Below are 115,343 nucleotides of genomic sequence, written 5' to 3' on the forward strand. Positions count from 1 at the left end.
GACGCGGCAACCCAGATCCGCACGCTGATCAATGCCAGCACCGAGCAGGTGCGCGATGGCGTGGGCCTGGTCGGCGCGACCGGTGACGCGCTTGCCGCCATCGTCGACAGCATCGACCAGATCGCGACATCGGTCATCGCGATCGCCGAAACAGCGGCCAGCCAGTCCAACTCATTGGAGCGTGTCAGCGCCACTGCCGGCGAAATGGACCGCATGACCCAGCAAAATGCGGCGATGGTGGAACAGAGCAACGCGGCCGCACGGCAATTGGCCGATCAATCGACCCGGCTGTCGCAGCTTGTTCAGGGATTCCACATTTCCCGGACCGGCGCCGCCCCCATCGCAGCACCCAAACCGGCAGCCATGCTGGCAAGCGATCGCGTCATCGCGCCCGCGCCCATGCCCATGCCCATGCCCGTGCCTGTGCCCGTGCAACGGCCAATGGCCACGAACCTGGCTGTGGCCGAAAACTGGTCGGAGTTCTGATCGTCATTGGCAACGGGATCGCACGGGGTTTCAGGTGCGGTGCGTCCCGCCGCTGGCACGCAGGACCAGTTCGCCTTTGAGGCGTTCAACGCCGGTGACGGTGTTGCCCTCTTCAATCTGGTCGATCAGGACGCTGAGCGTGCGATCGACCATCGCTTCCAAGGGCGCGGCATAAGTAGCCAGTTCGAACGCTTGCCAGCCGGCCGCCGGGGCATCGTCAAACCCGAACACTGCCACTTCGCGGCCTGGAACCAGGCCCAGGTCCCGCACCGCCTGGACCGCGAACAGACCCATGAAGTCGGTCACGCAGAACAGCGCATCGGCAGGATCGGGCCGGTCCAGCAGGTCGCGCACGGCGCGATAGGTCCCCTCGGCGGTGAATTCGCCACAGGCCTGGAGCAAGCGCGCTTCGGCATGTTCAGCCACCGCATCCTTGAAATGCAGCGCGCGTTCGGATCCGGCCGAGCTTTCCGCCAGGCCACTGATCAGGCCCAGCCGGCGCCGTCCCTGCCCAAGCAGATGGGCCGCAATCGCGCGTGCGCCATGGGCGTTGTCGGCGCAGACGCCGGGAATGCGTTCTTCGGGATCGATGTTGTTGAGCATGACCACCGGCAGTCCTGCCGCAAGGCATTCGCGCGCGGCGAGCGTGGCAAGGCTGGACGAGGCAAAGATCACGCCGTCGAGCTGGTAGCGCAGCAGTTCGTCCAGAACCGGGTCGAGGCTCGCCTGGCCATGGGTGATGAACAGCACGATGCGGTAGCCGGCTGCGGCTGCGCGTTCATGGAGCTGTTCCACCAGCGCTGGATAGAACTGGTTGTCGAGGCTGGTGATCGCCAGCCCCAGCAAGCGCGACCGGCTGGTGATCAGCGAGCGGGCATTGGCATTGGGACGGTAGCGCAGCAGCCGCGCCGCCTCGAGGATGCGCTGCCGCGCGTCTTCAGACACCAGGCCGCCGGTGAACGCGCGCGACACGGCGGATTTGGAGACACCCGCCACGCGGGCGACGTCGGCACCCGTAGCGCGCCGCCCATTCATGATGACATGTTTCGTTGCATGACCGCAGCGGTAACAGCACTGGGAAGGATTGCAAAGCCGCGATCCGATTTCTCCGATAGCCATCCATTGCCAAATTGAATTTGTCGAATCCCCGCAAACGCGGTCATTCAGCGCACTACATATCGGGAGAGAAACAGCGACGCGCGAAAGCGTCACGTCCAAAGGTGGGAGCGATTGCAGTGGTACTCGGCCATTGCCGAAGCCGCGGCTTGCGCATGCCCCGCCTTGCGGCGCCCCCAAGCCAAAGGGGCGTCCGACATTGCTTGATGTTGAAGCGGCAGGCTTGGCCAGGGCCGCCCGGTGTGGGCGCGCGGCCGCCCGTCTTTGCGCGATCCCCAAGGAGCACAGATGAGACAGAACAGAAATCCAGGCGCGATGACGGGAATAGCGTTGCTGTTGCCGATCACGCTTTCGACCATGGCGATCGTCTTGCTGGCGCCGGTCCTGCCGGGGATACTGGCCGAATTTTCCGGCGTGCCGGGACATGAATACTGGGTGCCCATGATCTTGACGATCCCGGCACTGTGCATTGCGCTGTTTTCGACTCTGGCAGGCTTGCTCGGCGATGTGTTCGGGCGGCGGCGCCTGCTGGTTGCGTCGTTCGTGATCTATGCGATCGTGGGCGTGGCACCGGTGTTCCTGCGGGATCTGGGGGCGATCCTGGTCAGTCGTGTCGGCGTGGGCATCGCCGAGGCGCTGATCATGGTGCTTTCGACCACGATGATCGGTGATTACTTTCACGGTGCCGCGCGCGACAAATGGTTGGCGGCGCAAACCGCGTTCGCCTCGGTATCGGCGCTGCTGTTCTTCAACATCGGCGGCCAATTGGGCAATTTCGGCTGGCGCACGCCGTTCTGGGTCTATCTTTCGGCCCTGCTCATGCTGGCGCTGGTGCTTTGCTTCACGTGGGAGCCCAAGGCTGCAGCGGCGCAAGACGGCGGCGCTGCAGCCGCCGGACAGGCGCCGGCGCGTGGCTGGGCCGGATTTCCCTGGGCGCGCATGCTGCTGATCCTTGCGATCACCGTCTATGGCGCGATCTTCTTCTACACCGTGCAGATCCAGGCTTCGGCAGGCCTTGCCGTGCTTGGTGTCACCAACCCGGCGCGCGCCGGCTTCCTGACCTCGATCGCCAGCATCGGCGTGCCGTTGGGAACATTCATCTATTCGCGCATCGGGCGCTGGCCGGTGCAGCGTCTGCTGGTGATCGAATTCGGCTTTCTGGCGGTCGGCTTCCTGCTGATGGGCCGCGCGGAAACGACCGGCGCTTTCGTGGTGGGGTGCTTCATCAACCAGCTTGGCGCTGGCCTGCTGCTGCCAACCTTGCTGGTCTGGGCGATGAGCCTGCTGGCCTTTGAAGTGCGCGGTCGCGGCGCGGGCATGTGGCAGAGCGCCTTTGCCCTGGGGCAGTTCCTCAGCCCCGTGGTGGTGACTTTTGCCGCCACCCATGCCGGCGGCCTGCAAAACGCCTTTGCCGTGATGTCCGGCGGTGCGGTGGCGGGGCTGGTGGTCCTGCTGCTGTGCGCCAGCCGGATTGCCCGGGTGGGCGACATCGACGAGGCCGGGCTGAAAGTCGGCGTCCATGGCTGAGCGGCTTGCGGGAAAAGTGGCCGTCGTCACTGGCGCGGCCAACGGCATCGGCGCGGGCGTGGCCGCAGCGTTCGCCGACCAGGGCGCCACTGTCATTGGCGTGGACCAGGCCGGGTGTGACCACGCCTGCGATCTGACCGACGAAGCTGCGGTTACGGCGCTGTTTGGCTGCATCGGGGAAACGCATGGGCGGATCGATATTCTGGTCAACGCGGCGGCCTATGCCGTGTTCGCTTGGATCGAAGAGCTTTCCTACCAGGATTGGAAGCGCACTCTGGCGTGCGAACTGGACATCGTGTTCCTGCCCACCCGCGCTGCCTGGCCTTTGCTCAAGGCCAGCGGCCGGGCCAGCGTGATCAACTTTGCCAGTGCCAATGCCTATCATGCGCTGCCGGGATCGGCCGCGCTGGCGCATTGCGCGGGCAAGGGCGGCGTGCTGGCAATGACGCGGCAACTGGCCATGGAAGGTGCGCCGCACGGGGTGCGGGCCAACACCATTTCGCCTGGTTTCATCCGCACGGCTGCAACCGATCGCCACTTGGCTGCCGACCCGGCGCTCAAGGCGCAGATCCTCGCCAAGAACATGCTGCCGATGCTGGGAGAACCGCAGGACATCGCCTTTGCCGCGATCTGGCTTGGCAGCGACGAGGCCCGGTACGTGACGGGTGCCGATTTCTCCATCGATGGAGGCGCCACCGCCTGGTGAAAGCATTGCATTCAAATCAAAAAATGGGAGGATGTATGAAACAGTCGATTTATGCCCGCGCTTTGCCGGCACTGTGCCTGGCCGTGGTCTGCGCGCCAGCCCATGCGGCCGATGCTGCCCCGCCCCAGGGCGATAGCGACAGCAATGGCGGCGAGGGCAAGGTCTCGCTCGGCGATATCATCGTGACGGCGCAGAAAACCGCTTCCACGCTGCAAAAGACCCCGATGTCGATCTCGGTCGTGGGCGGCGAGGCCGTGGCGCGCATGGCGCAGACTGCTGCCGATGAAGTTCTCAAGGGCGTTGCGGGGGTCGAGGTGCAGGGCGCCGCGCGCGGGCAGGTCATCGCCATTCGCGGCCTTGGCACCGACACGCCATCCGGCGTGGGCGAAAGTTCGGTTTCTACCAATTTCGACGGCGTCTATTCGATCCGCGCCGAATCCAACACGCTGGGTTTTTATGACCTGGAGCGCGTCGAGGTGCTGCGCGGGCCGCAGTCCACGCTGTATGGCCGCAACGCCACGGCCGGCGTGGTCAACATGATCAGCGCCAATCCCAAGCTGGGCGATCGCGCGATGGCCATCACGGTGGGCGCCGGTAATTACAACCTTGTGCGCGGCGAAGCCATGATCAACCTGCCGCTGGCCGATACGGTGGCCTTGCGCGTTTCGGGCACTGGCATTTCCCGCGATGGCTATCTCAACAACGGCCACAGCGACCAGAAAGGCGCCGGCGTGCGCGCCAAGTTGCTCTGGGAACCAAGCGCCGACGTTTCGGTCCTCACCGGCTTCGAAGGCGCCTGGCTCAAGGGCCACGGCAGCGGCGCGGTCGAGGTGGCGAATTTCGACGCCGGCAAACCCTATACCACGGCCGATTCCAGCATCGGTGGCCAGGATTACTTTGGCTACAAGGCGTGGAGCCAGGTCGACTGGAAAGTGGGACCGGGCACCGTCACGTTCATTCCCGCCTACCAGCACGGCCACGGCGTGAACAACGGTGTCTTCGGCGGCCGCGGCACATATGGCCAGGACCCGGCCAAGATCGACCAGGGCAGCGCCGAACTGCGCTATGCCGCCGCACCCGGCGCCCCGGTGCAGTGGATCGTGGGCCTCTATCATTATGACTACAGCCAGTTCACCTTTTCGCTCGACAACGCCACGTACGGCAGCACCGCCGGCTACAGCTACAACCGGGGCATTTCCAATGCGGTATTTGGGCAGGTTACCGTGCCTGTGGCGCCGGGCCTGCGGCTTGTGGGCGGCATGCGCGAAACCTGGGACCGGCGCCGCGCCAGCGGGACGGATTCTGCCGGAAACATCGTGGGTGGCCGACTGAGCAACAGCTTCTTCGATTACCGCGCTGGCGTGGAATACGATGTCGGCGCGCATTCGCTGGCCTATGTTACGGCCTCCAGCGCGTTTCGCCCTGGTGGGGTGAGCCCATTCGATGGCAAGACCTTCCTGCCCGAACGGCTCCACGCCTATGAGGCCGGTCTCAAGAACCGTCTGTTCGACAACCGGCTGCAGTTCAATTTGAGCGGGTTCTACTACGATTATTCGAACTATCAGGTGGTGGACTTCTTCATCGGCGCCACCGGGCCCAACCTGGTGTTCTACAATGTCGATGCGCGCAACTATGGTCTGGAGCTGGATGCCCAGGCCGCGTTGAGCGCGGCCGATACGGTCAACCTGAGCGCCACTTATCTAGCCTCGCGGATCGAGGGCGATCTGATCCTGCACCCGTCCGATCCCTTCACCCCGGTGAACTTCAAGGGCGAGCGGCTGCCGCACGCGCCGCGCTGGACGGTGAAGGGCGGCTATCAGCATGTGTTCGACATGGCAGGCGCGGGCTCGCTCACCGCGCGGGCCGATGCACGCTATGTGACGCGGCAATATCTTGCGCCCAACAATACCGCTGGTGCCACGCAGGAAGCCTATGGTGCGCTCGACGCTTCGCTCGCCTGGCGATCGGCCAACGATCGCTACAGCCTTACCGCGTACATGAAGAACATCACCAACAAGGCGGTGAAGACCGGCTATTTCGTCGGCTACGTCACTGTCGCCGCTCCCAAGACTTATGGCGTGACGGCTTCGGCGCGCTTTTGATCGGGCAGCAGTGGGCGCTGCTTTGGCGGCAGCGCCCACCTTCTTCCTCCCCTCTGTTCCTTGGAAGGCAGGATTTCATGGTCTCCCCCCATTCGCTCGTGCAGCGCGTCGGCGCGCGCGCACTGGCCGTTCCGGCCATTGCCTGGCCACTGCTTGCGCTTGCCCAACCGGCCGGTGCCCCGCCGCCCGGCCCACCGCCGGCCATGCCCAAGATGGCCGATACCCACTACCAGAGCGCCATCGCCGTGCGCGAGGGTGTCTTGGTGCAGGGCCAAGCAGGGCCACGGCTCGACGCCAGCGGTTCCACCGGGCTTTCACTCCATCTGACGCGCGATGGCTACAACGGCGTGATCGTCAGCGGCGGCCGCAGCGCCTTTACGCTGCGCCGTGCGCAGATAGACCTCAAGGGCCAGGGCAAGAACGATTTCCTCGCGATCGGTGCCGGTGTCCTGGTGCGCGAAAACGCGGCTGTGGTGATCGACCATGCCACGATCCGCACGGCGGGCGCAGTGGCATCGGCGCTGGCCGTGGCCGAAGGCGCGACGTTGCGGGTCTATGACTCGGTCCTGGTGGCCGCGGGAGGGCCGCTGCCGCCAGGCTATGTCCGCCACATCGGGCCCGGGATGATGGAGCCGCCGCCACCCCTGGGCCTCGATGGCACGGCGCGCACCGTGCTGGCGATGAGTAACGCGCGCGCATATTTCTACCGCACGACGATCGAGGCGGATGGCTGGGGCGCGCTGTCGACCGACGCCGCGGGCGATCACCTCTATGTCGAAGCAAACGACTGCGTGCTGCGGGTCAAACGCCGAGGCTATGCCGCCTATGCCGATTTCGGCGCCCGTGTGGTGCTGAACCGCACCAGGGTGGAAAGCGGCGCAGAAGCCGGAATCATCGCTGGCGCCGCGCAGATCGACATGAATGGCGTGACCGGTACGGCTGGCCGCAACGGGGTGATGATCCATTCGGTGATGGGCAATCCGCAGGAAGTGGCGCTGCTCAACCTGACAGGCACGACGCTGGCCAGCGCTGGCCCGGCAATTCTGGTCAAGAGCGCCAACGCCACGATCACCGTTGCCGGCGGCAGCTTGCGCAGCGCGAGCGGCCAATTGCTGGACATGCGCAAGAACGATGACGCCAATGCTACCCGGACGGACGGCGCCAGAGTGCCCGGCGTGCGGCTTGTCCTGCGCCAGACCACGCAGGCTGGATCGGTCAGCAACAGCGATCCCGACCGCACGCTGACTCTGTCACTCGAGGGCGCACGGCTGGAAGGTGCGCTCAATCATGTGGTGTTCGCAGCCGATGCCGCCAGCCATTGGCGGGCCAGCGCCGCGTCCACCATCACGCTGGCATCGCCGGCGGCCGTGGGGGCGATCGATGCACCCGGCTCGGTCACCGTCACGGCCATCAGCGCCAATCCCGCGCTCGCGGCCGGCTCTCGCCCGCTGCCTTCGGGCGGCACGCTCATCGTCGTGCGCCCGTAAACCTCTCGCTTCCAGCCCATAGGAAACCATCCATGCACCGTTATGCAAAGATCCCTTCGCTGCTCGGCGCTTCCCTGCTGGCCTTGGCCGGCGGAACCGCTCTTGCCGAAACCGCGCCGGCTATCGTGGCTGCCTCCATCACCACCAGCGATCTTGTAATCGCGCCGCAGTCCGTCCCGGCGGCGCCGGCGGGCAAGCTGCTGACCCTGACAGTCGATGGCGTGGAAATGCCGCTTGCGCCCGGCCATTACACCGGCAACGTGGCGCTGACCGTGACCGATGACATCCCGGTCGATTACCACAAGGTCATGCTGCACCACTTCCGCGCGGCAGCCTATGTCGAGAACGGCGTGCTGGTGCCGGCCAAGTCCGTCACCGCGGCGCTTTCGCCACAGGCGACGGCCAGCGATGGCGTGCTGGCCAATGCCGCGATCACCTCGCACGGGGAACGTTTCAACGGCATCGTCGTGGCCGGCACGGGTGCCTATCGCATCGACCATCCGGTCATCGAATTCACCGGCAACGGCGGCAACGATTTTGCCGGATATGGCGCGGGGATCGTGGCCACCGACAATGCCGATGTGACAATCGACCGCCCGATCATCCGCACCACCGGCGCCATCCGCACGGCAGTGTTCGTGGGCGGCAATGCCACTGTCCATGTCAACGACGCCGAGATCGAGGTGCGCAACGGCACGCTGCCGCCCGACTACAAGTTCACGGTCGACATGGGCAAGATGATGGAAGTGCCATGGATGCTGGGGCTTTCCGGCAATGTCCGCGCCACCAACCTGGTGGGCAACGGCACGGTCTTTTACAACCGTTCGCACATCCGCGCCCAGGGGTGGGGGGGCGTCTCCACCGATGACAGCGTGCGCGTACGGATGTACGTCAACGACAGCCTGATCGAGACGGTGGACAGCGGCTATGGCTGCTATTCGATCGGCGACAGCATCGACACGTTCGCGCATTCGATCGTGCGCGCGGCCGATGTCGGCTGCATCATGGCCGCGCAGGGCAGCGTGACGTTTACCGACGGAACGCTGGTGGAAAGCGGTCGCTTTGGCGTGATGATGCATTCCGGCGAGGGTGGCGGCAGCCTGCGGATCGACAAGGGCAGCCATCTGCGCGCGCGGGAAACCGCGATCGAGGTCAAGGGTATCGGCACCACGGTGCTGGTGGACGGTGCCACGGTTCAGGCCGGCAATGGCGTAATCCTGCAATCGATGGATAACGACGATCCGTTCATGAAGGCGATCATGCGCGGCGAAATTCCCGCCGGCATGGCCGCGCCGCCGCCCGGCGTTGCCGAGGCCGACAAGAAGGGGCCTGCACCCAGCCCCGATGTGGTGGCCACGTTTCGCAACACGAGCCTGGCGGGCAACTTCTTCAACGCGCGGTCCAGGAACAGCGCGATGATCCTGCACTTTGAAAACGCCAGGCTTGCCGGGCAGATCGCGACATCCACCACTGCCCCGGCGCTGGGCAAGGAACCCACGGCCGTGACCTATCGGGAAATCGGCCGGGTGACGAACACGGCGGGCTTCGTTGCGGGCAGCGCGGGCGTGGAGGTCTTCCTCGATGCCACGTCCCGCTGGACAGTGACGGGGCCATCGTACTTGCGCGCGCTGACGCTCGCGCCGGGCGCGCGACTGGAATCCACGCGCGGCAAGGCGGTCATGCAGATCGATGGCAAGACCGTGCCGATCCGGCCAGGCACCTATCGGGGTGCGATCATCGTGAACTGACCCGTTCGCAGGCTGCATTCCTTCCCGGACGGCCTGCATACCTCGATGCCTGGGGTCTGTGAGCAAGCGCAGACACCAGGCATCTTCTTTACGCCGCAGGGGTCAGAAGTTGCGACGCAGGCTGATTTTCCATTCGCGGGGCAGCGCGGGCTGGCCCACCACGATCCCGATCGGGTAACGGATCTTGTTCAAGTAATAGAACTTGTTGAACATGTTGGTGACCGAGATGGCCAATTGCCAGTCGTGCGCGGCATCCTCGAACATGATCCGGGCATTGGCGAGCGCATAGCCATCCACCTTGCCGAGCGGGTTGTTGTCGATGTTCGAGAAAAACGAGGACTGGTAGTTGATGTCGAAGCGCGGGGTGAGGGTACCGGCCTGGCCCAGGGCAAAGGCATATTGCACGCCGCCGCCGAACTTCCATTCGGGAGCATAGGGTGCCCTGTTGTCGAGCGTGATGCCGCGAATGGTCGCGCCCGTGGCGCCGATCCGCGTCAACTGGAAGCCCAGCCAACTGCCCGAGGCATCGATCGAAAGGCCGGCAATCGGGCGCAGGGTCAATTCCGCTTCCACGCCCTTCATCGTCGCGTCGCCCGCGTTGACCGGGGTGGCGTTGGTCACGCTGTTGGCCGTGGGTGACACGTTGGTGAAGACGATGTCCTTGTACTTGTTAAGGAACAGCGACAGGTTGAGGCGCACCGCGCGGTCGAGGAAATCGGTCTTGGCACCCACTTCCCAAGCCGTGAGGGTTTCCGGGTTGAAGGCCACGGCCTGTTCGGCGGCGAACGGCCGGGGGTTGACCCCGCCACCCTTGTAGCCGGTGGAGAACTGGGCATAGGTCATCACGTTGCGCGACCAGCGATAGTCGATATTGGCGCGATAGTCCCAGCGCGTGGCGGCAAACTTGCCGGTGACGCCGTTGATTGCCCCGGCCACGGTGTAGGCCGGCTGGCTCACGTCATAGGGGTTGAGGCGACCATAGGTGTAGGTCTTCTTGTCGTCGGTATAGCGGATGCCGCCGGTCAGCGTCAGCGCGTCGGTCAGCTTGTAGGCGGCATGGGCAAAGCCAGAGACGCTGCGTGCCGGGATGCGGTCACGCGTCACGTAGAAATTCTGCGTGGCGGTGCCGGGGGCGATGAACGTCACGCCGCCAAAGCGGCTGGTGGCCTTGTAATAGAAGCCGCCGACGGTCCATTCCAGCTTGTCGGCCAGCGAGGATCCGCTCAACCGCGCTTCCTGGGTGAATTGCTCGTGATCGTAGATGTAGTTGGCCGAATTGGTCGAATAGGGCGTAAGGTCGAGGTCCGAACCATAGCTACCCTTGTAGCGCTGATAGGCAGAAATCAGCTTGAGCGCGAGGCCCGGGCCGAACTTGTAGTCGATCGTGCCATAGACTTCGCGGCCCGAAACCTTGCTCACCGGCGGTATGTACGTGGCGCCGTGGCTGCCGGTGGCATCGGTGAAAGGCAGGTTCAGGTACGTCGCATAGTTGGTGTACGAATGGGCGCCCGTGATGAACTGCGACGGATCGGTGCCCGCCGGCATTGAAGCGGTGGTGGTGAGCGATAGCAGCTTGCTCGCGCCGATTTCGGAATGGTCCTCGGTGGCCATGCCGACCAGGTTTACTTCCAGCTTGTCGCTTGCCAGCCAGCGCAGGGCCACGCGTCCGGCCTGCATGTTCTGGCCGCCTTCGGTGCCAAGCTTGCAATCAGCGCCTGTGGTGGCCGCCGGCACGCCGCTCGACGGGTTGAGGCAACCGTAGTCGAGGCGGGTGAGGTAGCCGTCACGCGTCTTCGACACGCCCGAAACGCGCACGAACAGGCTGTCGGGCACAAGCGCAAAGTCGGCGCTGCCTTTCAGTTCGATGCGGTTGAATGCACCATAGCCGGCCTCGACATAGCCATGCCCGCTGCCCGTCGGCTTGGCCGAGTACAGCTTGACCGCACCACCGATCGAGTTCTTGCCCGCCAGCGTGCCCTGCGGACCGCGCAGGATTTCCACGCGATCGAGGTCGAGCAGATCGAAGATCGAGCCGAGCAGGGTGCCGTGGAACACGTCGTCCACGTACATGCCCACGCCCGGTTCGAAGGCGAAGCTGCTGTCATATTGGCCGATGCCACGGATATAGACCTGCGCCGCAGGGCCGAACGCCGAGCCGCCGGGGCGAATGTTCACGTTGGGGGCAGCGGCGGCCACATCGACCACGGTGCCAAGGCTGCGGTTCTGGATCGCGGCGGCATCGACGGCGGTGATCGCCAGCGGCGTATCCTGCAAGCGCTGCGATCGAAACTGCGCGGTCACGATGATCTCGCCATTGGGAAGCGTGCCGTTGGCAACTTCGCCAGCGGTCTGCGCCTGGGGCGCGGCTTCCGGGGTTTCCTGCGCCAGGGCAGGCGCGGCCAGCGAAAGGCCGGCGACCACCGCCAGGCTGGCACCGGTCAGCGAGCGCAGGCGGCGGGCACGGGTTTGCGTCATGGGCAACATGGTCTCTGTTCTCCCCCAAATATCTTGTCTGGATCGGCGGCAGGCCGCGCGCCGCGCATCTGGCGCGGACGCAAGCCTCCGTTGGCACCTGGGCAGTGCCGAAAAAACGAATGGGCCGTGTGGGGCGGAATGCATGAAGGCCGGCGCGGTGCGCCCGGGGACATGCAGTGCGGTCAGGCTAGTGGCAGGTCATGCACAAAGATCCCCTCTGCATCGCTCTCGTGGCGAATTCGTTGGGGCTCTTTTGGTTTACATAGCAACCTATGTCAAGCGGTCTGTCACGCCGTTGGCGTCTCGCCACGCTCTACCGCCAGCGGATCGATGGCGTTGGCCAGTTCCATGTTGCTGGCCATGCGGGCCAGGTAGCCGAGTACGATGGTCTTCTCGTTGGGCGAAAAGCCATCGAGCAGAAGGGCTTCGCGAGCGAGCGAAACCGCTACGATCCGGTCGTGCAGGGCATAGCCTTCTTCGGTCAGGGTGATCGGCCGCGAGCGTGGGGAATCGCCCACCGTGACCAGTCCACGCCCTTCCAGAATCTGCATCGAGCGGCTGGTGATCGACTTGTTCATCACCAGAATCTCTGAAATTTCGGCCGCTGTCAGCGGTCCGCTGTGCGCCACCACCGTGATGATTCGCGCCTCGTTGATGCCGATGCCGAAGTGCTTGAGATAGATGCGCGACTGGCCGCGCTCCATCCCGTTGGCCAGGACCACCAGATAGTGCGGCACATAGAGATGGCGGTCGATGACCTTTCGCGAGCTGGGGCGCGAAACCGGGGACGGGGAAGGCTGGCTCTTGGTGTTCATTCGCTTCTTGTGCGAGTTTCGTGGCGCATGCGCAAGGCTGTGACGCGCAACCCGGATTGACAGCAATAGGTTGCTATGTAAACTAACGGGCAAAAGAGGATGCCCAGCCCGGACCCCGACGCCCACCGGTGTTCATCACCAATGGCGGGGCATCTTTGCGCACATCTTCCATCTTGCCCAGGATTCCCATGACCGACGCTTCCCGTGCGGCATTGCGTGTGCCCGCCCTCGATTTCGATCTCTTCTCCGCCGAGGTGATGGCCCGTCCCGACCATTACGACACGCTGGTACGCGAGACCGCCCCGGCGGTTTTCCTCGAACGCCACGGCGTGTGGGCCGTGGGGCGCCATGCCGATGTCCACGCGGTGTTCTCCGACTGGGAAAGCTATTCCTCGGCTTCCGGCACGGGCTTCACCAATATCCGCAAGCAGGGCAACTGGCGCCAGCCCAGCCTGATCCTGGAAAACGATCCGCCCGAGCATGGCAAGTATCGCCGCCTGCTCAATCGCATCCTGTCGCCCGCCGTGCTACGCCGCCTGCGCGAGGATTTCGTGGCCACGGCCGAGCACATCGTCGAGGCCGCGCTGGAAAAGGGCACGGTCGATCTCATGGCAGACCTTGCCGAAGCCTTTCCTTTCGCCGCGCTGCCCGATGCCGTGGGCTTTCGCAAAGAGGATCGCCGCAACCTGCTGATCTATTCCGAACTCAATTTCAACGCCATGGGCGAGAAGAACGCGCTTTACCGCGCGGCTCTCGAACGCGCGACGCCGATACTCGACTGGGTGGTGGCGAACTGCCGGCGCGAAGCGGTTGCGCCCGATAGCCTGGGTGCCGCGATCTTTGCCGCGGCAGACGCGGGCGAAATCACGGAGGATGAAGCCGGCCTGCTGGTGCGCATCTTCATCTCGGCCGGCATGGACACCACGATCAACGGCATCGGCTTTGCGCTGGAAGCATTGGCCCAACGGCCCACCGACTGGGCTCGGGTCCATGCCGATCCTGGCCTGGCCCGCGCGGCCTTCGACGAAGGCCTGCGCTATCGCGCGCCCAGTCCCTATATCGGCCGCACCACGACGCGCGCGGTCGAGATCGGCGGTGTGCCGATCGGCGCGGAGGAAAAGGTCATCCTGTTCATCGCTGGTGCCAATCGCGATCCACGCCAGTGGGCCGATCCGCACCGCTTCGATCTCGATCGCAAGACATCGGGCCACCTCGCGTTCGGCTTTGGCATCCACGCCTGCGTCGGGCAGATGATGGCGCGCATGGAAGCCGATATCCTGATCTCCACCCTCGCCCGCAAGGTCGCGCGGCTGAGCGTGGCGGGCGAGCCTGAATACCAGCGCATCAATTGGCTGCGCGGCCTCGCCAGCCTGCCTGTCACGCTGGAGCGCGCCTGATGCGTCGCTCCGCTGTGCCAGGCCTTGGCGCCGATGGCTATCCCGTGCCCTGGCGGGCCTGGCTGGTCATCGCGGTGCTGCTGCTCGCCTATACGGTGGCGTTCGTCGATCGCCAGATATTGAGCCTGATGGTGCAGCCGATCCGCGCCGACCTGGGCCTTTCCGACACTGCCGTCAGCTTGCTTCACGGTTTTGCCTTCGCCATCTTCTACACCTTCCTGGGCATGGCGCTGGGCCGCTGGGCCGATCGCGGTAGCCGCAAGGCACTGATGGTGGGCGGGATGGTGCTGTGGTGCCTGGCGACCGTTGCCTGCGGTTTCGCCAACAGCTTTGGCACGCTGTTCGCCGCGCGCATTCTGGTGGGCGTGGGCGAGGCGACGCTTTCGCCCGCGGCCTATTCGCTGATTTCCGATACGTTTGCCCCCGCCCGGCGTGGCCGCGCGATGAGCACCTATACCATGGGGATCTTCGTCGGTTCGGGCGTGGCACTGATCCTGGGCGGCATGGCGGTCACGGCCACGGCCAATCAGGCGGCGGTCGTCCTGCCCGTGGTCGGGTCGGTCCGCGCCTGGCAAGCGGCCTTCATGATCGTGGGCCTGCCCGGCCTGCTGGTGGCCGGGCTCATGCTCGCGTTGCGCGAACCGGCCCGCCAGGAACGGGGGGCGGCCAAGGATCTGCCGGGCATGGCGGAGACTTTCGCCTTTTTCCGTGCTCGCGCGGGGACGCTGCTGGCGATCGTCATCGGCTTCGGGGTCAACGCGATCATCAGCTATGGTCTGTCGGCGTGGGTGCCCTCGCTGTTCATCCGCGTCCACCACTGGAGCGCGGGGGAAGTGGCCTTTGCCTATGGCGTGATCCTGCTGACGGCGGGCTGCGCGGGCATTCTCGCCGGCGGCTGGCTGGCCGATCGCTGGACCGCGGCGGGCCATGCCGACGGTGCCTTGCGCGCGTCGCTGGTGGGCATGGCGGCGGTGATCCCTGTCGTTCCTTTCATCGGCCTCGCGCCTACGCCGGCGCTCGCGCTGGCGGCGCTGGCTTGGACCAGCTTCTTCCTCGGCGTGCCGACCGGGATTGCCCCGGCGGCGCTCCACGCGATCACCCCCAATGAATTCCGGGGGCAGGTCACCGCGCTCTATCTCTTTGCCATCAACCTCATCGGGCTAGGCTTTGGCCCCACTCTCGTGGCGCTCGCCACCGACCATCTGTTCGGTTCCGACCTTGCGGTGGGCCATGCCCTGGCGCTTGTCACCGCGCTGGCGGCGTTCGTCGCATTTGCTCTGATCGCCTGGGTTCGGCGCGGCTATGGTGCCGCGGTCACCGCCATTCGCGCGACGCCCGCACTCTGAAAGGATTTGTCATGAAGAAGCTGATCAACGATCCCGCGTGCGTCGTCGAAGAGATGGTGGAAGGGCTGGTTCTGGCTGACAGCCGCCTGGTGCGCCTGCCCGACGAGACCGTGGTGCTGCGCGCCGACCATGCCGCACTGCGCGGGCGTCGCCAGGTGGCGATCATCTCGGGCGGCGGGTCGGGCCACGAGCCGGCCCATGCCGGCTATGTCGGGCCAGGCATGCTCACGGCCGCCGTTGCGGGGCCGGTGTTCACCTCGCCCAGCGTCGACGCCGTGCTCAAGGCGATCCTTGCCGTGGGCGGCCCGGCCGGCGTGCTGCTGATCGTCAAGAACTACACCGGCGACAAGCTCAACTTCGGTCTCGCTGCGGAGATCGCGCGCAGCCACGGGGTGCCGGTGGCCGTGGTGCTGGTGGGTGACGACGTGGCCTTGGGGGACAGCAACGCCGCTGTTGGGCGACGCGGCATCGCTGGCACGATCCTGGTTCACAAGATCGCCGGCGCTGCCGCCGAGGCGGGATTGTCGCTCGACCAGGTGCATGCCGAGGCACAAGCCGCCGCCGACAACCTCGCCTCGATGGGCCTCGGGCTCTCGGCCTGCATCGTGCCGGCCGCCGGGCATCCCGGGTTCGAACTGGGTGACGACGAAGTGGAGTTCGGCCTTGGTATCCACGGCGAAAGTGGCGTGCGCCGTGCCAAGATCGGTACTGCCGACGCCATGCTCGAAGACCTGGTGGAGCGCATTTTGCGTTATGGCGGGTTCGTTGCGGGTGATGAAGTGGCGCTGATGGTCAACGGCCTGGGCGGCACCCCCGCGCTGGAACTGGCGATTGCCACGCGCTTTGCACTCCAACGGCTGACCGGGGCCGGGCTGGTGGTTCGTGCGGTCCAGGCCGGCACGTTCCTCAGTGCGCTGGAAATGGCGGGCTGCTCGCTGTCGGTCATGCGGCTAGACGCGTTGCGCGCGCAGCGCCTGCTGGCACCGACGCAGGCGCCGGCCTGGAATGCGCCCACGATTCCCGCCACGCAGATTGCCCTGGCCGATCCTGTGACCCTTGCCGAAGAAGACGCGGTGACCGGCCCGGCCTGGGCCAATGCGGCGCAGGCAGCGGGCCTCGCCGCTGCGATCCGTGCCGTGATCGCGCTGCTGCGCGAGGCCGAGCCCGAACTGACGCGGCTTGACAGTGCGGTGGGCGACGGCGACCTGGGCATCAGCCTGGCGCGTGGCGCCGATAGTCTCGACGCCGCCTTTGCCACGCTTGATTGCGCCCATCCCGCCCGCGCCTTGGCGCAAGTCTCCGCCCTGCTGCGCCGCTCGCTGGGCGGAACGTCCGGGCCGCTTTATGCCATGGCCGTGCTGCGCGCGGCCCGCGCGCTGGAACAGGAAGCCGATCCCGCCGATCCGGCTGCATGGGCGCGGGCGCTCGACGCGGGTTGTCAGGGAATGATGGCGCTCGGCGGCGCTGCCCTCGGAGATCGTACCATGCTCGACGCTCTGGTTCCCGCCACGGCGGCGCTGGCGCAGTCAGATGGGATCTGGACCCAGCGCGTGGCAGCGATGCATGCCGCTGCCCAGGCCGGGGCGGACGCAACAAGGGCCATGATCCCACGCAAGGGGCGATCCAGCTATATCGGGGACCGCGCCGCCGGCCATCCCGATCCCGGTGCTGTCGGTGTTGCCTTGTGGATGGGCGCGATCAATGATTGGGCGCAAGCCCAAGCGTCAAGGAAGGGCTGATCACGGCGCCATCAAGGCAATCGCAACACGCAGAGTGCCAATCGGGTCCGTTCTCTTCTCGACGCCGAGTAGATGGCGCTAGCCGGCCAGCGCTACACCCCAAAATATGGGTTCGGTTGGCCCTGGCCCGAAGGAGGATCAATCCACCCGCGCCAGGATCGCCCTTGCTTGTTCGAGGTGGGGGCGGTCGATCATGCGGCCATCCAGCTGGACCACGCCCAGCGTGGGATCGGCTTCGAACAGCGCGACGATGCGGCGGGCGTGGTCCACTTCGGCCGGGGTGGGGGTGAAGGCCTGGTTGATCACCGGCACTTGCGCGGGGTGCAGCGCCATCATGCCGGTGAATCCGTCGCGCCGCGCCCGGGCGGCGTAGGCAGCAAGGCCGGCCACGTCCGACAAGGCGGGATAGACCGATTCGATCGCCGCAACGACGGCCTTGTGCGCGGCAAACAGGGTGAGGCTGCGCACCAGTTCATAAGGTGGCGTGTAACGGCCATCATCCTCGCGCGCGGTGGCGGCGCCGATGGCCGCGGGCAGGTCTTCCGCGCCCCAGGTGAGGCCGCAAAGCGCGGCGCGCACATCGCCATAGCTGCCCAGTTCGAACACGGCGGCCGGCGTTTCGGTGGCGATGGGCAGGATCGGCACGGCTTGCGGCCCCATCATGGCCAGCAAAGTGCCCACGGTTTCAGCCCCTTCGGCCTTGGGCAGCACGATGGCATCGGGCCGGCCGGGCAGCACGGCGGCAAGATCGGCGGCGGCGAGATCGCCATCGACCGGGTTGATCCGCACGAACACCGGGCAGGAACGCGGGCCGGACAGATAGCCTGCCACGGCGGCGCGCGCCGTTTCCTTGGCGGCAAGGGCAACCGAATCCTCAAGATCGAGAATGATCGCGTCTGCCCCGCTGGCGGCCGCCTTGGCAAAGCGATCGGGCCGGTCGCCCGGAACGAACAAGAGCGAGCGCAGCTTCATGCCGGGCTGCCCGCGATCAGCGCACTGCGCCTGCATTTGCAAACCACCTGGCCGCGCTGGTTGATCAGCTCGTGCGCGAACGTGACGATGCCGGCGCCGGGGCGCGAGCGCGAGGGGCGCAGTTCCACCACTTCGCTGGTGGCGTGGAGCGTATCGCCGATAAACACCGGGCTGGGCATGGTGACGGCATCATAGCCTAGGTTGGCCACCAGCGTGCCCAGCGTGGTTTCCCCCACCGAAAGGCCGACCATCAGCGCGAACGTATAAGTGCCGTTGACCAGAATCTGGCCAAATTCGCTGGCGCGCGCGGCTTCGGCATCGAGGTGCAGCGGCTGGGGATTGTGCGTCATGCACGAGAACAGCAGGTTGTCGGTCTCGGTCACGGTGCGGCGGATCGGGTGTTCGATCCGGTCGCCCACGTGCCAGGCATCGAAGAAACGTCCGCTCATGCCGTCAGTCTTCCTTTTGCACGATGCGCGCGAGCAGGGCATCCACCTGCACTTGCGCGCCGGCCTGCGTTTCCAGCGCCGCCACCACGCCATCGAACGGGGCCAGCAGCGTGTGTTCCATCTTCATCGCTTCCAGCGTCAAGAGCTTTTGCCCCTTGGCGACCACTTCCCCCTGTGCCACCGATACGGCGATGACGCGGCCGGGCATGGGCGCCAGGATGGCACCGTCGCCCGCGCTGGCGGCATCGCTGGCCTTGTGGTGCCAGGGTTCGAGCAGCCAGGCCTGACCGCCTTCGCACACCAGGGTGGACCGGGCCGGGCCACTGGCCGGACGATCAAGCGCCACGTCTATCGCCGCGCCATCGAGCAGGAAGCGCGCGGTGCGCCGGGGCGGGCTGTTCAGGCGCAGGCCCGGCGCCAGGCTCGGTGCCACCAGCCGCGCGGCGGCGCGGGAGAGCGCGGCGGGCGAGGGGGCAACCGCCTGTGCCAGCATGGCGCCATCGCGGCCGATCACGCCGGTATCGACCGTGCCGGCCACGAATTGCGGATGGGCCAGCGCGCGGGTGAGGAACGCGGCATTGGTGCGCACCGGCCATACGACGGTCTGGTCCAGCATCGCGGAGAGGCGGCGGCGCGCGTCATCGCGGGTGGGGCCGTGGGCGATGACCTTGGCGATCATCGGATCGTAGAACGGGGTGATCGTGTCTCCCTGCGCCACGCCGGTATCGATGCGGCCGCCTTTACCCATGCCGAAATGCAGATGGTCCAGCCGGCCGATGGAAGGGAGAAAACCCTTGGCCGGGTCTTCGGCATAGAGGCGCGCTTCCATTGCCCAGCCCTGGATCGACAGGTCTTGCTGGGTGCGCGGCAGCGGCTCTCCGCTCGCCACGCGGATCTGCCATTCGACCAGATCAACGCCGGTGATCGCCTCGGTCACCGGGTGTTCCACCTGGAGCCGGGTGTTCATTTCCATGAACCAGATGCGATCGGCGCGCAGCCCTTCCGAGCCATCGGCAATGAATTCCACCGTGCCCGCGCCCTGATAGCCCACGGCTTGCGCCGCGCGCACGGCGGCCTGGCACACTGCCTCGCGGGTCGCCTCGTCCATCCCCGGCGCGGGGGCTTCCTCGATCACCTTTTGATGGCGGCGTTGCAGCGAGCAATCGCGTTCGAACAGGTGGACGACGTTGCCGTGCGCGTCGCCGAAGACCTGCACTTCGATGTGGCGGGGCGAGAGGATGTATTTCTCGATCAGCACATGGGCATTGCCGAACGAAGCCGCAGCCTCACGCTGGCACGAGGCGAGCGCATCGGCAAAGTCTTCGGGCTGTTCCACCAGCCGCATACCTTTGCCGCCGCCGCCGGCCACGGCCTTGATCAGCACGGGATAGCCGACTTTGGCCGCTTCCTGCGCCAGCCAATCGGCATCCTGGTTTTCACCCAGATAGCCCGGCGTGGTGGGAACGCCCGCCTGCTGCATCAGCGCCTTGGCCGCGTCTTTCAGGCCCATGGCGGAAATGGCCGAGGGCGGCGGGCCGATCCACACCAGCCCGGCATCGATCACCGCCTGGGCAAAGGCGGCGTTTTCCGACAGGAAGCCATAGCCGGGGTGGATCGCCTGCGCGCCGGTTTCCAGCGCGGCGGCGATGATCCGCTCTCCCACCAGATAGGATTCGCGCGGGGGCGGGGCGCCGATGGCCACGGCCTGGTCGGCTTGTGCCACGTGCATGGCTTGCGCGTCGGCTTCGGAATAGACGGCCACGCTTCGCAGGCCCAGGCGCTTGGCCGTGCGGATGATCCGACAGGCGATTTCGCCGCGATTGGCGATAAGGATGGACTCAAGCATCGGCATCACATCCTGAACACGCCGAACGACGCACGCTCGGCAATCGGGGCCTGGAGGCAGGCTTCGAGTGCAAGGCCGACGACATCGCGGGTCTGCACCGGATCGATCACGCCATCGTCCCACAGGCGGGCGGTGGCGTAATAGGGATTGCCTTCATCCTCGTATTTCTGGCGGATCGGCGCCTTGAAGGCTTCTGCTTCCTCGCTCGTCCAGGTGGCGGCATCGCGGTGCACGGTGGCCAGCACGCTGGCCGCCTGTTCCCCGCCCATCACCGAAATGCGCGCATTGGGCCAGGTGAACAGGAAGCGTGGGGAATAGGCGCGCCCGCACATGCCATAGTTGCCCGCGCCGAAACTGCCGCCGATCAGCACGGTGATCTTGGGCACTTGCGCGGTGGCCACCGCCGTCACCAGCTTGGCCCCGTGCTTGGCAATCCCTTCGGCTTCATACTTGCCGCCGACCATGAAGCCCGAGATGTTCTGCAGGAACAGCAGCGGAATGCGGCGCTGGCAGGCGAGTTCGATGAAATGCGCGCCCTTTTGTGCGCTTTGCGAAAACAGCACGCCGTTGTTGGCCAGGATCGCCACGGGGAACCCATGGATATGGGCAAAGCCGCAGACCAGCGTAGTGCCGAACAGCGCCTTGAATTCGTGAAACTCGCTGCCGTCCACGATCCGCGCAATCACTTCGCGCACATCATAGGGTGCGCGCACGTCCTGCGGGATGACACTGTAAAGATCTTGCGCGTCATAGAGCGGCGGGCGGCTTTCGCGCCGCTCCACCCCGGTATCGCCGGGCGCGCCCAAGTGCGAGACGATGTCGCGCACGATCGACAGGGCGTGTTCGTCGTTTTCGGCCAGGTGATCGACCACGCCCGATTGGCGCGCGTGAAGATCGCCGCCGCCCAGGTCTTCGGCGGAGATTTCCTCACCCGTGGCGGCCTTGACCAGCGGCGGACCGGCGAGGAAGATCGTGCCTTGCTCTTTCACGATCACCGTCTCGTCGCTCATCGCCGGAACATAAGCGCCGCCGGCGGTGCACGAACCCAGGACGGCGGCGATCTGGGCAATGCCTGCACCGCTCATCCGCGCCTGGTTGAAGAAGAAGCGGCCGAAGTGATCGCGATCGGGGAAAACCTCGGCCTGGTTGGGCAGGTTGGCGCCGCCCGAATCCACCAGATAGAGGCAGGGCAGGTGGTTTTCCTGGGCGATTTCCTGCGCGCGCAGATGCTTCTTCACCGTCATCGGGAAATAGGTGCCGCCCTTGACCGTGGCATCGTTGGCAAAGACCATGCATTGCCGCCCCGAAACCCGGCCCACCCCGGCGATGATCCCCGCGCCGGGCACTTCATCGTTATAGAGGCCATTGGCGGCCAGTTGGCCAATTTCCAGGAATGGCGAACCGGGATCGAGCAGGCGCTCTACCCGCTCGCGCGGCAAAAGCTTGCCCCGCGCAGTGTGGCGGGCGCGGGCGCGCTCGTCGCCACCCAACGCGGCCTTGGCCACGCGGGCGTGCAGCTCTTCTGCTAGCGCACGGTTGTGCGCGGCGCGGGCCTGCGCCTCGGCACTGGCCGGATCGAGCGCGGTGGGGAGGACGGGCGCGCTCATCCCTTGATGCCGATCAGTTCGCGGCCGATCAGCATGCGGCGGATTTCGTTGGTACCCGCGCCGATGTCGAGCAGCTTGGCATCGCGCAGATAGCGTTCCACCGGCCAGTCCTTGGTATAGCCGGCGCCGCCCAGCGCCTGGATCGCCTCGCCCGCCACGCGGAACGCGCTTTCACTGGCGAGCAGGATGGCGCCCGCCGCATCGAACCGGGTGGTCTGCCCCGCGTCGCAGGCGCGCGCCACGGTATAGACATAGGCGCGCGCCGATTGCAGCGACACGTACATGTCCGCCACTTTGGCCTGCATCAGCTGGAACGTGCCGATCGGCTTGCCGAATTGCTGGCGCTCGCGGACATAGGGGATCACGGTGTCGAGGCAGGCCTGCATGATCCCGATCTGCATCCCCGCGAGCACCACGCGCTCGTAATCCAGCCCGCTCATCAGCACGCCCACGCCACCGTTGACCGGGCCAAGGACGTTTTCGGCAGGCACGAAGCAATCCTCGAACACCAGTTCGCAGGTCGGGCTGCCGCGCAGGCCCATCTTGTCGATCTTTTGCCCGATGGAAAAGCCCGCCATGCCGCGCTCGATCAGGAACGCCGTGATGCCCTTGGGCCCGGCATCGGGCGCGGTCTTGGCATAGACCACCAGGGTATCGGCATAAGTGCCGTTGGTGATCCAGAACTTGGTGCCGTTGAGGCGCCAGCCGCCCTCTACTGCATCGGCGCGCAGCTTCATCGCCACCACATCGGACCCGGCGCCCACTTCGGACATGGCCAGGCTGCCGAGATGCTCGCCCGAAACCAGCTTGGGCAGGTACTTGGCCTTCTGCTCGGCATTGCCCCAGCGGTGGATCTGGTTGACGCACAAGTTGGAATGGGCGCCATAGGACAGGCCAACCGCGCCCGAGGCCCGGCTCACTTCCTCCACCGCGATGACATGGTGGAGATAGCCCAGGCCAAGTCCGCCGAACTCCTCTGCCACCGTCACCCCGTGCAGGCCCAGCGCGCCCATCGGCTGCCACAATTCGCGCGGGAAGCGATCTTCGGCATCGATCGCAGCGGCGAGCGGGGCAATCTGTTCATCGGCAAAGCGGCCCGCCGCCTCGCGGATCATCAGGGCGTTTTCATCGAGGCCGAAATCGAGATCGGGTGTGGCACGCACGGCAATGTTCTCCTCTTCCCACCCGCATCATACCGCGCCTTGCATCAAGCAGAAAATTGATTTTCATAGCGGCTTTCCATAGAATACACCTATGTTGAAGCGGAACCACCTGCGCCAGTTCCTGGCCATTGTCGAAACCGGCGGGATCACCGCGGCGGCGCGGCGCCTGAACCTTTCCCAGCCGACGCTTTCGGCCGGCCTGGCCGAGCTGGAGCGGCTGGTGGGCGCGCCGCTGCTGATGCGCGATCGCAAGCAGATCAGGCTGACCGCAGCGGGCACGCGGCTCTTGGCCCATGCCCGCACGATCGAGCGCGAGTTCCGCCTGGCGGAAATGCCGGCAGACGGCCTGGCGCCGATGGCGGCGCCGCTGCGGCTGGGGGTGCTGTCCTCCTTGCCGGCGCAAGTGCTGGTCACTCTGGCGCGCGACGTGCAGGCGGTGCGGCCGCTGGTGCTGGTGGAGGGTAGCGATGCCGATCTGCGCCGCCGGCTGGGGGAGGGGCAGCTCGATGCGATCCTCACGCTGTTGCACGGGCCGGGGCCGCAGGGCGGGGCGGGCGAAGGCGCCGTGGTGGAGGAAGGCTATGCGATGCTGCTGCCGCGCGACCATCCCCTGGCCGGGCGGGGTATGTTGAGCGCGCTCGACCTGGCGGCCGAGGTCATGGTGGCACGGCGCAGTTGCGAGATCCTGGCCGAAACCAGCCGGTTCTTCACCGCCCAAGGCGTGCGCCCGCATTTTCTGCTGCGCAGCGCCAACGAAGAACGCTGCCTGGCGCTGGTGAGGGCCGGCCTGGCGGTGACGACCGGGCCGGTCTGCCTGGGGGGCGAAGCGGCGAATGGTGGCATCGTGGCGGTGCCATTGGCCGGCTATGACTTCCGCCGCCGCCTGGGCCTGATCGGCGGAGGGCAGGCACTGGACCTGGCGCTGGTGGCCAGTTGGGCGCGCCTGGCCCAGGGTTGGAACGCTACAGGATCAGGGGCACGGGAATAGCGGCGCAGCCCCGGTCGGGGGCTGGCGATTCACCCGATCGGGGATTGCCGCGCGCGCCGCGGTCTTGCGATGTTTGGCCGGCCCTTGCGCATCGCTGCCTGCCCCCCTCTTTCGATCGGAACGTGCCATGATAGACACTCCCGCTTTGCCCACCATTGTCCTTGTCCACGGCGCCTGGGCCGATGGATCGAGCTGGCAGCGCGTGATCCCCTTGCTGCTGGCGAAAGGGCTCCCGGTGGTTGCCGTGCCAAATCCCACCACCTCCCTTGCCGATGACGTGGCGGCCACCGCCCGCGCGCTGGCCGCGATCGAGGGGCCGGTCGTGCTCGTCGGGCACAGCTGGGGCGGGGCGGTGATCACCCAGGCCGGCAACGATCCCAAGGTCAAGGCGCTCGTCTATGTCGCCGCCTTTGCGCCCAAGGCCGGCGAAACCGTGGGCGAACAGGTGGGACGCTATGAAGCGCCGCCGGCGCTGGGCAAGATCATCAATGACGGCGCCGGTTTCCTGACGCTGAGCGAAGCGGGCTGGATCGAGGACGTGGCACAGGACCTGCCCGAGGCAGAGGCGCGCGTGCTGTGTGTGGTGCAGCCCCCGTTGGCGGCCAGCACCTTTGCCGACAAGGTGGACCAGGCCGCGTGGGAAACGCGCCCCTGCTGGTATATCGTTTCGGCGCAGGATCGCATCGTGAGCGTGGCGCTGGAGCGCGAACTGGCCGCCGCGATGGGCGCGCAAACCACCGAGTTGGATGCCGGGCATCTCAGCCTGCTGTCGCAACCTGGGGCCGTGGCCGGCGTGATCCTGGAGGCTGCGGCGGCCTGCGCGGCCGCTCCGACAGACTGAACCAAAGGACCCTGTTGTCACCATCGGCTTCGTGAGAGGATCGCCGCGATCCGGATCGCGGCCCCGATCGCAATGACTTGTGGCCGAGCAATGGAGAAGACGATGAACGCGGTGACGACGAAGTGCCCGATGGGTGGTGGTGCAGCCAAGACGCGGCCCCTTTTGGGACGCACCAACAAGGACTGGTGGCCCGAAGCGCTGCCACTGGCGATCCTGGCCCAGCATGGTCAGTCCGCCAGCCCCTATCCACAAGGGCTCGACTATCGTGCCGCGTTCCGCACGCTCGATTACGCGGGCGTCAAGGCCGATCTGCACGCCCTGATGACCGACAGCCAACCGTGGTGGCCGGCCGACTATGGCCACTATGGCCCGTTCTTCATCCGCATGGCCTGGCATTCGGCCGGCAGCTATCGCAGTGGCGACGGGCGCGGCGGTTCGTCATCGGGATCGCAGCGGTTCGCCCCGCTCAATTCCTGGCCGGACAACGGCAATCTCGACAAGGCGCGCCGCCTGCTCTGGCCGATCAAGCGCAAGTATGGCGCAGCGCTCAGTTGGGCTGACCTGTTCATCATGGCCGGCAACGTCGCGATCGAATCGATGGGCGGCCCGATCTTCGGCTTTGGCGGCGGGCGCGAGGATATTCACGAGCCGTCGCTCGACGTGTTCTGGGGCAGCGAAACGACCTGGGTGGGCGATCCGGAAAATCCGACGCGCATCGACGAGGCGGCCGGGCGCGCGTTGGAAGGGCCGCTGGCCGCGATCCAGATGGGGCTGATCTATGTGAACCCCGAAGGGCCCGGCAGCGTGCCCGATCCGGTCGGTTCGGCGCGCGATATCCGCGAAACCTTTGCCCGCATGGGCATGGACGATGCCGAAACCGTGGCGCTGACCGCCGGCGGCCACACATTTGGCAAGGCCCACGGCGGCGGCGACGCATCGCTCGTCGGCCTGGCGCCCGAAGGGGCGGACATTGCCCAGATGGGCCTGGGCTGGATTTCCACCCATGGCAGCGGCATGGGCGATGACACGATCACATCGGGCATCGAAGGCGCATGGACGCCCACCCCGACGCAGTGGGACATGACCTACTTCGACATGCTGCTGGATCATGAATACGAACTGGTACGCAGCCCGGCCGGCGCGCACCAGTGGCAGCCGGTGGGCAATCCGGAAGAAACGCTGGCACCCAAGGCGCACACGCCGGGCGTAAAAGTGCCCACGATGATGACCACGGCCGACATGGCGCTCAAAGTCGATCCGGCCTATCGCGCCGTGCTTGAACGCTTCCGCGCCGATCCGGCCCTGTTTGCCGACAGTTTCGCCCGCGCCTGGTTCAAGCTGACCCACCGCGACATGGGGCCCAAGGCCCGCTATCTTGGGCCTGATGTGCCGCACGAAGACCTGATCTGGCAGGATCCGATCCCGGCGCGCGACTACCCCTTGATCGACGCGGCCGACATTGCCGCGCTCAAGGCCGACATTGCCGCCGCGGGCCTGTCGGTGGCCGAGTTGGTCGGCACGGCCTGGGCGTCGGCTTCGACCTATCGCGGGTCGGACCGGCGCGGCGGGGCCAACGGTGCGCGCATCGCGCTGGCGCCCCAGCGCGGCTGGGCAGTGAACGAGCCGGCGCGGCTCGAACGCGTGCTGGCGGCGTACGAAGGCATCAAGGCGCGTTTCGATGCCGGCCGCGGCGATGGCCGCAAAGTCTCGCTGGCCGACCTGATCGTGCTGGGCGGCAGCGTCGGCATCGAACTGGCGGCCAAGGCGGCCGGCCGCACGGTGGACGTGCCGTTCGTGCCTGGCCGCACCGACGCCGCGCAGGACCAGACCGACGTGGATAGCTTTGCCTATCTGGAGCCACGGGCCGATGGCTTCCGCAACTATCTGGAACAGCCCATGGCGGTCAGCGCGGAAGAACTGCTGATCGACCGTGCGCAACTGCTGGGCCTGGGCGCGGCGGAAATGACGGTCCTCGTTGCCGGGCTGCGCGTGCTGGGGGCCAACCACGGCGGATCGCCCCACGGCGTGCTGACCGAGCGGCCGGGCCAGTTGACGAACGATTTCGTGGTCAACCTGCTGGATATGAACACCGCATGGGCCGCGGGGGAAGAGGCCGGCACATTCGTGGGCACCGATCGCGCCAGCGGGGAACGGCGCTGGACGGCCACCCGCGTGGATCTGGTGTTCGGTGCCAATGCCCAGCTGCGCGGGCTGTGCGAGGTCTATGCCGGGCTGGACGCGCAAGACAAGTTCGTGGCCGATTTCATCGCCACCTGGACCAAAGTGATGAACGCCGACCGCTTCGACTTGCTGGTCTAGGCTGCGTGGAATTTGTCCACGCCGCCTAGCGTGGGTGGCGATTTAGGCCATGGTGGGCTGCGAACGGCCGCTTTTCGCGCTTCTTGTGCCCGCGTACTAAAAGTGCGCTGCGCTCCGGGTCGCGAAAATCAACCGCTCTCACGCCCCCTGACCTAAATCTCCGCCCACCCTGGGCGGCTCGGTTCCCTCAGGCGGGATGATCTGGCGGCGGCGCCAGAGAGTCCCGCTCGACCAGGTGAAAATCGAGCATGAGCTGGCGGTCGCCGGTTTCGCCCCGATCAAGCAGCAGGCTGGCTGCGGCATAGCCCATTTCCTCGATCGGCTGGTAGATCGTGGTTAGGTAGGGCCAGACCGACTTGGCCACCCAGCTGTCGTCGAATCCGCATAGCGAGATGTCGTGCGGCACGCGCAAGCCGGCCCGCGCGCAGGCCACCATCACCCCGGCCGCCGAATCGTCGTTGGTGGCAAAGATCGCGCTCGGGCGTGGTTCGTGGGCAAGCAGCGCCGTACCCGCCGCAATGCCGCCTTCGAAGGCAAAGCTGCCATTGGCCTCCGCCACGGGCAGCGTGGCACCCAGTTCCTTGAGCGCATTGAGAAAGCCGGTGCGCCGCCGCTCGCCCGCGCGATGCAGGGGCGGGCCGGTGACCACGCCCAGCCGGCGATGGCCCAGCGCCCACAGGCGGCGTGCGACAAGGGCGCCGGCGGCGCTGTCGTCGATCGCCACGCACGCCGAACGGCCCAGTTCGCTGTTGGGGGCGATGCGGGCATAGCGGATGCCGCGCCGCTCCAGAAAGGCCAGAACCTGGATGTTGTCGGTCAGCGGCGGGGTGAGGATGAAGCCGTCGCAGCGGCTGTTGCGCACGATCGCGTCAAGCTGCGCTTCCACCTGGGCATGGGGGCGATCCGAATCAATGCTGTCGATGCGCAGGTGATATTGCTGCTCCATGCAGGCGCGATAGACGCCTGACTGGATCTTGATCGTGTAGTTCGGGCTGGGGTTGTCGAACAGCAGGCCGACGATGAATGTGCGCGATCCGGCCAGCGAGCGGGCCGCGGCATCGGGCACGAAGGCCAGCGTGGTGATGGCCGCCTCCACTTTCGCGCGCAACGCGTCGGACACGTGGGGTTCGCGATTAACCACGCGGGACACGCTTTTGAGGGATACCCCGGCAAGGCGGGCAACATCCTCCATCGTGGCGCGCGGCGCGGGTGCGGCCGCTGCTGGCGGTTGCACTTGGTCCCGTTCGGGTTGCCGGCTGTCTGCGAACGGTCGCCTCTCCATGTCAACCATTATGACTATTTCTTTCGCGAGGTCACGTTGAAATCTGACAACGCAGTCTTGACAGCGCTGACTGTTTGATTTCAAAGTATGGCCAAGCAAGAGATACTACTTGCCGCCGATGGAGAGGAAATCGATTGCCGCTGCGAAGCCATGCTTCGGGCGGGTGGTGTCTTGTTGCCCGATCACTTCTCTTCATCGTCGGTGCGGCCATTGCCAGGGCAGGGCTTGCGTGCGCAGCAAGCATGTGCATGGCCGCGCAAGCGAATGTCACCCGCGGCAAGAACGCACGCGGGGCATGAAAGGGAGGGAAAAATGAAGCTGATCAAAACAGCATGCCTGGTTTCTGCCGTGGCTCTGGCCGCACCGGCCTATGCCCAGACCGCGCCGGCCCCTGCACCTGCGCAGGAACCGGCCAAGGCCGCCAGCGACGAAGTGGCGATGCCCGACATCATCGTGACCGCCACGCGCGACAAGACGCTGCTGTCGAAAACGCCGATCGCGCTGACCGCCATCACCGGCGATGGGCTGCGTTCCAAGGGCGTGACCAACCCCACCGCGCTGGGTGACCAGGTGCCCGGCCTCTCGATCGACCGTACCAACGGCTTGCAGATCACCATTCGCGGCGTGACCAGCACCGACGGTACCGAAAAGGGCAATCCTTCGGCCGCGTTCCTGGCCGATGGTGTCTATCTGGCGCGGCCCCAGCAGGCCGACGTAAGCTTCATGGACGTGGACCATGTCGAAGTGCTGAAAGGTCCGCAGGGCACGCTCTATGGCCGCAACACCACGGCGGGCGTGATCAACGTGATCACCAAGCGCCCCAGTTTCGACCGCGTGAGCGTGGAAGCCAATGTCGGCGCAGGCAATTACAATGCCTATAACGCCGATGCCGCGTTCAACCTGCCGGTCAACGACTGGGCCGCGTTCCGCCTTTCGCTCAACTATGACACGCGCGACAATTTCGTGAAGGGCGTGGCGGGCGATCCCAATTACAACAACAAGTTCCGCACCAATATCTCGGCGCGCCTGCAGGGCCTGTTCAAGCTGGGCGACCGGGGCGACCTGCTGCTGCGCGGCAGCTATTCGCGCCTGACCGGATCGCGCGACAGCTCGGTCCCGTTCAGCAATTTCTACCAGCTGGGCACCGACAGCAGCTCGGCCGGCAATACCACGGCCGACAAGGCGCGCGTGGCCACCTGGGCGCCGATCGGCAACACGCGCCAGTCGCTCACCACCTCGCTGCTGAGCGCCAGCTTCAACACGCCGTTCAGCTATACCAGCGGCGGCACGACGTATACCAGCCTGACCACGCACCAGTATGGCGGCGGGGACCAATCCTCGTTCAAGCCCAACGTGCACGACATCGCCTATAACCTCGATGGCGAATTCAATTACGATTTCGGCGGCATCAAGGCCACCTACCTGGGGTCGATCCGGCAATACGAAGCCAAGGAAAACAGCAACGTCCTGAGCGGGGTAAACCTGCCCGGCACGTTCAACGGTGATTACACGCAGCAAAGCCACGAGTTGCGCCTGGCGTCGAGCGGGGACGGCCCGCTCAAGATCCAGGGCGGCCTCTATTACTTCCGCGAAGAATCGCGCATCGCGTTCTATATCTACAACCTGCTGCCCCAGGTGTTCGGCAACACGTTCATCTATGGCTTCCCGCAGCACACGATCTCGTCCACCAAGGGCGCATTCACGCAAGGCACCTACAAGATCACCGACGCGGTCCGGCTGACGGCCGGCATTCGCTACACCGCCGACGATCTTTCCCGCTATGGCCACACCGTGCACCTCAACACGCTGGGCGGGCAGCCCCTGGTGGGCGGGCAATATACGCTCGATCCGGCCGCCGGCGGCGGGCGCAGCTATGTCAACGACGCCACGGTCAAGGGCCGCAAGGTGACCTGGCGCGCCGGCTTCGATGCCGATGTGGCGGGCGGCCTGCTCTATGGCTCGATTGCCACCGGCTACAAGGTCGGCGGCTTTGGCGACGGGTGCTCCACCGGCGGGGCGGGCCAGTCGCTCGTCACGTCGCAGGGCGAGCGCTGCGATTATTCCACCGTGGTCACCGGCACCACCACGCTCAAGTATGGCGACCAGCACGCGATCTATTACGAGCCCGAAACCCTGACCGACTATGAACTGGGCTTCCGCGGCCGCGTGGCGCCGTGGATGAAGATCGACACCAACCTGTTCCTGTATGATTACAAGAACCTGCAGTTGAGCGCGATCATCCCGATCAATGGCGCCAACCAGACGGTGACGACCAACGCGGGCAAGGCGCGCGTGCTGGGCTGGGAATTCGAAACCCAGTTCTATCCCACGCGCGACCTGAACCTGACGCTGGGCGTGGACCTGACCGACGGGCACTATACCCAGTTCTGCCCGAGCGGCCTGGTCAACGGCAAGTGCACCGCCAACGATCGCGGCCAGGTGGCCAACTATGCCGGGCAGAAGCTGGATCGCACGCCATCCACCGTGCTCTATGGCAGCATCAACTACACGGTGCCGGTGGGCGAGGGCAATGTCGTCGCCTCGGTCTATTCGCGCTATTCGTCGGCCTATTCGGTGACGGTGTTCGGCGATACCGGGTCCTACTGGCTCAAGCTGTGGACGCCTTCGCAAACCCGCACCCAGGCCAGCCTGACCTATAACGCGCCGAACAGCGCGTGGTACGCCACGGCGTTCGTCAAGAACATCGAGAACAAGGTGGCGCTGGTTACCGGCAGCGCGACCAGCCTGACCATGACCGATCCGCGCACTTTCGGCGTGCGTGCCGGCGTGAAGTTCTGATGCTGAAACGGCGGGCCGCCCGCTTGGGGCGGCCCGCATTTTTCCCTTTTCTCACAAGGATTGTCCGATGAACCGCCACCTGCCTTTCGTGCTTGGCTGCGCTGCCCTGGCGCTGGGTGCCAATGCCCATGCCCAGCAGGCGCCCGCGATCGATCTGGCAGGGGCACAGGCCCGCGCCGATGCCACGGTCAAGCAGATGACCGGCGACGAGAAAGTGATCCTCACCCACGGGATGATGCCGCTGCCGTTCCTGCCGGGTACCAAGGTTCCCGAAGGCGCGGTGCCTGGCGCGGGCTATGTGCCGGGCATTGCGCGGCTGGGCGTGCCGGCGCTTACCGAAACCGACGCCAGCCTGGGCGTGGCCTGGGTGGGCGGGCTGCGCAAGGACGGTGCCACCGCGCTGCCGTCGGGCCTGGCCCAGGCGGCCAGCTGGAATCCCGGGCTGCTCTATCGCGGCGGGGCGATAATCGGGGCAGAGGCCCGGGCCAAGGGTTTCAACGTGCTGCTGGCCGGCGGCGTCAACCTGATGCGCGATCCGCGCAACGGCCGCACGTTCGAATACCTGGCGGAAGATCCGCTGCTCTCGGGTGACCTCGTCGGCGCGGCGATCGCCGGCATCCAGTCCAACCATATCATTTCCACGATCAAGCATTTCGCGCTCAACGGGCAGGAAACCGGGCGCAAGTATGTCGACGTCAAGATCGCCGAAGGCGCCGCCCGCGAAAGCGACCTGCTGGCGTTCCAGATCGGCATCGAAAAGGGCCAGCCCGGCGCGGTGATGTGCGCCTATAACCGCATCGGCGGGGCGCAGGCCTGCGCCAGCGACTGGGCGCTCAACAAAGTGCTCAAGGGCGCGTGGGGCTACAAGGGCTTCGTCATGTCCGACTGGGGCGCGGTGCCCGGCGTGGAGGCCGCCATCAATGGCCTGGACCAGCAATCGGGCGAACAGCTCGACAAAGGCATCTATTTTGCCGACACGCTCAAGGCCAAGGCGGCCGGCGACAAGGCCTGGGCCGCGCGGCTTGATGACATGAACCGCCGCGTGCTGACCGCGATCTATGCTGCCGGGGTGGACAAGAACCCGGCGCGGCCGGGCGGGCAGATCGACTTTGCCGCCCATGCCCAGGTGGCCGAGGAAGTGGCCCGGCAAGGCATCGTGCTGCTCAAGAACAACGGCGCGCTGCCTTTGGCCAAGACGGCCAAGACAATCGCGGTGATCGGCGGCTATGCCGACAGCGGGGTGTTGGCCGGATCGGGTTCCAGCCTGGTGATGGGCGAAGGCGGCCCGGCCGCCACGCGCTCCCTGGGTGGCGATGGGCCGTTTGCCGCGCTGATGCAGCAAAGCTATCACCGCTCCAGCCCGCTCAAGGCCATCCAGGCCAGTGCGCCCCAGGCCACGATCACGTTCCGCGATGGTCGCTACATCGCCGATGCCGTGGAAAAGGCCCGCCAGGCCCAAGTGGCGATCGTGTTTGCCACCGAATGGCGCACCGAAGGGGCCGATCAGCCCGACCTGTCGCTGCCCGATGGGCAGGATGCGCTGATTGCGGCCGTCGCGGCAGCCAATCCCAATACGATCGTGGTGCTGGAAACCGGCGGGCCGGTGCTGATGCCCTGGCTCGACAAGGTGGCGGGCGTGGTGGAGGCCTGGTATCCCGGCGCCCGCGGTGGCGAGGCGATTGCCTCGGTGCTGTTTGGCGATACCAATCCCGGCGGACGCCTGCCCGTGACCTTCCCCGCAAGCCTTGATCAGTTGCCCCGGCCTAAGCTGGACGGCAGCGATTGGGTGGAGCCCAATTTCGGCGGTGATCCCGCGCCGGGCAAGGACCAGTTGCACAGCGACTATGACATCGAAGGGTCGGACGTGGGCTATCGCTGGTTTGCCCGCAAGGGGCTCAAGCCGCTGTTTCCGTTCGGCTATGGCCTGAGCTACACCAGCTTTGCGGCGCGCGATCTCAAGGTTTCGGGGCTTTCCGCCAGCTTCACCCTGGCCAACACCGGCCAGCGTGCAGGTGACGACGTGGGGCAAGTCTACCTCGTTCGCCGCAACGGCGCCCCGCTGCAACGCCTGGTTGGCTTCAAGCGGTTGAGCCTGGCCGCCGGCGCCAGCCAGAGCGCCAGCGTCACGTTCGATCCGCGCCTGCTGGCCGATTGGAAGGATGGTCGCTGGACGATGCCGGCGGGCGAATACGGCTTTGCCTTGGGGCGCAACGCGGCCGAACTGGGCCCGGTGGTGACGATCAAGCTGCCTGCCCGCGCGTGGAAGGATTGAAGGCCATGGACTCTGCGGTCAACCGGCGGGGTGCCATGGCACTGATCGGCATGGGGGCGGCTGCGGCGGGGGTGCCTGGCATCACCGCCGCAACTCGGGGCGCCCCGGCACCGGCAGCCCCGGCACGACCCGCCGCCACCGGCGCGTCGTGGGTGGCGACGGTGGCTGGTCGGCCATGGCACGCGCGCCCGTTGCCCGCGTTAGCGCCCGTTCCCGCCGATCTGTTTGCCGTGGGCGCGCAAGTGCGGCTGGATGCACCACGCCAGACCATCGCCGGCTTTGGCGGGGCGTTTTCGGAAAAAGGGTGGGATGCCTTGCAGGCCCTGCCGCCTGCCCGGCGCGCCCAAGCCCTGGCCGCCCTGTTCGGCGACGATGGCTGCGCGTTCAACCAGTGCCGCACCCCGATCGGCGCCAACGACATTTCGCGGGGGTGGTATAGCTATGACGAAACGCCCGACGATTATGACCTGGCGCACTTTTCGATCGCCAATGATCGGGAAACGCTGATCCCGTTCATCAAGGCGGCACAAGGCTTGCGGCCCGATCTGAAAGTCTGGGCCTCGCCGTGGTCGCCGCCCACCTGGATGAAGAAGGGCGGCCATTACGCACAGGCGCCGGCCTGGCCAGGGCAGCCATCGAATGGCATCACGCCCGCGCAACTGGGCCAGGAAGGCAGCGATTCCTTCCGCCTCGATGATCGCACCCTGGCCACGTATGCCCGCTATTTCCGTCGTTACGTGGAGGAATATGCCAAGGCCGGCATCCACATCGACACGGTGATGCCGCAGAACGAATTCAATTCGGCCCAACCCTTTCCCAGCTGCTGCTGGACACCCGAAGGCCTCGCGCGGTTCATTCCCTTCCTCGCCCAGGAAATGGACAAGGTGGGCACGCGCGTGTTCTTCGGCACGCTCGAGCGCGGCAATGTTGACCTCTTCACCCGCGTCATGGCCCATCCCCAGGCCGCCGCCGCGATCAAGGGCATCGGCGTGCAATGGGCCGGCAAGGATGCGCTTGGCCCCTTGCGCGAACGCTGGCCCGCGCTGGAGCTATGGGGTTCGGAGCAGGAATGCGGCGTCGGCACCAACGACTGGCGCTATGCCCGCTATGGCTGGCAGACGATCCGGCGCTATTTCGAAAATGGCGCCAGCGCCTGGACGTATTGGAACCTCGTCATGCCCGAAGGCGGGATGAGCGGGTGGGGTTGGCCACAGAACAGCCTGCTGGTGGTCGATACCAAGGCCGGTACGTTCCGCATGGGCGAGGATTACTGGCTGGTGCGCCATCTTTCCGCCCACGTGCGCGCCGGCGCGCGGATGGTGCCGGTGGAAAGTTTCCTGGGCTATGTGGACCAGCTCGCCTTCCGCAACCCCGATGGATCGCTGGTGCTGGTCGCGAGCAATCCCATCGCCCAGCCTGCCACCGTGACGTATCGCATCGGCAGCAAGACACTGGCCTTGCCGATGGAGGCGGATTCGCTCAACACGGTGGTCCTGCCCGCCGATGCGCTGGCATGATCGGGGCGTGAACGGGGCATGACAGCGACACGGGGAGCCGGTGCGATGGGCATCGCGCAGGGCAATGCAACCACCACCGGCAAGGCGCACTTTGCCGTGCTCGATGGCTTGCGCGGCACGGCGGCCTTGATGGTCGTGCTGTTTCACATCCAGGGCATCACCGTGCTGTGGCAAGGCGACAAGGTGATCCTGCACCACGCGCCGCTGGCGGTGGATTTCTTCTTTGCACTGTCGGGCTTTGTCATCGGCTATGCCTATGATGATCGGTGGGGGAAGATGGGCGTGGGCGATTTCTTCCGCCTGCGTCTGGTACGGCTGCACCCCTTGGTGATCCTGGGCGTGCTACTGGGCTTTGCCAGCTATCTGCTCGATCCCTGGGGCGCGCCGGAGCAGGCGATTGCCCTTTCGCGCCTGCTGGTCGCGCTGGTCATGGGCCTGGCCCTGATTCCAACCTGGCCGCTGCCCAGCCGCTGGACCGATACCCACCCGCTCAACGGACCGTGCTGGAGCCTGCTGCAGGAATATCTCGGCAACATTGCCTATGCCCTGGTGCTGCGCCACTGGTCCACCCGTGCGCTGGGCGTGTTGGCGCTGGTGAGCGGCGCGGGGCTGGCGGTGAGCGGCGTGGCGCTTGGTTCGCTGGACCAGGGTTCCTATTGGGAAACCCTGTGGATGGCGCCGGTGCGGCTGTGCTTCCCGTTCGTGATGGGGCTGTGGCTCTATCGCGTGCGCGCGCGGTTGCCCCAGGTGCGATTGGGCTGGCCCACGCTTTCGGTGATCATGGTGGTGGCGATGTTGCTGCCGATCTGGCCCGAAGTGGGCGGGATCAAGCTCAACGGCGTCTATGAAGCGGCCTGCGTGATCGTGCTGTTTCCCGCGATCATCGTTGCCGGGTGCCATTCGCAGGCAGGGCCCGTGGTAGGCTGGCTGGTGCGCGCCTGCGGACGGCTGTCCTATCCGATCTACATCACCCACTTCCCGTTCCTCTACGTGTGGATGAACTATGTGGCCAAGGCGCACCCATCGCCCACGCGCATGGCGGTGATCGGGGTGGGCCTGGTGCCGCTGCTGATCGCAGTGGCCTGGCTGGCCGACGTGGCCTGGGATCGGCCGATCCGGGGTTGGCTTGGCCGGCGCCTGGGCGGGCGCCGCTGACCACGCAGCCGGCGTGGAGACCATTAAGCCCCGCATTTTTGCGCATGCCCGCCTTAGCCGATAGCCACCGTTTTTGCCCCATGCCCGCGGCGATCAGGCAGCAGGCAGGACCGGGCATTGCATCTTCAGGTATTTCACGATCCCAGCGGGCGGCGCGGGCGCTGGGTGCGCGGCGTGGTGGCAGTGATAGCGGTGGCGCTGGTGCTTGGGCTTGCGGGGCTCGGGCTGGCGGTGGGCTGGATGGAGCGGCGGCAGGCGCCCGCCTTGGCCGTGGTGCCCGGAACTGCACGCCTGCCACGCGCCGCCGCGCTGGATCCGGGGCGTGAAAGCGGGGCAGGGGCCTGGCTCCCCGTGGCTCCATCGAGCGCCGATGGCGCTGCGTCCGGTCCCTTGCCGGCTGAGCGCATCGGGTTCCTGATGGCCGGCGATGCGCAAGGGCGCCGCGCCCTGGCCGAGCACGGCGGCGCGTTGAGCGATGTGGCGGTCGGCCTGGTTTCGGTGCGCGGGCGCGAACATGCCTGGGTGGAGCAGGACGATCCCGACCTGGCCGCCGCGCTGCGCGCGCAGCCGCGCCTGGGGCTGTTGCTGATGATCCAGAATGACGGGCTCGGCGATGCCGGCTGGGACGGCGCCAACATGGCGCGCCTGCTGGCCGATGCGGCGCAACGCGCGCGGCTGCTCGACCGGATCGAGCGTGCCATGGCGCGCTGGCACGCGCGCGGGCTGGTGCTCGATCTGGAAAACCTGCCGCCCGATGCCCACGGCGATTATCGTGCCTTCCTGGGCGAAGCGCGGGCGCGCCTGGCGCCACGGGGCCAGCGACTGATGATCGCGGCACCGGTGCTCGATCCGGCGTGGGATCTGCGCGCCTATGCCCGCGCGGTCGATCGCGTGATCCTGATGGCCTATGACCAGCACTGGCTGACCGGCCGCGCCGGGCCGATCGCCGGCCAGCCGTGGTTCGCGCGCGCGGTGGCCGATGGCGTGGCGGCGGTGGGGCCAGGCAAGGCGGTGGTGGCGCTGGGCAGCTATGCCTATGACTGGCCCGATCGCGGGGTGGCCGAACCGATCGGCCTGGCCCAGGCCTGGCAGCGCGCGCAGGCCGCCGGCACCACGCCCCGTTTCGATTCCCGCAGTGGCAACAGCGGCTTTGCCTATCGCCAGGATGGCACGCGCCACCAGGTGTGGATGATCGACGCGCTGGCGAGCTGGAACCAGTTGCAGGTGCTGCGCGCGCTGGCGCGGACGGATGCCGCGCCGGTTGGCCTGGCCCTATGGCGCCTGGGTGGGGAAGATCCCGGCTTCTGGGCGGCGCTGGCCGGGCAGGCGCGCGATCTGGCCCTGTTGCCGGCGCCCGACAGTGTGAGCCTGGTCGGGCAGGGCGAAGTGCTGCGGATCGGTGCGGCGGCTGCACCTGGCTGGCGCGAAGCCGGCGTGGGCGCCGATGGCCTGATCCGCCAGGCGGTCTATCGCCAGTTGCCCGCTGCCAACCAGGTGCAACGCGCCGGGCTGATGCGCAAGCAAGTGGCGCTGACCTTTGACGATGGCCCCGATCCACGCTGGACCCCGCAGATCCTGGCCATTCTCAAGGCGCACGGCGTGCCGGCCACGTTTTTCGTCACCGGCAGCAACGCGCTGGGCGAGGCCGGCCTGCTGCGCGCGATCCTGGGGCAGGGATCGGAACTGGGTAACCATTCGACCACGCATCCCGATCTCGATCGCATGGGCAACCGCGCTGTGGCCCTGGAAATCAATGCCACGCAGGCGCTGGTGGAAAGCTATACTGGCCGGTCCATGCGGCTGTTTCGCGCGCCCTACCTGGGCGATGCCGATCCCGGCACGGCGGCCGAATTGCGTGTGCCGCGCATTGCCGCGGGGCTGGGCTATCTGACCGTGGGCCTTAATGTCGATCCGCTGGACTGGACCGGGGCAGACGCCGCCACGCTGGTGGCGCGCACCGTGGCGCAAGTGGAAAGCGGCGATAGCCATGAAGCGCGCCAGATCGTGTTGCTGCACGATTCGGGCGGGGATCGCAGCGCCACGGTGCGCGCGCTGCCGCAGATCATCGCGCAGTTGCAGGCGCGCGGCTATCGCTTCGTCACCGTTTCGGCGCTCGCTGGCCTTTCGCGCGATCAGGCCATGCCGCCGCTGGCCGGGCCGCGGGCGCCGGCAGCAGGAGGGCTGTTTGCAGCGCTCGGCACGGCGCGGCGCGTGCTGGGCTGGCTGTTTGTCGGTGCGATTGTGCTGGGCATGGCGCGCGCACTGGCCATGACCGCGCTGGCCCTGGGGCAGGCCCGCCGCCCGGCGCGCGTGCCTGGCCCGGCGCATCTGGTGCCGGGGTTCGTTTCGGTGCTGATTCCCGCGTTCAACGAAGCGCGAGTGATTGCCGCCTCGCTGCGCCGGGTGCTGGAATCGCGCGGGGTGCGGTTGGAAGTGATCGTGATCGACGATGGCTCGAGCGACGAGACCGCCGCCGTGGTCGCGCGCGAGTTCGGCCATGATCCGCGCGTTGCCCTGCTGCGGCTGGACAATGGCGGCAAGGCGCGGGCGCTCAATCATGGTTTGCAGTTGGCGCGGGCAGACGTGGTGATCGCCCTGGATGCCGATACCCGGTTCGAACCCGATACCATCGCGCGGCTGGCCGCGTGGTTTGCCGATCCTGCCATCGGTGCGGTGGCGGGCAATGCACAGATCGGCAATTGCATCAATCTGCTCACGCGGTGGCAGGCGGTGGAATATGTCACGGCCCAGGCGCTGGAGCGGCGCGCGCTCGATGCGCTGGGTGCGGTTACCGTGGTGCCTGGGGCCGTGGGGGCATGGCGGCGCCGGGCGTTGGACGAAGTGGGTGGCTATCCCACCGATACCCTGGCCGAGGATCAGGACCTGACCATCGCCATCCAGCGTGCCGGTTGGCAGGTGGCGTGCGATCCTGCCGCCGTGGCCTGGACCGAGGCGCCCGAAACCATGCGGGCGCTGTGGCGCCAGCGCTATCGCTGGGCGTTCGGCACGCTGCAATGCCTGTGGAAGCATCGCGCCGTGCTGGCGCAGGGCGCCCCCCGCGGGCTCGCCCGGTTCGGCCTGCCGCAGGCCTGGTTGTTTCAGGTGATCCTGGGGCTGCTATCACCCATGATCGATCTGGCGCTGTTGCTGGCGCTGGTCGATCTGGCCTGGCGCACGGCTAACCACGGCTTTTCCGCCTTGGAGGGCGATGTCGGGCTGATGCTGGGCTTCTGGGCGCTGTTTCTGGCCACCGAGCTGGGCTGCGGCATGGTTGCCTATCGGCTGGACGGGCAGCAAGGACGGCTCCCGGTGCTGCGTCTTCTGGGCATGCGGCTGGGGTATCGCCAGTTGCTTTATGCCGTGGTGGTGCGCGCGGTGTTCACCGCGCTGACCGGGCCGCAGGTGGCGTGGGGCCGGCAACAGCGCAGCGGGCGGTTCACCGTGCCGCCTGCCGTCGCGCCCCTGGCCGAAGAAGCAAGCCCCGCTGCCGCCCCGCTCGACCGGGTGGCCTAGGCCAAGCGCTGGGCGCGCGCCATCAGCAGCGCGGCCAGCAGTGTCGCCAGGCATCCGGTGACGGCCATCGCGGGGCCAAGGCCCGCGCCGGGCCACGCATCTGACACAACGCCCATGATCCATGGCCCGGCCAGCGTGCCGCCCAGGTTGATCGCCACCATCAGCATCGCGGTGATGCGCGTGCGCTGGGCATCGGGCGCGGCTCCCTGCAGTGCAGCCATGCCGCCGCACAGGGCAAACGCCGACGCCATCTGATGGGCCCCAATCAGCGCCACGGCCACACCCGCATCGGGGGCGAGGGGAAAGGCCAGGGCGATCGGTGCCACCACCAGCATGGCGCCTTGCGCCAGGGCAATCGGTCCGCGCAGCCCGCTGCGGCGCGCCATGGCATCGGCGGCCAGGCCCCCGCCAAGCGTGCCCAGGATGCCAAAGCCCAGGCTCAGCGTGCCAAGCACGAAACCCGATTGCTGAACCGACCAACCGAACTGGCGTTGCAGCAATGTGGGTGTCCACACTTGTGCACCATTGCCGCCCAGCACCAGGCAGGCATAGGCCACGATCAACAGCGCCGGCAAAGCGCCGATGCGCCAACCCGCAGCCCCGCGCATGGCGACGGACGGCGCCGTGGCGCGCTCGCTTTCACCGCCACGTGGCGCCGGGCACAGGGCCAGGGCAACCGCGAGCGCCAGGCCCGGCAACACCAGGAGCAGGAACGCCACCTGCCAACCGGCCATGGGCCCCAGCAGCGGCACCATGTGGCGTCCCGCCGGATCGAAGCGCAGCGCGATCCACGCGCCCACCAGCAAGGCCAGCCCGTTGCCAAGGTAGATGCCGGTCTGGAACACGCCGATGGCGGTGGCCGTGCGCTCGCGCGGGAACTGGCGACTGATCCAGGCCATTGCGGCCGGCGTCAGCCCGCCTTCGCCCAGGCCCACCGCCATGCGCGCGGCGATCAGCCCGCCCAGCGACCGGGCCAGCCCGCAAGCGCCGGTGGCCAGGCTCCAGGCCATGACCGCGCCAACGATCACCCGCCTTGGCCCGATACGATCGGCCAGCCAGGCAAGCGGGAATGCGGCAAGCAGGTAGGTCAGCGTAAAGCCCAGGCCATACAGCATGCCAGCGGTGCCATCGCCCAGCCCGAGATCGCGGCGGATCGGTTCGATCAGCAAGGACAGGATCTGGCGATCGACGAACGACAGCGTGTTGGCGGCCATCAGCAGCAGCGGCAAGGCCCACTGGCGCCAGGCCGTCTCGGGGCGGAGCGCGGGGGCGGTCATGCTCCCGTCACGGCCTGGCCGGGCCTGCGCTGGTCGATGCGCGCTCCATCAGCGCGAAATCCAACACCAGGTCATCGTCCACCGATTGGCCCTTCATGCGGCGGATCAGCCGGGCCAGCGCCTGTTCGGCCATGGCCTGCACCGGCTGGTGCACGGTGGTAAGCGTGGGCCAGATGGTTTGCGCGATGGCATCATCGTTGAACCCGGTCACGGCCAGGCGCTCGGGCACGGACAGGCCGATCTGTGCCGCCACGGCGATCACGGCGGCGGCCATGTCATCGTTGCTGGCCATGATGGCCGTGGGCGGCGCGGCGCGTTCCAGCAAGGCGCGCGCGGCCCCCATGGCCGACTGGAAGCGGAAATCGCCGGGCATCACCAGGCTCTCGTCAGCTTGCACGCCAAAAGCCGCCAGCGCATCGCGATAACCGGCCAGCCGGGCCGCGCTCGAGGTGTGGCCCGCCGGCCCGGTGATGAAGCCGATGCGGCGATGGCCCTGTTCCAGCAGGCGCGTGGTCAATTGCCGCATCGCCAGCCGATCGTCCACGCGCACGGTCACCATGCCGGGGATTGCGGCGCCCGCCGCCACGACCGCCACCGGCACGGCGGCATCCAGGCCGATGCCGCCCGGATCGAGCATTTCGGCATAGGGCGGCGATAGGATCAGGCCCCGCGCGCCGTTGTCGCGCAGGCGGGCGATGGTGTCGGCCAGGCCCGCGCTATCGCCGTTGGTTACCCCGCGCACCAGCAGCTGCGCGCCATTGAGGGCGGCCGCCTGCAGCGCCCCGATCAGCATTGCGCCCAGAAAGCCGTTGGTGACCGTGGAGTGGACGAAGCCGATACGCAGCGTATCCGCTCCGGCCAGGCTGCGCGCCGCCATGTTGGGAGCAAACCCCAGTTCGGCAACGGCATCGAGCACGGCCTGGCGCGTCGCCTCGGCCATCTTGCCGGTGCCGTTGATGGCGTTGGATACCGTCATCGAAGACACGCCCGCGCGCAGCGCCACGTCGCGGATCGTCACGCACTGGCTGCCGCGCCGCCGTGCCCGCCGTTCCTGGCCCGCGCTCTTTTCGTTGTCTCCCGTCGTGCTGTCCATCCTGGCCTGTCTTGGGGTGAGAGCGGTCCTGCCTGCCGTGGCATTTTGGCGCGGCTTTGCCGTCGGCGCCATCCATGGCCGCCGGGTTTTGCACATGAGCGCGCAAAATCAAGTTGACAGCGATGACATCTTCCGAGATTTAGCGCTAAATTAGATGGTCACCACAGTGGCCTTGTCAACGATGAACACAATGGGAGGATGTTTTGAAAGTTCGCACCCGAGTTCTGCTTGCCGCCGGTTCGCTCGTCGCGCTGTCGCATGCGGCGGCCCACGCCCAGGCCGCCCCGCAGGATGGCGCGGTCGTTGCCGATGCCGCCACGGCCCAGGCCAGTGCCGCCGCGCCCGACGCCGGTGAAATCATCGTGACCGCCACGCGCGAAAACACACTGCTGTCCAAGACCCCGGTGGCAATCACCGCGATCGGCGGCGACAGCCTGACCAAGACCGGCGTGACCAATGCCACGCAGCTCACCGAAGTGGCGCCCAACCTATCGATCGACCGCGGCGGTTCGGCCGGCCTGCAGATCACCATTCGCGGCGTGAGCAGCACCGACAATTCGGAAAAGGGCGATCCTTCCGCCGGCTTCGTGGTCGACGGCGTGTTCCTCGCCCGCCCGCAGGCGCAGGAAGTCAGCTTCTTCGATCTCGATCGCGTGGAAGTGCTGCGCGGGCCGCAGGGCACGCTTTATGGCCGCAACACCACGGCCGGCCTGGTCAGCCTGATTTCGGCCGCGCCGCGCCTGGGCAAGTTCAGCGCCAGCTTCGATGGCACCTATGGCAATTTCAACACGATCCAGGCCACCGGCGTCGTCAACGTGCCGGTGGGCGAAAGCGTGGCCGTGCGCGCGGCGGTGAATTACGACCGGCGCAACAGCTATGTCTACCAGGGCGTTTCCCCCTATACGCTTGACCCTGCTAAGGAAAACCTGTCGGGCCGCCTCTCCGTGCTGATCGAGCCGAGCGACCGCGTGCGCCTGGTGGTGCGTGGCGACTACAGCTCGATCAAGGGCCACCCCGGTGCCGGCGTGCTGCTTTCCAACCTGTACCAGGCGCCGTTCAGCGTGCCTGCCGATGGCCAGCTGGGCACCGATCCGCTGGTGCGCTCGGGCCGCAGCGCGCGCGATGTCAGCACGCTGACTTATCCCGAACGCTGGCAATCGCTGCGCGATAACAACACCTGGGGCGTGCAGGGCGATCTCAAGCTGGATCTGGCCGATTGGCTGACGCTGAACTACATCGGTTCCTATCGCGAACTGACGCGTGACGAACAGTTCACCGGTTTGACCGGGGTGAACCGCACGACCGGCGCGATCGTCACGTCGCCGCAGACTTTTGACGGCAGCTACAACCAGAATTCGCAGGAACTGCGCTTTGCGATCAACACCGGCGGGCTCAAGCTCCAGACCGGCGCCTATTACTTCAAGGAAAAGTCCGACATTTCCTTCCTGCTCTATGGCACCCAGGGGTTCCAGCAGGGGCAGCGCGGCTATATCTTCGGCTTTCCACAAAAGACCAATTCGGAATCCTTCGCCCTGTTCGGCCAGGGCACCTACAGCCTGGCCGATACCTTCCGCCTGACCGGCGGCGTGCGCTGGACCAAGGACAAGAAGCGCCGCGTGGGCGCCACGATCTACCACGCCAACGTCGACGATCCGCTCGATTTCACCACGGGCACCCAGGCCGGCACCACCAACCCGCGCGGCGTGCAGGATTCGCTCAACAACGCGGAAGTGAGCTACAGCAAGATCACCTGGCGCGGTGGCTTCGAATTCGATGCGGCGCCCACCACGCTGGTCTACGGCACGGTTGCCACGGGCTACAAGGCCGGCGGGTTCAACGATGGCTGCCTGGCCGGGACCGCCAATTGCAACGGCAGCGCGGTGACGACGCCCGATCTGCTCTATTACCAGCCCGAAACGCTCACCTCCTACGAAGCCGGCTTCAAGGCGCGCATCGGCGGCAATGCCCTGCGCCTCAACGGCAGCGTGTTCCATTACGACTACACCAACCTGCAGCTCTCGCAGTTGACCCTGGTTGCCGGATCGCCGGTGCAGCGCACGCTCAACGCCGGGCGCGCCAAGGTTGATGGGGTCGAACTGGAAAGCGTGATCAAGCCCGCGCGCAACCACCAGATCGATCTTTCGGTGAACTGGCTCAACGCCCGCTATACCGACTACCTGATCGATTCGGCCGGGCCGCTGACCGCGCAGTTCGCCGGCAAGAAGCTCGACCGTTCGCCCGAATGGACTGTGTTTGCCGGTTATACCTGGACGATTCCCCTGGGCGATGGCGATGTGCAGCTGGGTGCGCGCACGCGCATGTCGGCCAGCTATGTCATCACCGCGCCAGCCTTGCGCGCGCAGTTCCGCCAGCCGGCCTTTACCAAGACCGATCTGAGCGCAACCTACAATGCGCCGGGCGGGGCCTGGTATCTCCAGGGCTTTGTGCGCAACATCGAAAGCCGGCTCACGCTGTCGAGCGCACAGATCGTTGCCAATTTCGGCGGCACGTTCGACGATGGCACGGCGCAGCTTTCCGATCCGCGCCTTTACGGCGTGCGCGCGGGCCTGCGTTTCTGATCCACCCTGTGGGGCCGTGCCAATCCACGCACGGCCCCGCTTTTTGCCTTTGGGAAAGTCCTTGCCGATGAAGCGTGCCGCTGCCTTGCTGATCGCCCCGTTGCTGGCCCAGGTTCCTTCCGGCATGCTGGCGGCCCGGCCCGCCTTGCCCCCGCAGCCGGCGATCGCGGCCGATACGGGACCGGTGCTGACCGTTGCCGGCGCACGCTTCCGCGATCTCAATCGCAATGGCCGGCTCGATCCCTATGAGGATTGGCGCCTGCCGGTGGCGCGCCGGGTGGCCGATCTCGTCGCGCGGATGACGCTGGCGGAAAAGGCCGGGGCGATGATGCACGGCTCGCTTGCCGCGCGGGACAACGTGGTGGGCGCTTCCACCCTGGGTTACGATGTCGCGGCAGCGCAGGCCGCGATCGATGGGCAGCACATTACCAGCTTCATCACGCGCCTGGCCGTAACGCCCGAACGGATGGCAGAGGAAAACAATGCCTTGCAGCGTCTGGCCGCCAAGACGCGGCTGGGCATTCCCCTGACCATCAGCACCGATCCACGCCACCATTTCCAGGTGACGGTGGGCGCCAGCGCGGCCGCCAGCGGCTATTCGCAATGGCCTGAAACGCTGGGCTTTGCCGCATTGGCCGATGCCGGCCTGATGCATCGCTTTGCCGATCAGGCGCGCCGCGAATACCGGGCCAGCGGCATCCACATGGCGCTTTCGCCCCAGGCGGACTTGTTCACCGATCCGCGCTGGCCGCGCGGCACCGGCACGTTTGGCGCCAATGCCGATCTCGCCGCCAAGATGGTGCAGGCCTATGTCAGCGGGTTCCAGGGCAGCGCCACGACCCTGGCCCACGATGGCGTGGCCACCGTGGTCAAGCACTGGGTGGGCTATGGCGCCAATCCGCAAGGGTTTGATGGGCACAATTACTATGGCCGCATGGCGGTGCACGACGATGCCACGCTCAAGACGCATATCCGCCCGTTCCTGGGCGCGTTCGCGGCCGGCGTGGCAGGGGTAATGCCCACGTACGACATCGTCAGCGGGCCGAGCGTGGCGGGCAAGCCGCTGGAGCCGGTGGCCGCCGGCTACAGCGCGCAGTTGCTGGGCCTGCTGCGCAAGGATTATGGCTACAAGGGGCTGATCCTGTCGGACTGGGGCATCACCCGCGATTGCACCCCGGCCTGCCGCGCGCCAACCGCGCCGCAGACGCCGAACGAGATCGCCATGCCGTGGGGGGTGGAAGACCTGACGCCGGCGCAACGCTATGCCAAGGCCACCAACGCCGGGATCGACCAGTTCGGCGGCGTGACCGAACCCGAGTGGATCATCAAGGATGTCCAGGCCGGGACGATTCCGCTCGCCCGCGTGAACGCGGCGGTGGCGCAGGTCATGGCGCTCAAGTTCAAGCTGGGACTGTTCGACAATCCACTGGTCGATCCGGCCGCCGCGCGCAATATCGCGCCGCCTGCGGTGATGGCGCAAGGGCGCCAGGCCCAGGCGCAGGCGCAAGTCCTGCTGCGCAACGAGGGCGGGCTGCTGCCGCTTGCCGCCGGCACGCGCGTGTTCCTCAAGGGCATCGATCCGGCCCAGGCGAAGGCGCATGGGCTGGTCGTGGTCGATCGCGCGGCCGATGCGCAAGTGGCGCTGATGCGTGCCGATACCCCGTCGGAACGGCTGCATCCCAACTATTTCTTCGGTTCGCGCCAGAAGGAGGGGCGCCTGGATTTCCGCCCCGGCAACGCGGATTACGATGCCGTGGCGGCCATTCCCGCCAGCGTGCCGGTGGTGCTCGCGGTGTTTCTCGATCGCCCGGCGATCCTCACCGATATCCTGCCCAAGACCCGCGCCGTGCTGGGCAATTTCGGAGTGAGCGACGAAGGCCTGCTCGACGTCGTCACGGGGCGCGAGACCGCGCGCGGGCGCCTGCCGTTCGAACTGCCGCGCTCGATGGCGGCGGTGGAAGCGCAGAACCCGGCGGTGGGCGATGACACCGTCGATCCGCTGTTCCCGTTCGGCTTTGGCCTGGGGGCGGGGCCGCAATAGGCCACGCCGCCCAGGCCATTGCTCAAGCCTGTGCGGGCGCCAGCGCAGCCGCCAGGAACCCACGCCACGACGCGGTGGGGCGGCCGATCAGGCGCGACAGGGTGTGGCTTTCGTCGAACAGGCTGCCTTGCCCGGCGCAGGCGTCGGAATCGGCCAGGATCGCGGCCAGCGGTTCGGGCAGTCCAGCCTGGACCAGGCCGGCCTGCAGCGCTTCCTTGGGCAGATCGACATAGCCGACCGGCTTTCCGGAAATGTCGGCCAGCGCGGCGGCCAGGTCTGCCATGGTGAAGCTTTCGTCCCCAGCCAGTTCCAGCACCTGGCCATCGTGGCCACCGGCCAGGACGAGGGCGGCCGCCAGGGCATAGTCTTCACGCGCTGCGGGCGACACCCGGCCGGTTCCCGACGCGCCATAAAGCTGCCCGCTGGCCAGCGCGGGCCCGGCGCCCATCAGGTAGTTTTCCAGATACCAGCCGTTGCGCAGAACAGTGTGGACGATGCCGCTTTCCGCCAGCAGCCGTTCGGTGATCGCGTGTTCGCGTGCGATCAGCATCGGGCTGTTGGCGGCATCGAGCACCGACGTATAGGCGATGAAGCCAACCCCGGCTGCCTTGGCCGCGTCGATCACGGCGGTGTGTTGCGGCACGCGCGCGCCGATTTCCGAGCCGGAAATGAACAGCACGCGATCCACCCCGGCAAAGGCGTCCGCAAGCGATGTGGGGTCGTTGTAATCGCCCCGCCGCACCTGGATGCCGCGCCCGGCAAAGCGCTGCGCCGCTTCATCCGAACGCACCAGCGCGATGATCGCGGCGGGGTCCACCAGCGTGGCGAGGGTATCGATGGCGAGCTGGCCAAGTTGGCCCGAAGCGCCGGTAACGAGGTGGGTGGTCATGGCACGATGATCCTTCTAAAGCGGAGTGCAAGTCTCAGATAGAGACTTGATCGCGGCCGTGAAGGAGGCAGTTTTTCGTGACGAGGTTACCTCCAGAGAACCTTGCCCGGGCCGTGGCGCCCGACAATCCGATGGCGGTGTGGCGCCAGGCCGGCTTCGATCCGCACGATTGCCCGGTGCGCAATATTCTCGATCATATCGCCGCCAAGTGGACCGTGCTGATCCTGCTGGAACTGCACCTGGGCCCGCAGCGATTCAATGGGCTGCTGCGGGCGTTGCCCGATATCTCGCGCCGCATGCTGACCCAGGGTTTGCGCGATCTGGAACGCGACGGCCTGATCGACCGCACCGTGTTCGACACGCGCCCACCGGCGGTGGAATACCGCCTGACACCGCTGGGCCAGTCGCTGATGGGGCCGCTCCTGGCACTGGTCGGCTGGTCGACCGACCACGGACAAGTCATTGCCAGCGCCCGCGCGCGTTTCGATAGCGCCGCTGACGCTGCCTGAGCTTATTCCTGGGGCAGGATCAGGTATTTCGCCCCCGTTGCGCGGCGGGTGAAATCGCGCACCACGTCTTCGTCCAGCACGCGCGACAGCGGCACTTGCGTCTTGTAGTTCGACGCGAAGATCGTGGTCAGGTCCTGGCCCACGCGGGCCTGCATGCGCGCGCGGACTTCGGGGCCCAGCTCTTCCATGCGCGGAAACAGCAGCCAGCCCGAAACGTCCCAGACAAAGCCGATGTCGCGCGGCAGCGTGATCGGCCCGGTATCGAGCATGCCATAGACATAGGCGCGCTTCCTGGCGGTGGAGCCATAGCGGGAATAGGCCCCCGCCGCGGCACGGCCCACTTGCTCCATGGTCGAAAGGATCGTGCCCAGCACCGGGCCGCCGCCGATGGCGTCGAACACGGTATCGGCGCCGGTCGTTTCCAGCGCCTGGCGCAGGTCTTCGCGGAACGTGGGGCTGGCACTGTCCACCACATGGGCGGCGCCGATGCCTTTGAGCAGGTCGGCCTGCTCGGCTTTGCGTACCACGTTGACCAGGGGAATGCCTTCGGCCGCGCACAGGCGCACCAGCATCTGGCCCAGGTTCGATGCTGCGGCAGTGTGGATGATGCCCTTGCCGCCCACGCTGCGCAGCGTTTCGACAAAGCCCACCGCCGTCAGCGGGTTGACGAAAGCGGCCGCGCCATCGCGCGCGCTGGTGCCTTCGGGCAGGACCATGCAGCTTGCTGCCGGCACCACGCGGTGACGGGCATACATGCCACCCGCCACGGTCGCCACGCGCTTGCCCACCAGCGCCTGTGCCGCCGCGCCCGATCCGGCCGCGATCACCGTGCCGGCGCCTTCGCTGCCCACGGGCATTACCTCGCCTATGCGTCCGGCCAGCGCGGCCATGCCGGCGGGCGAAACCGGCGCTTCCACCTGGCCGGGGGCGAACACGGCGTCGTCGATCCGGGCGGAGCTGAACAGCAGGCCCAAGTCTGACGGATTGATCGGCGCGGCTTCCACCGCGATGACCACGTCGTTCTCCCCAGGCGCGGGCAGCGGCATGTCCGTGAGCGCCGCCACGATCTTGCCGCCTTCATGGACCTGGCTGGTGAGGACGAGGGTGGTTTGCGGCAGCATGGGCACTCCTTGGTATTGGGCGTGGAATTTCGTTCGAACGCACGTCACCCCGGACTTGATCCGGGATCTGGCTTCTTCCGACATGGAGCGAAGACAAAGCGGGACCCCGGGTCAAGCCCGGGGTGACGAAAGACGGTCCGGATTTCCTTCCTACCCCAGCTTGCGCAGGGGATCGCTGCCGTCCCAGTCGCGCGCGGCCTCGCGCATCATGGCAAACAGGCCCGCGCCACCTTCCATCAGCTTGACATATTCGATCACGCCGCCCGGCCCGGCGCCGGCATCGGCATAGATCACCCCCCCGGTTTCGCCCACTTTGCCTTCGATCAGGATCGTGGCGCCGGCTTCGGCCAGTGCGGCGCGCACCGGCTCCAGGTCGTCAACCTCGACGCACACGTGGTGCAGCCGGTCGGTGACGGCATAGGGCCCGGTATAGATCGACGGCGCATCGTTTTCCGGGCGGATCAGTTCGATCTGCATATCGCCCCAATAGCCCCAGGCCGCGGCAAAGCGCGCGTCGCTTGGCTGTCCCAGATAGGTCATGTCGGTCAGCGTGATGCCTTCCATCACGAAGAACGGCCCGGCGCCGACCACCCGCGTCCAGTAATCGATCGCCGCATCGAAATCGGCGGGCAGGTAGGCCATCTGGAAGATCGGGCCGAACTGCGTGAGGGGGCCGCGCTGGGACATGGGGATCTCCGTGTGAAAGTCAGGCAAACAGGCGCTCGGGGGTTTCGAGCAGGTCTTTGAGCGTGGCGAGGAACGCCGCGCCCGCTGCGCCGTCGATGGCGCGGTGATCAACCGAGAGCGTGAGCGCCAGCCGCGTTTCAAAGCCAATGCCGCCGCCGGGCAATTCGCAAGGGGTGCGCGCCGCCGTGCCCACCGCCAGGATCGCGGCCTGGGGCGGATTGATGATCGCGGCAAATTCCTCCACCCCGAACATGCCGAGGTTGGAGATGGAAAACGTGCCGCCATCCATGTCCTCGAACGCCAGCTTGCCGGCCTGCGCCTTGTCGATCAATGCGCGGGTGGCCGTGGCGATGGCGGCGATGGGCTGGCGATCGGCCTGGCGCACGATCGGCGTGACCAGGCCCTTGGGGCTCGCGACGGCGATGGCGATATCGGCATGGGCAAAGCGGTGCACGCTTTCACCGTGCACCTGCACGTTGACATCGGGATGCTGCGCCAGGGCCAGCGCGGTGGCGCGCACCAGATAGTCGTTGATCGTGGCCTTGCTGCCAAGAACGAGATTGGCTGTCTTGCGCAGGGCCAGCAGTTCATCCAGCCGCGCGCTGGAGCGCAAGTAGAAGTGGGGAATCTGCTGCTTGGCTTGCGTCAGGCGCTGGGCCACCACCTTGCGCACACGATCGAACGGCACCACCACTGGCGGATTGGGCACCAGGGCAAAGGGCGCGGGCCCTGCGGGCGCAGCGGGCGCCGGGATCAGCGCGAGGACATCGGCCTTGGCAATGCGGCCGCGCGGGCCAGAGCCTTTTACGCCCACAAGACTGATGCCGTGATGGGCGGCCAGCCGCCGGGCGAGGGGGGAGGCGAAGACCTTGGTGTCTTCCTCCACCACGGTGAGCGTGCCGTGCAGCGCGGGGATGGCCGGCGCACGCAATGCCTGCTGCACGTCCTGCAAGGTGATGCGCCCATCGCGGCCCGATCCGGTGATCGGCTCGATGTCGAGCCCGGTTGCCTCGGCCAGCTTGCGCGCTTCCGGGCTGATGGCGCGGTTGGTGAGCAAGGGCTTGGTGACCGGGGGCTGGGGCGCCGGAGCTTGTGCTGCCGGGGCCGGCGCGGCGCCACCACGCGCGGCGGCGCTGGCTTCGGCCGGGCGGAAAGCTGCGATGAACGCATCGATCTCGGCCGCGCTCGTGCCCGGTTCGGCCAATACGGCGAGCAGCGCGCCAACCGGCTGCGCGTCCCCCCCGGCGGGCACCAGCACGCGGGCCAGCACGCCATCCCATTCGGCTTCGACTTCGTTGGTGATCTTGGCGGTTTCGATCAGGCACAGAAGCTGGCCACGGGAAAAGGCCGAGCCTTCCTCCAGCTTCCATTCGGCGAGGGTTCCCTCGGTCATCTCGATGCCCCACTTGGGCATGCAGAAGGGGCGGATGTCAGGCATGCGGCCCTCCTCAGCGCCAGGCCAGAACGCGGCGCACGGCATCCTCGATCTTGTCGATCGAGGGCAAGTACGCGCTCTCCAGCTCGCGCGCGAACGGGATGGGGGTGTGCGGCGGGGTAACCTGCAGCGGCGGCGCCTTGAGGCTGGAAAACGCCTTTTCCGCCACCAACGCGCGCAAGTCGGCGGCCAGGCCGCAGCGCGGCGGCGCTTCGTCCACCACGATCAGGCGGCCGGTCACTTCCACGCTGTCGAGAATGGCTTCCTCGTCCAGCGGGCTGGTGGTGCGCAAGTCGATCACGTCGCAGCCGATGCCCTCGGCAGCCAGGCGATCGGCCGCCGCCTCGCACATGCCGAGCAGCAGGCCGGTCGAGACGATCGTCACGTCGCCACCCGCGCGGGTGAGGCGCGCGTGGCCGAACGGGATCATGAAGTCCGGGTCGTCGGGCACTTCGCCGCTGGTCGCGTAAAGCGCCTTGTGTTCCAGAAAGATCACCGGATCATCGTCGCGGATGGCGGTGCGCAGCAGGCCTTTCACATCGGCCGGGGTGGCTGGCATCACCACTTTGAGGCCGGGCATGCCGGTCAGGATCTGGTGGACCGACTGGCTGTGCTGGGCAGCGGCGTTGAAGCCCGCGCCATAGGCCATGCGGATCACCGCCGGGCAGCGCGTCTTGCCGCCGAACATATAGCGGAACTTGGCAATCTGGTTCCACAGCTGGTCGAGGCACACGCCGATGAAGTCGGCAAACATCAGTTCGGCCACCGGCCGCTTGCCCGATAGTGCCAGGCCTGCCGCCGCGCCGATGATCGCGCTTTCCGAAATCGGCGTGTCGATCACGCGGGTGGGGCCAAACCGGTCATAAAGGCCGGTAGAGGTTGACCAGATTCCGCCGATCGCTTCGGGTCCGCCGGCCGTCCCCATGCCGCCCACCACGTCTTCGCCCAGCACCACCACATCGGGGTCGCGCGCCATTTCCTCCATAATGGTGGAAAGCACGGCATCGCGGTACATCATCTTGGTCATCGTATCCGCTCCCCGCGATCAATAGCTGATGTAGACGTCGGCCAGCACGTCTTCGGCCGTGGGGCGCGCGGCGGCGCGCGCGGCGGCCACCGCTGCCTCGATCGCGTCCAGCACCTCGGTGTCGAGCGTGTCGATCTCGGCGTGGTCAAGCAGGCCTGCTGCGGTAACCGCCGCGCGAAACCGCTTGAGGCAATCGCGCTCGGCACGAATGCGATCGAGTTCGCCCGGCCCGCGATAGCGCTGCGGATCGCCTTCGAAATGGCCGAAGAAGCGCTCGGTATCGAATTCCACCGCCACCGGCCCGCCGCCGGCGCGCACGTGGGCCAGCACCTCGCGCATGGTGTCGTGCACGGCAAAGAAATCGGTGCCGTCGGCGCGCCAGGCTTTCATGCCAAAGGCTTGCGCCCGGCTGGCGATGTCCTGTGCCGTGCCCACGGCATAGGAAAAGCCGGTGTGTTCGGAATAGTGGTTGTTCTCGAACACAAAGATGCACGGCGCCTGGGTCACGACGGCGAGGTTCATCGCCTCGAACGTGGTGCCCTGGTTGCAGGCGCCATCGCCGGAAAAGGCGATGGCCACGTTGAGGCCATCGGGGCCAGGGCCATCGGCGCGGCTGGCAAGCGCCGCGCCCACCGCGATGGGCGCGCCGGCGCCGACGATGCCATTGGCGCCCAGCATGCCCTTGTCGGCGTCGGCAATGTGCATCGAGCCGCCCTTGCCCTTGCACAGGCCCTCGCGGCTCCCCCAGATTTCCTTCATCATTCCTTCCACGTCGCAGCCCTTGGCCAGGCAATGGCCATGGCCGCGGTGGGTGGAAACGATGCGATCCTGCGTGCCCAGATGCGCGCAGACGCCCACCGCCACGGCTTCCTGCCCGCAATAGAGGTGGGTGAAGCCGGCGATCTCGCCGGTCTGGATTTCCACGTGCAGCCTTTCCTCGAACTCGCGGATGGTCTTCATCGCGCGATAGGCGTTCAGCAGGGCTTCCCGGCTCAGTTGCATTCCCGACTCCCGACGGTTCTGTTTTGCCTGTTCATGGCTTAAAGATGCAGCACGGTCTTGGCGATGATCCCGGCCTGCACCTCGTTGGTGCCGCCAAAGATCGTCCAGGCACGACTGTTGAGATAGCGCGCGGCAGCAACCTGGCTTTGCCCGCCATGCACCGGCACAGGGGCGCCGGGCCCATAGAGCGGGCGCTGGCGTTCCAGTTCCAGCCCGGCAAGGCCGAGCAAGTCCATCGCCAAGAGGTCGATATCCTGCCGCAGGTTCGAGGCCAGGAGCTTGACCAGCGAGGTTTGCGGCCCCGGCTTTTGCCCATGGGCGATTTCCGAAAGGATCTTCAGTTCGATCATTTCGAGCGATTCCACCCCCAGGCGGATGCGCGCCACGCGCCGGCGCCATTCGGCGTTGCCGGCCATCTTGCCGCCGTGGCCATCGCTCTGGCTGACAGCGTCGGCCTCGATCCGGCGCAAGTCATAGGCCAGCTTGGGCGCGTGGCACGAACCGCCGCGTTCGTTTTCCAGCAGGAACTTGGCCAGTTTCCAGCCATCGCCCTCGGCGCCCACGCGGTCGCTTACCGGCACTTCCACGTCTTCCAGGAACACCTGGTTGACTTCGTGATCGCCCGCCAGCGTCAGGATCGGGCGCACCGAGATGCCCGGCTGGTTCATGTCGATCAGCAGGAACGAAATGCCCGCGTTCTTGTGCGCGCTGGCATCGGTGCGCGCCAGGCAGAACATGCGGTTGGCCCAATGGGCATGGGTGGTCCAGATCTTCGATCCGTTGACGACATAGCGCTCGCCGCGTTCGTCGCTGATCCGCACGGCGCGGCATTGCAGGCTGGCCAGGTCCGATCCGCTCGCCGGCTCGGAAAAGCCCTGGCACCAGTAATCTTCGCCCGAGAGGATGCGCGGCAGATAATGCGCCTTCTGTTCGGGCGTGCCAAACGTGTAGATCACCGGGGCCACGAGCTTGAGGCCCAGCACCGTCAGGTTGGGCGCGCCGGCTTCGGCGCATTCCTTTTCGAAGATGTAGCGCTGCACCGGGCTCCACCCCGTGCCGCCGTATTCCTTGGGCCATTGATAGGCGAGCCAGCCCTGCTTGTGCAGCACGGCGTTCCACGCCTGGCCGATGTCGGGCTCCACGAAGACCGATGGCGTGGCGGCGGCGCCATCGCGGATCTGCGCTGTCAGGTTTTCGGCCAGGAACGCGCGCACTTCGTCTCGGAACGCCAGGTCTTGGGGAGAGAGATCAAGGTCCATCGGGGCTATTTCTGAAGAATGGTGACGGCAGAGACGCCGGGGGCGCCATAGACGTGGCTGTAGGCCGTGCGTGGGCTGCCCGGCACTTGCCGCCCACCGCCCGCGCCACGCAATTGCACAACGTTTTCATAAACCTGGCGCAGGCCAGAAGCGCCGATCGGCTCCCCGCAGGCAAGGCATCCGCCATCGGTGTTGACCGGCAGGGTGCCATCGATGCGCGTCCGTCCTTGCGCCAGCCATTCCTCCTGCGCGCCATCGGGGCAAAAGCCGTTCTCGGCCATGTGCATGATCTCTGCCCCCGCTTCAGTGTCTTGCAACTGCGCCACGGCGATCTCGGCGGGGCCGATGCCGGCCGCCTCGAACGCAGCAGCCGATGCCAGGCGCGTGGCCGTTGCGGTGCCGCCGCCGATATCGATGCAGGGAGCAAAGACTTCGAAACTGCCGGGCGGGCGGGTGCGCATGGTGGCGGCGGCCAGGCGGATGGGTGCGGCGCCCAATTGGCGTGCCTTGCGCTCGCTCGCCAGCACCAGCGCCACGGCGCCTTCGCCCGGCGAGCAGAACATGAACTTGGTGAAGGGGTCTGACACCATCGGCGCATCGAGAATGGTGTCGAGCGCCACCGGCTCTCGCCGCCAGGCGTGGGGCGCGTGGACGCCGTTGGCAAAGGCCTTTTCCGCCACCAGCCCCAGCGTGCGGCGCGAAATGCCGTGCAGGTGCATGTAGCGCATGATCTTGGCGGCAAAGAACTGCGTGGTGACCATGTAGCCGGCTTCGCCGTACCATTCGGGCAGGTTGTATTCCGCCGGCAGGGCATTGAACGCGCCGCGCGGATGCTTGTCGAAGCCGAGCGCCAGGCCCAGCTCGAACTCGCCCGAACGGATCGCCATCTGCGCCGAAAACAGCGCGGAGCCGCCGGTGGCACAGCCGTTGCGTACATTGATGAACTGCACGCCGGTCAGCCCCAGGTGCGAGACCATGGAGTCGGGATTGCCGGCCGCATCCGATCCGCCATAGGCAAACTGGATATCGCGCCACTCTACCCCGGCATCGGCCAACGCCGCGCGCACGGCGAGCACGCCCTGTTCGAGGCCGGATCGCCCTTCGGTGCGGCCAAACGGATGGATCCCGATCCCCACGATCTCGACGGCCGCGCTCATGCCGCTGCCTCCGCCGGGCGGAACGCGGGCAGCCACAACGGCGTTGCGGCCTGCGCATCAAGCGCCACGCGGGTCAGCACCAGATCCATGCCGATGCGGATGGCGTCGAACGCCACATCCACCAGGCGCGCCTGCACGATTACTTCGCCGGGTAGCTCGACATAGCCGAGCGCCCAGGGGGTGAAGTCCTCCGGCCCGGCATAAGGCGGGCTTTTCGGACGAAAGTGCTGGATGGTATAGGACCACAGCGTGCCGCGCGGCGAAAGCGCGATCGGTTCGAACGCCGGTGCTGCGGGATGGGGAAACACGATGCGCCCGCTATCCCGCTCGCGCCCACCCATCAGCCGCAAGGGCGCTTCGGGCATGAACAGGGCGGCGGGCTGGGGCAAAGTTTTCCTCTCCTGACAATGCGGGCGCTGTTGTGATTCCGCTTTCCCGATAAAGCCCGCCGGTGCCCCTGCTGGCGACTCTTCAAAACGCTAGGGCCAATCAAAAGGGCAGGGGAAACGGCGCAATTGCGCCGGGCACGGCGCCACGCCGCGCCGAAACGACGCGCGCTATGCTGCGGAAATGCTGCACGCCTACTTGTTGAGCGAAATGTAGCCGAGCTGGGCCGCCTTGAAGACGGTCTGGCTGCGGTTGACCGCGTCCAGCTTGATCGAGGCGTTGTGGATGTGGAAGCGCACCGTGGCGCGGCTGCGGCCGATGATCATGCTGATTTCCAGGTCGGTCTTGCCGATTGCCGCCCAGCGCAGGCACTCCACCTCGCGCTTCGACAGGCGCGAGCCTGGCGGCAAGGCCTGAAGCGAACCCATCGTGTTGACATAGCTGGTGATGAACGTGCGCCCGACCAGGCCGAAGATATCGCCATAGCGGCGGAACAGCGGGCCAAGATCGGTAAGCGACTGGTCCAGCGGATTGAACGAGACGGCGCCGATCTGGCCAAAGGGCAGGTGGACCGGCACGACGATTGCCGCGCGGGTCATCGCCCGGGTTTCGAAGTTGGTGAGGTCGATCGCGGCGAGATAGCGGTTGGGTGCACGGGTGTGGCAGCCCTTCTCGTTCATCCAGAACGGCTCGCTTTCAAAGCGGCAGGCCGTGGTGATCGGCGAATCCAGCGCGATGCGTGGGTTCTGCCACCAGGCCTTCTCGTTGGTCCAGCCGAACACGTCGCGCGCCAGCACGCTGCCATCGGCGTCCATCGGCGTGCGCTTGTCGGCAATGTTGTGCGCGGGCGCGGCTTGCAATCCGCAACTGCGGGCGAGCGCATCGAGCGCTTGCGCCGCGCGGCGGATCTGATCTGGCGCCGTGATACGCACGGCATCAACCATTCCAGGCTTGGGGCATCCATCTCCAGGACCATCTCTTTTGCCTTCTTTTGATCGGGCGTTGTGAGCCTTCCTAGCCTTTTTCGCAGCGTGGTTGGCCTGTCGGTAGTGCTAGATCGCTTGGCGAGGGAGCAAAACCCATGAATTTCGAGCGCAGCGAAGAAGAAACCATGCTGGCCGACCTGGCCGATCGCTTTGTGGCCGACCGCTATCATATCGAGCGGCGCTGTGCCTATCAGACGCATCCGCAGGGTTTTTCCCAGGAAAACTGGGACTTGCTCGCTGAATTCGGGCTGATGGCGGCGCCGCTGGACGAGCGCGACGGGGGCATGAACCTGGACGCGGGAGCGATCGTGGCGCTGTTTGGCGCGCTGGGGCGAGGGTTGGTGACCGAGCCGCTGACCGAAAGCGTGCTCGTGGGCGCACGGCTTTTGCTGGCCGGTGCGGGCGAAGACCTGGCTGCGGCCTGGCGCGAGGGGCTTTCGACCGGCACCCGTCGCGTGGCGCTGGCCCATGCCGAGCCATCGAGTCGCGGCAATGCAGCATGGGTGGAAACGCGCAGCGAAGCCGGGCCGGGAACCGTGCGCCTTTCCGGCATCAAGCATTGCGTGCCAGCGGGCGTGGGCGCCGACGCCTTTGTCGTCAGCGCACGAACTGCCACAAGCGGTGGCAACGATGGCGTGGGTTTCTACCTGGTACCCGCCGATGTCCCCGGCCTGACGCTCACGCCGTGGCGGATGATCGATGGCAGCGTGGCCGCGCATCTTGCGCTTGATGGCGTCACCGTCCCCGCCGATCACGCGCTCAGTGGCGGGCTTGCCCTGCTCGACCAGGTCATGCCGCTGGCTGATCTGGCCCGCGCCGCAGAGGCGGTGGGCGTCATGCAGCGCATTTTTGACGAGACGCTGGAATATCTGCGCACGCGCAGCCAGTTCAACACGCCCCTGGGCCGTTTCCAGGCGATCCAGCATCGCATGGTGGCGCACTATTGCGCGCTGGAACAATCCAAGGCTTTGCTCAACCTGGCCCTGGTGGGAAGCGGCGATGGCGGTGACCCAGCGTCGCACGCGCACGATTTTGCCCATGCCGTGGCCGGGGCTCGCGCCTTCATCAGCGAAGTCTCGCTGGCGCTGGGCCACGACATGATCCAGTTCCACGGCGGCATGGGCGTGACCGATGAACTCGCGATCGGCCATGGCCACAAGCGCCTGGTGCTGCTGTCGCGCTGGCCCGAAGAACCGCTGGCCAAGCTCGATCGTTATGCAGGCCTGGCGGCCTGAGGCACCGCGGCATCCCCGCAAGGCTTGGCGACATATCGAAAAATCGGCAAGGGGGGATACCCGGCGCGATCGAGGCGCGATAAGAGCATGCGCGCGGGAACAGGGGATTCCCCCATCGCGCGGTTGTTCTTGGTCGGGATCCCATCATGTTGAAGTCCTCGGTGCGTGTTTTCCTGGCGGGCACGGCCTGCGTTGCGGCCCTCGCGCTGCAAGGCTGCGGGCCGGCGCTGTTCCACCACGAAGCCGCCGCGCGCCGCGCGATGCCGGCCAGGGCCCGGGCAGAACCTGCCGCGCCGGCCCCGCAGGCTGAACCGGAACAGGACCAAACCCAGACAGAAACCCAAACCCAAACCGCACCACTGCCACCGCCGGCCGCCGATACCGAACCCACGCCTCCCGCGTCGGCCCCGGTCAGCCCGCCGCTGGCCGCTCCGGCACCCGAACCGGCGCCTTCTCCCGCACCCGCTCCAGTACCGGCGCCTGCGCCCGCTCCCGCTCCCGCTCCCGCCTATACACCGCCTGCGGCACCCGCACCGGTTGCGCCGCCGCCTCCTGCGCCCGAGCCCGTCCCGGAAGCCGCGCCCATCGTCGTGAACCGCTCGCCCGATCCCCCGCCACCGCCGCCACCCCCACCGCCGCCGCCGCCGCCGGTTGCTGTCTCCACGGTCGTGGTGACGGTGTCGCCGCCGTCGGGCTGCAAGGATTGCGAGACGGTCAGGCTTTCGGTCTCGCCCACGGGCGAAGTACTGATCGAGCGCGGCAACTGGGACATGATTCACCAGAAGTGGGTCTATCGCCGCACGCCGACCAAGACCCGGCCACGGAACGCCAATGCCTTCATCGCCGCGTTGGATGGCGATCGGCCGCTGGGGGTCAAGGCGGTTTCTGGCAACGCGGGCTGCACCGCCCCAGAAAGCGATGCGGGCGGCAGCGTGGCGCTACGCTGGGTCGATGGTCTGCGCGATGACCGGCTGAACGTGAGCTTTGCCTGCGCGCCTTATGCCGGCAGCACCTGGGAACGCCACGTGCGCGAAGCGGCGGCGCTGCTGTCGTTGAGCCGGCCCATTTTCTAAAGCGCGACCACAAAAACCTAAAGCGTCACGCCGCGTTTCCAGATGCCGATGGCGCGTTCGTCGTTGGCTTCGTTGCGCGCCGGTTCGCCGCTGGCCACGGCGATAATGCGAGCGAGCAGGGCCTGCGCCGCGGCGTCCATGCCGATGTCGAGCGCCTGGCCCGCGTCGAAATCGATCCAGCCGGGTTTGTGCCGGGCCAACGCGGTGTTCGAGGCGATCTTCATCGTCGGCACCGGGCTGCCCAGCGGGGTGCCACGTCCGGTGGAAAACAGCGTGAGCGTGGCGCCGGCCGCGGCGAGCGCGGTGGTGGAAACCGCATCGTTGCCCGGCGCTTCCAGCACGGTGAGGCCGCGGTGGCTGAGCGTCTGGCCATAGTCGATCACGTCGGTCACCGGGGCCTGGCCGCCCTTTTGCACCGCGCCAAGTGACTTTTCCTCCAGCGTGGTGATGCCCCCGGCAATATTGCCGGGGCTGGGGTTTTCCGAAACAGGCTCTCCATGATCGAGGAAATAGCGCTTGAAGCGGTTGACCAGGGTGGAGAGCCGATCGAACACCTCGGCGCTGGTCGCGCGTTCCAGCAGCAGGGTTTCCGCGCCGAACACCTCGGGAATTTCGGTCAGGATCGCCGCGCCCCCGGCCTGGGTGACGGCATCGGTCATCCGTCCGATCAAGGGATTGGCGGTCAACCCGCTCATCGCGTCAGATCCGCCGCATTTCACGCCCAGGCGCAGCGCGGAAAGCGGCACCGGCGAGCGCCGATCCTGCGCCATCACCGCCAGCAGATCCTCGATATGGCCAAGCCCGGCGGCAAATTCGTCGGCCTCGCTCTGCGCGCGCAGCACGCGCAGGCGCGTCCGCCGTTCGGGCGGAATGCGCGTGAGCAGCGCATCGAGCTGGTTGGATTCGCAGCCGAGACCGAGCAGCAGCACGCCGCCGGCATTGGGATTCATCGCCAGGGCGGCCAGGATCGCGGCCGTGCCATCCAGGTCAGCGCCCAGTTGCGAACAGCCAAATGGGTGGTTGAACGCATGGACGCCATCGATAGCGGCGCCGGGCAGGGCCGCCGCCATGCCCTGGCCGCGCTGCGCCAGGCGCTCGCCCAGCCGGCCTACGCAGCCCACGGTGGGCAGGATCCACAGCTCGTTGCGCGTGCCCACGCTGCCATCGGCGCGGGCAAAGCCCAGGAACGTGGGCGCATCCCCCGGCGCAACGGGCGCGGTATCCGCATGCGGGGCAAAGGCATAGGCCAGTTCCCCGCCCAGTGCCGTCTTCAGGTTGTGGCTGTGCACATGCTCGCCCGCCGCGATCGCCTGGGTCGCCAGGCCTATGCGCGCGCCATAACGGTGCACCGGGGCGCCTGCCGAGAGGGAGTGCAGCGCGAACTTGTGTCCCGCCGGCACGGCATCGCGCAACACCACGCGGCTGGTCCCCACGGCAATTGTCTCGCCCGCGTCGAGCGGACGCAGCGCCACGGCAACATCATCGCGCGGGGCGATCTGCAGGGCATCGGGAAGGGTGGTGAGGGCCTCGGTCATGCGGCTGGGATACACTGTTGCCAGCGCTGGCACAACCGGCTAGAGCCCTTTTCGCCGCATGCAAGAGGCTTTTTCGATGCCCAGACTCGACCTTCATCCCGATCGCCTGTTTCCCGCCGATCCCGCCACGCGGGCGATTGCGCGCGAACTCTATGGCCTGGTGGCCAAGGCGCCGATCATCAGCCCGCACGGCCATACCGACCCGGAATGGTTTGCCAGCGATGCGCCCTGGGCCAATGCGACCGAACTGCTGCTTGCGCCCGACCATTACCTGTTCCGCATGCTTTATTCGCAAGGCGTGTCGCTCGATGCGCTGGGCGTGCCGCGCCAGGGTGGCGTGCTGCCCGAAACCGATCCGCGCGTGGCCTGGCGCACCTTTGCCAGCCACTGGCACCTGTTTCGCGGCACGCCTTCGGCGATGTGGCTGGGCCATGTCTTTGCCGAGGTCTTCGGGATTACCGAACGCTCAATGAAACGAGTGCGGACCATTATTACGACGCGATCGGTGCGGCGCTGGCCAGCCCGGCGTTTCGCCGCGCGCGCTGTTCGAGCGGTTCAATATCGAACTGCTCGCCACCACCGAAGGCGCGGCCGACGATCTGGCGCACCACAAGGCCATCCGGGCATCTGGCTGGCAGGGCAATGTGGTCACCCACCTATCGCCCGGATTCGGTGATCGATCCCGAACACGATGCCTTTGCCCGCGATATGGCGCGTTTTGCCGAATTGAGCGGAGAGGACGTGACGAGTTGGACCGGCTACCTTGCCGCGCACCGCCGGCGCCGCGCCGATTTCCGCGCGATGGGTGCAACCGCCACCGACCACGGCTTTCTCACCCCGCGCACGGCCAATCTTTCGCGCGCGCAATGCGAGGCGCTGTTTGCCAAAGTCATGGCTGGCCGGGCCGATGCGGCAGAGGCGGAACTGTTTCGCGCCCAGATGCTGACCGAAATGGCGCGGATGAGCCTGGAGGATGGCATGACCATGCAGATCCACCCCGGCGCCACGCGCAACCACAATGCGCAGCTTTTTGCCAGCCACGGGCGCGACAAGGGCGCCGACATTCCCCGCGCCACCGAATATGTCGAGGCGCTGCGCCCGATGCTCGATCTGTTCGGCAATGAACCGGCGCTCAAGGTCATCCTTTTTACGCTGGATGAAACGACCTATGCCCGCGAACTGGCGCCGTTGGCCGGGCACTATCCGTGCCTCAAGCTGGGGCCGGCCTGGTGGTTCCACGATAGCCCCGAAGGCATGCGCCGATTCCGCGAAATGACCACGGAAACCGCTGGCTCTACAACACCGTGGGCTTCAATGACGATACTCGCGCGTTCCTTTCCATCCCGGCGCGGCATGACGTGGCGCGGCGGATCGATTGCGGCTTCCTCGCGCGGCTGGTGGCCGAACACCGCCTGGCCGATTGGGAAGCGGCCGAACTCATCGTGGAATTGACCACGGGGCTGGTGCGGCGCGCTTATGGCCTGCCTACGCCGGAAGGGCAGGGCTGATGCGGCTCTCCCCCGAAACGCTGCAGCTTGTGCCTGCCGAGGTGGCGCGCCCGGCCTATGACCGCACCATGGTGCGCCAGGGCGTGGTTCATTTCGGCCCCGGCGCTTTTCACCGCGCGCACCAGGCCGCCGCGTTCGACACCTTGCTGGCCCGCGATCCGCGCTGGGGCATCACCGGGGTCAGCCTGCATTCGCAAGGTGTGGCCCAGGCGCTGAACCCACAGGGCGGGCTCTACACGCTGGCCTTGCTCGATGCACAGACCGATTACCGCGTGATCGGCAGCGTGGGCCAGGTGCTTACTGGCGCGGCGCCCGCCGCGATCCTGGCCGCGCTGGCCCATGCCGATACCCGCGTGATCAGCGCGACGGTGACGGAAAAGGGCTATTGCCTGGGCGGCGATGGCGCGCTGGACTTTGCCCATCCTGCCATTGCCGCTGACCTGGCAGCGGCTGGCGGGCCGGGCTGGGTACCGGCCAGCTTCATCGGCTGGCTGGTGCAGGGCCTGGCCGCGCGGCGCGCCGCCGGCCTGCCCGGCGTGACCGTGCTGTCGTGTGACAACGTGACCGACAATGGGCGCAAGCTGGAAGCCGCCACCTTGGCGCTGGCGCAGGCGGTGGATGGCGAAACGGCGCGCTGGATCGGCGATCACGTGCGCTTTCCCAATGCCATGGTGGATTCGATCACGCCGGCCACCGATGATGCGCTGCGCGCGCAGGTGGCCGCGGCAACCGGTCTGGAAGACGCCTGGCCGATCCAGCGTGAACGCTTCACGCAATGGGTAATCGAGGATCGCTTTGCCGGGGAGCGCCCCGCGCTCGACCTGGCGGGCGCGACCTTTGCGGCAGACGTGCGCCCGTTCGAGGCGGCCAAGCTGCGCCTGCTCAACGGCGCGCATTCCACGCTGGCCTATCTCGGGCTGGGCCTGGGCCATGAAACGGTGGCCCAGGCGATGCAGGATGCGGCGCTCGCCACGTTCGTGGAACGGCTGATGCGCGAGGATATCGCCCCGTCGGTCAAGGCGCCGCCGGGCCTGAACCTGGCGGGGTACATCGGCGATGTGCTGGCGCGCTTTGCCAATTCGGCGATCCGGCACCTGTTGGCGCAGATTGCCTGGGATGGCTCGCAGAAGCTGCCCTATCGCTTGCTCGGCACAGTGCAGGACGCGCTCGACGCGGGCCGGCCGATCGACCGGCTGGCCGTGCCGATCGCGGCCTGGCTGCGCTTTCTGGCGGCCGCGGCGCGCGATGGCCGCCCGATCACCGATCCCCTAGCGGGCGAACTCCTGGCCCGTGCGCCCGATTGGCGCGCGGTGCTGGCTATGCCGGCCGTGTTCGGCGCGCTGGGCCACGACGAAGACTTCGTCGATGCCGTGGCGCACGCGCATGCGGCGCTGGAGGAGGGGCGGCTGCCCTGATCAGCTTTTCGGCGCCGGACCAGTCGTTTCGGCCGGCACGATCGCCAGCGTGGGGTGGAACGGCGCTGGCAGGGCCGTGCCTTCGATCCGCGCGATAAGGTGGCGGGTCGCGGCGGCCGCGATCGCATCGAACGGGCGCAGCACCGAGGTGAGCGCCGGAGTGAGCATCTGTGCCAGCATGCTGCCGTCAAAGCCGACGACGGAGAGTTGGCCCGGCACGCCCAGGCCCATCCGCGCCGCCACTTTGAGCACGCCGGCGGCCATGATGTCGTTGGCGGCAAAAATCGCGGTGGGGCGATCCGGCCCCGCCAGCAAGGCTTGCGCGGCCGCCATGCCAGAGGCAAAGCCATAGTCGCCCGCCGTTTCGGCCACGCTGGCATCGGCCGTGCCGGCGACTTCGCCAATGAAGCCGGCGCGCCGCTCGCGGGCGGAAGCCATGGTGGTGGGGCCGTTGACCAGGCCCAGGCGGCGATGGCCCAGGTCCAGCAAGTGGCGCGCCACTTGCGCGCCGGCCCCGCGCTCGTCGCTCAGGATCACGCCGGCAAACCCATCGAGTGGCACCGATGAGACCGCCACCGCCGGCACTTGCGCCCCATCGAGTGCGCCCGCCAGCCCTGCCACGCCCGAAATCGGCGGCAGCACGATCAGCCCATCCACCCGCGATCGGCTGGCAAAGTCGATGACATCGGCCATTGCCGCATCGCCGGCCAGTGGGGTTGAGTGTACGATCAGTTCATAGCCTTGCTCGGCGGTGACCGAAACGATGCCGCGCTGGATGGAATCGAGCACCAGTGCGTTGCGATCGTTGTGGATCAGCCCGATCAGGAACGAGCGCCGCATGGCCAGGGCGCGGGCGCGCAGGCTGGGGCGGAAGTGCAGTGCGGCAATTGCCGCCTCGATCCGTTCGCGTGTCTGCGCGTTGACCTTGGGAGACTTGTTGAGCACGCGCGAGACCGTGCGGATCGACACCCCGGCTGCCGCCGCGACATCCTCGATCGTGGGTTCGGCGTGGCGCGCGTGGTCCGCGCCGGGCTGGGGGTTGGGATCGGTCATCCCTGTTCTATGCGCACAAAGGCGGTGTCAGGCCAGCCCCACCGTTGCCGCCCAGGCGCGCCACAGGTCGGGCCAGGCTTCCACCGGCTTGCCGATCGCGCGGCGCAGGCCAAAGCCGTGGCCGCCGTTGGCAAAGAGATGCATTTCCAGCGGAATGCCACGCGCCTTGAGCGCGGCGCGCAGGCGCACGGTGTTTTCCACCGGCACCACGTCGTCATCCTCGGCATGGCAGAGGAAATGCGGGGGCGCATCGGCAGGCACGCAAGCGTCGGGCGAATGCGCGGCCTGGAGCGCCGGCGTGGACTTGGCGCCCAGTAGCAGGGTGCGGGAGCCGGCATGGGCAATGGCCGGGTCCATGCTGACCACCGGATAGATCGGCGCGGCGCTGTGCGGCCGGGCCGACAGTGCATCGGCCGCATCCTGCTGCGGATAGACGCGTTGGGCAAAGCGCGCGGCCAGATCGGCGCAGACATGGCCGCCGGCCGAAAACCCCATCGCGGCCACGCGTTCGGGATCGATCGCATAATCGCGCGCGCGGTGGCGGATCAAGCGCATGGCGCGCTGCGCATCTGCCAGGGCGGTATCGGGCCCCGAAGACCAGCCTTCGCCCGGCAGGCGATAGAACAGCACGAAGGCCGTGAAGCCGCGCGCGGCCAGCCAGCGGCCGATCTCATAGCCTTCCTTGTCCACCACAACCCAGCGATAGCCGCCACCCGGCGTGATCATGACACCCGCGCCATTGGGCCGATCCGGCCGGAACACGGCCAGGCGCGGGCGCGTGATGCCCAGCACCGCGCGGTCGTTGACCAGGGTATCGCTCGATCGCTCGTTGACGGTTTCGATCAAGGGAGCGGCCAGATGGCCGGGGGCGCCATCTGGCCACAGGTCGATCGTTTCCACCGGCTGGGGGAGGCCCGGCGGAACGCCACGTGGCCCGGCCGGCGGTGGGGTTTGCCCCACCGCCGGCCGGGCTGTTGCCCATGCTGCCCCCGCAAGCGTCCGGGCCACCAGAGCGCGACGGGAAAGCGTCATGGGCAGTGTCTCCCTGGCGTTACCTCACAGCTTGGCACGGGCGCCGAACAGGATGGTGCGGCCATAGTGGTTGTTTTCATAGTTCCGCTGGGCGGTCTGGTCGGTGAAGCGATAGCGATAGGCATCGGTCAGGTTGTTGCCGTCGATCGACAGTTCCAGCCACGGACGGATCTTGTAACGCACGGCCGCATCGACGCTGGTGTACGAACCATAGCCTTCGAACACGTTGCCCGTGGCGCTGGTGCCATCGACGAACGGGCCGCGATAGCTGACCGAACCGCGCAGGCTGAACTTGCCATCGTCATAATAGAGCGTGGCGTTCCACGCCTTCTTCGACACGTTGAGCAGGGTCTGGTTGTAGATTGCCGAAACCCCCGCCAGCGTGCAGGCGCCCGCCGCGTTGCGGGTGCAGGCACTCACCGCCGGGCCGGTGATGGTGTAATCGGCATCGCTCTTGATCAGCGTGGCATTGCCCTGGAACCCGGTGTGGCTGAGGAAGCCGGGCAGGAACGGGAAGGGCAGTTGCAGCGCGATTTCCAGGCCCTTGAGCGTCGCCCCGGTGCCGTTGACTTGCGAGGAAACGATGTATTCCTGGGCCGGGTCATAGTTGATGTAGGCCGGCGAACTGGGCGTGAGGACCGAACGATCGAGGCCCAGTTGCGGCAGCGTGGCAACATACGTGCCCGCCACCGGGAAGCTTTCGATCTGCTTGATGAACCCGGCCACCGAGATCAGCGCCTGCGGCGCGAAATACCATTCGGCCGAAACGTCGAAATTGGTGGCGCGATAGGGGTTGAGGAACGGATTGCCGAAGGTGACGCGATAGTTGAACCCGTCGACCGAACCACCGGGGTTCAGGTTGCCCAGCGAAGGCCGGGTGATGACCTTGGCAATGGCGCCGCGCAGGATCACATCGCGATGCGGATAAAGCGCGATGTTGAACGAAGGCAGCCAGTCGTCATAGGTCCGGCCCACCGTGGCCGCGACCCCTGCGGTATAGCCGGTGGAGCGCTGGTCGGTGTGGGCATAGCGGATCCCCGCGTTGCCGGCATATTCCAGCCCGAGCAGATCGCCCTTCACGTCGAACTGCAGGTATCCGCCCGAGGTGATTTCCTGCACCTGGCGGTTAGAGCCGAGGTCTTCCACCGCGGTGCGGCCATAGAGCTTGGTATAGGCCGAGGCCGCATCGATATTGGCCGCGAGGAATTGCGAGGTGGTGCCACCCGGTTGCCCGGAATCGCCCAGGCTGACGAGGTCGGAAATGCTCGACGTGACGGGCAGGCCATAGACGCTGGACGAGCAGGTGGTGGTGCCCAGGATCAGGTCGGGCTTGCCATTGCCCGAACAGGCGACGGTGTCGCGCGTCCACAACTGGGTCTGGAAGTTATAGCGGCGCCACATCCCGCCAAGCTTGACGGTAAAGCCCTTGGTCACATCCCATTCGGTGCGCAGTTGCACGGTCTTGAACTTGTTGGTGACGTAAGACGGGCGATCGCGGATTTCGGCCAGCTGGAAATTCGCCGGGTTGGTCACGTCGATGCCATAGCTCAGCACGGGCGATTTCATGTTGCTGTAATCGAACGTGAAACCGTTGGCACCCTTGCTGTCGTAGGCAATTGTGCTTTCCACCGGAATATCGGCATCGGATTGCGAGAACCCGCCCAGCAAAGTGAAGCGCAAGCTGTCCGAAACGTCCTGGTCCCACGTGGCGCCCACCTGGTAGAACTTGGTCTGCGACTGGCGCAGATAGCTTTCGGTGCGGACATAGGCATTGTTGAACGTGCCGCTGACCATGTTGCCATTGCTGTCATACGTGGGGTTGACCACGTTGAAGCTGCGCTCGTTGGAACGGGCCAGCACTTCCAGCCACTTTTCCTTGCGGTCTTCCTTGAACGAGGAATAGAGCGCGTCGATCGAGATCTTGGTGTGGGTGCTGGGCTCGAACTGGATCGAGCCGGTCAGGCCCAGGCGGCGGCGATCGTGCTCCACCACGCCATAGCGCGGAATGCGCGGGTGGAACGACAGGGCGGCGGCATCGCACGCCGTCGACGGGCGATAGAAACCGCCGCTGTTGACCGCCGTGCCGCCGGTGTCGCCCGCCACCGAATAGAAGCACGGCGTGCCATTGACCGAATTGAAATAGGCCTGCGACCAGCGCACCGTGTTGTTGCCGCTTTCCAACGTATCGGTGTGCGAATAGGCGGCCGAGACATTCACGCCCAGCGTGCCGGCGTCGTTCTTCCACGACAGCAGCCCGGCCACGCGCGGGCCGACGTTCTTCGACAGGCTGTTGTACGAACCCTGCACGTTGAGCACCGCGGTCAGGCCGGTCTTGCCCGCCAGCGGATTGCCGGTGTTGAGATCGACCACCGCGCCCAGCGAGCCTTCGTCAAGGCTCGCCTCGGCCGTCTTGTGCACCACGAGGCTGCTGAACAGTTCCGAAGCGAAGACGTTGAAATCGAACGAGCGATCGCGGTTGGCCGAGGCGCCGTCGGACGAAGTGGTGATCGTTTCCAACCCGTTGACGCGCACGCGGGTGAACTGGGCGCCCAACCCGCGCACGGTGATCGCGCGGCCTTCGCCGCCATCCTTCTGGATCGAGATGCCGGGAATGCGCTGGAGGGATTCGGCGATGTTCTGGTCGGGGAACTTGGCGATGTCTTCGGCCACGACGGCATCCACCGCCGAGACCGAATTGCGCTTTACATTCAGCGCGGCCTGAAGCGATTGGCGAAAGCCGGTGACGATGATCGCCGGGGTCTGGTCTTCGCCGGTGCCGGGCGCGGCTGCCTCTGCAGCGGGTGGCGCGGCATCCTGCGGCGCCGCTCGGGCCTGGGCGCCATGCGGCAGGGCGAGCGCGCTGCCGGCGAACAGCGCGATCTTCAGCGTCGAAACTCGGGAAACATTCTTGCGCATCGTAACATCCCCTCTCAGCCCGTGAGGCTGGATGATACCGGTGTCAACAATGCACGCAATGGCTTGCATCGATCCGGCAACACTACTCCCATCCGCGCACGGCGGATCGCCCGGAAGTTGGACCGGGCTCATTGTTTTCGGCGACGTTTCCCCACCAGCAAGCGAGGAAAGGTAACCGGTGTCATTGCAATATGTTTTGCAGCACGATCATGCCCCTGTCAAGAACCCCGTTGCAAACCCTTGGATGAAGAAAATAGTCTATAAAACAATAATTTAATCTGAATTCATGCCGCCGGGAAAGCGGTTTTTGCGCGCCGTCTCGGCGCTTTGGCCGGGCTGCGTGCGAGTGATTCGCACATCAGCTGCCCGGCTGCACATAAGGCGCCGTGGCCCAGATCCGGCGCTGCCAGCCGCGCGGGTCGTCGGCCATGTGCGGGGCGTCGTCGAACACCATCGTGGCGCGCTGCGGCAGGCGATAGGGCGCCCAATCGGGCAAGCCCCGCCCGACCCCGCAGGGCCGCCCGCTGCGCGCCAGCCCGGCAAAGGCCGCCATCATCGTCGCGCTCAGCTTGCGGGCTGCCGCATCGGTGCCGGAATAGCTGCCCCGCGCATCGAGCGTGCCGAATACATAGGGAATATCGTCGGTATGCGCCGCGCCGCGCAAGGGATCGCGTGGGGAAGGGCGGTCAAGCTGATAGACCCAGGTGTGTTCTGCCCCGGCAGCGGCGCGGGCATCGGCCTCGATCACCTGGCCCGGCCAGGAACGCCCCGCCGTGGTGGCGGCATAATAGACCTGCTCTGCGCTCCACGCCGGCGCTTGGGCGCGGTATTGCGCCACCACCCATTGCGGATCGAGGTCGATCTTCACTTCGGCCGCGATGCGCGCAGGCAAATTGTCCCAGGAAAGTCCGGCCAGCTTGGGGCCGCGCGGATCGAGGAACGCGCGCGTTTCATCACGCACATTGCCCAGGATCATCGGCACGCCCAGCGATTGCGGCGCCGCATCGGGCCAGAACGGGTGGCGCGGCAGGTTCGTCATGTCCAGCACCGGGCCGAAATAGACACTGCCACCCATGATCGGATCGGTGGCATCGAGCGCTTCGACCAGCCGTGCGATCGGCAGCGTGCGCAAGGACTCCACGTCGCTGACGTCCAGCCGCTGCATCAGCGCGCGGGTACGCGCCAGGGCATGGATCGGGCCGCTGGCCTGGACTTGCTGCCCGCTCATCGTGGCGGCGGCGTGGAACAGGCCCTTGGCCGCCGGCATGGCCATCAGCGTGGCGATCTTGGCCCCGCCGCCCGATTGGCCAAAGACCATGACCCGCGCGGGATCACCGCCGAAAGCGGCGATATGATCGCGCACCCATTGCAGTGCCAGGATCAGATCGAGTTGTCCCAGATTGCCGCTATCGGCAAATCGCGGATCGAGCGGCTTGAGCCAGGCATAACCCAGTGGCCCCAGCCGGTGGTTGACGCTCACCACCACCACATCGCCATTGGCCGCGAGCCGCCCGCCGTGGGTCAACGGATCGGTGACGGAGCCATTGGCATAAGCACCGCCATGAAAATAGACCATGACCGCGCGGCTAGCGCGCGGGTGCGCCTCGGGCGTCCACACGTTGAGGAACAGGCAATCCTCGCTTTGCGGCGCGTCGGCCATGCCGCGCTGCGGGCAGACCGGTCCGAACCGCGTGGCATCCACGGCTTCTCCGATGAAGGGCTCTGCCACGGCGCGGGCAAAGCGGCTGGCGCGGCCATAGCGGATGCCCTTGAACGCCATGACGCCTTCCTCGCGCATGCCGCGATAGCGCCCCACCTGGGGTTGCGTTGGGGACGCCGCGCGCAAGGGCAGCGGCGCCAGCGCGGCCATGGCGGTGGCGCCCGTGACCAAACTTCGCCGGGTAATCGGTCCCATCCTGCCCACTCCCGTTTGTTGTTCTACCGGCGGCCTCAGCGCCGCACATCGCCACCGCTGGCGGAGAATGCATCGAGTTCGGCGCGCGGGATCGTGCACATGTCGCCGGGCTGGCTGTGCTTGAGCGCGGTATAGGCCAGGCCCGCCTGGGCCATGGCGGCCACATCGCCGCGTTCGAGCCAGGCGTGCAGCACGCCGGCGGCAAAGGCGTCGCCCGTGCCGATGCGGTCGACGATGCCGGTCACGTCCACTTCGGCGGTCTGGTGCGCGGCGTCGCGCGCATCGACGCGGGCGGCGATGCGGTGGTGGTCGGGCCCGGCGATGTGGCGCGCGGTCGAGGCGATCTGGGTGAGGCGCGGGAAGGCGGCGAAGGCGGCCTGCGCGGCTTCGCGCCGCCGGTCGGCACCGTCGCCGGAAAAGGGCTGGGCCAGCAGCAGAGCGATATCGCGGTGGTTGCCGATCATGATACTGGCCGATTGCATCAGCCCGGCCAGGATCGCGCGCGGATCGCTATCCCACGCCTCCCACAGCATGGCGCGGTAATTGCCGTCGAAGCAGATCGGCACGCCCGCGGCGTCAGCCGCCGCCACGGCCGCCTGCGCCAGGGCCACGCCGCCCGGCCCCAGTGCCGGGGTTATGCCCGACAGGTGCAGCAGCGCCGCGCCATCGAGCGCTGCGGCAAAGTCGAATTCGTCCGGCCGCGACAGCGCAAACACGCTGCCGGCACGATCATAGGTGATTGTCGAGGGGCGCAGGCCCGCGCCGCTTTCCAGGAAATAGAGGCCCATGCGCCCCGCACCGCGGCCCACGTGGCGCGTGTCCACCCCGGCCGCGCCCAGCGCCGCGCGCGCCTTGTCGCCCAGCGGGCTGGCCGGCAGGCGGGTGAGCATCGCGGCCTGGTGGCCCAGCGCGGAGAGGCCAGCGGCCACGTTGGCTTCTGCTCCGCCCACCACCAGGTCCAGGCACTCGCTTTGCTGCATCAGCCGCGCGCTGGGCGTGGCTAGGCGCAGCAGCACCTCGCCAAAGCACACGACATGCCCCAAACGCGCGCTCATCGCGCCAGCCAGCCGCCGTCCACCGCCAGGACATGGCCGGTGACATAGTTTGACGCGGGCGAAGCAAGGAACACTGCCGCGCCGGCAATGTCTTGCGGGTCGCCCCAGCGCCCGGCGGGAATGCGTTCCAGGATCTGGCGGTTGCGGGTTTCGTCGGCCTGGAGCGCGGCGGTGTTGTTGGTGGCGATATAGCCGGGCGCGATCGCGTTGACCTGCACGCCATGGGGCGCCAGTTCGTTGGCCATGGCCTTGGTCACCCCGCCCACGCCCGATTTGGCCGCGGCATAGCTGGGCACGCGGATGCCGCCCTGGAAGGTGAGCAGCGAAGCGATGTTGATGATCTTGCCGCCGCCCTGCGCCACCATCCCGCGCGCGGCCGCCTGGCTGAGGAAGAACAGCGTCTTGAGGTTGGTGTCGATCACCGCGTCCCAATCCGCCTCGCTGAACTGTAGCAGGTCGTCGCGGCGGATGATCCCGGCGTTGTTCACCAGGATGTCGATCCGCCCCAGCGCGCTGGTGGCTTCGTCCACCACGCGCGCCACCGGTTCGATGGTGGAAAGATCGGCAGTGATGTTCACCGCGCGGCGCCCGGCCTGCGCGATCAGGTCGAGCGTTTGCGCAGGCTCTGACCGGCCGGCCAGGGCGACGTCCGCCCCGGCCTGCGCCAAGGCGACGGCAATGGCCTGGCCGATCCCGGTGTTGGCGCCGGTGACCAGCGCGGTCTTGTCCGCAAGGCTGAAGGAAATGGCCATCTTGGCTTACTTCAACTGGCAGATGTCGAGCACGTTCATGTCCGTATAGTCGAGGTTTTCCCCGCCCATCGCCCAGATGAACGCATACTTCTTGGTGCCCGAGCCCATGTGGATCGACCAGGGCGGGCTGATCACCGCCTCTTCGTTGGCGATGACCAGGTGGCGCATCGAATCCGGCTCGCCCATGTAGTGGAACACGCGGTCGTTTTCCTGCGGAAGGTCGAAGTAGAGATAGATCTCGCTGCGGCGGTCGTGGAGGTGCGGGGGCATGGTGTTCCACACGCTGCCTTCCTCCAGCACGGTGAGGCCGAGCAGCAGTTGCGCGCTGTCGCATACGCCGGGGATCACGAGCTGGTAGATCGTGCGCTGGTTGGAATTGGCCAGGTCCCCGCGCGCCAGCGGATTGGCTTGCTCCAGCGTGATGTGCTTGATCGGTAAAGCTTTATGCGCGGGGGTAGAGGCGAGGTAGAACCGCGCGCCTTCGCCTTCGAACACCACCTCTTCGCTGCCCATGGGCACATAGAGGCATTCCTTGTTGCCGACCGCAAAGCGCTGTCCGTCCACCGTGACGAAGCCCGGTCCACCGATGTTGACCACGCCCATCTCGCGCCGCTCCAGCAGCGAATGGCCCGCCGCACTGGCCGGCGCCGTCTGCCGCGGCAGGGCCAGCGGCTCGGCCCCAGGCACCGCCCCGCCGATCACGAAGCGCTCGTTGTGCGAATAGTTGAGGTTCACTTCGCCCGCCACGAACATGCCCGACACCAGGTAGCGATCGCGCAGCGCTTCGTTCGATACCCCGTCCATCATGTCCGGATGGGTGGCGTGATAGGTCTTGGCAAACATGGCGCACTCTCCCTCGTCGCTCTTGAGGGCTTGGTATCGAGTTTAGGTAACCGGTGTCAATGGCGTTTTGACCGCCCCTGTTTTTGATCGGGACCGCGCCGGTCCATCGCGCGCGCGGATTGGGCGGTGGCGAATCGCTACCATCCTCCGCGCTGTGTCTGACGCCGAGATGGTGATTCCCCGCGTTTTCTATGCCGGTCAGGATTTCAGCGGCGGATGGTCTGACGAAGCGGTTTGATCCGGCACCCGCGCCACGGCCGATGCCCGCCGCACCAGGTCTGACGGGAAGAACGACGGCTCGCGCGCGGCGGTTTCGGGGCGGGTCAGCTTGAGCGCGGCGGTGCGGGCCATGGCGCGGATCGGCCAGCGCACGGTGGTGAGCGGGGGCCAGATGTGCGCGGCAATGGCGGTATCGTCAAAGCCGATGATCGACAGGTCCTGCGGCACGGTCAGGCCGCGCGCGCAGGCGGCGTGCAGGACGCCGGCCGCCATCTCGTCGTTGCTGGCAAAGATCGCGGTGGGCGGCGTCTTGCCGTCGAGCAGCGCGTCGCCGGCGGCCTGACCAGATTCGAAGCGATAATCCCCGCGCGTCAGCAGCGCGGGGTCGATCGTCAGCCCGGCGCGGCCCATGCCGGCGATGAAGCCCAGCTCGCGCTCGCGGGCGGAGCGGAAGCCGTCGGGCCCGGCGACAAAGCCGATCCGGCTATGGCCCAGCTCGGCCAGCCAGGCCACCGCCTCGCTCACCGCCTGCTGGTCGTTCGACGCCACCAGATGGGCTTCGTCGTCCAGCCGGGCCGATCCCATGCGGACCACGGTGCAGCCCAGATCGCGGCACAGCCGGGCCAGTTCGTCGTTTTCGGACAGCGGAGGGAGCAGCATCACGCCATAAAGCCGCTGCTGTTCGATGAAGCGGTGGATATCGTCGAGCAGGGTGGGCGAGTGACGATCGACGGGGCGCACCACCAGCGCAAATTCGGTGGCGCGGATCGTGTCGAGAATGCCCTCCTGCACATTGAGCACCATCTGGGCGTTGGGGTTGTCGTGGATCAGCCCGATCAGGAAATTGCGCCGCAAGGCCAGCGCGCGCGCCTGGGGGTTGGGCACATAATCGAGCTGGGCGATCACCGCTTCCACCTTTTCGCGGGTGGCCTGGTTGAGCAGGGGTGACTTGTTGATCACCCGGCTGACGGTCTTTTTCGACACCCCGGAAAGGCGCGCCACATCGTTGATCGTGGGTTTTGGCGCTTTGGCCATGCGGTGTCCTTCTTGCCTCTCGTCGCGTCCAGATTTCTGGCCCCGATTTTCAGACTTGCCTTCGTCAGCGGTAAAAGGCAATATGACACCGGTTACCATGCCGCAAGGCGCATGCTGCCCCGTTCACCGCGGGGCGCGGCAAATCATGTTCAACGGCGTTGTATCGGGTTTTGACACCGGTTTCCAGGCCAGTGCCTTGTCCGATCCGCTTGAGGTAAGCTGGGATGGGTTTGACGGAACAGGCAAAGTCTGAGGCGCGCGCCGTGGCCGAAGCATTCGTGGCGGCGCGGCGCGAGAAACGCGCGTTATCATCCTATCCGGGGCAGGCGCCGGCCGATCTGGTCGGTGCCTATGCCATCCAGGATGCCGCGCTGGCGATTGACGGCCGCGCGGTTGCGGGATGGAAAGTGGGGCGGATCAACCCGCCCGACGATGCCCGTCTGGCCAGCAACCGCCTGGCCGGGCCGATCTTTGCCGATAGCGTGGTGATCCCGGGCTTTGGCCAGGTGCCCGGCATGCCGGTGTTTGCGCAAGGCTTTGCTGCGGCAGAGGCAGAATTCCTGCTGCATGTGGCGCCGGGCTGGGACGGGACGGTGCCGGGCGATGATGGCGCCACGCGTGCGCTGCTCGATGCTGTGCATATCGGTATAGAGGTCGCCAGTTCGCCTTACCCGGGGATCAACGACGATGGTCCGCCGGTCACCGTCTCGGACTATGGCAACAACTATGGCTTGGTCGTGGGGGCAGCCCTTTCCGGATGGCAAGAGATTGATTTTGCGTCTATCTCGGTAACGCTGTCGATCGACGGTGCCCCTGTCGGCACGGCCACGACGGCCACGATGCTCGATGGCCCGTTGGGCGCGGTGCGTTTTCTGCTGGGCAATCTGGCCGCGCGCGGCATCGATGCGACGCGCGGCCTTTGGGTATCCACTGGCGCGGTCACCGGGGTGCATTCGGTAGAGCCGGGGCAACAGGTCCGCGCGGCCTTTGCCGGGTACGGCAGCGTCGCCTGCACGATCGTGGCCGCTTAAGGCCGCTGGGCAAGCATGACCGGCAGGGTAAAAAGCCCGCCGCTTTCGGGAGTTGAAGCAATGAAAGCGCAGATCGGGGAAGGCATCCCGGCCACGGCAAATGTGGGTCGCACGCGCTGGGTGGTGGTGGCCCTGCTGTTTGCCGCCACGGCGATCAACTATATCGACCGGCAGATGATCGGCGTGCTCAAGCCCACGCTGGCGGCCGATTTCCATTGGTCGGAATCCGATTTCGCGGCGATCGTGTTCTGGTTCCAGGTGGCCTATGCCATCGGCTATCTCTCGTTCGGCAAAGTGGTCGATGCGCTGGGCGCACGGCTGGGCTATACCATTGCCATCGTCATCTGGACGGTGAGCCACATCGCCCATGGCTTTGCCACCGGCCTGGTCTCCTTCGCCCTGGCCCGCTTTGGCCTGGGGTTGGGCGAATCCGGCAATTTCCCTGCCGGCATCCGCGCGGTGACCGACTGGTTCCCCCAGCGTGAGCGCGCCTTTGCCATCGGGGTGTTCAACGCCGGGGCTAATGTCGGCGCGATCATCACGCCATTGCTCGTGCCCTTGCTGGTGCTGTGGTTCGATTGGCGCATGGCGTTCTTCGTCACCGGCCTGTTCGGCATTGCCTGGGTCGTGGCGTGGTGGCTGCTCTATCGCCATCCCACGCAGCACGGCCGCGTCAGCGCCGCCGAACTGGCCTGGATTCGCCAGGATCCGGCCGACCCGGTCACCCCGATCGGCTGGGCAAGGCTGCTCACCGTGCGCGAGACCTGGGCCTATGCCCTGGGCAAGTTCCTCATCGACCCGATCTGGTGGTTCTTCCTGTTCTGGCTGCCGGGCTATCTGTTCACGCGCTACAACCTCGATCTCAAGAGCTTTGGCCTGCCCCTTGCGGCGATCTACCTGATTTCGGACCTGGGCAGCATTGCCGGCGGCTGGCTGTCGTCGCGCCTGATCAAGGCCGGGCGCACGCCCAATGTCGCGCGCAAGGTGACCATGCTGATCTGCGCGGTCTGCGTCCTGCCGATCTGGTTCGTGCAGGGGGTGGACAGCATGTGGTGGGCCGTCTTGATTATCGGCCTCGCCACGGCTGCGCACCAGGCCTTTTCCGCCAATCTCTATACCCTGCCTTCCGACATGTTTCCGCGCGGCGCGGTGGGTTCGGTGGTGGGCATCGGCGGCACGATGGGGGCCTTTGGCGGCATGGGCATGGCGCTGTTTGCCGGCTACATCCTCGATGCCACGCACAGCTACGAAGTGCTCTTTGCCATCTGCGCCAGCGCCTATCTCGTGGCGCTTGCGGTGGTCCACCTGCTCAGCCCGCGCCTGGCACCGGTGCGGATCGCGGCATGAGCGGCACCGTCGACCGGCGCGGCGCGCTGGCCGGCGCGGTGGGTCTGGCGGGGCTTTCCAGCCTGCCGGCCCGTGCCGCGCCGCCAGTGCCCTTGGCGCCAGTGCCCCACGCCCCGCGCGGGTTCGATGGCCAGCGCCTGGCCGATCTGGGCAACGGCACCTATCGCAATCCGATCATGGCCGGCGATCATCCCGATCCGTCGATCCTGAAGGACGGCGCCGACTATTACATGACCTTTTCCACGTTCGATTCCTATCCGGGGCTGGTCATCTGGCATTCGCAGGACCTGCTCAACTGGCGGCCGATCACCGCCGCGCTCACCCAGAATGTCGGCGCGGTCTGGGCGCCGGACCTGTGCCGCCACAACGGGCGCTACTTCATCTATTTCCCCGCCAAGGCCAATCCCAATGCCAACTATGTGATCTGGGCAGACCGGATCGAGGGGCCGTGGAGCGCGCCGATTGACCTCGGCCTGCCCGATCATATCGATCCTGGCCATGCCGTGGGCGAGGATGGCTCGCGCTGGCTGTTCCTGTCGGACGGAGATCGCGTGGCGCTTGCCGCCGATGGCCTGTCCACGATGGGCAAGGTAGAGCACGTCTATGATCCCTGGCACTACCCCGAGGATTGGGATGTGGAAGGGTTTTCGCCCGAAGGCCCCAAGATCGTGGCGCACGGCGGTTGGTTCTATTTGATCAACGCCGTGGGCGGCACCGCCGGCCCGCCCACCGGGCACATGGTCATCGCGGCGCGATCGCGCTCCATCCACGGGCCGTGGGAAAACTGCCCGCACAACCCGATCGTGCGCACGCAAAGCCGGGATGAGGCCTGGTGGTCGCGCGGGCATGCCACCGTGTTCGAAGGGCCGGGCGGGGACTGGTGGTCGGTCTATCACGGGTTCGAGCGCGACTATTGGACGCTGGGGCGCCAGACGCTGCTCGATCCAGTGGAATGGACCGCCGACGGCTGGTTCCGCATGAAAGGCGGCGATCTCGCCGCGCCGCTGCCCGCGCCGTTTCTCCCCGGGGGCGGCGGGCGCAAGGCCGGGCCACATGGCCTGCCCTTGTCCGACGATTTCGCCACGCTCGAACTGGGCCGCCGCTGGAATTTCTTCAAGCCCGCGCGGGACGAAGCCAGCCGGGCGCGCGTCTCCAACCATTGCCTGCACCTGGCGGCCCGCGGCACCGCGCCTGCCGATTCCGCCCCGCTGCTGCTCATCGCCGGGGACCGGGCCTATGAGTTCGAGTGCGCGATCGAGATCGATCCCGAAACCACCGCCGGCTTGGTGCTGTTCTATGACCAGGCGCTCTATTGCGGGCTGGGGTTCGATACCCGGCGTTTCGTGACGCACCAATATGGGATGGAGCGCGGCCGCCCGGCCAATCCATACGGGCCGGCGATGCGCTTGCGCGTGCGCAACGATCGGCACATCGTGTCCTTCCACACCAGCGGCGATGGCGGGCAGACCTGGCGCCGCTTTGACCGTGGGATGGAAGTGTCGGGTTATCACCACAACGTGCGCGGCGGCTTCCTGATGCTGCGTCCGGGCCTTTATGCGGCGGGCAAGGGGGAAGCGCGGTTCCGCGATTTCCGCTTTCGCGCGCTGGGTTAGCTCGCCATCTTCGTCACCCCGGGTGATGGTGAAAAAAATGAACAGAGATTTGCCTGGGAGAATTGCCGTGCCCCATCCGCTTTTGCGTGGCGCCTCGCTGCTGGCTCTGATCTGCGCTGCCACGGCCGCGCACGCCACGCCGGCCGATGGCCTGCTGTTCCACGCCCCGCTGGATACGGGCTTCACGGCGATGCAAGCCGGCGGCGATGCCGTGCCCAATTTCCAGAGCGACGTGGCCATCGTGCCCGATGGCGCCACCGGTGGGGCCGGGCGCTGGGGCGATGGCGGCTATGTTGCGTGGAATGCGCCGGGCAACATGCTGGCGCAGCGAGGCACGCTGTCGTTCTTCTGGCGCAGCCATACCCCGGTGGGCGAGACGCCGTTCGTGATCTTCCGCGCCGGCGCGGCCGATCATTCCAGCTGGGACATGGCGTTCCTGCGCATCGACTGGAATGGCCACGGCTTTGACGCTTTCGTCACCGACGCCAACCTTTCGCGGGTGCGGGTCAGCTGGACGATCCCGACGCCGCCCGCGCCCAATGCCTGGCACCACCTGGCTTTCGCCTGGGACGAGACGCGCGGCGTCACGTTGTTCTGGGACGGGCGCGAAGTGGCGCGCAAGGTGCAGGTTGCCGATCTCGACATGGGGCTCGACCAGTTCGGCCTGGCTGGCCGGGTCATGGCGCCGCACCAGGTGCAGAGCCGCTACAACTTCATGCGCGGGTCAGACCTGGATGACATTCGCGTCTATGACCACATGCTGGACGGCGCTGGCGTAGCGGCACTTGCCGCGCACCAGGACCCGGCACCGCAGCCCGTGGCGCCCGATCGTGCCGCCTGGCTGCACCGCTTCGGCTGGGACGGCATGGCCCCGCCGCTGCTCACCGATCCGGTCACCACGGTGCGCAAGGTGGAATTTGCCGACGCCAAGGACCTCAAGGAATGGATGTGGAAAGGGGTGGACGGCATTGCCGAAACCACCTGGCCCGGCGTCTACAATCGCTCCCGCCTGCCGGGTCGCGACGACTATTTCGAACTGCCCGATTGGAACGTCTATGTCGAAGGGGGCAAGGCCTATAGCCTGACCGTGCCGGTGGCCGAGCGGTTCAACCGCGTGGAGATCCGCGGCGCTGCTTATGGCGCGCTGGAATGGTCGGCCGATGGGCAGGGCGGCTGGCAAAAGCTTGCCACGCGCCCACAAGGGGTGGTGCGCTCGGTCACCCAGGCCGCGCCGCGTACCGGTGGCGTGCTGCGCTTCACCAATGTGATGCAGGAACAGCCGATCCAGGAAATCTGGGCCTACGACATGCATGCTGGCCCCGTGCCGGCCGGCACGTTCCAGTTGCGCTATACCGTGCGCAGTGCTGCGCCCACCGATCTGGGCGCGCTGGCGGGCCTCAATGCTTTCATCGCCGGTCGCTACCCGGCGGCGGAGCGCGCCACGGTGGTGGCGCTGCCCACCGACGGCGTGCGCGCGGCGGTAGGCGCGGGAAGCGCGGCAGGCAACGACACGGCAGTGCGCGACGAGGGCGCGGCGCGGCTGCCGCTGGTGCATGTGCTGATCCCGTCGAACTTTGGCGATGCCCCGGCGGGCCGGCCACTGGCGCGGGCGTGGAACTATGGCTGGGAAAACAGCCACGACGGGCTGGATGGCGTGGCGCTCGATCTGCCCGCTCTCCATGCCACGCCTGATGCCAAGGGGCTAATTGCGCTGAACATCCGCGTGAAAGACCCGATCTGGCCGGGGCGCGACATGATCGACCTGCAGGTTTCCGTACGGCCGGGCGAGGCGCGCACGCTATGGCTGGACTTGCGCGACCGCATCCTGACAGGCGAGAGCCTCTACCTGACGGTGGCGTCCGCCGCGCCCGATTTCGGGCCGGCATCGCTCGATGGCATGGGCGTGCGGCTGGTGTTCAAGGATCGCGCGGCCGCGCTCAAGGAGCATGTGGCAGACCGCTTCAACCAGGTGAAAGACAACTGGGCCTTCCTGGTGGAGGAACACACCGCCTCGAAACGTGCGGGGCTCTATCGCCGGCTTTATGGCGACATTACCGACTTGTTGCGCGTGGACCCGGACAATCTTGAGGCGCGGCGCTATTGGGCCGACATCGGCTATTCGCAGGACCAGCTGCCACCGTTCATGCAGCCACAAGCGCCGCAGGGCATGCCGCTTTGGGCCTTTCGCCAGTTGGAAGATCTCAAGCTGGCCCGCCAGTTCGTCAACTGGTGGATCGACAACCGCCAGGTGCCTTATGGCGATTTCGGCGGCGGCATTTCCGACGATACCGACCTGACGCAGCAATGGCCGGGCATGGCGCTGATGGGCGTGGACCCGGACAAGATCAACGCCTCGCTGCGCGCGCTGTCCGATGCGGTCTACAAGAATGGCATGATCGTCGATGGCTTGAGCTACATCACCAGCGACGAACTGCACGTTTACGAGGAAGGCATCAATTCCGACGCCGAGCGGCTCTATCTCAATTGGGGGGAGCCCAAGGCGGTGGAGCGGATGATGGCCACGGTCAAGGCGCTGGGCAGTGTGATCCGCACCAATCCGGCCGGGCATATGCACATTTCCTCAAGCTGGTATGGCGGGCGCAAGATCTATCGCGACGAGCCGTGGGCCTGGCAAAAGCCCTATGGCTTCGTGATCATGCACACGCCGGTCCTGCTGGGCCTGTACAATGCCGATCCCACGGCTCGGCATCTGGTGACGGGCCTGATCGACGGGCTGCTGGCCCATGGCAAGCAGGGCGCCGACGGGCTGTGGCGCTTTCCCAATGACATCGGCTGGAACAGCGATGCCGAGCGGGCCGGGGACGGCGGCGGGGCCAGCCTGCCGATGCAATCGGCTTGGGCGGCCTGGCGCTTTACCGGGGATGACAAGTACCTGCGCCCCGTGCTGGGCCGGCTGGGAACTGGCAATTTTGCCGCGCTGGGCGAGCTTAACGAAAATGCGCTGACCGTGCTGGGCAAGCGCGGCGACTGGGCCGATGTGCTGCGCAAGGGCGCTGAAAACGGGAACGACGTGGCCCGGTTCGAAGCATGGAACAGCACCGGCAACCGCGCCTGGCTGGAAGCGCTGAATGCCGCCGGCATCGCCGACAAAAGCCAGCATATGTATATGATCACGCAGGGCCACTGGTGGACCGACCGGGTGGAAGCGGCCAACGACCTGCTCCAGCGCGAACGGCTGGGCGGCATTGCCTTGAAACGCAACCAGACCTGGCCGGGCAACGCGGTAAGCTGGCGCTTTGCCGACCCGGAAGCCGCGCTCAAGGTGGCGATCCTGGTGCGCGATGCCACGCCCGAGGGCTTTACCGTCATCGCCCACAACACGAGCCGCCAGGAACAGCGCGCCGATATGGGCACCTGGAACGTGGTGGCCGGCACCTGGACGATGACGCAGGGCCTCGCGCCGGATGACGGCGACGCTGCGCAAGGGCCGCTGGAGAAGCGCAGCGTGGAAATGGAACGCGCCGGTTCCATTCCCGTGGCCTTCGCACCGGGCAGACCACGGTGATGACCTTCCGCCTCGCGCAGCGCGCGGCGGTGCAGCCCGAGCATCGGCCGGACCTGGGCATTGGCGCCGACGATGTGACGCGCAAGGGAAGCCGGATCACCGTGGGGGTGCACAGCCTGGGCAGCGTGGCGGCGCCGGCGGGTACGCTGACGCTGGAAACCGCAGACGGACACGTGCTGGCCCGCGCGGCAGTGCCGCCGCTGCCGGCGCCCACCGATTTGACTCCGCGCACCGCCACGGTCACGCTGGCGATTCCGGCTGGCGCGCCGCAGGCCTGCATGTGCGGGTTTCGAGCGGCGTGGCCGAAGTGACCCAGCGCAACAACGTGGTGGTGCTGGGAGAAGCGCAATGATCGCGCGCGTCGCGCTGGCGCTGGCGTTCATGTTGCCTGGCTGCGCCAGCGCGCGGCAGGAAGTATGGCGGTTCGACAGTCTGGCCCGCATCGGCCACATGGCGCCGCAAGTGCAGGGCCATCCCAGGGTCGAAGGCAAGGCCATGGTGTTCGACGGGCAGGCCGATGCCCTGATCCTGCCGCGCCACCCGCTGGCCGGCGCCGCGCGGTTCACCGCCGAGGCGGTGTTTCGGCCCGATGGCGGCGCGTTCGAACAGCGCTGGCTGCACCTTGCCAGCAACGACACGCCCGGCCGCCCGACGGGCGAAACCCGCATGCTGTTCGAAATCCGCGTGGTCGGCCAATCGTGGTATCTCGACACTTTCGTGAAGGGCGCCGGTTACAGCCAGGTCTTGGCCGATCCGCGCGGCTGCACCCGATCGGTCGCTGGTATCACGTGGCGCAGACGTTCGACGGCACCACCTATCGCAGCTATGTCAACGGCGTGCTGGAGGGACAGGCCCGCGTGTCCTTTGCGCCGCAACAACCGGGCAGCACCAGCGTGGCGATGCGGCGCAACGGGGTGAACCATTTCCATGGCGCAATCGCCGTTGCGCGGTTCACCGATGAAGCCCTGTTGCCGCGCGATTTCCTGTCGCTGCCGCGCGGCGGGCGTTAACGCACCACGTAGAAATCGATCTGCACATGGTCGGGCCGGCGAATGCCGCGCGCCACGAAGACCGCGCGGTTCATCCAGTCCAGCGGGCCGGCCCGTGCGGCCAGGCGCGGCGTGGTGCGAAAGTAATAGGCATCGGGTGGCACATCCTGCCCTTGCGCGATTCGCTCGGTCACGTCGGGGCTGGCCACGCGCACGCCCGGATTGGCCACGTCCACCACCGTGCCATCGGCGGCTTGAAGGAAGTAGCGTGCTTCCACCTGGGTCAAGCCGCCAGGCAGGATGGTTTGCCAGTCACCACCGCCGGCCAGGACGCGCCCCTTGAACAAAGGGCCATCCACCGTGCCGCCGGTGATCGCGATGAACCGCTTGCGCCCGCCGGCGACTTCGCCTTGTTCCACCGGCGGGGCGAGCGTTACCGTTGCCGTGAAGGCATATTCCAGCGTGGGCGCGGGTGCGGCGGGTGCAGCCATGGCGGCACCGGGCCCGGCAGCGCCGGCCGCCGCGGCCAACAGCAGTGCGGCAGCCGCGAATTGCCGGCGCAGCGTGTTCTTCACTTGGCTTCTCTCCCGATTTCCGGTGCGCCTGGCGGCGATCCGATCCTTTTGGACCATGGCCCGGATTGCCTGGGCCGACAAGCACTGCCATCCCCAGGGCATGACCGTTTCCCCTCCGCTCGACGATGCCCGCGCCCGTTTCCTGTTGCGGGCGATCCATGATGCGGCGATTGCTGCCAGCCAGCCGGCGCGGTTGATCCGCGGGCATGTGCCGCCTGCGCCGGCCGGGCGCTGCGTGGTGATCGGTGCGGGCAAGGCCAGCGCGGCCATGGCCAGCGCGCTTGATGCGGCGTTGCTGGAACGCTGGGGGCCGGGCGTGCCGGTGTCCGGCGTGGTGGCCACCCGCCACGGGCACGGTGCGGGCCTGCCATCCGGCCGCATCGCCGTGGTGGAAGCGGGCCACCCCGTGCCCGACCAGCACAGCCTTGCTGCCGCCCAGGCCATCGTGGCGGCGCTGCACGGCCTGACCGCGGACGACCTGGTGATCGCGTTGATTTCGGGCGGGGGATCGGCCTGCATGGAATGGCCGGTGGACGGGCTGGACCTGGCCGGGTTGCAGGCGCTGACCCGTGCCATGCTGGAATCGGGTGCCGGCATTGCCGAAATCAACACGGTGCGCCGGCACCTGTCGCGCGTGAAAGGCGGGCGGCTGGCCGCGCTGGCCACGCCGGCGCGCGTGCTGACGCTGGTGATCAGCGATGTGCCGGGCGATGATCCGGCGGCGGTCGCATCCGGCCCGACGCTGGCCGATGGTACCGCCCCGGCCGATGCGCTGGCGATCATCGCCCGCTATCGCCTGCCCGTGCCCGCACCCGTGCTGGCCGCGCTGCGCCAGGCCGGGCCGGTGGTGGCGGGAGCGGGTGAAACGCGCGTGATCGCTTCACCCCGCCGGGCGCTGGAAGCCGCCGTGGAGCAAACCCGCGCGCTCGGGCTCAACGCCCTTGTGCTGGGCGATGCGCTGGAAGGCGAAGCGCGCGAACTGGGCCGGGCCATGGCCGGCATTGCCCGATCGGCGCAGGCCTGGGGCGATCCGGTGCGCGCGCCTGCGGTGATCCTGTCGGGCGGTGAAACCACGGTGACGCTGGCCGGCAGCCGCTTTGGCCGGGGCGGGCGCAATTGCGAATTCGCGCTGGCCCTGGCCCTCGCGCTCGATGGCCTTCCGGGTGTCTGGGCGCTCGCCGCCGACAGCGACGGTATCGACGGCAGCGAGGATGCCGCCGGCGCGTTCGTCGCGCCCGATACCTTGGCCCGCGCTCGCGCCGCTGGCCTTGGCGCGGGGGAGGCATTGGCGGGGCATGACAGCTACAGCTTCTTCGCCGCGATCGGCGATCTGCTGATCACCGGCCCCACGCATACCAATGTCAACGATATCCGCCTGGTGCTGGTGACTTAGCTGGCATCGGCGGTGGCCAGATAAGCCCGCAGGAATGCGTCGATCGCTTCTTCGACGGCGGCATCAAGCGCAAATTCGATAGGGGCGCCGAACAGCAGCGGCTCCACCATCCCGCCTTCGAGCAGCCCTTTGAGATGGGCCGAGGCGACACGCGGATCGCACGGGCGCAGCGTGCCGCGTTCGACCAGCCCGCGCATATAGTCTTCCACCGCCAGCATGCCCCGGCGCGGGCCCAGTTCATAGAGTTCGGCGCCCAGCCCGCTGTTGGTCCCTTCGGCAATCGCGGTGCGCGTGATCGCCAGGGCATCGGCCGATGTCACCAGCGCGAGATAGGCATGGCCAAAGCGCACGAGCACGGTGCGCAGGTCGGGCTCGGCCGGATTGAGCAGATCGAGCAGGCCTTGCGCCTGTTCTTCCATCGCCGCGATCATGGCCGCGGCAAACAGCGCCTCTTTCGATTTGAAGTAGCTGTAGAGCGTGGCTTTCGAGCCGCCGACCCGGGCCGAGATCATCGCCATCGAGGCACGTTCGTACCCCACCTCGCGGAACAGGTCCTTGGCAATGTCCAAGATGGCCTCTCGCCGGGCATCGGATTTCACCCGCATGCATTTTCTCCTTATCTGAACCCGACTGTACACTTTTTCATTGACGACGCAACAGTCCGGCAATACTGAACCGTTCAGTACGGTTATCCAGCCCGGAGTCGCCCATGCAAGTCTTGCCCAAACCGCCGGAATTCCGCCGCCCGGCCGCGTCCGTCATGCCGCTGGCCCATGCGTCGTCCGATGCCTCCCCGCGCATGTCGTTGCGGCCCACGCTCGCTCTGGCCGTGGCCGGGCTGGCCTTGCTGACCGGCGGATGCGCCGTGCCGCCACCGCGCGCGCAACTGGCCACGATGGCCACGCCGGAAAAGCTCGGCGCAAGCCAGAGCCTGGCGCCAGCTTCGGGTGCGAGCGCGGCCAACTGGCCGTCGGATGGCTGGTGGCAGGCCTATGGCGATAGCCAGCTCGACAGCCTGATTGCCGAAGGACTGGCAGGCGCGACCGACTTGCGCGTGGCCCAGGCGCGTTTTGCCAAGGCGCAGGCGGTGGCTGGCGAAAGCCGCAGCGCGTTGCTGCCCAGTCTGACTGCGGGGGCGCAGGGCGGCCTGACACAGCAAAGCAACAACTATCTGTTTCCCCAGGGCATGAGCCCGCGCGGTTGGCCCGATTATGGCCAGGCCTCGCTCAGCTTGTCGTGGGATCTGGATTTCTGGGGCAAGAACCGCGCCGCGCTGGCCGCTGCCAAGTCTGACGCGGCAGCAGCAGGCGCCGAAGCGGCCGCGACGCGGCTGACCGTTTCGGCCGGCATCGCCAGTGCCTATGCCGACCTGGCCAGCCTTTTTGCCCAGCGCGATGCCGCGGTCGATGCCGTGGAGGTGCGCCAGAAGACGCGTGACCTGATGGCTGACCGCCAGCGGCAGGGCCTGGAAAACATGGGCGCGGTGGAGCGCGCGGTGTCTTCGCTGGAAACCGCGCAGGGCGATCTGGCCAGCCTGGACGAAAGCATCGGCCTGGCGCGCAACCGCATCGCCGCGCTGATGGGGGCCGGTCCCGATCGGGGGCTGGCGATTGCCCGCCCGCAGATCGACCTGGCCAAGGCCACGGCTGGACTGCCCGCCAATCTGCCGGCCGAACTCATCGGCCGTCGTCCCGATGTCATCGCCGCCAAGCTGCGCGTGCAATCGAGCGACAGCCGCATCCGCCAGGCGCGCGCGGCTTTCTATCCCAGCGTCAACTTGTCCGCGCTGATCGGCATGCAGGCGCTCGATATCGGCAAGGTGTTCCAGTCCGGATCGGACTATGGCTCGGTCGGCCCGGCGCTCAGCCTGCCGATCCTCGATGGCGGGCGGTTGCGTGCCCAGTATCGCGGGACCGAGGCCGATCACGAAGTGGCCGTGGCGCAATATGATGCGGCGCTTGTCCAGGCGTTGCACGATGTGGCCGATGCCGCCACCAGCCAGCAGGCACTGGGCCAACGCCTGGGCCGCGCCCAAGCCGCGCAGGCTTCGGCCCAGGCCGCCTGGACCGTGGCCAACAACCGCTATCGCGGGGGCCTGGCCACTTATCTCGACGTGCTCAACGCCGAAGATTCCCTGATCGCGGCGCGCAAGACCGTCGCTTCCCTGCAAACCCGTGCCTTTGCCCTCGACGTCGCCATGGTGCGCGCGCTCGGCGGCGGCTTTCGTTCGTGAAAGGATCCCCTCCGATGACCGTGATGACCAAGATCGCCGACGTGGAAACCGGTTTTGACGGCGCCGCCAGCGCGTCGCCCAAGGCGCGCCGCAGCAAGCTGTTCGCGGGGCTGGCCGGCGCCGTGGCCGTGGCCGCCGTCGGCGCCTGGGGTTATGACCATTTCGTCGCCGGCCGCCATGTGGTGACCGACAATGCCTATGTCGGCGCCAATCTGGCGCAAGTGACCCCGCAAGTGAGCGGCCCGGTGGCGCAAGTGCTGGTGGATGATACCCAGGCGGTCAAGCGCGGCGACGTGCTGGTGCGGCTTGACGATACCGATGCGCGGATCGCGGTGGCCCAGGCCGAGGCGCAACTGGCGCAAACCGAACGCAAGGTCCGCGGGCTGATGGCCACGGGCAGCGGGCTGACCGCGCTGATCGCCAGCCGCGCGGCAGACCAGGCGCGCGCCGATGCCCAGCTGGCTTCGGCCCAGGCCGATCTGGAAAAGGCGCGGATCGACCTCGATCGTCGCCAGGCGCTGGTTGCCTCCGGCTCGGTTTCGGGCGAGGAACTGACCAGCGCGCGCAGCGCCTTTGCCAGCGCGCTGGCCAATGTGAAAGCCGCCCAGGCGGCGCGCACCCAGGCCGCCGCCAATCGCATGAGCGCGACCGGCGATCGCGATGCGAACCAGGCGCTTACCGCCAATGCCACGGTCGACACCAATCCCGAAGTGCTCGCCGCGCGGGCCAGCCTGGAGCAGGCCCGCGTCAACCTTGCACGCACCGTGATCCGCGCACCTGTCGATGGCGTGGTGTCCAAGCGGCAGGTGCAGGTGGGGCAGCGCGTCCAGGCCGGGCAGACGCTGATGTCGATCGCGCCGCTCCAGGCGGCCTATGTCGATGCCAATTTCAAGGAAGTGCAGCTGGCCCATGTGCGCCCTGGCCAGCCGGTGACGCTCACGTCTGATCTTTATGGCGACGATGTGACGTTCACAGGCCGCGTCGTGGGCTTTGCCGGGGGCACCGGTTCGGCCTTTGCCGTGGTGCCGGCACAGAATGCCACCGGCAACTGGATCAAGGTGGTGCAGCGCCTGCCGGTGCGCATCGCGCTCGATCCCGCGCAACTGGCGCGCCATCCCTTGCAGGTGGGTCTGTCGATGACGGCCGATATCGCCGTGAAGAACTGAGCGCGGCTTCCTTTCGGAAAGGCATCTGCCATGTCCACATCCGTTGCAATGGCGGGCCGCGCGCTGACGGCGCGCGAGCCGGCCGGGCCGCTCACCGGGGGCAAGCTGCTGCTGGCAGCGCTGGCCATCGGCCTCGGCAATTTCCTGGTGGTGCTCGATACCAGCATCGCCAACGTTTCGGTCTCGACCATTTCCGGCGCCCTGGGCGTTTCCTCCACGCAAGGCACCTGGGTGATCACGTCCTATGCCGTGGCCGAGGCGATCACCGTGCCGCTGACGGGGTGGCTGGCCAAGCGCTTTGGCGCGCAGCGCGTGTTCATTACCTGCTACCTCGCCTTTGCCGCGCTGTCGGTGTTCTGCGGCCTGGCCAACTCGCTGGGCATGCTGGTGCTGGGCCGCGTGCTGCTGGGCATGGTGGGCGGGCCGATCATGCCGCTTTCGCAGCTCCTGCTGCTGCGCGTTTTCCCGCCCGAAAAGGCCACTCAAGGCACCGTGCTGTGGGCCATGACTTCGCTGGTCGGGCCCATCGCCGGGCCGATCCTGGGCGGCGTGATCTGCGACAGCATGACGTGGAACGATATCTTCATCCTGCCCGCGGTGGTTGCGCTGTGCGGGGGCATGCTGGCGTTGTGGCTGCTCAAGGGCCAGCCCGACCCGCGCGAGCCGGCCTCGATCGACAAGGTGGGCTTTGCCTTGCTGGTAGTCTGGGTGGCCGCGTTCCAGATCATGCTGGACGAAGGACGCAACCACGATTGGTTTGCCGCTGCGGAAATCCGCTGGCTGGCGGTGATTGCCGCGATCGGCTTTGCCGCGTTCCTGATCTGGGAATCGACCGAAGAGAATCCGGTGGTCGATCTCAAAGTCTTTCGCCATCGCGGCTTTGCGGCGGCGGCGGTCACGTTCGCGGTGGGGTTCGGCGCATTCTTCGCGGGCATCGTGATCATCCCGCTGTGGCTGCAGCAGAACATGGGCTATACCGCCACCTGGGCCGGCATGGCGACGGGCCTGATGGGCGTGCTGGCGATCGTCAGCTCTCCGATCGTCGGCACGGCGGTCAACCGCTTTGATCCGCGCCTGATCGTTTCGATCGGTCTGGTCGGGTTGGGCGCGATCAGCGTGTGGCGCATGGGCTTCAACCAGGACATCACGTTCTGGCAGATGGCCTGGCCCACGCTGCTCACCGGGCCGTTCATGGTCATGCTGTTCATCCCGGTGACCGGCATCGCCATGGCCAGCGTGGAGCCGCACGAGCAAGCCAGCGCGGCGGGTCTGTCGAACTTCATGCGCACGATGGGCGGGGCGATCGGCACGTCGCTGGTCCAGACCAGCTGGGCAGACTCGGCCCGGTTCAACCAGAGCGAACTGGCCGGCGCCATGGCCAACGGGCAGCAGGCGATCGACAATTTCGTGTCCGGCGGGCTTTCCCACGATGGCGCCACCAGCACATTGACCAGCATCGTGGAAGGGCAAAGCGTGATGCTGGCCACGCTCGATGTCTTTGCCGCCGTGGCGCTATGCTTTGGCGTGGCAGCGGCGCTGATCTGGCTGGCGCCCCGGCCCAAGGGACCGATCGACACCAGCGGCGGGCATTGACCCGCCGCCCCGGTGGCCATGCCCGATCGGGCGCCTGATTGCATTTGTATGTATTGCTGACTAATTCAGAACAGGAGGCACGGCGCCAAGACCGAGTCCGCTGATAGGCTGAGGGTGGATCAAGGCTGATGATCGAGCATTTTTCGACGCGCAACGTGCCTGGAGCCGACAAGCTGCCGTACTGGCGCAGCTTGATGTCGAGCACGTATTCGGGCCTTTCCACCAATCCGCTGACCCCGCACTTCGAAGCCACCGTCTCGCGCTGGCAAATGGGTGGCATCGCCATGACCCGGCCCCGCGCCACCCCGGTTTCGGTAGAGCGCCGCCTGCTCGAAGCCGGGCATGGCGGCGGGCCGCGGCTCAAGCTGCATGTCGTGCGCTCGGGCCAGGGGCGGGCGGTCCACCGCCGGCGCGAGCTGGACGTGCGCGCCGGCGACATGGTGCTCTGTGCCAGTGAAGAGGTCTATCGGTTCGACTTGCGCAGCGAGCATGAACTGGTCGTGGCAGAATTCGATCGCGCCGTGCTGGGCGAGGCGCCGCATTGGCTGGACGATGCGGTGGCCACCTGCATCCCGCGCGAGGCGCCGTCCACCCGCCTGCTGCACGATTTCATGCTGTCGCTGTGGCGCGAGAGCGAGGCAAGCCCCGATGGGCTGCCCGATGAAGGCTATGACGCGGTGTTCTGTTCGCTGCTGCTGGCCAGCCTGCGCCCGACCGACCAGGTGGCCCGGCCCAGCCGCCATGGCCTGCTCGAGCGCGCCCGCGCCATCGTGGCGGCACGCCTTGCCGATCACACGCTTTCGCCTGCCACGATCGCGGCCGACATGGGCGTTTCGCTGCGCCGGCTGCAGGCAGCGGCGGCCGGCCAGGGGGTGACGCTGGGCGGCTATATCAACGAACGCCGCCTGGCGCTCGCCGCGCAGAAGCTGACGCTGGAACCCCAGCGCAGCATTACCCAGATCGCGTTCGACTGCGGGTTTTCCGACAGTTCCTATTTCAGCCGCCGTTTCCAGGAACGCTTTGGCCAGACCCCACGCCAGTATCGCGCGATGCATTGATAGCCGGGTCGTGCCTGGCCCCGCTCTGTTTTTTGCCACGCGCCATTGCGCATTCCATGTTTGACCACAAGGCGCGTGCCACCCGACAAACGCGCGTCGTGACAAGGGCAGTGAGACAGCAAGGGGGTGGCAATGGATCGGCGCGGATTTGCAGCAGGGATGGTGTGCGCGATGGCTACCATCGGGCGGGCAAGGGCAGTGGCGCCGGTCAAGGATGCCGCTCTGGCCAGGTTCATCGCGGGCATGCCCAAGGCGGAATATCACGTCCATCTTGAAGGCACGCTGGAAGCCGAGATGAAATTCGCCCTGGCGCGGCGCAACGGGCTGCAACTGCCCTTTGCCGATGTCGCCGCGATGAAGGCCAGCTACCGCTATCACGACCTGCCGAGCTTTCTGGCGATCTATTATGACGGCATGAAAGTGCTGCTCAAGGAGCAGGACTTCTATGACCTGACTTATGCCTATCTCGCCAAGGCGGCCGCGCAGAACGTAATCTATACCGAGATGTTCTTCGATCCGCAGGAGCATCTCAAGCGCGGCGTGCCGATGGCCGCGGTGATTGGCGGGATCACCCGGGCGCGGCGCGACGCGCGGACCCGGCTTGGCATCCGTTCGCAATTGATCCTGTGCTTTGTGCGCGATCTTTCGGCGCAGAGCGCGATGGAGGCGCTCGATGCCGGCTTGGCCTTCCGCAAGGATCTGGTCGGTGTCGGCCTCGATTCCGATGAAGCAGGCAACCCGCCGGAAAAGTTCCGCGCCCATTTCGCCAAGGCGCGGGCCCATGGCCTGCGGGTGACGGCGCATTGCGATGTCGATCAGGACGACACGCTGGGCCATATCCGCACTGCGCTGCTCGATCTCAAGGTTGATCGCATCGACCATGGCGGCAACATTGTGGAATCGCCCGAACTGGTTGCCTTGGCGCGGCAGCGGGGCATGTTCTTCACGGTGTGCCCCACTTTTTCGGGAACCTTGCGCAAAGGCCTGGCGACACCGGTGGATGTGGTGCGCGCAATGCTCGACGCCGGGTTGAACGTGACGATTTCATCGGATGATCCGGCCTATATGGGCAGCGAATATCTCGACGACGTGTTGGTCCGTGCCGCCGATCGCAGCGCCCTGACGCGAACCGAGATCGTCACCCTGGCGCGCAATGGATTTAGGGCGGCATGGCTGCCCGAGGCCGAAAAGCAGGCCATGCTGGCCAGGCTCGACGCCTATGTGCAGCGGGCGGACCACAACTAGGCGCGATCGCGCCATGCCCATCGCGTTTGTCCGTGCTTTTCGCGCGATCGTGCAAGAAGGCGCGCAGGCAGGCGGGTAGCTCCCACAGCGATAACAAATCGCAAGGGAGTGCAGGATGCTGAAATGTTCCACCCGTTCCAGCCTGTTTGCCATGGCCGCGGCCCTGGGCGCGGCCGCGCCGGGCCTGGCCCAGGCCCAGGACGCCGCGCCGCCGGCCGATGGCGCGCCGGCGCCGCAGCAAGGCGGCATCCAGGAAATCGTCGTTACGGCGCAAAAGCGCGCGCAAAACGTGCAGAACGTGCCGATCGCCATTTCCGCATTCACCGCCGCGTCGCTCAAGGAACGGGCGGTGACCAGCGTTTCGTCGCTTTCGGCGCTGGCGCCCAACGTCAACCTGGATGGCGGGACGCCGTTTTCGGGCTCTTCGGCCGTGCTTTCGGCCACGATCCGCGGCATCGGGTCGGATGACTTTGCCTTCAACATCGATCCCGGCGTGGGGATCTACCTGGATGGCGTCTATCTGGCGCGCACGGTGGGGGCGAACCAGGACCTGCCCGACGTGGAGCGCGTCGAAGTGCTCAAGGGGCCGCAGGGCACGCTGTTTGGCCGCAACACCATCGGCGGGGCGATTTCGATCGTCACGCACGAGCCGGGCAAGGAATTCAAGGGCTCGATCGACGCCACCACCGGCAGCTACAACCTGGTCAAGGTGCGGGGCACGATCGACGTGCCGCTCGCCCAGTCGCTGTTTTCTTCGGTCACGTTCGCTGTCACCAACCGGGAAGGGTTCCTCAAGCGCATTCCCTATCCCGACCAGCGCGCCAGCAATTCCGACACTTTCTATAATTTCAACCAGGCCGACTATGCCAGCTCCAGCCGTGAAGGGGGGGACAACACCGCCTCGCTGCGCGGCAAGCTGAAGTGGGACAATGGCGGCGCGATCACCGCCACGCTGACCGGCGACTGGACTCGCCAGGACACGTCCTCGCAGGCGACCAAGCTGCTGGGCACGGTGAACCTGCCTGGCCCCTTTGCCGGGACGGACAATCTGCCTGGCACCGCGCTGTCGGCCTCGGGCACCACGGGCTTCCTGTTCTCGGGCCTCTACAACTTCTGCATCGGCGCCAATGCGCAGCAGATCGCCGCGCGCAATGCCCAGGCGCTGTGCGGGGCGCGGGGCACGCAATATGGCCGCCGGCTGTCGCCATTGGCAGGCGTGAACGTCGATAGCGATCCCACCAACGATCGCCTGCCCTGGGATTCCCGCTTTGTCTTGTCCGATCCCGATACCAGCTATGCCACCGGGCCCAGCTTCAACAAGCTGACCACCTGGGGCCTGGGCGCCACGGTGCAGGCGCAAGTGAACGACGACCTCACGATCAAGTCGATCACCGCCTATCGCGATACGCGCTGGCGCGCCGGCGTGGACGCGGACGGTTCGCCGCTGTCGTTCCTGGAGCTGTCGTTCCAGCAGAACCAGTGGCAGTTCAGCCAGGAAGTGCAGATCCTGGGCAAGGCACTGGACAAGAAGCTGAACTACGTTTTGGGCGGGTACTATTTCAAGGAACAGGGCACGCTGCACGATTACGTCACGTTTGACGAAGGCCTGGTGCAGGTGGATGGGCCCAACCGCTTCAAGACCGAAAACTATGCCTTCTTCGGCCAGGTGGACTATCGCCCGATCGAGATCCTGGGGATTACCGTGGGTGGGCGCTATACCCATGAAACCAAGCAGTTCGAAGGCGGGCAGCAGGAATTGAACGGCTTCAACTACAAGCTGTTCGGTTGCAGCGATGCCAATGGCAATGTCACGCCGGGCGCACCGTTCCCGCTTGGCCCGGTCAGCTGCCAGACCGGCATTTCCTATCCCAACCCCGCCAATCCGGTGCAGGTCTATACGCCGGGGTGAACCGCAAGACGTTTGACAACTTCTCGCCCAAGGTGGGGGTGCAGCTATATCCGGCCAACCGGATCATGGTCTATGGTTCGTGGTCCAAGGGGTACAAGACCGGCGGCTGGACCACGCGATTGACCAACCCGCAGGGCAACGTTGCCCCCGGCTTTGGCCCGGAAAAGGCCACGACGTGGGAACTGGGCGTGAAATCCACCCTGCTCGATCGCAAGCTGCAGTTGAACCTGGCGGCGTTCACCACCGACTATCAAGGCGTGCAGCTCAACATCCAGATCGGCACCTCGCCCACGATCGCCAATGCCGGGCGCGCGCGGATCAAGGGCGTGGAAGCCGAGATGGTGCTGGCGCCGGTCACCGGCCTGACCATCAATGGCTCGGTCGGCTATATCGATGCCCATTATACCCAGATCGATGCCGCCGCGCTCGTCAACGCCAGCCCGATCCCCGGCATCCAGGCCGGCATCTTCCTGGGCGCGCCGCTGCCCAAGACGGCCAATTGGAAGATCAACGTTTCGCCGCGCTACCAGCTCGACCTGGCCAATGGCGGCAATGTCGTGGCCCTGGCAGACTGGACACACACCACCCCGGTGTGGAACGACATCGCGCGTACCCTCCTGCTGCGCCGCCCCACCAACGACATGGTCAACGCCAGCCTTACCTACAACACGCCGGGCGATCGCTGGTCGCTGACGGTGGGAGGCACCAACCTGACCGACACACGCTATCTGGTGACCGGCGGCCCCAATCTTTCGGCCGGGGCAATCTTTGGCAGCTATAACCGCCCGCGCGAATGGTATCTGCGCGCCGGCTTCAAGTTCTGATCACCCAAGCACCCATCCACCCACTGGCGCCGGGCCGAACCCTCCACCATCCCCCGGCTCGGCGCTTCCTTTGTGTTCGTTCCAGTCAAGGATACTTGCCATGCCCACGCCCGCCCAAGCCGCCGTGTTCCGCCAGCCGGGTGCGCCGCCGGTGATCGAGCCGGTCGTGCTCGACGATCCGCGCGAGGGCGAACTGGTGGTGCGGCTGGTTGGCGTGGGCGTGTGCCATACCGACATGGTGCTGCGCGACGGCCACCTGCCCACGCCCTTTCCCGTGGTGCTGGGCCACGAAGGCGCGGGCGTGGTGGAGCGCGTGGGCGCTGGCGTTACGACGCTGGCACCGGGCGACCATGTCGTGCTCAGCTTCGATTCCTGCGGGCATTGCCCGTCGTGCGACGATCACGCCCCGGCCTATTGCCACGACTGGTTCGCCTATAACTTTGGCGGCAGCCGCACCGATGGCACCACCGCGTTGTCTGCGTCCGACGGCACGGCGATCCACAGCCACGTGTTCGGCCAATCCTCGTTCGCCACCCATGCCCTGGTCCATGCGCGCAATGCGGTGAAAGTGGATGCCGATCTGCCGCTCGAACTACTCGGGCCCTTGGGTTGCGGCATCCAGACCGGGGCGGGCGCCGTGCTCAACGAACTGCGCCCGCGCCCGGGCGCCAGCGTGGCGGTGATCGGCACCGGCGCGGTGGGGCTTTCCGCCATCATGGCCTGCGGCATTGCCGGGGCCGGCGTGGTGGCGGCGGTGGACATCAATCCCGCGCGCATTGCCCTGGCGCAGGAACTGGGCGCCACGCATGGCTTTGACGCGCGCAGCGGCAGCCTGGCCGACCATGCCCGGGCCGCGGGCCTGGCCCAGGGTTTCGATTGCGTGATCGACACGACCGGGCGGCCCGACGTGGTCAACGCCGCCATGCTGGCGCTTGCCCCGCGCGGGCAGATGGCGCTGGTGGGCGCCTACGGCCCCGGCGACATTGCCGCCGATGCCACGTTCCTGATGAGCGGGGGCCGCGTGATCCGCGGCGTGGTGGAAGGCGGCGCCGATCCGCAGGCCTTCATCCCCGAACTGCTGGCCCACTATCGCGCCGGGCGCTTTCCGTTCGATCGCCTGGTGCGCTTTTTCGCGTTCGAAGACATCGCCGATGCCATTGCGCAGGGAGAGGCGGGCCACGTGGTCAAGCCGATCTTGCGCATTGGCTGACGCCTTCCCACAATGGCCCCATAGGCAAAGGAATTTTTGACATGGACAAGCAATTCAGCCTGTTGATCGACGGTCAATTGGTGCCGGGCGCGGCCACGTTCGACGTGATCAACCCCGCCACCGAAGCCGTGCTGACCCAGGCTCCGCGCGCCGACCAGGCCCAGCTGGATGCGGCCGTGGCCGCCGCCAAGCGGGCGTTCCCCGCCTGGGCCGCGCGCAGCCAGGACGATCGCGCCGCGCTGATCGACCAGTTGGCCGACGCGGTGATGGCGCGGATCGAGGAGTTTGCCCAGTTGCTCACCGCCGAGCAGGGCAAGCCGCTCGACCAGGCGCGCAACGAAATCTATGGCACGGTTTTCGTGCTCAAGGCCTTTGCCGGCATGCGCATCACCGACAAGGTCCTGCGCGAAGAGGGCGGCAATACCGTGATCGAGCATCGCACCCCGCTGGGCGTGTGCGCGGCGATCACGCCGTGGAATTTCCCGGTGGTGCTGCTGGCCAACAAGCTGGGCCCGTGCCTTCTGGCGGGCAACACCATGGTGGCCAAGCCCGCGCCGACCACGCCGCTCACCACCCTGCTGCTGGGCGAAGTGATCGCGTCGATCCTGCCGGCTGGGGTCGTCAACATCATCGCCGACGTCAACGATCTGGGCGCTGCGCTTTCCACCCACCCCGATGTGGCCAAGGTGGCGTTCACCGGATCGACCGTCACCGGCAAGAAAGTCATGGCTTCGGCCTCGGGCAGCGTGAAGCGCGTGACGCTGGAACTGGGTGGCAACGACGCGGCCATCGTGCTGGACGACATGCCGGCCAAGCTGGCCGCCGAAAAGGTCTATCAAGGCGCGATGGTCAACGCAGGCCAGGTCTGCGTGGCGATCAAGCGCGCCTATGTCCACGAAACCGTCTATGACGAATTCGTGGAAGAAATCGCCCGCCTGGCCAAGGAAGCCGTGGTGGACGAAGGCACCCGCCAGGGTGTGACGATCGGCCCGGTGCAGAACAAGATGCAGTTCGAAAAGGTATCTGCCCTGCTGGCCGACGCGCGAGAGCGCGGGACGGTGCTGGCCGGCGGCGCGCCGCTCGATCGGCGGGTTACTTCATCGCGCCGACCATCGTGGCAGACCTGGACGACGATGCGCCGCTGGTGCGCGAGGAACAGTTCGGCCCGGTGCTGCCCGTGCTCAAGTTTTCCGACGTGGACGACGTGATCGCGCGCGCCAACGACAGCGACTATGGGCTGGGCGGCACGGTCTGGGGCAAGGACGTGGCCCGCGCGATGGATGTGGCGCGGCGGATCGACACCGGGACGGTGTGGGTCAACCAGCACCTGGCGATCGACCCGACGATACCGTTCCGCGGGGTCAAGCAATCCGGCCTGGGCGGCGAACTGGGTGAGGCGGGCCTGCTGGAATATACCCAGGCGCACATCATCAACGCCGTCAGCTTGCCGGCTTGAAACACGGACAGGGGCGGCGCTGGCGGCCAGGCCGGCGATGCCCCTGCCCAGCGCGGCAAGGCCTCATGAATTTGTAACAAGTTGTATGGCCCGCCGCCGCCACCGCCGCATCAGATCGTCTGGTGGGTTTGATTAATATACTGATCAATATAGAAAAAATGTTCGTTTTCCACCGCGGCTTGGGTGGATCATTTCAGTTCGTCAGCAAACGTTTCGCGTTCGTATCGCGGCGAAATTGGGTGATACAACTGCGGGCTAGACGCTCCGGCCATGAACTCGCCGGTGTTGCCCCCAGACTCCGTCCTGCCTTTGTCCGAGCCGGCGCGTCCCTCGCGGTGGGAACGGCTGATGAACCGTCCGGTGCCGCTCTGGGCGCTGGGACTGGTGGTGGCGCTCGGCGCGCTGGCATTGCTCGGCTTCGGCTTCGTCCTGCTGGCCCCGCGCAAGCATGGTGCCCTGGGCGCGCTGGCGGTGCAGGTGGCGAGCATTCCCGATACCGTGGGGCGGGCGGTGGGCGAACTGCTCCCCTATCGACCGTCGATCGGCCAGCCTTATGAACCGCTGCCCGGTGGGCTGTGGCGCCGGCCGGGATTCGTCGACCCTGGTTATATCCTGGTCACCGTGTTCGACACCGCGCAAGGGCGCTGGGTGGTGCAACTGCTGCGCCTGCGCGATGGGCAGGTGGTGCGCCGCTATGCGCCCGACATCGCCGCGATCCATGCGCAATCGACATTTCACTCTGCCCTGGTGGACCTGGCGCGCGACAAGACCAACCGTCGTTTCATGCCGATGCACCCGCTGCTGATGTCCGATGGCGGGCTGATCGTGCACGATACCTCGCCACTCACGCGCATCGATGCCTGCGGGCGGCCGGAATGGATGATCGACGGGATTTTCCATCATTCGCTGGAGCGGGCGAGCGATGGCACCTTGTGGGCTGCCTATCGCCTCCCACGCACCGCGCGCCCGGGCCTTGGCCCGCAGTTTGCCGACGAAGGCCTCATGCACCTGACGGCACAGGGTAAAGTCCTGGCGCGCATCTCGGTGATCGACCTGCTCGACGCCAACAACCTGGGATATTTGTGGCGTGCGCGTCCCTATTCCGACGATCCGATCCATCTCAACGATATCCAGCCCGTGCCCGGCGATGGCCCTTATTGGCGCAACGGCGATCTGCTGGTCAGTCTGCGCAATCTCTCGCTGCTGTTGCTCTATCGCCCGTCGACCGGGCAGGTGCTGTGGAGCCGGGGCCTGCCCTGGCGGTTCCAGCACGATGTCAGCGTGCTCGATGACCACCGCATCTCGGTGTTCGACAACCACTGGCGCTTTGCCTGGGACCAGCCCGAGCAGGCCGAGCCCGACGGCACCAACCGCATGCTGGTCTACGACTTTGCCACGGGCGCGGTGAGCGCGCCGCTGGCTGCCACGTTCCGCGATCTGAACATCCACACCCGTGCCCAGGGCCGCGCCACGCCGCTGCCGGGGGGCGATACCATGGTGGAGGAAACCGAACTGGGCCGCGTCATGCGCCTCGCCCCCGATGGCAGCGTGCGCTGGAGCTATATCAGCGCGGACGCCGGCCGGAACCGGTTCGAGCTGCGCTGGACCCGTTACATCGATCCCCTTGCCGACAAGATCGGCATCCAAGCCGCGGAGAATGCCCGATGCGAATGACCGTCTTTGCACCCCTGATGTGCCTTTTGGCCGGGACCGCCCCAGCCGCGCTGTTACTGGCAGCCACGGCCGTTCCGGCGCAGGCCTACGTCGGCCCCGGCCTGGGCCTGGGCGCGGCATCCACCGCGCTGGGCGTGGTGGGGGCCATCCTCCTCGGGCTGATGGCTTTCGTGTGGTATCCGGTCAAGCGCTTGCTGCGCATGGTGCGCCGGGCCGGACGCGGCAGCGCGGGACGCAAGCCATGATGGCGGCGGCCACGCTGCTGCTGGCCCTGGCCTTGCTGGCCACGGTCATGCTCGCCCGGCGCTGGGGGGTGCTGGGGCGTTTTGCCGCATTGGGGGCGATCGGGCGTCGATCGGTGCGGATCATGGCGCGGCGCGGGGCGTCGGACTGTTCGAAGGAGCGCGCCGCACGCCTGCTGGCCATGCGGCTGATGGGGCGCTCGCTGGCGGCCGGCGCGGGGCTCGCGCTGGCGGCGGCGCCGCTGGCCGCGGCGCTGGCGCTGGGGCCCTGGCTCGGCCTGCCGACCCTCAATGCCCTGTTCGACCCGCTGGCCCGCACGGCCATTCTTTGCCTTGGAATCAGCCTTGCCCTCATCCGATTTGTCCTTGGCCGCATCGGCCGTGCCCACGGCGGCAGCCGGCGCGGACGCTTATCGCCCGCTTGATCGGCTGCTGCACCGGATTGCCTTGGGCAGCCGCGCCGCGCTGGAATTGAGCTTTGACCTGGAACGCGCCCGGTTCGGCCGCGCTGCCGGGGCACTGGCGTTGCGCCCGCCGGTGTTCGTCACCGCGCTGGCGCGGGCCGGCACTACCGTGCTGATGCAGCGCCTCGAAGCAGCCGATCGCTTTGCCAGCCTGCATTATGCCGACATGCCCTTTCCCTTGGCGCCCAACACCTGGGCCGGGCTGGTGGCGCGCCGGCGCCGGGGCGTGGCCCGCACCCTGCGCGGCCATGGCGACGGACTGGAGCACGATCTCGACAGTGCCGAGGCGATCGAGGAAGTGTTCTGGCGCATGCAGTGCGGGCCCGATTACCTCACCGCCGACGGCTTGGCCGCGCACCAACCCGATGCCCCGACCATGGCCGCGTTCGGCCAGTTCATGGCGCTGGTATGCCTGGCCCGCGCGCGCCACGGGCAGGGCGGGCGCTATCTGTCCAAGAACAATGCCAATGTCCTGCGCTTGCCCAGTCTTGCCGGCATTCCCGGCGCCGTGCTGGTCCATCCGTTCCGCGCGCCGCTCGAACAGGCCGCCAGCCTGCTGGCGCAGCATCGCCGCGCCTGCGCGCTGGCGCAGGCCGATGCGTTTCGCGGGCATTACATGCGCTGGCTGGGCCATCATGAATTCGGGGCGCACCAGCAACCGTTCCTCCTGCCTGGCCAAGCGCCGCCGCAGGGCGATCCCGACAGTCTGGTCTATTGGCTGCGCACGTGGTGCGAGGTCTACCGCCACCTGCTCGACCAGCCGGCGAGCGTGGCGGCGCGGCAATGCTTCGTCGATTACGATCGCCTGGCGCGGGGCGAGGACGCGGTTCGCGCTGCGCTGGCACGGCAGCTGGCCCTGCCGAACGGCTTGCCCGCCACCGACCTGCGCCCGCCAAAGCCCCATGCCCTGGCCCAGCAGGCGGTGCCGCCGGCAGACCTGAGCGCGGCCCACACGCTTCATCAGCGCCTGCAACAACGCGCCCAGGCAACGGTGCCAACGGCTTAGTCCCTGGTCGGGCACCATTGCCGGGGCCAATGCGTTGTGCTTGCCGTGCGCGGCGCATACCGGCTTGCCTGTTGTGGCCCATTGCCCGCGCCTGCGTTCTATGGGAGCAGGGGGCATGACAATGACCGGAACGCACGAGGCCAATCTGGTCATTCTTTCCATTCTGATCGCGGTGTTTGCATCGTTCACGGCGTTGAGCCTGGCCGGGCGGGTGCGTGCCGGGCAGGGCTGGGCGCGGCGGGTGTGGCTGGCAGCGGCATCGGTGGCGCTGGGCGGGGGCATCTGGGCAATGCATTTCGTGGCCATGCTGGCCTTCCGCCTGCCGGGCATGGCGATGCGCTATGATCCGGGCATCACGCTGCTATCGCTGGCGATCGCGATTGCCTTTACCGGCGCCGGCTTTGCCGCGCTCGATCGGCGCAACCAGTCCTTGCCGCGGATCGCGGCGGCGGGTTTGCTGATGGGCCTGGGCGTCGTGGCCATGCATTACCTGGGCATGGCGGCGATGCGCATGGATGGCACCATGCATTATGATCCGCTGTGGCTTGCTTTGTCGGTGGTGATCGCCATCGTTGCAGCCACGGCCGCCCTGTGGTTTGCCGCGCGCGACCAGACGCCGGGCATGCGGCTGGGCGCTGCTGGCCTGATGGGGCTGGCGATTGCCGGGATGCACTACGCCGGCATGCACGCGGCGGTGTTCGTCATGCATCGCCCCCATGGGGCGGGCGCTGCGGAAACCGGCGTGGGCCAGACTTTCCTGGCCGTGTCGATCGGCACGATCACGCTGCTGATCCTCACGATCGCGCTGGGCGCTGCCTGGCTGGAACGGATGTTTCACGGCATCGCCCGGCGCGAGGCGCGCATCGCGCTACGCCTGAAAATTGCCGACGTGCTGCGCGATTACGAAACCGCCGCCGCGCTGCACGAGATTGCCGCGCTCATGGGCGCGCATTTCGCGGTCAATCGCACCGGATTTGGCCAGTTGCTGGCCGACGAGGACATGTTCGACTACGACGTGTGCTGGACAGATGGCACCGTGCCGGCCCTGCTCGGCCGCCTGCCAACCGCCGATTTCGGCGTGGCGGTGGTGGCGGCGCTCAATCGCGGCGAAACCGTGGTGGCGGGCGATCTGCTTGCGCCCGATCCGCGCCTTGATGCGCGCAGCGTGGCCACGGCGCGCCAGGTTGATACCCGCGCGATCCTGGTCGTGCCGTTCCTGCGCGAGGGGCGGCTGCGCACGATCGTCTATCTCAACGATCGGGCGCCGCGTCATTGGCATCCCGACGATATCGCCTTCATGGAGGAAATCGCCGAACGCACCCGCCTGGTGAGCGAGCGGGCGGCCATTGCCCAGCAACTGCAAGAGCTCAACGCCACGCTCGAAGCGCGGGTGGAGGCACGCACCAGCGAGTTGCGCGCTGCGCAGGAAGCCCTGGTGCAGAGCCAGAAAATGGAAGCGATGGGCCAGCTTGTCGCCGGCCTGTCGCACGATTTCAACAACGTGCTTGGCGCGATCCTGGCCTCGTTCGACCTCATCACGCGGCGCAGCGGCGATGCCGCGCGGGTGGAGCGGCTGGCAGGCGAAGGGCGCCAGGCCGCCCAGCGCGCGGCCAACCTGATCGCACAACTGCTGGCCTTTTCGCGCACGCAGCGCCTGTCGACCGGCCCGCTTGATCCGGCACAGGTGATCGAGCGGCTGCGTCCGATGCTGGCGCGCACGCTCGGGCCGCTGATCGCGCTCGAATGCCGGCTCGACCCGCCAGAGGGCGACGACTGGGCCGCGCTGGCCGATCCCACGCAACTGGAAATGGCCCTGCTCAACCTGGCGGTGAACGGGCGCGACGCGATGCCCGCCGGTGGGCAACTGACCATTGCCCTGGCCACCCACGTGGCCGATGCCGACGGAGACCTGGCCGAGGGCACCTATGTCGAAGTGCGCGTCAGCGATACCGGCGCCGGCATGGACGAGGAAACGCTGCGCCGCGCCATGGAGCCGTTCTTCACCACCAAGCCCGTGGGCAAGGGCACCGGGCTGGGCCTGGCGCAGATCTATGGCAGCATGCGCCAGATCGGCGGCGGGGTGCGGATCGAAAGCGCGCCTGGCGAGGGGACCACGGTGCGCCTGTTCCTGCCCCGCACCGCCCGCGTGCCCGAGGACGTGGCCGCGCCGCCGCCGGCCGCGGCGCCGGGCCGGGCGGCGCTGCGCGTCCTGCTGGTTGACGATGATGGCGATCTGCGCCGTGCCCTGGCTGCCGCGCTGGAATGCGAAGGCCACGTGGTTCATGCCAAGGCCGATGGCGGCGCTGCGCTGGCCGCGCTCGATGCAGCGGCGGCGGCTGGCACGCCGCTGGCCGATGTGGCGCTGGTCGATTACGCGATGCCCGGCATGACGGGGGCCGAACTGGCTCGCCATCTGGCGCAGCGGCACCCGGCTTTGCCCATCGTGTTCATGAGCGGCTTTGCCGACGTGGCCGCGATCGAGGCGGTGGCCGGGCCCGACGCGATCCTGCTGCGCAAGCCATTTGCCACCGAGCGGCTGACAGAAGCCCTGGCGCGCGCCCGGGCGGCCCACGCCGCCTAGGGCAAAGGCACGGCGGGCTTCCCTTATCCGAGGCTGCGCTTCATGCGCGCGGCGTCGGGCGTGTGGCCGGTAATGATCTCGAACGCCAGCGCGGCCTGGCCCACCACCATGCCGGTGCCGTTGATGGCGCGGCAACCCTTGCTTCGTGCGACCCGAAGCAGCTCGGTTTCCAGCGGGAAATAGATGATGTCGGCCAGCCAGTGATGCGCCGCCACGGCGCCTGGCGGGATCGGCATGCCAGGTTTGCTGGCCATGCCGATGGGCGTTGCATTGACGATGCCATCGGCCGGCGTGGTATCGAGCGCGGCCAGCGCCGTCACATCGATCTGCGCCGCGGGATAGCGCGGGGCGAGGTCGGCGGCGAGGGCCTGAGCCCGTGGGGCATCGGGATCGACCAGTTCCAGCCGCGCCACGCCAAGCGAGAGCAGCGCATTGGCCACGGCCGATCCCGCGCCCCCCGCACCCAACTGGATCACGTGCCCCAGCGCCGCACCGGGAAGTCCGGCGAGCAGGCTTTCGCGAAAGCCGGGCATGTCGGTGTTGTGCCCGATCAGGCGCCCGTCGCGGATAGCCACCGTGTTGACCGCGCCGGCGGCCAGGGCACTGGGCGCGAGTTCGTCCATCAGCGCCATGATCGCCTGCTTGAACGGATAAGTCACGTTGAAGCCGGCGAAGCCCTGGTCCTTGAGGGTTTCGACCAGGGTTGGCAGGTCTTCGTCAGCCAGGCCTCGCTGCGTGAAATCGAACAGTTCGTACGTCAGCTCCAGGCCCAGTGCTTGCGCCTCCTCTTCATGCAGGCGCGGTGAGCTGGATGCCAGGATGGCGCGACCAAGTAGCCCGGAGCGGATCATCAGTACCTTTGTCTTATCAAAAGGCTCCGGCGCTGCGATTGTGAAGGCGCAGCGCCGGGGCAGGGTGGATCAGAAGCTGACCCGCGCGCCGATATAGAACGAGCGGCCGATCGGGTCATACAGCGCCACGTCGGTGCCGTTCTGCGAACTGGCGACGTAGGGCAGCTTGGCATTGAGCACGTTGGTGATGCCACCGCGCAGTTCGAACATCTTGCCCACCTTCACGTTGCCGAAGACATCGTAGAGGTTGTAGGCCGCCACGCCCACCTGGGCGGCACTGGGCGTCAGCACCGAGGTGGCATCGTTCATCGCGCTCTGGTAGCGCCAGCGCACGCCGATCCCCATGTTGTCCGAGCGGTAGCCCAGGGTGGTGAGCGCCTTCCAGCGTGGCGTGGCGCGCGGCGGAACCGAGCTGGGGCCGGCGGCGCCGTTGCTGATGTTGGTATAGTCCAGCTCTGCCGCGCCGGGCAGCAGTTGCACCTTGTAGGCATGGAGCCAGCCGACCGTGGTGCTGGCGTAGATCTTGCCGGTGTTGCCCAGGAACGGCGCCGGCGTGGCCCAGTTCACTTGCGCTTCAACCCCATCGGTCTTGAGCGAGCCGAGGTTGAGATAAGGCGTGACGACGTTGACCAGCTGGCCGTTGCTGTCACGCTGGATCAGCGCGCAATAGGGGTTGGTGGTGGCATAGGACGGGTTGCTGCCATCGAGGTTGTAGCACTTCGACAGCACGGTCAGGCCAGGCACCGTGGAAATCACGTTCTTGATCGAGATGTTGTAGTAGTCGACCGAGAACGAGAAATCGCCGAACAAGCCACTACCGCGCGGCGCATTGAACACGACGCCGGCGTTGAACGTATCGGCATGTTCGGGGCGCAGCGCCAGGTTGCCCGAAACCAGCTGGCCGGTGGCCGTGGTCGGGAAGGTATAGCTGCCGATCGCAGCCTGCGGCACGCCCTGCGCCACGCAGAGCGCCGCCACTTGCGCGCCATTGGCGCCGGTGCGTGCCGTGGAGCGCGCGTCGCACGGATCGCCCAGCGCGCCCGGCGGCGTGCCGATCACCAGCTGGGTGCCCTGCTGCGGCGAGAACAGTTCGCCGATATTGGGCGCGCGCACCGCGCGTTGATAGCTGCCGCGCAGCATGATCGTGTCGGTCGGGCGCCAGCGGGCATCGGCTTCATAGCTGGTCACCGTGCCGGTGGTCGAATAGTTGGACACGCGCGCCGCCGCGCCGATGCCCAGTTCGCGCATGAACGGCTTGTCGGCCACCAGCGGGATATCGATCTGCCCGGCCAGTTCCTTGACCGAGATACGGCCCGAGGCGGGTTGCGAGGCGGTGATCGCTTCCAGGTTCTGCGCCTGCAGATCGCTGTCGGGACGATAGCTGTAGGTGTTCTTGCGATAGCCGGCGACGAGGGCGATCTGCGCCGGGCCGGCGCCGAGGTCGAACAGCTTGCCGTTGATCTGGCCCTGGAACTGGGTCTGGCCCAGGCGCTCGGTGCTGAACGCATCCTTGGTGATATAGGCCGCGCAAGCGGCCGAAATCGAGCGGGCATTGGCATCGCCGAACGGGTTGAACCCACCCTGGCAGATCGAGGCGCCGCCATCGGCCGCGCTCAGCAGCGTCTGCACGCGGCTTTTGACCACGGCGTTGTGCATCGTCTGGTTGTGCACCGACTGGTCATAGGACCCATAGATGTCGAACGTCCAGCCCGGCGCGATATCGCCCTTCAGGCCGGCAATGTACTGCTGGACGGTATAGTCTTCGTCCCAGCTCTTGTACGGCAGGCCGACATAGCGCCCGTTCCACAGGAAATTGGCAGTGGGATTGGGGCGCGAGGCCAGGATCGTGCGCAGGTCCTGCGGGATGAACGGGTTGGTCACCGGAATGGTGGTGAGCTGGCCGAACTGGGTGAGCGTGCCACCGCTGGCGGTGTGGACGTTGAGGTCCACGAACAGAAACTGGCCATAAAGCGTGAGGTCGGGGGTCAGGTCATAGTCCGCCTTGATGAAGGCGGTCTTGCGCTTGAGCCCGTTCATGAAATCGGTCTGCTGGCCCACCGGCATGCGCACGTTGCCATTGACGATGGCATAGCCGCCGGTGTTGGTCTGGCCCTTGTAGTTGACGGCGCCGGTCTGCACGAACAGCGAGCCATCGTTGTTGAAGCCCAGGTTCAACAACGGGTTGATCGTGCTGGTCACGCCATAGCCGTTGAAGATCGACTGCACGACGGCGGCGTTGGGCGCATTGGTGGCGTTGGGCACGAAGGTGCCGGTGCCGATGTACGACGAGGGCGTCTTGTCGGAAAAGAAGCTGCGCGCGCGGCCGTTGATCGGGTCCTGCTTGGTGTAGCTGAACGCGGCGATGACATGGCCGCGATCCTGGGCAAAGCTGCTGCCGAACGCGATCGAGCCCGAAAACTTGAACGCGTCGCCCTTTTCGCTCAGCGTGTTCTGGACATCGGCTTTGACGCCGTTGAAGCTGCGCAAGGTCTTGAAATTGACCACGCCCGACATGGCGTCCGAGCCATAGACCGCCGATGCGCCACCGGTGATCACGTCAACCCCGCCGATGATCGATTCGGGGATGATGTTGGTATCGACCGTGCCCGAAATGTCGGACAGGGGCAGGCGCTTGCCATCGAGCAGCACCAGGTTGCGGTTGGGGCCCAGGCCATGCAGGTTGACCGAGGCGCGGCCGCCGGTGCCCTGGCCGCCGGTGCCCGAGTTGCCGGAGGCGGTGAAGCCGGGAAACTGGTTGAGCGCGTCTTGCAGGTTGACGTTGCCGCTGGCCTTGATCGCGTCGGTGCTGACCGACACGATCGGGCTGACCGCGGTGTTGTTAGGCCGCTGGATCAGCGAGCCGGTCACCACGATTTCCTTGACGTCAGGCTGCGCCGCTTCTGCGGCCGCCGGCGGTGCATCGGGCGCGGTGGCGGCCTGGGGCGCTGTTTGCGCCAAAGCCGGGGTTGCAAGGGCCACGGCCACGCTCAGCGCAGACGCGGACAGCACAAGACGGGTGCCTTCCAAACGCATGGTCATCCTCCCTGGCGAACGTTTGCCGTTTCGCCTTCCGACGACTCATTTATGTTACGAACTAGTTCCTGTCAAATTATTCTGAAACGTCGCGAGACATTCTGTCGACGGCAAACGCGGCCGCGGCGCAGGCCAGCAACGGCACGCAATAGGCGGCAAACAGCACGGGAAGGGGGGCTTTGGCGGCCATCAGCCAGCCGCCCATCATCGGCCCGATCACCGCGCCGGCACGGCCCAGGCCGATCGCCCAGCCCACGCCCGTCGCGCGCATGCGCGCTGGATAGACGCCGGCAGCCAGCGGCCAGACGCCGTTGTATCCGCCCTGCAGCAGCACGCCGATGGCAAACGCGAGCGCCAGCGTGGCGGCCACTGGCATCGCCACCGAACCGAACACCAGCATGGCAACGCCCGCGCCGACCAACATCGCCGGCACCAGCCGCCCCAGCGGTACGCGCACGGCCAGCACGCTCATCCCGGCGGTGCCCACGAAGGCCCCGAAATTGTACAGCGCGCCGGCATAGATGCCGTCGGTTTCGGAAAGCCCCGCCTGGATCGACAGCTTGGTGATCCAGCTGACGATGAAATAGAGCACCATCAGGCCGCAGAACACCGCCGCCCACAGCGCCAGCGTGCGCGCGCGAAACGCAGGGGACAGCAGATCGCCGATGCGCCCGGCGGGCTCTGCGCCGCTGCCGGGCATGCCTTCGTGTTGACGCGGCAGGATGGCCATGGCGGCGGGGAACAGCACCACGGTGAGGCCGCCGGCCGCCAGCAGCAGGCGATGCCAGCCCCAGATCGGCAGGAGGTGCGCGGTCAAGAGCGCGGTGAATACGGCGGCAAACGGATAGCCTGCCTGGACGATGCCCACGGCCAGGTTACGCTGGGCGGCGGGGGCGGCCTCGGCGGCCAATGCGGCCATGGCGGCCAGCACCGTGCCGATGCCCATGCCCACCACCACGCGCAGGGCATAGAGCACCGGCACCGAGCCGGCAAAGCCGCTCGCCACCATGCCGGCCGACATCAGCCCCAGCGCGGCCAGGATGATGCGCCGCCGCCCCAGCCGGTCGGCCAGCGGGGCGATGCCCATGCCGCCGATCGCCATGCCGACAAGTCCCGCCCCGAACAGCAGCCCCATGGTATCGGCCCCGATCGCCCAGTCGGCCTGGAGCCGGGGGGCGATGAACGACAGGATCGTCACGTCGATGCCGTCGGCCATGTTGATGGCAAAGCACAGGGCCACGATGGCCAGGCCCGTGCGGGTCCATTGCGCCGGCCCGCTGCCGGCGCTTGCATTGATGGGTGTGGCCATGCCTGTCTCTCTCCCGCATGCGCCGGGTGCCATGGGACAGGCGCTGGCCGGCGCGCCGCTGGGCTGCGGCCGCCGTTCGCGCTCAATCCTTGTGGGTCACCCAGGCGATGATGATGTCTGCCACCTGGCTTGCCCGGCGGGCCAGCGCTGTTTCGCTGGTCATGTCCACGCCGAAATTGTGGGCAAAGGTGAACTGGTTGGATACGTTGTAGAACGCCAGCGCGGTCATGTTGAGATGCAACTCGACCGGATCGATACCCGGGCGAAAGCTGCCCTCGGCTTCGCCACGCGCGATCAATTGCGCCAGGATCTCGATCACGCTGTGGTTGCGGCTCGGCAGCGCGGCGATCTGCTTGAGATGCTGGGCGCGGTGGATGTTCTCGTTCATCACCAGGCGCACCAGTTCGGGATGGCGGGCATGGTAATGCACGTCGTGCTCGATCAGCCGGCGCAACGCCTCCACGGCGGTGCCGCTGGCGATGTCCACCTGCGCCTCGCTCTCGCGAACCTGGCGATAGGCGCGTTCCAGCACGGCGCGGTAGAGTTCTTCCTTGCCTTCGAAATAGTAGTAGATCTTGCGCTTGGTGGCCTTGCCGGCGATCTCGTCGATCCGCGCGCCGGCCAGGCCCTTTTCCACGAATTCCTGCGTGGCGATGTCCACGATCTGCGCGATCGCGGCTTCGCGTGCTTCCGCGTGCGACCGGCGCGGCTGTTTGGCCTTTGGATCTGGCGCGTCGGAACTGGCTTTGGGCAAGGGTCTCTCCTGGGCAGGACGGCGCGCAGGTTTGCGGTCCCGCATCGCTGCGGGCACTGCTTCCGTTGCGCCGATGATCCTTCCTTGCCGCACCTGTCCCTCGTTGCAAGGCCCGGCCTTTGGCCAGCATCGCCTCTGCATCTGCTATTTATGTAACGAACTAGTCCCTAACATTTTTGCTTTTGTCAAGCATCGGGGCGTGATAGGCCCATGGCCGGGGCAGGAAACCAAAGGCAACAATCGGCAGGCGGCCAATGACCAATCCCGCATTCAAGACATCCATCGCCACCGTGTCGATCTCCGGCACGCTCGATGCAAAGCTCCAGGCGATCGCTGCTGCCGGCTATGACGGCGCAGAAGTGTTCGAGAACGACTTGCTCTCAACGCATCTTTCCGCGCGCGAGATTGGCGCGATGATGGCCGACCTGGGCCTGGCCTGCACGATGTTCCAGCCGTTTCGCGATCTTGACGGCTTGCCCGAGCCGCAGCGCGCCCGCGCGTTCGACCGCCTGGAACGCAAGTTCGACGTGATGCAGGAGCTTGGCACCGACCTGCTGCTGGTCTGCTCCAGCTGCTCGCCGCTGTCGGACGGCAACCGCGAGCGCACGATTGCCGATCTCACCGAAGCGGCCGAGCGCGCCGCCGCACGCGGCTTGCGCCTGGGCTATGAAGCGCTGGCCTGGGGCCGCCATGTGCACGACCATCGCGAGGCCTGGGGCATCGTGCGCGATGCCGATCATCCCGCGCTTGGCTTGGTGCTCGATTCGTTTCACTCGCTCTCGCGGCAGATTCCCTCGTCCAGCATCGGCGACATCCGGCCGGAAAAGCTGTTCATCGTGCAAGTGGCCGATGCTCCCATGCTCGACATGGACCACCTGGGGTGGAGCCGCCATTTCCGCTGCATGCCGGGCCAGGGCGATTTTCCGCTGGACGATTGGGCCGGCGCGATCCGCAAGATCGGCTACCAGGGCTGTTGGAGCCTGGAAATCTTCAACGACCGTTTCCGCGCGGGTTCCGCCAGCGGGGTCGCGCTCGATGGCTATCGTTCGCTGCGCCTGCTGGAGGGCGGGATTGCCCGGCCTTCGGTTTCGGCTGCCGCGTTGCCGCCACGGGTGAAGACCGCTGGGGTGGAATTCATCGAATTTGCCGCCAGCCATGAAGAAGCGGAAAACCTTGCCACCATGCTGCGCCCGCTGGGCTTTCGCCCCACCGCGCGCCATCGCAGCAAGGACGTGACGCGCTGGACGCAGGGGGTGGGGACGCAAGGGGTGGACGACCCCGTCAACATCGTGATCAATTGCGAGCCCGAAGGGCTGGCCCACAGCTTCGACGTGGTCCACGGCGCTTCGGTCTGTGCGCTGGGCCTGGCGGTGGACGATGTGCCGGGTGCGCTGGCGCGGGCCGATTTCCTGCGCGTGCCCCGCTTCAACCAGCCATTGGCGCCCGATGAATGGCCGATCCCCAGCGTGCGCGGGGTGGGGGGCAGCCTGATCTACTTCGTCGACGCCGCCACCCGCGCGGCGATGTGGGCGCACGAATTCCCCACGCCCCTGGAAGACCCGGTGCCCGGCCCGCGCCTGGCGATCGACCATGTCGCGCAGACCATGCAGTACGAGGAATTCCTCAGCTGGCTGCTGTTCTACGTCGCGCTGTTCGACGTGGCCAAGACGCCGCAGCTCGACATTGCCGATCCCATGGGCCTGATCCAGAGCCAGGCGGTGGAAAACGCGGATCGCTCGGTGCGTTTCACGCTCAACGGCTCGCTCGCCACGCAATCGCTCACTTCGCGCTTCATCCAGAACTATTTCGGGGCGGGGGTGCAGCACATCGCCTTTGCCACCGACGACATCATGGCCGTGGCCGATGCGGCCCACGCCCAGGGGCTGCCGCGCCTGTCGATCCCGCGCAACTATTTCGACGATCTGGAAGCGCGCTGGGGACTGGAGCCCGACCTGATCGACGCCATGGCGACGCGCGACATCCTCTATGACCGCGATGGCGAGGCCGAATACCTCCAATTCTACAGCCGCGCCTTTGCCCGGCGGGTGTTTTTCGAAGTGGTCGAGCGGCGCGGCTATGCCGGCTACGGCGCGGTCAACGCGCCGATCCGCCTGGCCGCCCAGGCTCGCCACAAACCCGATTTTCCCGATTGACCGGCGGGGCCGGCGCGGCCCTGCCACCCCCAAAAAGCATAACAAGACCATGGAGAGAGACCTGATGTTTGCCCGCCTTTCCGCAGCAGCGCTGGGCCTTGGCGCCCTGCTCGCCGTCCCTGCCCAAGCAGCACCCGCGCGCGATTTCCCCACCGAGGCCAAGCCGGTGCTGGCCGATCGTTTCCCGCAAGTGCCGGTGGCCTTCCCCGGCGGGGTCAAAGCCTGGCGCGACGTGACCTATCAGCAGTTGCCCGGCTATCGCCCGCAGGCGCTGGATATCTATGTGCCGGCCGGCAAGGGACCGCATCCGCTGGTGGTCTATATCCATGGCGGCGGCTGGATGGCCGGGCACACGCGGCATTCGGGCGCCTTTGCCAATTGGCCCAAGGTGCTGGCCGCGCTCGCGGCCGAAGGCTTTACCGTGGCCAGCCTGGAATATCGCCTGTCGGGCGAGGCGAAGTTTCCGGCGCAGCTTCAGGATGCCAATGCCGCGCTGCGCTTCCTGCGCGAGCATGCGGGCGACTATGCGATCGATCCCGCGCGCGTGGCGTTGTGGGGTGGTTCGGCCGGCGGGCACCTGACGGCGCTGACCGCGCTGACTTGCGGCAACACCACGCTCGATCCTGCTGCCGGCGCCGACCGTTGCGTGCAGGGCGCGGTGACATGGTACGGTGTCTATGACTTTGCCGGGATGAACGCCACGCCCGATGGCAATTCGGCCGGCACCCGGCTGCTCGGCTGCGAGGGGCCGTGCAGCGCCGACAAGCTGCGCAGCGTGAGCCCGGTGGCCTATATCGACGCCAAGGACCCACCGTTCCTGCTGATCCATGGCGACGAGGACAAGACCGTGCCAGTGGCGCAATCGCACCTGGGCGAAGCCGCGCTCAAGGCCGCCGGGGTACCGGTGCAGGCGATCTACATTCCCCATGTGGACCACAGCTTCATCGGCCGCACCCCGGCCGAAACCCATGCCGCCTCGATGCAGGCGCTCAACGCCACGTTCGATTTCTTCCACCGCGTGCTCAACGTGCCGGCGCCGGCAGGCAAGGCCAAATGATCCGGCGGATTCTGGCCGCGCTTGCGCTGGGGCTGGCTGCTCCCGCGCAAGCCGAACCGGTTGCCGTGGATGGCGGCCTGGTCGAGGGGACCACATTGCCCTCGGGCGTGGCGGCATGGCTGGGCGTGCCCTTTGCCGCGCCGCCTCTGCGTGAACTGCGCTGGCAGCCGCCGCAGCCGGTCACGCCCTGGACGGGCACGCTGCACGCCGATCGCTTCGCCCCCGAATGCCTCCAGCCGCTGCGCGGATCGCTGCAGAACCACTATTTCGGCAACGAAGCGACGAGCGAGGACTGCCTCTACCTCAATATCTGGGCGCCGCCCAAGACCAGCAAGGCGCCGGTCGTGGTGTGGATCTATGGCGGCGGTTTCAACATCGGCTCGGCCTCGATGGCCAACTATTCGGGTGAGCCGATGGCCCGCGAAGGCGTGGTGCGGGTCAACATCGCCTATCGCGTCGGGGCGCTGGGTTTCCTCGCCCATCCCGAACTGTCCGCACAAAGCGGGCATGGATCGGGCAACTATGGCCTGATGGACCAGATTGCCGCGTTGCAATGGGTGAAGCGCAACATCGCCCGCTTTGGCGGCGATCCCGACAATGTGACCATCGTGGGCCAATCGGCCGGGGCGATGTCGGTGGCGCTCCTGCAGATCAGCCCGCTGGCCAGGGGCCTGTTCGCGCGCGCCGTGGCGATGAGCGGCAGCCCGTTCGGCGGCATGCTCGGCCCCGCGCCGCTGGCGCAAGGGGAAGCGCAGGGCCTGGCCCTGCAAAAGGAACTCGGCGCCGCCTCCATCGCGGAAATGCGCACCATGCCGGGTGACCGGATCATGGCCGCCACCACGCCGCGCAGCGCCATCGTGCGCGACGGGCAGGTGATCACGGGCAGCGCGGAAGAGGTCTTTGCCGCCCATGCGCAAAGCGATGTGCCCGTGCTGATCGGCTATACCCGCGACGAAAGCTTTCGCCCGCTGGGGCCGATCGCCACGACAGATGCCCTGGCGGCGGTGGTGAAAGACCGCTTCGGCGCGCGCGCCGATGCGATCCTGGCCGCCTATGCCGGTGCCGATCCCGCACGGGCCGCAGCCGACATTGCCCGCGATGCCACGGTCGGCCGGCAGATGGCGGATTGGGCCGCCGCGCAGCGCCGTTTCGGCACGCGGCCAGCCTATGCCTATCTCTTTGCGCGGCGCCAGCCCTATGCGCCGGGCGTGGTCTTTTCCGATCACGATCCGGCCACGGTGGGCGCCTATCACACCGGTGACGTGCCCTATTGGCTGCGCACGCGCGATGCGCTCAACCTGTTTCGTCACACGCGCGACTGGCAGCCGGTGGACCAGGCGCTGGAAGATACCATGGCCGGCGCATTGCTGGCCTTTGCCCGCACCGGTGTGCCGTCCAGCGCGCCGATCGGGCCCTGGCCGGCGCTCGATCCCAAGCGCCCGCGCCTGGTCCTGCTGGGCGAGCAGCCTGGCGTGATCGCCTGGCCGCATTGGGCCGACATGGCGCTGTTTGGGCCGGCACCGGCGGAGCCGGGGCGCAGCGGCCGGCCGCGCGATTGATGCGCGCGATCCTGGCTGCCCTGGCGGCAATGGTGCTGCTGGCTGTGGCGCCGCTGCCGGCCCGCGCGCAGGCCTGCCCGGCCGATAGCGAACTGGCCTATATCTGCGGCGTGCAAAAGCCCGAGGATGTGCTGCGCTTGGCCGATACGCCGTTTCTGGTCAGCAGCGGGTTTACGCCGGGTGCCGGGCTCAAGCTGGTCGATACCCGCCGTCGCGTGGCCGAGCTGTGGTTTACTGGTGCTGCCGAGCAAGTCGTGCGCGATGCCGCAGCCTGGCCGCAATGTCCTGGCCCGCTCGATCCGGCGCTGTTCAACGCGCGCGGACTTTCGCTTTCGCGCCTCGATGACGGCAAATGGCGCCTCTTGGCGGTGAACCACGGCGGGCGCGAGTCGATCGAGGTGTTCGATGTGGACCTGGCGGCCCCGCGCCCACGCCTGGCGTGGCGCGGGTGCCTGCCCATGCCGCCGGGCAGGTGGCGAACGCCGTCGCGCGCTTTGCCGATGGCACGGTCCTGGCGACGGTGCTGACCGCGCCAGGCACCACGATCGGCGATTTCATGAACGGCAAACCGACCGGCGCCGTCTGGCAATGGCGGCCGGGCGACATGGCCTTTCGCGAAGTGCCGGGCACGCGGCTGCCGGGCAATAACGGGCTGGAAGTCGATCCCGACCAGCGGCATTTCTATGTCGTCGCGTTTGGCTGGCATGCGGTCGTCGTGTTCGACCGCGCCAATACCCGCCGCCCGCTGCGCCGCATCGTTGCGCCCGATTTCATGCCCGATAACGTGCAT

The 115,343-nt window shown here is 67.0% G+C and carries 80 protein-coding genes and 4 pseudogenes (2 of these 84 running past the window's edge); 48 read left to right on the top strand and 36 right to left on the bottom strand.

What is annotated here, in order from left to right:
- A protein-coding gene (locus R9J51_RS21280) for a methyl-accepting chemotaxis protein (protein ID WP_218847446.1) crosses the window boundary here: on the top strand, positions 1 to 486 show its final stretch. It extends 951 nt beyond the left edge of the window; only the last 486 of its 1,437 coding nucleotides appear in the window; its start codon lies off the left edge, out of view; its stop codon occupies positions 484 to 486.
- A gap of 30 nt (positions 487 to 516) precedes the next feature.
- Here R9J51_RS21280 and R9J51_RS21285 read toward each other — a convergent pair whose 3' ends face one another.
- Entirely contained in the window at positions 517 to 1,521 is a 1,005-nt protein-coding gene (locus R9J51_RS21285; protein ID WP_179562525.1) for a LacI family DNA-binding transcriptional regulator, read from the bottom strand.
- Positions 1,522 to 1,890: 369 nt separating this feature from the next.
- Between R9J51_RS21285 and R9J51_RS21290 the strand changes: the two genes are divergently transcribed.
- The 5 genes from R9J51_RS21290 (at position 1,891) to R9J51_RS21310 (ending at position 9,172) form a co-directional block, all read left to right on the top strand.
- On the top strand, positions 1,891 to 3,129 hold the full coding sequence (locus R9J51_RS21290; RefSeq protein ID WP_179562523.1) for an MFS transporter: 1,239 nt from the start codon (positions 1,891 to 1,893) through the stop codon (positions 3,127 to 3,129).
- Positions 3,122 to 3,835, top strand: a complete 714-nt coding sequence (locus R9J51_RS21295) for an SDR family oxidoreductase (RefSeq protein ID WP_179562521.1) — start codon at positions 3,122 to 3,124, stop codon at positions 3,833 to 3,835. The genes R9J51_RS21290 and R9J51_RS21295 overlap by 8 nt, the downstream gene beginning before the upstream one ends.
- Before the next feature lie 35 nt (positions 3,836 to 3,870).
- On the top strand, positions 3,871 to 5,937 hold the full coding sequence (locus tag R9J51_RS21300; protein ID WP_168557366.1) for a TonB-dependent receptor: 2,067 nt from the start codon (positions 3,871 to 3,873) through the stop codon (positions 5,935 to 5,937).
- Positions 5,938 to 6,014: 77 nt separating this feature from the next.
- On the top strand, positions 6,015 to 7,424 hold the full coding sequence (locus tag R9J51_RS21305; RefSeq protein WP_179562519.1) for a hypothetical protein: 1,410 nt from the start codon (positions 6,015 to 6,017) through the stop codon (positions 7,422 to 7,424).
- A 32-nt stretch (positions 7,425 to 7,456) separates the two neighbouring features.
- The gene (locus R9J51_RS21310; RefSeq protein ID WP_179562517.1) at positions 7,457 to 9,172 is read left to right on the top strand and encodes a hypothetical protein; all 1,716 of its coding nucleotides are present in this window, start codon (positions 7,457 to 7,459) and stop codon (positions 9,170 to 9,172) included.
- Between the two features lie 102 nt (positions 9,173 to 9,274).
- Here R9J51_RS21310 and R9J51_RS21315 read toward each other — a convergent pair whose 3' ends face one another.
- Both R9J51_RS21315 and R9J51_RS21320 read right to left on the bottom strand, forming a co-directional pair.
- On the bottom strand, positions 9,275 to 11,647 hold the full coding sequence (locus R9J51_RS21315) for a TonB-dependent receptor (protein ID WP_179562515.1): 2,373 nt from the start codon (positions 11,645 to 11,647) through the stop codon (positions 9,275 to 9,277).
- Positions 11,648 to 11,934: 287 nt separating this feature from the next.
- On the bottom strand, positions 11,935 to 12,462 hold the full coding sequence (locus R9J51_RS21320) for a MarR family transcriptional regulator (protein WP_179562513.1): 528 nt from the start codon (positions 12,460 to 12,462) through the stop codon (positions 11,935 to 11,937).
- A 188-nt stretch (positions 12,463 to 12,650) separates the two neighbouring features.
- On the opposite strand from R9J51_RS21320, the gene R9J51_RS21325 reads away from it, so the two are divergent.
- Genes R9J51_RS21325 through dhaL form a run of 3 tightly spaced genes read left to right on the top strand, consistent with a single transcriptional unit; the run spans position 12,651 to position 16,944 of the window.
- On the top strand, positions 12,651 to 13,859 hold the full coding sequence (locus tag R9J51_RS21325) for a cytochrome P450 (protein ID WP_179562511.1): 1,209 nt from the start codon (positions 12,651 to 12,653) through the stop codon (positions 13,857 to 13,859).
- The gene (locus R9J51_RS21330; RefSeq protein ID WP_179562509.1) at positions 13,859 to 15,205 is read left to right on the top strand and encodes a spinster family MFS transporter; all 1,347 of its coding nucleotides are present in this window, start codon (positions 13,859 to 13,861) and stop codon (positions 15,203 to 15,205) included. Before R9J51_RS21325 ends, R9J51_RS21330 begins: the two co-directional genes overlap by 1 nt.
- An 11-nt stretch (positions 15,206 to 15,216) precedes the next feature.
- Complete coding sequence (dhaL, locus tag R9J51_RS21335) at positions 15,217 to 16,944, top strand: dihydroxyacetone kinase subunit DhaL (protein ID WP_179562507.1); 1,728 nt, start codon at positions 15,217 to 15,219, stop codon at positions 16,942 to 16,944.
- Between the two features lie 138 nt (positions 16,945 to 17,082).
- Here dhaL and R9J51_RS21340 read toward each other — a convergent pair whose 3' ends face one another.
- The 5 genes from R9J51_RS21340 to R9J51_RS21360 are packed head-to-tail and all read right to left on the bottom strand — an operon-like array spanning position 17,083 to position 22,981.
- Entirely contained in the window at positions 17,083 to 17,916 is an 834-nt protein-coding gene (locus R9J51_RS21340) for an HpcH/HpaI aldolase/citrate lyase family protein (protein ID WP_179562505.1), read from the bottom strand.
- Positions 17,913 to 18,365, bottom strand: coding sequence for a MaoC family dehydratase (locus R9J51_RS21345; RefSeq protein WP_168557357.1), 453 nt, complete (start codon positions 18,363 to 18,365; stop codon positions 17,913 to 17,915). Before R9J51_RS21345 ends, R9J51_RS21340 begins: the two co-directional genes overlap by 4 nt.
- A 4-nt stretch (positions 18,366 to 18,369) precedes the next feature.
- A complete protein-coding gene (locus tag R9J51_RS21350) occupies positions 18,370 to 20,211 on the bottom strand; it encodes an acetyl-CoA carboxylase biotin carboxylase subunit (RefSeq protein WP_179562503.1) in 1,842 nt (613 codons plus the stop codon).
- 5 nt (positions 20,212 to 20,216) lie between these two features.
- Positions 20,217 to 21,818, bottom strand: a complete 1,602-nt coding sequence (locus R9J51_RS21355; protein WP_179562501.1) for a carboxyl transferase domain-containing protein — start codon at positions 21,816 to 21,818, stop codon at positions 20,217 to 20,219.
- Positions 21,815 to 22,981 carry an isovaleryl-CoA dehydrogenase gene (locus R9J51_RS21360; RefSeq protein ID WP_179562499.1) on the bottom strand — a complete coding sequence of 389 codons (1,167 nt, stop codon included), beginning with the start codon at positions 22,979 to 22,981 and terminating at the stop codon, positions 21,815 to 21,817. Before R9J51_RS21360 ends, R9J51_RS21355 begins: the two co-directional genes overlap by 4 nt.
- A gap of 91 nt (positions 22,982 to 23,072) precedes the next feature.
- On the opposite strand from R9J51_RS21360, the gene R9J51_RS21365 reads away from it, so the two are divergent.
- From R9J51_RS21365 to katG, 3 genes are all read left to right on the top strand, one after another.
- The gene (locus R9J51_RS21365) at positions 23,073 to 23,969 is read left to right on the top strand and encodes a LysR family transcriptional regulator (RefSeq protein WP_179562497.1); all 897 of its coding nucleotides are present in this window, start codon (positions 23,073 to 23,075) and stop codon (positions 23,967 to 23,969) included.
- Between the two features lie 127 nt (positions 23,970 to 24,096).
- Positions 24,097 to 24,810, top strand: coding sequence for an alpha/beta fold hydrolase (locus tag R9J51_RS21370; RefSeq protein WP_218847445.1), 714 nt, complete (start codon positions 24,097 to 24,099; stop codon positions 24,808 to 24,810).
- Between the two features lie 102 nt (positions 24,811 to 24,912).
- Positions 24,913 to 27,129 (top strand): catalase/peroxidase HPI, encoded by a 2,217-nt coding sequence (gene katG / locus R9J51_RS21375; protein WP_179562495.1) that lies wholly within the window; start codon positions 24,913 to 24,915, stop codon positions 27,127 to 27,129.
- Positions 27,130 to 27,316: 187 nt separating this feature from the next.
- Here katG and R9J51_RS21380 read toward each other — a convergent pair whose 3' ends face one another.
- A complete protein-coding gene (locus tag R9J51_RS21380) occupies positions 27,317 to 28,363 on the bottom strand; it encodes a LacI family DNA-binding transcriptional regulator (RefSeq protein ID WP_179562493.1) in 1,047 nt (348 codons plus the stop codon).
- Between the two features lie 360 nt (positions 28,364 to 28,723).
- Here R9J51_RS21380 and R9J51_RS21385 point away from each other — a divergent pair, with 360 nt between their 5' ends.
- From R9J51_RS21385 to R9J51_RS21405, 5 genes are all read left to right on the top strand, one after another.
- Positions 28,724 to 31,210 carry a TonB-dependent receptor domain-containing protein gene (locus R9J51_RS21385; RefSeq protein ID WP_179562491.1) on the top strand — a complete coding sequence of 829 codons (2,487 nt, stop codon included), beginning with the start codon at positions 28,724 to 28,726 and terminating at the stop codon, positions 31,208 to 31,210.
- 67 nt (positions 31,211 to 31,277) lie between these two features.
- Entirely contained in the window at positions 31,278 to 33,482 is a 2,205-nt protein-coding gene (locus tag R9J51_RS21390) for a glycoside hydrolase family 3 C-terminal domain-containing protein (RefSeq protein ID WP_179562489.1), read from the top strand.
- A gap of 5 nt (positions 33,483 to 33,487) precedes the next feature.
- On the top strand, positions 33,488 to 34,999 hold the full coding sequence (locus tag R9J51_RS21395; protein WP_179562487.1) for a glycoside hydrolase family 30 beta sandwich domain-containing protein: 1,512 nt from the start codon (positions 33,488 to 33,490) through the stop codon (positions 34,997 to 34,999).
- 18 nt (positions 35,000 to 35,017) lie between these two features.
- Complete coding sequence (locus tag R9J51_RS21400; RefSeq protein ID WP_179562485.1) at positions 35,018 to 36,154, top strand: acyltransferase family protein; 1,137 nt, start codon at positions 35,018 to 35,020, stop codon at positions 36,152 to 36,154.
- Between the two features lie 117 nt (positions 36,155 to 36,271).
- Entirely contained in the window at positions 36,272 to 39,667 is a 3,396-nt protein-coding gene (locus R9J51_RS21405; protein ID WP_179562483.1) for a glycosyltransferase, read from the top strand.
- Here the strand turns inward: R9J51_RS21405 and R9J51_RS21410 are convergent.
- Together R9J51_RS21410 and R9J51_RS21415 are read right to left on the bottom strand one after the other, a co-directional pair.
- Positions 39,664 to 40,944, bottom strand: a complete 1,281-nt coding sequence (locus tag R9J51_RS21410) for an MFS transporter (RefSeq protein ID WP_179562481.1) — start codon at positions 40,942 to 40,944, stop codon at positions 39,664 to 39,666. The genes R9J51_RS21405 and R9J51_RS21410 overlap by 4 nt on opposite strands.
- 7 nt (positions 40,945 to 40,951) lie before the next feature.
- Positions 40,952 to 42,037, bottom strand: a complete 1,086-nt coding sequence (locus R9J51_RS21415; protein WP_179562479.1) for a LacI family DNA-binding transcriptional regulator — start codon at positions 42,035 to 42,037, stop codon at positions 40,952 to 40,954.
- Positions 42,038 to 42,240: 203 nt separating this feature from the next.
- On the opposite strand from R9J51_RS21415, the gene R9J51_RS21420 reads away from it, so the two are divergent.
- Positions 42,241 to 44,616: a TonB-dependent receptor gene (locus R9J51_RS21420; RefSeq protein ID WP_432788076.1), complete on the top strand. Its 2,376-nt coding sequence runs from the start codon at positions 42,241 to 42,243 to the stop codon at positions 44,614 to 44,616.
- Positions 44,617 to 44,683: 67 nt separating this feature from the next.
- The gene (locus R9J51_RS21425; RefSeq protein WP_179562477.1) at positions 44,684 to 46,657 is read left to right on the top strand and encodes a glycoside hydrolase family 3 N-terminal domain-containing protein; all 1,974 of its coding nucleotides are present in this window, start codon (positions 44,684 to 44,686) and stop codon (positions 46,655 to 46,657) included.
- Positions 46,658 to 46,679: 22 nt separating this feature from the next.
- On the opposite strand, the gene R9J51_RS21430 is transcribed toward R9J51_RS21425, so the two are convergent.
- Positions 46,680 to 47,546, bottom strand: a complete 867-nt coding sequence (locus tag R9J51_RS21430) for an SDR family oxidoreductase (RefSeq protein ID WP_179562475.1) — start codon at positions 47,544 to 47,546, stop codon at positions 46,680 to 46,682.
- A 77-nt stretch (positions 47,547 to 47,623) separates the two neighbouring features.
- On the opposite strand from R9J51_RS21430, the gene R9J51_RS21435 reads away from it, so the two are divergent.
- On the top strand, positions 47,624 to 48,055 hold the full coding sequence (locus R9J51_RS21435; RefSeq protein ID WP_248290432.1) for a winged helix-turn-helix transcriptional regulator: 432 nt from the start codon (positions 47,624 to 47,626) through the stop codon (positions 48,053 to 48,055).
- Between the two features lie 2 nt (positions 48,056 to 48,057).
- Here the strand turns inward: R9J51_RS21435 and R9J51_RS21440 are convergent, their stop codons facing one another.
- The 9 genes from R9J51_RS21440 to R9J51_RS21480 all read right to left on the bottom strand — a co-directional run bounded on the left by R9J51_RS21440 (position 48,058) and on the right by R9J51_RS21480 (position 57,074).
- Complete coding sequence (locus tag R9J51_RS21440) at positions 48,058 to 49,176, bottom strand: zinc-binding dehydrogenase (protein ID WP_179562473.1); 1,119 nt, start codon at positions 49,174 to 49,176, stop codon at positions 48,058 to 48,060.
- 150 nt (positions 49,177 to 49,326) lie between these two features.
- Positions 49,327 to 49,863, bottom strand: coding sequence for a VOC family protein (locus tag R9J51_RS21445; protein WP_168557339.1), 537 nt, complete (start codon positions 49,861 to 49,863; stop codon positions 49,327 to 49,329).
- 19 nt (positions 49,864 to 49,882) lie between these two features.
- Positions 49,883 to 51,301 (bottom strand): 2-oxo acid dehydrogenase subunit E2, encoded by a 1,419-nt coding sequence (locus R9J51_RS21450; RefSeq protein WP_179562471.1) that lies wholly within the window; start codon positions 51,299 to 51,301, stop codon positions 49,883 to 49,885.
- A 10-nt stretch (positions 51,302 to 51,311) separates the two neighbouring features.
- Entirely contained in the window at positions 51,312 to 52,325 is a 1,014-nt protein-coding gene (locus R9J51_RS21455) for an alpha-ketoacid dehydrogenase subunit beta (RefSeq protein WP_168557337.1), read from the bottom strand.
- Between the two features lie 18 nt (positions 52,326 to 52,343).
- A complete protein-coding gene (locus R9J51_RS21460; RefSeq protein WP_169475331.1) occupies positions 52,344 to 53,327 on the bottom strand; it encodes a thiamine pyrophosphate-dependent dehydrogenase E1 component subunit alpha in 984 nt (327 codons plus the stop codon).
- A gap of 38 nt (positions 53,328 to 53,365) precedes the next feature.
- Positions 53,366 to 54,586 (bottom strand): acyl-CoA dehydrogenase family protein, encoded by a 1,221-nt coding sequence (locus R9J51_RS21465; RefSeq protein WP_179562469.1) that lies wholly within the window; start codon positions 54,584 to 54,586, stop codon positions 53,366 to 53,368.
- Between the two features lie 5 nt (positions 54,587 to 54,591).
- Positions 54,592 to 55,743, bottom strand: a complete 1,152-nt coding sequence (locus tag R9J51_RS21470; protein WP_179562467.1) for a thiolase family protein — start codon at positions 55,741 to 55,743, stop codon at positions 54,592 to 54,594.
- Positions 55,740 to 56,132, bottom strand: coding sequence for a Zn-ribbon domain-containing OB-fold protein (locus R9J51_RS21475; RefSeq protein WP_432788012.1), 393 nt, complete (start codon positions 56,130 to 56,132; stop codon positions 55,740 to 55,742). Before R9J51_RS21475 ends, R9J51_RS21470 begins: the two co-directional genes overlap by 4 nt.
- Positions 56,133 to 56,324: 192 nt before the next feature.
- The gene (locus R9J51_RS21480; RefSeq protein WP_432788013.1) at positions 56,325 to 57,074 is read right to left on the bottom strand and encodes a helix-turn-helix transcriptional regulator; all 750 of its coding nucleotides are present in this window, start codon (positions 57,072 to 57,074) and stop codon (positions 56,325 to 56,327) included.
- Between the two features lie 137 nt (positions 57,075 to 57,211).
- Between R9J51_RS21480 and R9J51_RS21485 the strand changes: the two genes are divergently transcribed.
- Positions 57,212 to 58,351, top strand: a complete 1,140-nt coding sequence (locus R9J51_RS21485; protein ID WP_179562465.1) for an acyl-CoA dehydrogenase — start codon at positions 57,212 to 57,214, stop codon at positions 58,349 to 58,351.
- A gap of 146 nt (positions 58,352 to 58,497) precedes the next feature.
- On the top strand, positions 58,498 to 59,424 hold the full coding sequence (locus R9J51_RS21490; protein WP_179562463.1) for a hypothetical protein: 927 nt from the start codon (positions 58,498 to 58,500) through the stop codon (positions 59,422 to 59,424).
- A 17-nt stretch (positions 59,425 to 59,441) separates the two neighbouring features.
- Here R9J51_RS21490 and R9J51_RS21495 read toward each other — a convergent pair whose 3' ends face one another.
- Positions 59,442 to 60,959, bottom strand: coding sequence for an altronate dehydratase family protein (locus R9J51_RS21495; RefSeq protein ID WP_179562461.1), 1,518 nt, complete (start codon positions 60,957 to 60,959; stop codon positions 59,442 to 59,444).
- A gap of 76 nt (positions 60,960 to 61,035) precedes the next feature.
- Here R9J51_RS21495 and uxaC point away from each other — a divergent pair.
- Together uxaC and R9J51_RS21505 are read left to right on the top strand one after the other, a co-directional pair.
- Positions 61,036 to 62,467: pseudogene (uxaC, locus tag R9J51_RS21500) on the top strand (glucuronate isomerase).
- Positions 62,467 to 63,882 (top strand): mannitol dehydrogenase family protein, encoded by a 1,416-nt coding sequence (locus R9J51_RS21505; protein ID WP_179562457.1) that lies wholly within the window; start codon positions 62,467 to 62,469, stop codon positions 63,880 to 63,882. Before uxaC ends, R9J51_RS21505 begins: the two are co-directional and overlap by 1 nt.
- Here R9J51_RS21505 and R9J51_RS21510 read toward each other — a convergent pair whose 3' ends face one another.
- The 8 genes from R9J51_RS21510 to R9J51_RS21545 form a co-directional block, all read right to left on the bottom strand.
- The gene (locus R9J51_RS21510) at positions 63,883 to 64,935 is read right to left on the bottom strand and encodes a LacI family DNA-binding transcriptional regulator (RefSeq protein WP_179562455.1); all 1,053 of its coding nucleotides are present in this window, start codon (positions 64,933 to 64,935) and stop codon (positions 63,883 to 63,885) included.
- Between the two features lie 27 nt (positions 64,936 to 64,962).
- A complete protein-coding gene (locus R9J51_RS21515) occupies positions 64,963 to 65,967 on the bottom strand; it encodes an alpha/beta hydrolase (RefSeq protein WP_179562453.1) in 1,005 nt (334 codons plus the stop codon).
- Positions 65,968 to 65,991: 24 nt separating this feature from the next.
- A complete protein-coding gene (locus R9J51_RS21520) occupies positions 65,992 to 68,883 on the bottom strand; it encodes a TonB-dependent receptor (protein WP_179562451.1) in 2,892 nt (963 codons plus the stop codon).
- A 358-nt stretch (positions 68,884 to 69,241) separates the two neighbouring features.
- Positions 69,242 to 70,798, bottom strand: coding sequence for a carboxylesterase family protein (locus tag R9J51_RS21525; RefSeq protein WP_179562449.1), 1,557 nt, complete (start codon positions 70,796 to 70,798; stop codon positions 69,242 to 69,244).
- Between the two features lie 35 nt (positions 70,799 to 70,833).
- Entirely contained in the window at positions 70,834 to 71,853 is a 1,020-nt protein-coding gene (locus R9J51_RS21530) for a sugar kinase (RefSeq protein WP_179562447.1), read from the bottom strand.
- The gene (gene kduD, locus R9J51_RS21535; protein ID WP_179562445.1) at positions 71,850 to 72,605 is read right to left on the bottom strand and encodes a 2-dehydro-3-deoxy-D-gluconate 5-dehydrogenase KduD; all 756 of its coding nucleotides are present in this window, start codon (positions 72,603 to 72,605) and stop codon (positions 71,850 to 71,852) included. The genes R9J51_RS21530 and kduD overlap by 4 nt, the downstream gene beginning before the upstream one ends.
- Before the next feature lie 6 nt (positions 72,606 to 72,611).
- Positions 72,612 to 73,448 (bottom strand): 5-dehydro-4-deoxy-D-glucuronate isomerase, encoded by an 837-nt coding sequence (kduI, locus tag R9J51_RS21540; protein ID WP_179562443.1) that lies wholly within the window; start codon positions 73,446 to 73,448, stop codon positions 72,612 to 72,614.
- Positions 73,449 to 73,646: 198 nt separating this feature from the next.
- Positions 73,647 to 74,702, bottom strand: a complete 1,056-nt coding sequence (locus tag R9J51_RS21545) for a LacI family DNA-binding transcriptional regulator (protein WP_168557026.1) — start codon at positions 74,700 to 74,702, stop codon at positions 73,647 to 73,649.
- 224 nt (positions 74,703 to 74,926) lie between these two features.
- Between R9J51_RS21545 and R9J51_RS21550 the strand changes: the two genes are divergently transcribed.
- From R9J51_RS21550 to R9J51_RS21570, 5 genes and pseudogenes are all read left to right on the top strand, one after another.
- Complete coding sequence (locus R9J51_RS21550; RefSeq protein WP_168557027.1) at positions 74,927 to 75,733, top strand: 2-keto-4-pentenoate hydratase; 807 nt, start codon at positions 74,927 to 74,929, stop codon at positions 75,731 to 75,733.
- A gap of 60 nt (positions 75,734 to 75,793) precedes the next feature.
- Positions 75,794 to 77,080 carry an MFS transporter gene (locus tag R9J51_RS21555; RefSeq protein WP_179562441.1) on the top strand — a complete coding sequence of 429 codons (1,287 nt, stop codon included), beginning with the start codon at positions 75,794 to 75,796 and terminating at the stop codon, positions 77,078 to 77,080.
- On the top strand, positions 77,077 to 78,693 hold the full coding sequence (locus R9J51_RS21560) for a family 43 glycosylhydrolase (protein WP_179562439.1): 1,617 nt from the start codon (positions 77,077 to 77,079) through the stop codon (positions 78,691 to 78,693). Before R9J51_RS21555 ends, R9J51_RS21560 begins: the two co-directional genes overlap by 4 nt.
- A gap of 37 nt (positions 78,694 to 78,730) precedes the next feature.
- A pseudogene (locus tag R9J51_RS21565) lies at positions 78,731 to 82,571 on the top strand (LamG-like jellyroll fold domain-containing protein).
- 64 nt (positions 82,572 to 82,635) lie between these two features.
- The gene (locus tag R9J51_RS21570) at positions 82,636 to 83,229 is read left to right on the top strand and encodes a LamG-like jellyroll fold domain-containing protein (protein WP_432788014.1); all 594 of its coding nucleotides are present in this window, start codon (positions 82,636 to 82,638) and stop codon (positions 83,227 to 83,229) included.
- Here the strand turns inward: R9J51_RS21570 and R9J51_RS21575 are convergent.
- The gene (locus R9J51_RS21575) at positions 83,226 to 83,783 is read right to left on the bottom strand and encodes a DUF3237 domain-containing protein (RefSeq protein WP_432788015.1); all 558 of its coding nucleotides are present in this window, start codon (positions 83,781 to 83,783) and stop codon (positions 83,226 to 83,228) included. The genes R9J51_RS21570 and R9J51_RS21575 overlap by 4 nt on opposite strands.
- Positions 83,784 to 83,883: 100 nt before the next feature.
- Between R9J51_RS21575 and R9J51_RS21580 the strand changes: the two genes are divergently transcribed.
- On the top strand, positions 83,884 to 85,176 hold the full coding sequence (locus R9J51_RS21580) for a glycerate kinase type-2 family protein (protein ID WP_179562433.1): 1,293 nt from the start codon (positions 83,884 to 83,886) through the stop codon (positions 85,174 to 85,176).
- On the opposite strand, the gene R9J51_RS21585 is transcribed toward R9J51_RS21580, so the two are convergent.
- Positions 85,173 to 85,781, bottom strand: a complete 609-nt coding sequence (locus R9J51_RS21585) for a TetR/AcrR family transcriptional regulator (protein ID WP_179562431.1) — start codon at positions 85,779 to 85,781, stop codon at positions 85,173 to 85,175. The two genes, R9J51_RS21580 and R9J51_RS21585, sit on opposite strands and share 4 nt — an antisense overlap.
- 104 nt (positions 85,782 to 85,885) lie before the next feature.
- On the opposite strand from R9J51_RS21585, the gene R9J51_RS21590 reads away from it, so the two are divergent.
- From R9J51_RS21590 to R9J51_RS21650, 13 genes and pseudogenes are all read left to right on the top strand, one after another.
- Positions 85,886 to 87,409, top strand: coding sequence for an efflux transporter outer membrane subunit (locus R9J51_RS21590; protein ID WP_432788016.1), 1,524 nt, complete (start codon positions 85,886 to 85,888; stop codon positions 87,407 to 87,409).
- 23 nt (positions 87,410 to 87,432) lie between these two features.
- Positions 87,433 to 88,575, top strand: coding sequence for an efflux RND transporter periplasmic adaptor subunit (locus R9J51_RS21595; RefSeq protein WP_168557284.1), 1,143 nt, complete (start codon positions 87,433 to 87,435; stop codon positions 88,573 to 88,575).
- A 30-nt stretch (positions 88,576 to 88,605) separates the two neighbouring features.
- Complete coding sequence (locus R9J51_RS21600; protein ID WP_179562427.1) at positions 88,606 to 90,168, top strand: DHA2 family efflux MFS transporter permease subunit; 1,563 nt, start codon at positions 88,606 to 88,608, stop codon at positions 90,166 to 90,168.
- A gap of 128 nt (positions 90,169 to 90,296) precedes the next feature.
- The gene (locus R9J51_RS21605) at positions 90,297 to 91,226 is read left to right on the top strand and encodes a helix-turn-helix domain-containing protein (protein ID WP_179562425.1); all 930 of its coding nucleotides are present in this window, start codon (positions 90,297 to 90,299) and stop codon (positions 91,224 to 91,226) included.
- 171 nt (positions 91,227 to 91,397) lie between these two features.
- Complete coding sequence (add, locus tag R9J51_RS21610) at positions 91,398 to 92,471, top strand: adenosine deaminase (protein ID WP_179562423.1); 1,074 nt, start codon at positions 91,398 to 91,400, stop codon at positions 92,469 to 92,471.
- Positions 92,472 to 92,622: 151 nt separating this feature from the next.
- Positions 92,623 to 95,204, top strand: a pseudogene (locus tag R9J51_RS21615) (TonB-dependent receptor).
- A gap of 100 nt (positions 95,205 to 95,304) precedes the next feature.
- Positions 95,305 to 96,414 (top strand): NAD(P)-dependent alcohol dehydrogenase, encoded by a 1,110-nt coding sequence (locus R9J51_RS21620; protein ID WP_179562421.1) that lies wholly within the window; start codon positions 95,305 to 95,307, stop codon positions 96,412 to 96,414.
- Positions 96,415 to 96,455: 41 nt separating this feature from the next.
- Positions 96,456 to 97,870, top strand: a pseudogene (locus tag R9J51_RS21625) (aldehyde dehydrogenase family protein).
- Between the two features lie 348 nt (positions 97,871 to 98,218).
- Positions 98,219 to 99,544: an arylsulfotransferase family protein gene (locus R9J51_RS21630; RefSeq protein WP_179562418.1), complete on the top strand. Its 1,326-nt coding sequence runs from the start codon at positions 98,219 to 98,221 to the stop codon at positions 99,542 to 99,544.
- Positions 99,541 to 99,789: a hypothetical protein gene (locus R9J51_RS21635; protein WP_218847444.1), complete on the top strand. Its 249-nt coding sequence runs from the start codon at positions 99,541 to 99,543 to the stop codon at positions 99,787 to 99,789. The genes R9J51_RS21630 and R9J51_RS21635 overlap by 4 nt, the downstream gene beginning before the upstream one ends.
- A complete protein-coding gene (locus R9J51_RS21640) occupies positions 99,786 to 100,211 on the top strand; it encodes a hypothetical protein (protein ID WP_179562414.1) in 426 nt (141 codons plus the stop codon). The genes R9J51_RS21635 and R9J51_RS21640 overlap by 4 nt, the downstream gene beginning before the upstream one ends.
- A complete protein-coding gene (locus tag R9J51_RS21645) occupies positions 100,153 to 101,256 on the top strand; it encodes a sulfotransferase (protein WP_218847443.1) in 1,104 nt (367 codons plus the stop codon). Before R9J51_RS21640 ends, R9J51_RS21645 begins: the two co-directional genes overlap by 59 nt.
- A 115-nt stretch (positions 101,257 to 101,371) precedes the next feature.
- A complete protein-coding gene (locus tag R9J51_RS21650; protein WP_179562410.1) occupies positions 101,372 to 103,837 on the top strand; it encodes an MHYT domain-containing protein in 2,466 nt (821 codons plus the stop codon).
- Between the two features lie 23 nt (positions 103,838 to 103,860).
- Here R9J51_RS21650 and R9J51_RS21655 read toward each other — a convergent pair whose 3' ends face one another.
- The 4 genes from R9J51_RS21655 to R9J51_RS21670 all read right to left on the bottom strand — a co-directional run bounded on the left by R9J51_RS21655 (position 103,861) and on the right by R9J51_RS21670 (position 109,784).
- Positions 103,861 to 104,688 (bottom strand): shikimate dehydrogenase, encoded by an 828-nt coding sequence (locus R9J51_RS21655; protein ID WP_179562408.1) that lies wholly within the window; start codon positions 104,686 to 104,688, stop codon positions 103,861 to 103,863.
- Between the two features lie 69 nt (positions 104,689 to 104,757).
- The gene (locus tag R9J51_RS21660; protein WP_432788017.1) at positions 104,758 to 107,721 is read right to left on the bottom strand and encodes a TonB-dependent receptor domain-containing protein; all 2,964 of its coding nucleotides are present in this window, start codon (positions 107,719 to 107,721) and stop codon (positions 104,758 to 104,760) included.
- Between the two features lie 76 nt (positions 107,722 to 107,797).
- Entirely contained in the window at positions 107,798 to 109,030 is a 1,233-nt protein-coding gene (locus R9J51_RS21665; RefSeq protein ID WP_168557045.1) for an MFS transporter, read from the bottom strand.
- 82 nt (positions 109,031 to 109,112) lie between these two features.
- The gene (locus tag R9J51_RS21670) at positions 109,113 to 109,784 is read right to left on the bottom strand and encodes a TetR/AcrR family transcriptional regulator (RefSeq protein WP_432788018.1); all 672 of its coding nucleotides are present in this window, start codon (positions 109,782 to 109,784) and stop codon (positions 109,113 to 109,115) included.
- Positions 109,785 to 110,038: 254 nt separating this feature from the next.
- On the opposite strand from R9J51_RS21670, the gene R9J51_RS21675 reads away from it, so the two are divergent.
- From R9J51_RS21675 to R9J51_RS21695, 5 genes are all read left to right on the top strand, one after another.
- Positions 110,039 to 111,937, top strand: a complete 1,899-nt coding sequence (locus tag R9J51_RS21675; protein WP_179562403.1) for a sugar phosphate isomerase/epimerase and 4-hydroxyphenylpyruvate domain-containing protein — start codon at positions 110,039 to 110,041, stop codon at positions 111,935 to 111,937.
- 64 nt (positions 111,938 to 112,001) lie between these two features.
- A complete protein-coding gene (locus tag R9J51_RS21680; protein WP_169475365.1) occupies positions 112,002 to 112,994 on the top strand; it encodes an alpha/beta hydrolase in 993 nt (330 codons plus the stop codon).
- The gene (locus tag R9J51_RS21685) at positions 112,991 to 114,553 is read left to right on the top strand and encodes a carboxylesterase family protein (RefSeq protein ID WP_179562401.1); all 1,563 of its coding nucleotides are present in this window, start codon (positions 112,991 to 112,993) and stop codon (positions 114,551 to 114,553) included. The genes R9J51_RS21680 and R9J51_RS21685 overlap by 4 nt, the downstream gene beginning before the upstream one ends.
- On the top strand, positions 114,553 to 115,080 hold the full coding sequence (locus tag R9J51_RS21690) for a hypothetical protein (RefSeq protein WP_432788019.1): 528 nt from the start codon (positions 114,553 to 114,555) through the stop codon (positions 115,078 to 115,080). Before R9J51_RS21685 ends, R9J51_RS21690 begins: the two co-directional genes overlap by 1 nt.
- Positions 115,026 to 115,343 carry the 5' portion of a hypothetical protein gene (locus R9J51_RS21695; RefSeq protein WP_432788020.1) on the top strand. The gene runs 276 nt beyond the window's last position, so 318 of the gene's 594 nt are visible here — the first part of the coding sequence; the start codon lies at positions 115,026 to 115,028; its stop codon lies beyond the right edge, outside the window. The genes R9J51_RS21690 and R9J51_RS21695 overlap by 55 nt, the downstream gene beginning before the upstream one ends.

The sequence above is a fragment of the Novosphingobium rhizosphaerae genome, assembly GCF_050920675.1.
Classification (GTDB): domain Bacteria; phylum Pseudomonadota; class Alphaproteobacteria; order Sphingomonadales; family Sphingomonadaceae; genus Novosphingobium; species Novosphingobium rhizosphaerae.

Coding starts and splice junctions, on each gene's coding strand:
- R9J51_RS21600 (WP_179562427.1), top strand. CDS start 88,606: ATGTCCACATCCGTTGCAATGGCGGGCCGCGCGCTGACGGCGCGCGAG.
- R9J51_RS21640 (WP_179562414.1), top strand. CDS start 99,786: ATGATGGCGGCGGCCACGCTGCTGCTGGCCCTGGCCTTGCTGGCCACG.
- kduD (WP_179562445.1), bottom strand. CDS start 72,605: ATGGCCATTTCCTTCAGCCTTGCGGACAAGACCGCGCTGGTCACCGGC.
- R9J51_RS21620 (WP_179562421.1), top strand. CDS start 95,305: ATGCCCACGCCCGCCCAAGCCGCCGTGTTCCGCCAGCCGGGTGCGCCG.
- R9J51_RS21305 (WP_179562519.1), top strand. CDS start 6,015: ATGGTCTCCCCCCATTCGCTCGTGCAGCGCGTCGGCGCGCGCGCACTG.
- R9J51_RS21560 (WP_179562439.1), top strand. CDS start 77,077: ATGAGCGGCACCGTCGACCGGCGCGGCGCGCTGGCCGGCGCGGTGGGT.
- R9J51_RS21635 (WP_218847444.1), top strand. CDS start 99,541: ATGACCGTCTTTGCACCCCTGATGTGCCTTTTGGCCGGGACCGCCCCA.
- R9J51_RS21545 (WP_168557026.1), bottom strand. CDS start 74,702: ATGGCCAAAGCGCCAAAACCCACGATCAACGATGTGGCGCGCCTTTCC.
- R9J51_RS21330 (WP_179562509.1), top strand. CDS start 13,859: ATGCGTCGCTCCGCTGTGCCAGGCCTTGGCGCCGATGGCTATCCCGTG.
- R9J51_RS21510 (WP_179562455.1), bottom strand. CDS start 64,935: ATGACCGATCCCAACCCCCAGCCCGGCGCGGACCACGCGCGCCACGCC.
- R9J51_RS21570 (WP_432788014.1), top strand. CDS start 82,636: ATGGCGGTTCGACAGTCTGGCCCGCATCGGCCACATGGCGCCGCAAGT.
- R9J51_RS21445 (WP_168557339.1), bottom strand. CDS start 49,863: ATGTCCCAGCGCGGCCCCCTCACGCAGTTCGGCCCGATCTTCCAGATG.
- R9J51_RS21470 (WP_179562467.1), bottom strand. CDS start 55,743: ATGAGCGCGGCCGTCGAGATCGTGGGGATCGGGATCCATCCGTTTGGC.
- R9J51_RS21530 (WP_179562447.1), bottom strand. CDS start 71,853: ATGAGCGCGCGTTTGGGGCATGTCGTGTGCTTTGGCGAGGTGCTGCTG.
- R9J51_RS21310 (WP_179562517.1), top strand. CDS start 7,457: ATGCACCGTTATGCAAAGATCCCTTCGCTGCTCGGCGCTTCCCTGCTG.
- katG (WP_179562495.1), top strand. CDS start 24,913: ATGAACGCGGTGACGACGAAGTGCCCGATGGGTGGTGGTGCAGCCAAG.
- R9J51_RS21450 (WP_179562471.1), bottom strand. CDS start 51,301: ATGCCTGACATCCGCCCCTTCTGCATGCCCAAGTGGGGCATCGAGATG.
- dhaL (WP_179562507.1), top strand. CDS start 15,217: ATGAAGAAGCTGATCAACGATCCCGCGTGCGTCGTCGAAGAGATGGTG.
- R9J51_RS21285 (WP_179562525.1), bottom strand. CDS start 1,521: ATGAATGGGCGGCGCGCTACGGGTGCCGACGTCGCCCGCGTGGCGGGT.
- R9J51_RS21690 (WP_432788019.1), top strand. CDS start 114,553: ATGCGCGCGATCCTGGCTGCCCTGGCGGCAATGGTGCTGCTGGCTGTG.
- add (WP_179562423.1), top strand. CDS start 91,398: ATGGCTACCATCGGGCGGGCAAGGGCAGTGGCGCCGGTCAAGGATGCC.
- R9J51_RS21505 (WP_179562457.1), top strand. CDS start 62,467: ATGCGGCTCTCCCCCGAAACGCTGCAGCTTGTGCCTGCCGAGGTGGCG.
- R9J51_RS21605 (WP_179562425.1), top strand. CDS start 90,297: ATGATCGAGCATTTTTCGACGCGCAACGTGCCTGGAGCCGACAAGCTG.
- R9J51_RS21580 (WP_179562433.1), top strand. CDS start 83,884: ATGACCGTTTCCCCTCCGCTCGACGATGCCCGCGCCCGTTTCCTGTTG.
- R9J51_RS21660 (WP_432788017.1), bottom strand. CDS start 107,721: ATGCGTTTGGAAGGCACCCGTCTTGTGCTGTCCGCGTCTGCGCTGAGC.
- R9J51_RS21290 (WP_179562523.1), top strand. CDS start 1,891: ATGAGACAGAACAGAAATCCAGGCGCGATGACGGGAATAGCGTTGCTG.
- R9J51_RS21585 (WP_179562431.1), bottom strand. CDS start 85,781: ATGCGGGTGAAATCCGATGCCCGGCGAGAGGCCATCTTGGACATTGCC.
- R9J51_RS21515 (WP_179562453.1), bottom strand. CDS start 65,967: ATGACGCTTTCCCGTCGCGCTCTGGTGGCCCGGACGCTTGCGGGGGCA.
- R9J51_RS21300 (WP_168557366.1), top strand. CDS start 3,871: ATGAAACAGTCGATTTATGCCCGCGCTTTGCCGGCACTGTGCCTGGCC.
- R9J51_RS21350 (WP_179562503.1), bottom strand. CDS start 20,211: ATGCTTGAGTCCATCCTTATCGCCAATCGCGGCGAAATCGCCTGTCGG.
- R9J51_RS21595 (WP_168557284.1), top strand. CDS start 87,433: ATGACCAAGATCGCCGACGTGGAAACCGGTTTTGACGGCGCCGCCAGC.
- R9J51_RS21485 (WP_179562465.1), top strand. CDS start 57,212: ATGAATTTCGAGCGCAGCGAAGAAGAAACCATGCTGGCCGACCTGGCC.
- R9J51_RS21480 (WP_432788013.1), bottom strand. CDS start 57,074: ATGGTTGATGCCGTGCGTATCACGGCGCCAGATCAGATCCGCCGCGCG.
- R9J51_RS21675 (WP_179562403.1), top strand. CDS start 110,039: ATGACCAATCCCGCATTCAAGACATCCATCGCCACCGTGTCGATCTCC.
- R9J51_RS21630 (WP_179562418.1), top strand. CDS start 98,219: ATGAACCGTCCGGTGCCGCTCTGGGCGCTGGGACTGGTGGTGGCGCTC.
- R9J51_RS21440 (WP_179562473.1), bottom strand. CDS start 49,176: ATGCTGCCGCAAACCACCCTCGTCCTCACCAGCCAGGTCCATGAAGGC.
- R9J51_RS21430 (WP_179562475.1), bottom strand. CDS start 47,546: ATGACCACCCACCTCGTTACCGGCGCTTCGGGCCAACTTGGCCAGCTC.
- R9J51_RS21490 (WP_179562463.1), top strand. CDS start 58,498: ATGTTGAAGTCCTCGGTGCGTGTTTTCCTGGCGGGCACGGCCTGCGTT.
- R9J51_RS21415 (WP_179562479.1), bottom strand. CDS start 42,037: ATGGACAGCACGACGGGAGACAACGAAAAGAGCGCGGGCCAGGAACGG.
- R9J51_RS21425 (WP_179562477.1), top strand. CDS start 44,684: ATGAAGCGTGCCGCTGCCTTGCTGATCGCCCCGTTGCTGGCCCAGGTT.
- R9J51_RS21315 (WP_179562515.1), bottom strand. CDS start 11,647: ATGACGCAAACCCGTGCCCGCCGCCTGCGCTCGCTGACCGGTGCCAGC.
- kduI (WP_179562443.1), bottom strand. CDS start 73,448: ATGTTTGCCAAGACCTATCACGCCACCCATCCGGACATGATGGACGGG.
- R9J51_RS21410 (WP_179562481.1), bottom strand. CDS start 40,944: ATGACCGCCCCCGCGCTCCGCCCCGAGACGGCCTGGCGCCAGTGGGCC.
- R9J51_RS21370 (WP_218847445.1), top strand. CDS start 24,097: ATGATAGACACTCCCGCTTTGCCCACCATTGTCCTTGTCCACGGCGCC.
- R9J51_RS21555 (WP_179562441.1), top strand. CDS start 75,794: ATGAAAGCGCAGATCGGGGAAGGCATCCCGGCCACGGCAAATGTGGGT.
- R9J51_RS21365 (WP_179562497.1), top strand. CDS start 23,073: ATGTTGAAGCGGAACCACCTGCGCCAGTTCCTGGCCATTGTCGAAACC.
- R9J51_RS21345 (WP_168557357.1), bottom strand. CDS start 18,365: ATGAGCGGACGTTTCTTCGATGCCTGGCACGTGGGCGACCGGATCGAA.
- R9J51_RS21650 (WP_179562410.1), top strand. CDS start 101,372: ATGACAATGACCGGAACGCACGAGGCCAATCTGGTCATTCTTTCCATT.
- R9J51_RS21355 (WP_179562501.1), bottom strand. CDS start 21,818: ATGAGCGCGCCCGTCCTCCCCACCGCGCTCGATCCGGCCAGTGCCGAG.
- R9J51_RS21680 (WP_169475365.1), top strand. CDS start 112,002: ATGTTTGCCCGCCTTTCCGCAGCAGCGCTGGGCCTTGGCGCCCTGCTC.
- R9J51_RS21460 (WP_169475331.1), bottom strand. CDS start 53,327: ATGCAACTGAGCCGGGAAGCCCTGCTGAACGCCTATCGCGCGATGAAG.
- R9J51_RS21550 (WP_168557027.1), top strand. CDS start 74,927: ATGGGTTTGACGGAACAGGCAAAGTCTGAGGCGCGCGCCGTGGCCGAA.
- R9J51_RS21340 (WP_179562505.1), bottom strand. CDS start 17,916: ATGAAGCTGCGCTCGCTCTTGTTCGTTCCGGGCGACCGGCCCGATCGC.
- R9J51_RS21395 (WP_179562487.1), top strand. CDS start 33,488: ATGGACTCTGCGGTCAACCGGCGGGGTGCCATGGCACTGATCGGCATG.
- R9J51_RS21325 (WP_179562511.1), top strand. CDS start 12,651: ATGACCGACGCTTCCCGTGCGGCATTGCGTGTGCCCGCCCTCGATTTC.
- R9J51_RS21455 (WP_168557337.1), bottom strand. CDS start 52,325: ATGACCAAGATGATGTACCGCGATGCCGTGCTTTCCACCATTATGGAG.
- R9J51_RS21665 (WP_168557045.1), bottom strand. CDS start 109,030: ATGGCCACACCCATCAATGCAAGCGCCGGCAGCGGGCCGGCGCAATGG.
- R9J51_RS21390 (WP_179562489.1), top strand. CDS start 31,278: ATGAACCGCCACCTGCCTTTCGTGCTTGGCTGCGCTGCCCTGGCGCTG.
- R9J51_RS21465 (WP_179562469.1), bottom strand. CDS start 54,586: ATGGACCTTGATCTCTCTCCCCAAGACCTGGCGTTCCGAGACGAAGTG.
- R9J51_RS21495 (WP_179562461.1), bottom strand. CDS start 60,959: ATGACCGAGGCCCTCACCACCCTTCCCGATGCCCTGCAGATCGCCCCG.
- R9J51_RS21685 (WP_179562401.1), top strand. CDS start 112,991: ATGATCCGGCGGATTCTGGCCGCGCTTGCGCTGGGGCTGGCTGCTCCC.
- R9J51_RS21525 (WP_179562449.1), bottom strand. CDS start 70,798: ATGGGACCGATTACCCGGCGAAGTTTGGTCACGGGCGCCACCGCCATG.
- R9J51_RS21590 (WP_432788016.1), top strand. CDS start 85,886: ATGCAAGTCTTGCCCAAACCGCCGGAATTCCGCCGCCCGGCCGCGTCC.
- R9J51_RS21295 (WP_179562521.1), top strand. CDS start 3,122: ATGGCTGAGCGGCTTGCGGGAAAAGTGGCCGTCGTCACTGGCGCGGCC.
- R9J51_RS21655 (WP_179562408.1), bottom strand. CDS start 104,688: ATGATCCGCTCCGGGCTACTTGGTCGCGCCATCCTGGCATCCAGCTCA.
- R9J51_RS21520 (WP_179562451.1), bottom strand. CDS start 68,883: ATGCGCAAGAATGTTTCCCGAGTTTCGACGCTGAAGATCGCGCTGTTC.
- R9J51_RS21320 (WP_179562513.1), bottom strand. CDS start 12,462: ATGAACACCAAGAGCCAGCCTTCCCCGTCCCCGGTTTCGCGCCCCAGC.
- R9J51_RS21385 (WP_179562491.1), top strand. CDS start 28,724: ATGAAGCTGATCAAAACAGCATGCCTGGTTTCTGCCGTGGCTCTGGCC.
- R9J51_RS21400 (WP_179562485.1), top strand. CDS start 35,018: ATGACAGCGACACGGGGAGCCGGTGCGATGGGCATCGCGCAGGGCAAT.